The organism is Marinifilum sp. D737, assembly GCF_026672275.1.
Classification (GTDB): Bacteria; Bacteroidota; Bacteroidia; order Bacteroidales; family Marinifilaceae; genus Marinifilum.
Genome location: NZ_JANQCD010000005.1, coordinates 1 through 115,343, shown reverse-complemented (window position 1 = coordinate 115,343; position 115,343 = coordinate 1). Strand labels below are relative to the sequence as shown.

Annotated in this window: 79 protein-coding genes (1 of these 79 running past the window's edge); 39 read left to right on the top strand and 40 right to left on the bottom strand. The window is 36.5% G+C overall.

Annotation, left to right across the window (positions count from 1 at the left end; genetic code table 11):
- A protein-coding gene (locus NQ163_RS05250; RefSeq protein WP_268189229.1) for a sigma-54-dependent transcriptional regulator crosses the window boundary here: on the bottom strand, nt 1-536 show its beginning. It extends 835 nt beyond the left edge of the window; the window shows 536 of its 1,371 coding nt (coding positions 1-536); it begins with the start codon at nt 534-536; the stop codon falls past the left edge of the window.
- Between the two features lie 397 nt (nt 537-933).
- On the opposite strand from NQ163_RS05250, the gene NQ163_RS05245 reads away from it, so the two are divergent.
- Together NQ163_RS05245 and NQ163_RS05240 are read left to right on the top strand one after the other, a co-directional pair.
- The gene (locus tag NQ163_RS05245) at nt 934-1,632 is read left to right on the top strand and encodes an ABC transporter ATP-binding protein (RefSeq protein ID WP_268189228.1); all 699 of its coding nucleotides are present in this window, start codon (nt 934-936) and stop codon (nt 1,630-1,632) included.
- Between the two features lie 10 nt (nt 1,633-1,642).
- Nucleotides 1,643-4,075, top strand: a complete 2,433-nt coding sequence (locus tag NQ163_RS05240; RefSeq protein WP_268189227.1) for an FtsX-like permease family protein — start codon at nt 1,643-1,645, stop codon at nt 4,073-4,075.
- Between the two features lie 352 nt (nt 4,076-4,427).
- Here NQ163_RS05240 and NQ163_RS05235 read toward each other — a convergent pair whose 3' ends face one another.
- On the bottom strand, nt 4,428-7,868 hold the full coding sequence (locus tag NQ163_RS05235; RefSeq protein ID WP_268189226.1) for a hypothetical protein: 3,441 nt from the start codon (nt 7,866-7,868) through the stop codon (nt 4,428-4,430).
- Nucleotides 7,869-8,468: 600 nt separating this feature from the next.
- Here NQ163_RS05235 and NQ163_RS05230 point away from each other — a divergent pair.
- From NQ163_RS05230 to NQ163_RS05220, 3 genes are all read left to right on the top strand, one after another.
- Nucleotides 8,469-9,305: a CvfB family protein gene (locus NQ163_RS05230; protein ID WP_268189225.1), complete on the top strand. Its 837-nt coding sequence runs from the start codon at nt 8,469-8,471 to the stop codon at nt 9,303-9,305.
- A gap of 115 nt (nt 9,306-9,420) precedes the next feature.
- Nucleotides 9,421-11,007 carry a dipeptidase gene (locus NQ163_RS05225; RefSeq protein ID WP_268189224.1) on the top strand — a complete coding sequence of 529 codons (1,587 nt, stop codon included), beginning with the start codon at nt 9,421-9,423 and terminating at the stop codon, nt 11,005-11,007.
- Nucleotides 11,008-11,157: 150 nt separating this feature from the next.
- Nucleotides 11,158-13,161: a sensor histidine kinase gene (locus NQ163_RS05220; RefSeq protein WP_268189223.1), complete on the top strand. Its 2,004-nt coding sequence runs from the start codon at nt 11,158-11,160 to the stop codon at nt 13,159-13,161.
- On the opposite strand, the gene NQ163_RS05215 is transcribed toward NQ163_RS05220, so the two are convergent.
- Both NQ163_RS05215 and NQ163_RS05210 read right to left on the bottom strand, forming a co-directional pair.
- Complete coding sequence (locus NQ163_RS05215) at nt 13,158-14,795, bottom strand: ABC-F family ATP-binding cassette domain-containing protein (RefSeq protein WP_268189222.1); 1,638 nt, start codon at nt 14,793-14,795, stop codon at nt 13,158-13,160. The genes NQ163_RS05220 and NQ163_RS05215 overlap by 4 nt on opposite strands.
- 125 nt (nt 14,796-14,920) lie before the next feature.
- Complete coding sequence (locus NQ163_RS05210; RefSeq protein WP_268189221.1) at nt 14,921-16,219, bottom strand: citrate (Si)-synthase; 1,299 nt, start codon at nt 16,217-16,219, stop codon at nt 14,921-14,923.
- 388 nt (nt 16,220-16,607) lie between these two features.
- Here NQ163_RS05210 and NQ163_RS05205 point away from each other — a divergent pair, with 388 nt between their 5' ends.
- On the top strand, nt 16,608-16,967 hold the full coding sequence (locus NQ163_RS05205; RefSeq protein WP_268189220.1) for a DoxX family protein: 360 nt from the start codon (nt 16,608-16,610) through the stop codon (nt 16,965-16,967).
- Between the two features lie 62 nt (nt 16,968-17,029).
- Here NQ163_RS05205 and NQ163_RS05200 read toward each other — a convergent pair whose 3' ends face one another.
- The gene (locus NQ163_RS05200) at nt 17,030-17,899 is read right to left on the bottom strand and encodes a Cbp1 family collagen-binding glycoprotein adhesin (protein ID WP_268189219.1); all 870 of its coding nucleotides are present in this window, start codon (nt 17,897-17,899) and stop codon (nt 17,030-17,032) included.
- 171 nt (nt 17,900-18,070) lie between these two features.
- Here NQ163_RS05200 and NQ163_RS05195 point away from each other — a divergent pair, with 171 nt between their 5' ends.
- Nucleotides 18,071-18,229 carry a hypothetical protein gene (locus NQ163_RS05195; protein WP_268189218.1) on the top strand — a complete coding sequence of 53 codons (159 nt, stop codon included), beginning with the start codon at nt 18,071-18,073 and terminating at the stop codon, nt 18,227-18,229.
- A 252-nt stretch (nt 18,230-18,481) separates the two neighbouring features.
- Here the strand turns inward: NQ163_RS05195 and NQ163_RS05190 are convergent, their stop codons facing one another.
- Both NQ163_RS05190 and NQ163_RS05185 read right to left on the bottom strand, forming a co-directional pair.
- A complete protein-coding gene (locus NQ163_RS05190; RefSeq protein WP_268189217.1) occupies nt 18,482-19,432 on the bottom strand; it encodes an ROK family protein in 951 nt (316 codons plus the stop codon).
- A 30-nt stretch (nt 19,433-19,462) separates the two neighbouring features.
- Entirely contained in the window at nt 19,463-20,689 is a 1,227-nt protein-coding gene (locus NQ163_RS05185) for a sugar MFS transporter (protein ID WP_268189216.1), read from the bottom strand.
- A 247-nt stretch (nt 20,690-20,936) separates the two neighbouring features.
- Here NQ163_RS05185 and NQ163_RS05180 point away from each other — a divergent pair, with 247 nt between their 5' ends.
- The gene (locus NQ163_RS05180; protein WP_268189215.1) at nt 20,937-21,809 is read left to right on the top strand and encodes an AraC family transcriptional regulator; all 873 of its coding nucleotides are present in this window, start codon (nt 20,937-20,939) and stop codon (nt 21,807-21,809) included.
- Nucleotides 21,810-22,203: 394 nt separating this feature from the next.
- On the opposite strand, the gene NQ163_RS05175 is transcribed toward NQ163_RS05180, so the two are convergent.
- Nucleotides 22,204-23,574, bottom strand: coding sequence for a glucoamylase family protein (locus NQ163_RS05175; RefSeq protein WP_268189214.1), 1,371 nt, complete (start codon nt 23,572-23,574; stop codon nt 22,204-22,206).
- 157 nt (nt 23,575-23,731) lie between these two features.
- Nucleotides 23,732-26,611 carry a helix-turn-helix and ligand-binding sensor domain-containing protein gene (locus NQ163_RS05170; RefSeq protein ID WP_268189213.1) on the bottom strand — a complete coding sequence of 960 codons (2,880 nt, stop codon included), beginning with the start codon at nt 26,609-26,611 and terminating at the stop codon, nt 23,732-23,734.
- Nucleotides 26,612-27,094: 483 nt separating this feature from the next.
- On the opposite strand from NQ163_RS05170, the gene NQ163_RS05165 reads away from it, so the two are divergent.
- The 8 genes from NQ163_RS05165 to NQ163_RS05130 all read left to right on the top strand — a co-directional run bounded on the left by NQ163_RS05165 (nt 27,095) and on the right by NQ163_RS05130 (nt 41,454).
- Complete coding sequence (locus NQ163_RS05165; RefSeq protein WP_268189212.1) at nt 27,095-28,435, top strand: hypothetical protein; 1,341 nt, start codon at nt 27,095-27,097, stop codon at nt 28,433-28,435.
- A gap of 637 nt (nt 28,436-29,072) precedes the next feature.
- Complete coding sequence (locus tag NQ163_RS05160; protein WP_268189211.1) at nt 29,073-29,939, top strand: hypothetical protein; 867 nt, start codon at nt 29,073-29,075, stop codon at nt 29,937-29,939.
- Between the two features lie 49 nt (nt 29,940-29,988).
- A complete protein-coding gene (locus tag NQ163_RS05155) occupies nt 29,989-32,955 on the top strand; it encodes a SusC/RagA family TonB-linked outer membrane protein (protein ID WP_268189210.1) in 2,967 nt (988 codons plus the stop codon).
- 39 nt (nt 32,956-32,994) lie between these two features.
- Nucleotides 32,995-34,467 (top strand): RagB/SusD family nutrient uptake outer membrane protein, encoded by a 1,473-nt coding sequence (locus NQ163_RS05150; RefSeq protein WP_268189209.1) that lies wholly within the window; start codon nt 32,995-32,997, stop codon nt 34,465-34,467.
- A gap of 69 nt (nt 34,468-34,536) precedes the next feature.
- Complete coding sequence (locus tag NQ163_RS05145; protein ID WP_268189208.1) at nt 34,537-35,865, top strand: glucoamylase family protein; 1,329 nt, start codon at nt 34,537-34,539, stop codon at nt 35,863-35,865.
- Nucleotides 35,866-35,960: 95 nt separating this feature from the next.
- Complete coding sequence (locus tag NQ163_RS05140; protein WP_268189207.1) at nt 35,961-37,031, top strand: hypothetical protein; 1,071 nt, start codon at nt 35,961-35,963, stop codon at nt 37,029-37,031.
- A gap of 88 nt (nt 37,032-37,119) precedes the next feature.
- Nucleotides 37,120-39,390 (top strand): glycoside hydrolase family 3 N-terminal domain-containing protein, encoded by a 2,271-nt coding sequence (locus NQ163_RS05135; protein WP_268189206.1) that lies wholly within the window; start codon nt 37,120-37,122, stop codon nt 39,388-39,390.
- Between the two features lie 54 nt (nt 39,391-39,444).
- Nucleotides 39,445-41,454, top strand: coding sequence for a glycoside hydrolase family 97 protein (locus tag NQ163_RS05130; RefSeq protein WP_268189205.1), 2,010 nt, complete (start codon nt 39,445-39,447; stop codon nt 41,452-41,454).
- Nucleotides 41,455-41,521: 67 nt separating this feature from the next.
- Here the strand turns inward: NQ163_RS05130 and NQ163_RS05125 are convergent, their stop codons facing one another.
- Nucleotides 41,522-42,394: a metallophosphoesterase family protein gene (locus NQ163_RS05125; RefSeq protein ID WP_268189204.1), complete on the bottom strand. Its 873-nt coding sequence runs from the start codon at nt 42,392-42,394 to the stop codon at nt 41,522-41,524.
- A gap of 104 nt (nt 42,395-42,498) precedes the next feature.
- On the opposite strand from NQ163_RS05125, the gene NQ163_RS05120 reads away from it, so the two are divergent.
- The 4 genes from NQ163_RS05120 to murB all read left to right on the top strand — a co-directional run bounded on the left by NQ163_RS05120 (nt 42,499) and on the right by murB (nt 45,601).
- Nucleotides 42,499-42,828, top strand: coding sequence for a hypothetical protein (locus NQ163_RS05120; RefSeq protein WP_268189203.1), 330 nt, complete (start codon nt 42,499-42,501; stop codon nt 42,826-42,828).
- 9 nt (nt 42,829-42,837) lie between these two features.
- Nucleotides 42,838-43,386: a hypothetical protein gene (locus NQ163_RS05115; protein WP_268189202.1), complete on the top strand. Its 549-nt coding sequence runs from the start codon at nt 42,838-42,840 to the stop codon at nt 43,384-43,386.
- Nucleotides 43,387-43,464: 78 nt separating this feature from the next.
- The gene (locus NQ163_RS05110; RefSeq protein ID WP_268189201.1) at nt 43,465-44,493 is read left to right on the top strand and encodes a threonine aldolase family protein; all 1,029 of its coding nucleotides are present in this window, start codon (nt 43,465-43,467) and stop codon (nt 44,491-44,493) included.
- A gap of 94 nt (nt 44,494-44,587) precedes the next feature.
- Nucleotides 44,588-45,601 (top strand): UDP-N-acetylmuramate dehydrogenase, encoded by a 1,014-nt coding sequence (gene murB, locus NQ163_RS05105; RefSeq protein ID WP_268189200.1) that lies wholly within the window; start codon nt 44,588-44,590, stop codon nt 45,599-45,601.
- Nucleotides 45,602-45,707: 106 nt separating this feature from the next.
- Here murB and mltG read toward each other — a convergent pair whose 3' ends face one another.
- Nucleotides 45,708-46,778: an endolytic transglycosylase MltG gene (gene mltG, locus NQ163_RS05100; RefSeq protein WP_268189199.1), complete on the bottom strand. Its 1,071-nt coding sequence runs from the start codon at nt 46,776-46,778 to the stop codon at nt 45,708-45,710.
- 328 nt (nt 46,779-47,106) lie between these two features.
- Here mltG and NQ163_RS05095 point away from each other — a divergent pair, with 328 nt between their 5' ends.
- Together NQ163_RS05095 and NQ163_RS05090 are read left to right on the top strand one after the other, a co-directional pair.
- On the top strand, nt 47,107-48,234 hold the full coding sequence (locus NQ163_RS05095) for a M14 family metallopeptidase (RefSeq protein ID WP_120240459.1): 1,128 nt from the start codon (nt 47,107-47,109) through the stop codon (nt 48,232-48,234).
- A 551-nt stretch (nt 48,235-48,785) separates the two neighbouring features.
- A complete protein-coding gene (locus tag NQ163_RS05090) occupies nt 48,786-49,763 on the top strand; it encodes a transglutaminase domain-containing protein (RefSeq protein ID WP_268189198.1) in 978 nt (325 codons plus the stop codon).
- A gap of 11 nt (nt 49,764-49,774) precedes the next feature.
- On the opposite strand, the gene NQ163_RS05085 is transcribed toward NQ163_RS05090, so the two are convergent.
- The 7 genes from NQ163_RS05085 to NQ163_RS05055 all read right to left on the bottom strand — a co-directional run bounded on the left by NQ163_RS05085 (nt 49,775) and on the right by NQ163_RS05055 (nt 60,992).
- Complete coding sequence (locus NQ163_RS05085; protein ID WP_268189197.1) at nt 49,775-50,056, bottom strand: hypothetical protein; 282 nt, start codon at nt 50,054-50,056, stop codon at nt 49,775-49,777.
- Nucleotides 50,057-50,718: 662 nt separating this feature from the next.
- Nucleotides 50,719-51,765, bottom strand: coding sequence for a nucleoid-associated protein (locus NQ163_RS05080; RefSeq protein ID WP_268189196.1), 1,047 nt, complete (start codon nt 51,763-51,765; stop codon nt 50,719-50,721).
- A gap of 390 nt (nt 51,766-52,155) precedes the next feature.
- Complete coding sequence (locus NQ163_RS05075; protein WP_268189195.1) at nt 52,156-55,860, bottom strand: ABC transporter permease/M1 family aminopeptidase; 3,705 nt, start codon at nt 55,858-55,860, stop codon at nt 52,156-52,158.
- A 2-nt stretch (nt 55,861-55,862) separates the two neighbouring features.
- Nucleotides 55,863-56,738, bottom strand: coding sequence for an ABC transporter ATP-binding protein (locus NQ163_RS05070; RefSeq protein WP_268189194.1), 876 nt, complete (start codon nt 56,736-56,738; stop codon nt 55,863-55,865).
- 277 nt (nt 56,739-57,015) lie between these two features.
- Complete coding sequence (locus NQ163_RS05065) at nt 57,016-58,545, bottom strand: PepSY-associated TM helix domain-containing protein (RefSeq protein ID WP_268189193.1); 1,530 nt, start codon at nt 58,543-58,545, stop codon at nt 57,016-57,018.
- Between the two features lie 178 nt (nt 58,546-58,723).
- Nucleotides 58,724-60,370 carry a hydroxylamine reductase gene (gene hcp / locus NQ163_RS05060; protein WP_268189192.1) on the bottom strand — a complete coding sequence of 549 codons (1,647 nt, stop codon included), beginning with the start codon at nt 60,368-60,370 and terminating at the stop codon, nt 58,724-58,726.
- 259 nt (nt 60,371-60,629) lie between these two features.
- The gene (locus NQ163_RS05055) at nt 60,630-60,992 is read right to left on the bottom strand and encodes a hypothetical protein (RefSeq protein WP_268189191.1); all 363 of its coding nucleotides are present in this window, start codon (nt 60,990-60,992) and stop codon (nt 60,630-60,632) included.
- Nucleotides 60,993-61,312: 320 nt separating this feature from the next.
- On the opposite strand from NQ163_RS05055, the gene NQ163_RS05050 reads away from it, so the two are divergent.
- The 3 genes from NQ163_RS05050 to uvrB all read left to right on the top strand — a co-directional run bounded on the left by NQ163_RS05050 (nt 61,313) and on the right by uvrB (nt 65,299).
- Nucleotides 61,313-61,897 (top strand): HAD family hydrolase, encoded by a 585-nt coding sequence (locus NQ163_RS05050; RefSeq protein WP_268189190.1) that lies wholly within the window; start codon nt 61,313-61,315, stop codon nt 61,895-61,897.
- 17 nt (nt 61,898-61,914) lie between these two features.
- Nucleotides 61,915-62,928, top strand: a complete 1,014-nt coding sequence (locus NQ163_RS05045; protein ID WP_268189189.1) for an endonuclease/exonuclease/phosphatase family protein — start codon at nt 61,915-61,917, stop codon at nt 62,926-62,928.
- 355 nt (nt 62,929-63,283) lie between these two features.
- On the top strand, nt 63,284-65,299 hold the full coding sequence (gene uvrB, locus NQ163_RS05040; RefSeq protein WP_268189188.1) for an excinuclease ABC subunit UvrB: 2,016 nt from the start codon (nt 63,284-63,286) through the stop codon (nt 65,297-65,299).
- Nucleotides 65,300-65,355: 56 nt separating this feature from the next.
- Here uvrB and NQ163_RS05035 read toward each other — a convergent pair whose 3' ends face one another.
- Together NQ163_RS05035 and NQ163_RS05030 are read right to left on the bottom strand one after the other, a co-directional pair.
- Entirely contained in the window at nt 65,356-66,216 is an 861-nt protein-coding gene (locus NQ163_RS05035) for a sigma-70 family RNA polymerase sigma factor (RefSeq protein ID WP_054719691.1), read from the bottom strand.
- A gap of 105 nt (nt 66,217-66,321) precedes the next feature.
- Nucleotides 66,322-67,773 (bottom strand): S1C family serine protease, encoded by a 1,452-nt coding sequence (locus NQ163_RS05030; protein ID WP_268189187.1) that lies wholly within the window; start codon nt 67,771-67,773, stop codon nt 66,322-66,324.
- A gap of 275 nt (nt 67,774-68,048) precedes the next feature.
- On the opposite strand from NQ163_RS05030, the gene dapF reads away from it, so the two are divergent.
- On the top strand, nt 68,049-68,834 hold the full coding sequence (dapF, locus tag NQ163_RS05025) for a diaminopimelate epimerase (protein ID WP_268189186.1): 786 nt from the start codon (nt 68,049-68,051) through the stop codon (nt 68,832-68,834).
- Between the two features lie 96 nt (nt 68,835-68,930).
- The gene (locus NQ163_RS05020) at nt 68,931-71,660 is read left to right on the top strand and encodes a cache domain-containing protein (RefSeq protein WP_268189185.1); all 2,730 of its coding nucleotides are present in this window, start codon (nt 68,931-68,933) and stop codon (nt 71,658-71,660) included.
- Here the strand turns inward: NQ163_RS05020 and NQ163_RS05015 are convergent.
- From NQ163_RS05015 to NQ163_RS04995, 5 genes are all read right to left on the bottom strand, one after another.
- The gene (locus NQ163_RS05015) at nt 71,657-72,223 is read right to left on the bottom strand and encodes a TIGR00730 family Rossman fold protein (protein WP_268189184.1); all 567 of its coding nucleotides are present in this window, start codon (nt 72,221-72,223) and stop codon (nt 71,657-71,659) included. The genes NQ163_RS05020 and NQ163_RS05015 overlap by 4 nt on opposite strands.
- Before the next feature lie 75 nt (nt 72,224-72,298).
- Nucleotides 72,299-74,260: a DNA topoisomerase (ATP-hydrolyzing) subunit B gene (gene gyrB / locus NQ163_RS05010; protein ID WP_268189183.1), complete on the bottom strand. Its 1,962-nt coding sequence runs from the start codon at nt 74,258-74,260 to the stop codon at nt 72,299-72,301.
- Between the two features lie 361 nt (nt 74,261-74,621).
- Entirely contained in the window at nt 74,622-75,122 is a 501-nt protein-coding gene (locus tag NQ163_RS05005) for a hypothetical protein (RefSeq protein WP_268189182.1), read from the bottom strand.
- Between the two features lie 180 nt (nt 75,123-75,302).
- The gene (locus NQ163_RS05000; protein WP_268189181.1) at nt 75,303-77,027 is read right to left on the bottom strand and encodes a TonB-dependent receptor; all 1,725 of its coding nucleotides are present in this window, start codon (nt 77,025-77,027) and stop codon (nt 75,303-75,305) included.
- A 19-nt stretch (nt 77,028-77,046) separates the two neighbouring features.
- Nucleotides 77,047-80,235 (bottom strand): tetratricopeptide repeat protein, encoded by a 3,189-nt coding sequence (locus tag NQ163_RS04995; RefSeq protein ID WP_268189180.1) that lies wholly within the window; start codon nt 80,233-80,235, stop codon nt 77,047-77,049.
- Nucleotides 80,236-80,485: 250 nt separating this feature from the next.
- Here NQ163_RS04995 and NQ163_RS04990 point away from each other — a divergent pair, with 250 nt between their 5' ends.
- Both NQ163_RS04990 and NQ163_RS04985 read left to right on the top strand, forming a co-directional pair.
- A complete protein-coding gene (locus NQ163_RS04990; protein WP_268189179.1) occupies nt 80,486-81,211 on the top strand; it encodes a cell division ATP-binding protein FtsE in 726 nt (241 codons plus the stop codon).
- A 5-nt stretch (nt 81,212-81,216) separates the two neighbouring features.
- Nucleotides 81,217-81,897, top strand: a complete 681-nt coding sequence (locus NQ163_RS04985) for a rhomboid family intramembrane serine protease (protein ID WP_268189178.1) — start codon at nt 81,217-81,219, stop codon at nt 81,895-81,897.
- A 111-nt stretch (nt 81,898-82,008) separates the two neighbouring features.
- Here NQ163_RS04985 and NQ163_RS04980 read toward each other — a convergent pair whose 3' ends face one another.
- From NQ163_RS04980 to hypD, 4 genes are all read right to left on the bottom strand, one after another.
- Entirely contained in the window at nt 82,009-82,815 is an 807-nt protein-coding gene (locus NQ163_RS04980; RefSeq protein WP_268189177.1) for a M48 family metallopeptidase, read from the bottom strand.
- Nucleotides 82,816-82,833: 18 nt separating this feature from the next.
- A complete protein-coding gene (locus tag NQ163_RS04975; protein WP_268189176.1) occupies nt 82,834-84,864 on the bottom strand; it encodes a thioredoxin domain-containing protein in 2,031 nt (676 codons plus the stop codon).
- Between the two features lie 326 nt (nt 84,865-85,190).
- Complete coding sequence (locus tag NQ163_RS04970; RefSeq protein WP_268189175.1) at nt 85,191-86,099, bottom strand: glycyl-radical enzyme activating protein; 909 nt, start codon at nt 86,097-86,099, stop codon at nt 85,191-85,193.
- The gene (gene hypD / locus NQ163_RS04965) at nt 86,099-88,540 is read right to left on the bottom strand and encodes a trans-4-hydroxy-L-proline dehydratase (protein ID WP_268189174.1); all 2,442 of its coding nucleotides are present in this window, start codon (nt 88,538-88,540) and stop codon (nt 86,099-86,101) included. Before hypD ends, NQ163_RS04970 begins: the two co-directional genes overlap by 1 nt.
- Nucleotides 88,541-89,040: 500 nt before the next feature.
- On the opposite strand from hypD, the gene NQ163_RS04960 reads away from it, so the two are divergent.
- Both NQ163_RS04960 and NQ163_RS04955 read left to right on the top strand, forming a co-directional pair.
- Nucleotides 89,041-89,748, top strand: coding sequence for a hypothetical protein (locus NQ163_RS04960; protein WP_268189173.1), 708 nt, complete (start codon nt 89,041-89,043; stop codon nt 89,746-89,748).
- A 57-nt stretch (nt 89,749-89,805) separates the two neighbouring features.
- Nucleotides 89,806-90,336: a CIA30 family protein gene (locus NQ163_RS04955; RefSeq protein ID WP_268189172.1), complete on the top strand. Its 531-nt coding sequence runs from the start codon at nt 89,806-89,808 to the stop codon at nt 90,334-90,336.
- Nucleotides 90,337-90,339: 3 nt separating this feature from the next.
- On the opposite strand, the gene NQ163_RS04950 is transcribed toward NQ163_RS04955, so the two are convergent.
- Complete coding sequence (locus tag NQ163_RS04950) at nt 90,340-90,765, bottom strand: BLUF domain-containing protein (protein WP_268189171.1); 426 nt, start codon at nt 90,763-90,765, stop codon at nt 90,340-90,342.
- 140 nt (nt 90,766-90,905) lie between these two features.
- Here NQ163_RS04950 and NQ163_RS04945 point away from each other — a divergent pair, with 140 nt between their 5' ends.
- Nucleotides 90,906-91,271: a cupin domain-containing protein gene (locus NQ163_RS04945; RefSeq protein WP_268189170.1), complete on the top strand. Its 366-nt coding sequence runs from the start codon at nt 90,906-90,908 to the stop codon at nt 91,269-91,271.
- Between the two features lie 68 nt (nt 91,272-91,339).
- On the opposite strand, the gene NQ163_RS04940 is transcribed toward NQ163_RS04945, so the two are convergent.
- Entirely contained in the window at nt 91,340-92,443 is a 1,104-nt protein-coding gene (locus NQ163_RS04940) for a hypothetical protein (RefSeq protein WP_268189169.1), read from the bottom strand.
- Between the two features lie 396 nt (nt 92,444-92,839).
- Here NQ163_RS04940 and NQ163_RS04935 point away from each other — a divergent pair, with 396 nt between their 5' ends.
- Nucleotides 92,840-93,724 (top strand): DMT family transporter, encoded by an 885-nt coding sequence (locus tag NQ163_RS04935; protein WP_268189168.1) that lies wholly within the window; start codon nt 92,840-92,842, stop codon nt 93,722-93,724.
- Between the two features lie 234 nt (nt 93,725-93,958).
- Here the strand turns inward: NQ163_RS04935 and NQ163_RS04930 are convergent, their stop codons facing one another.
- The 5 genes from NQ163_RS04930 to argS all read right to left on the bottom strand — a co-directional run bounded on the left by NQ163_RS04930 (nt 93,959) and on the right by argS (nt 99,952).
- Nucleotides 93,959-94,579, bottom strand: coding sequence for a CPBP family intramembrane glutamic endopeptidase (locus tag NQ163_RS04930; protein ID WP_268189167.1), 621 nt, complete (start codon nt 94,577-94,579; stop codon nt 93,959-93,961).
- A 260-nt stretch (nt 94,580-94,839) separates the two neighbouring features.
- Entirely contained in the window at nt 94,840-95,202 is a 363-nt protein-coding gene (locus NQ163_RS04925) for a hypothetical protein (protein WP_268189166.1), read from the bottom strand.
- A gap of 210 nt (nt 95,203-95,412) precedes the next feature.
- Nucleotides 95,413-96,294, bottom strand: a complete 882-nt coding sequence (locus NQ163_RS04920; protein ID WP_268189165.1) for a bifunctional 5,10-methylenetetrahydrofolate dehydrogenase/5,10-methenyltetrahydrofolate cyclohydrolase — start codon at nt 96,292-96,294, stop codon at nt 95,413-95,415.
- A gap of 68 nt (nt 96,295-96,362) precedes the next feature.
- Nucleotides 96,363-97,694, bottom strand: coding sequence for a signal recognition particle protein (ffh, locus tag NQ163_RS04915; protein WP_268189164.1), 1,332 nt, complete (start codon nt 97,692-97,694; stop codon nt 96,363-96,365).
- 464 nt (nt 97,695-98,158) lie between these two features.
- The gene (argS, locus tag NQ163_RS04910) at nt 98,159-99,952 is read right to left on the bottom strand and encodes an arginine--tRNA ligase (protein WP_268189163.1); all 1,794 of its coding nucleotides are present in this window, start codon (nt 99,950-99,952) and stop codon (nt 98,159-98,161) included.
- Nucleotides 99,953-100,321: 369 nt separating this feature from the next.
- Here argS and NQ163_RS04905 point away from each other — a divergent pair, with 369 nt between their 5' ends.
- The 3 genes from NQ163_RS04905 to NQ163_RS04895 all read left to right on the top strand — a co-directional run bounded on the left by NQ163_RS04905 (nt 100,322) and on the right by NQ163_RS04895 (nt 104,820).
- Nucleotides 100,322-103,309 (top strand): tetratricopeptide repeat protein, encoded by a 2,988-nt coding sequence (locus NQ163_RS04905; protein ID WP_268189162.1) that lies wholly within the window; start codon nt 100,322-100,324, stop codon nt 103,307-103,309.
- 94 nt (nt 103,310-103,403) lie between these two features.
- Nucleotides 103,404-104,396: an isoaspartyl peptidase/L-asparaginase family protein gene (locus tag NQ163_RS04900; protein WP_268189161.1), complete on the top strand. Its 993-nt coding sequence runs from the start codon at nt 103,404-103,406 to the stop codon at nt 104,394-104,396.
- A gap of 82 nt (nt 104,397-104,478) precedes the next feature.
- Nucleotides 104,479-104,820: an avidin/streptavidin family protein gene (locus NQ163_RS04895; RefSeq protein WP_268189160.1), complete on the top strand. Its 342-nt coding sequence runs from the start codon at nt 104,479-104,481 to the stop codon at nt 104,818-104,820.
- A gap of 56 nt (nt 104,821-104,876) precedes the next feature.
- Here NQ163_RS04895 and NQ163_RS04890 read toward each other — a convergent pair whose 3' ends face one another.
- Complete coding sequence (locus tag NQ163_RS04890; protein WP_268189159.1) at nt 104,877-105,170, bottom strand: hypothetical protein; 294 nt, start codon at nt 105,168-105,170, stop codon at nt 104,877-104,879.
- 156 nt (nt 105,171-105,326) lie between these two features.
- Here NQ163_RS04890 and NQ163_RS04885 point away from each other — a divergent pair, with 156 nt between their 5' ends.
- Nucleotides 105,327-106,148: an aminotransferase class IV gene (locus NQ163_RS04885; protein ID WP_268189158.1), complete on the top strand. Its 822-nt coding sequence runs from the start codon at nt 105,327-105,329 to the stop codon at nt 106,146-106,148.
- Between the two features lie 7 nt (nt 106,149-106,155).
- Here the strand turns inward: NQ163_RS04885 and NQ163_RS04880 are convergent, their stop codons facing one another.
- Entirely contained in the window at nt 106,156-109,155 is a 3,000-nt protein-coding gene (locus NQ163_RS04880; protein WP_268189157.1) for a sensor histidine kinase, read from the bottom strand.
- Between the two features lie 241 nt (nt 109,156-109,396).
- Here NQ163_RS04880 and NQ163_RS04875 point away from each other — a divergent pair, with 241 nt between their 5' ends.
- Together NQ163_RS04875 and NQ163_RS04870 are read left to right on the top strand one after the other, a co-directional pair.
- Complete coding sequence (locus NQ163_RS04875) at nt 109,397-109,957, top strand: hypothetical protein (RefSeq protein WP_120240502.1); 561 nt, start codon at nt 109,397-109,399, stop codon at nt 109,955-109,957.
- 75 nt (nt 109,958-110,032) lie between these two features.
- Nucleotides 110,033-112,408, top strand: a complete 2,376-nt coding sequence (locus tag NQ163_RS04870) for a cache domain-containing protein (RefSeq protein ID WP_268189156.1) — start codon at nt 110,033-110,035, stop codon at nt 112,406-112,408.
- Here NQ163_RS04870 and NQ163_RS04865 read toward each other — a convergent pair.
- A complete protein-coding gene (locus NQ163_RS04865) occupies nt 112,405-113,442 on the bottom strand; it encodes a PorP/SprF family type IX secretion system membrane protein (protein ID WP_268189155.1) in 1,038 nt (345 codons plus the stop codon). The two genes, NQ163_RS04870 and NQ163_RS04865, sit on opposite strands and share 4 nt — an antisense overlap.
- The coding region (locus NQ163_RS04860; RefSeq protein ID WP_268189154.1) for a gliding motility-associated C-terminal domain-containing protein at nt 113,442-115,343 on the bottom strand (1,902 nt) is incomplete at its 5' end. The genes NQ163_RS04860 and NQ163_RS04865, both read right to left, overlap by 1 nt.

Genomic DNA, 115,343 nt, shown 5'->3' with positions numbered 1-115,343 from the left:
ACATTTGCCTCGGTAACGGCTACTTTTTGCAGGAGCTTTCGCAGATTCTTCATTACGCTTGACCTACCAATCATTTCAGACTTGTTCTGGTTCAACTCTCTGGTTAAGTCTTGCTTATCGGTTTCCAGCTTTTGTATCTTCTTTTTCGATTGTCTCAATCTTAAAACCGATTTCAAAGTTGAGATCAACTTGTTGTTGTCCCATGGCTTCAACACAAAATCCGTGGCTCCCTTTTTAATGGCTGTTACAGCCAATTCTACATCTCCGTATGCTGTTAGCAGCACCACTCCCAAATCAGGATCAAACTTTAGGATTTCATTCATCCAAAACAAGCCTTCGTTTCCCGTATTCACTCCAGCGGAAAAGTTCATATCCAAAAGAACAATGTCATATGAATTGTCCTGCAACTCGCCAAGTAAACTTTTAGGATTAGAAAGTACCTTAACCGTATCGAACTCATCTTGCAATAGCATTTGAAGAGAAATTCTTACACGTTTATGATCGTCTACAATTAAGATTTTACCGGAGTTGGTCATGCTTTCAGTAATATGGCTTAGTTATTATTTGGGTTATGCAAATTTGCTGGTTGAAAAGATTCAAGCTGTAAGCTCCAAGTCTCAAGCTCTAAATGCCAAATTCCAAGAACCAAGTATCAAAAGACTGATTCGTTACCACAAGCAAGCATAACATTACCAAAAGTAGAGAAATGCAATCAACAACTCAACAGAATGTAAAGAAACTATACAGTAAGAATAAAGATTTTTTACAGCTGGAAGATCCTGTCCAATATGCTTTATTCACACAAACACCTCTACACATAGTAATTAGAACCAATGGCACAACTATAGTAGTGCTATTGTAGCAGGAAGAACTTCTATTCTTTTATGCATGACAATAATAATTATATAACTTACGAATCTTTAATAAAACAAAATGATCAAAGTAGAAAACCTAAGTAAAGTATTTCGTACCGAAGAGGTAGAAACCACTGCCTTGAATAATGTAAACCTGGAAATAAAAGAAGGTGAATTTGTAGCCATTATGGGACCATCAGGTTGTGGGAAGTCTACCCTTTTAAATATTCTGGGAATGTTAGATAGTCCTACCCATGGCAAGTATCATTTCTGCGACAATGAGGTAAGTAGCCTTAAGGAAAAACAGCGCAATACATTTCGCAAAGGGAATATCAATTTTGTTTTTCAATCGTTCAACCTGATTGATGAATTGAGTGTGTATAAAAATGTAGAATTGCCATTAAAGTATTTACGATACGATTTAGGCAAGAAGAAAAAACGTGTCCTGGAAATGCTGGACAGAATGAAGATAGGGCATCGAAGAAATCACTATCCACAACAATTATCAGGAGGACAACAACAAAGAGTTGCCATTGCGCGCGCCATTGCACCCAACCCAAAACTTTTATTGGCCGATGAGCCAACTGGTAACCTCGATTCAAAAACCGGCCTTGAGGTAATGAACTTATTAAGCGAACTGAATGCCGAGGGAACCACCATTGTAATGGTAACCCACTCGGAGCGTGATGCTGAGTTTGCACATCGAGTAATCCGATTGTTTGATGGTGAAGTAACCATGGAAAGTACGAAAAAAGAATTTACTCAAATTGAATATTAATTAGATAGCTATGAATATTTTAACAAAAAAAAATAAATGGGCTGCGATTAATATCATTGGAATTTCAATTGCTTTTGCAAGTGTATTTTTTGCTTCATCCTATATAAAACATGAGTTGTCGTTCGACAAGTTTCATACTAAAGCAGATCAGATTTACCGTCTTAACATAGACAAACCTGGAAAAGTTGGCTTTATGCAAAGCCCAGACAATGTATATACTGCTAGCTTAAATGCTCATTACATCAAGGATTTATACGATAAATTCCCAGGAATAGAGCAGATTGTCCTAATGGTAAAACCATTCAATTATACTGTAAAAGTAGAAGACGAGATCTTTCGATTGGAAAACTCTTACTACACCGATCATTCTTTCTTTACAATATTTGATTTTAAACTGATAAAAGGCAATAAGGAAGGTCTCTTTCATAATCCAAATGAAATCGCAATCAGTAAAAAATCTGCATTAAAATATTTTGGTAGCATTGATGTGATTGGAAAAGAGTTAACTCTAAAAGGAGAATTTGATCGAAATGGTGGAACAATTTATACCCTTAAAGGTGTATTTGATGATTATCCACCCAATTCGCACATGCAACCAGATATGTTACTCTCAAGCAATCTGGAAACACTTCGTAATCCCTACGGACATGCTTTTACATACTTGCTATTACATCCAGATGTAAAACCTGATCAATTGGAGGTTTCTTTAAACAAATATTGGAAAGAAAATGTTGCCGAAGAAGAGGTTTCTCCTACTTTTAAATTGATGAATCTTCGAGACATTCATCTAAAAAGTCATAAAAAGGATGAGCTTGGTTCAAATGGTACAGTAAAAACCATTTGGGTAATAATGTCAGGTGCTCTTATTATCCTTTTAATCACAATGATTAACTATTTTAACCTGACTACGGTTCAGCTAAATAGCGATTTAAACAATCTCAAAATTAAAGTTATCAACGGTGCAAACCTCTTAGATCTTTCTCTATCACAAATTAAGAAATCAATTATACAGATCTCTCTATCCATCATCATAGGAAGCGTACTCTCTTTTATTTTTAATCGTTTTATAGAATTTAAGTTTATCATTAAAAACGAAGGAGTATTGTTTACACTTCTTGTTATGTGCTTTATTGTTGTATTTGGAGCCATTTCACTACTCCCTTTATACACCAGAAAGATCTCTTCAAATTTAAGCAATCAGAAAAAAGAAGGTTCGAAGAAATTCATTATCTCCCTGGTTTGCCAATTTACGCTATCCATTGTAGCCTTGGTTTTAACCATTGTTTTAAATCAACAGATTTTAAAGATCAAGAATTTTCACCCTGGAAAAGACAAAGAATCCATTATTACAATTACTGAATTTCCATATGCGGCCATCAGTACATTTGATCTTTTCAAAGAAAAGGCTTTAAAGCATCCCGAAATACTACTGATTTCATCAACTATGATGCCTCCAGGTACAACACCTGATTTCGTTTATCCATTTGAAATGGAAGGAATAGATAAAAGCGATAACAACACAATTTCAATTAATTCTGTTGATCATGAATTTTTTAAATTATTTGATATTCAAGCATTGGCGGGTGATTTAAATCTTAAAAGTGGCTCAAGCTTCATGTGGGAAAGTGCGGCCATTTCTCCCAATACTGAAGCCGCTATCAAAAACATCAATCATCTTGATCCATCCTACCGCAATTTTAAAGAACAATACATTTTAAATGAATCTGCTTCCAAAAAATTGGGCTTTACAAATCCACAAGATGCCATAGGGAAACAGTTCAAATACAACTTTATATCTCCAACCTATTTTAAACAAGGAGAGATTGTTGCCGTAATCAAGGACTTGCATTATGCCGACATGTTCTCGGAAGAAAAAGCAGAAGTTATTGGTTTAAAGCGAATTTTCAACAGTACTTTTCTGGTTAAAATTGATAAAAACAACACCACTAAAGCGCTTAAGAATTTGCAGGAAACGTGGAGTCAGATGTATCCGGATCACCCTATGAAATATGAATTTCTAAGTGATAGCTATTTCAAAACTTATCGAAATCAGTACAATGAAATGAAAGCCTTGACCCTATTTTCTGTTCTTTCTATTCTACTCTCAATACTTGGAATGTATGCCTTGTCATCCTATAGCATACAACACAAAACCAAAGAAATAGGAATACGAAAAGCCAATGGTGCAAGCTCTTTGGAAATCATGCTGCAATTAATCACCGAGTATGTTGTATGGGTAGCTATGGCTTTCGTAATTGCATCTCCAATTGCTTTCTATGCTGCCGATGACTGGTTAAAGAGCTTTGCTTATCGAATTGATCTAAGCTGGTGGATATTTGCCTTGGCAGGAGTAATTGCTATTGTTATTGCAATCATCACCGTTAGTTGGCAAACCTATAATGCAGCCAGAAAAGATCCTGTTTATGCATTGAAATATGAATAATGTGACAAGGGTTGAAATATAGTTTAAAAGCAATAGAAAGGTATATTTAGGACTTCTTCCCTTCTAGGGAAAAACTCAATTTGAATATGTGGTAATATTCATCATTATCTAATCAATACAAACTTGATGATATTTCAAAGGACTGTATCCTAAATAAGGTACAGTCTTTTTATTGCTGTAGTAAGCACTTATTATACTGATTACTATCACTACTACCAAGCGATAAGGATTGTAGTAAGCTGAGTTCGATTAAAAATCCCTGACTGGAACATTAAAATAAGGATAATAAAAAAGTGCTACTCCATAAGGAATAGCACTTTTAAGTTGTTTATAAAAAATATAATAGAAAACTTTATCCTACTAATCTGCTTTTTGGCTTTTGTGCCGTTAGCATTTCTTTGGTTTTGATATCAAGTTTCGACTCTTTCTCTTCTGGTTGAGTGATTTCACCAGTAGCCTGTTTAGAATCCCCAGCCAAGCTGTACAATCCACGAAGTAACATTTCATATTTTTCTTCTATTGGAATTGCAGCATAAGCAGCTTTCTTCTCCTCAATAATCCTTTGCTTTTCATTCTCTTCTACAGCTACTTTTTCGTAATAAGCATCCGCTTTTCTGTTCTTCAGGAATGGAGTCGCTACAGTTGGAAACAACTCCAACAGCAACATATCTTTCTCGTTTTCGGCAAGCTTTACTCCTCCCATTTCATGTAAGACTGGATTCTCAGGAGCCTGATACTTGTTTACATCATAATCGGTAGCCTCACTTTGTCCACAAATTTTATGACGGAATTCCGGATCGATAGCTATTGGTGTTTCCCCATACTCTCCTTTTACCAAATTAAAGAATTGGTTGTTTACGTTTGTATATGGAGCCTTACCACTATTCACATCCAATACGTAGTTTACTGCCTGAACTCCTACAATTTGTGAAGATGGAGTTACCAAGGGAGGACAACCTGCAGCTACGCGAACCTCAGGTACTTTCTCCAATACGGTTGGCAGTAAATCTTCCAAACCAAGTGCTTTTAGCTGAGCCAACATGTTGGTATACATACCTCCTGGAATCTCTGCAGCTTTCACTTTCTCATTTGGTTCAGGGAAGTTAAAGTACTTCTCGATTGCATGACAGGTTGCCAACAACTCTTCTTCTTTATCGGCTTTAGCCAATTCAATAGCTTTATCGAATAATGCATCAATCTCTTTCGGAAGATAGTCTGCAGTAATGTCAAACTCTAATGGAAACATTTTATAAGAATCGAACTCAGCAATTCTTTCACGGATTCCTTTCAATTCCTTGTTAATGGCAACAACAGAATCGAGGTTCACTCCCGTATCCAAACCTAATTTATCAGCGAAAAGCTGGATAATTTCGAATGATGGAGCAGCAGGACCTCCTGCAAAGTTCAGCATACAGGTATCTACCACATCCACACCGTTCACTATGGCCATTAATACAGCACCTAAACCATAACCTGGAGTACAATGGGTGTGAAAATCAATCGGAACATTAAGCTCTTGTTTCAATCGCTTCACGATCTTACCCGATAATGAAGGAGGAATCAAGCCTGCCATGTCCTTCACGGTAATCATATCCGCGCCAAGCGCTTCCATTTGCTTGGCCTTGTTCACGAAATAATTTACATCAAAAATCTTCTTAGGCAATTTCTTTCCTGATAAAAGGGCTTTCCATCTTTGTTTTTTGGTGAATTTTGGATCTACCGTATAACAAACCGCACAGTCGGCAATACCTCCTGCCTCTTTCATATATTTAATGGTAGTTTCCATGTTCTTCACATCGTTCAAACAATCGAAGATACGCATGATACCCAAGCCTGATTTCACAGCATTCTTGTTAAAGCCTTCGATTACCGATTCTGGATAAGGCGAGTAACCAAATAAGTTTCTACCACGCGACAATGCAGTTAGGTGCGAAACATCACCAATTACTTCCTTAATGGATTCCAATCGATGCCATGGATCTTCGTTCAGATAACGCATTACCGAATCGGGAATTGCACCTCCCCAAACCTCTAGTGCGTAGAAGTTTGCATCTTTATACAAAGGAAGAACCTTTTCAATTTCGTGTTGTGGCACACGAGTTGCAAACAGTGATTGCTGACCATCACGCAATGTCAAATCACGAATCTTCAGTTTGCGGGTTCTCTTAATTGCAGCTCTTTCAGCAGCAATTTTCTTGCGATTTTCTACTCTTTGGGCTTCGAATTCATCCTTGCGCTTGCCTTCCAAGTATCCTTTTGCTACCAATGGGAACAGTTCCAAAAGCATGTATTCTTTATCGTCTACAGCCAACTTTACATTTCCGTATTGTGGCAGATTTGGATTTTCCGGTGCCTGGTAATGGCTCACATCATAATCTTCTCTCTCTGGCTTTCCAGTGATCTTTTCACGAAACTCAGGAGCAATTTCGATTGGAGTAGTTCCATACTCTCCTTTTACCAAGCTAAAAAACTGGTTGGATACATTTGTATAGAACGGGCGCCCCGAGTTCTCATCGATAACACAGTTTACCGCCTGTACGCCTACAATTTGTGAAGAAGGGGTTACCAATGGTGGACAACCTGCGTCCAAACGAACCACTGGCACCACTTCTAACACTCTCTCAAGCAGGGTTTCCAAACCTAAAGCCTTCAACTGGTTCAGCATGTTTGTATACATACCACCAGGAATTTCCGCCTTCTTAACCATTTCGTTAGGAGCGGGGAAATTAAAATATTTTTCAATTGCATGACAAGCATCCAGGAGCTCAGTCTCTTTATCAGCTTTAGCATATTCTATTGCCTCATCGAACAGTTGATCGATCTCAGCAGGAAGCTTATCTTTTGTAATATCAAATTCAATTGGGAACTGCTTGTAGCTATCCACCTCAGCCAAAGCATTCGCACGAATCTCTTTTAAAATTTTGTTGATTTCAACCACTACCTCAGGATTTCCATCCAGTTCAATGCCCAACTTCTGACAGAACAGGTAAATCAACTCGTATGCAGGAGCTGCGGATCCACCAGCAAAGTTCATGATGTTGGTATCGATAACATCCACACCATTAATAATGGCAGTTAAAGCCGAGGCCAAACCATAGCCTGGTGTAGAGTGTGAGTGGAAATCAACCGGAATACTTAACTCTTCTTTAAATCGACGAATAATTTGCCCCGCACGAGAAGGTGAAGCCAGGCCGGCCATATCTTTCAAGGAAATCATATCCGCTCCAAGAGCCTCCAATTTTTTCGCCAGATTCACAAAATATTCCAGGTCAAAGATCTGATCCGGAAGATTCTTAATGGTAAGTCTGTCTCTATCCTCTTTTTTCTCAGGAAATTTAGAGTCTACAGTATAACATACTGCACAATCGGCCATACCACCAGCAGCTTTTACATACTTAATGGTCGACTTCATATTTTCAATATCGTTCAAACAATCGAAAATACGCATAATACCCAATCCTGATTTTACAGCTTGTGTATTAAACTTTTCAATTACTGATTCAGGATATGGACTGTATCCGAATAGATTGCGTCCACGAGATAAGGCCGTAAGTTTGGAAACATCGCCAATCTCTTTCTTAATGGACTCTAAACGGTACCAAGGATCCTCATTCAAATAACGCATTACAGAATCAGGTACCGCACCACCCCATACTTCCATCGCATAAAAGTTCGCCTTTTTATACAAGTGCAAAACTTTCTCTATCTCTGCCTGTGGCATTCTGGTTGCAAAAAGAGATTGCTGACCATCTCTTAATGTTAGATCTCTAACTAATAATTTCCTTGTCTTCATACCCTGACTAATTGAATTCATATATCAAATTAACTCGAGAGAGAGTTATTTTATCAATCTCAAAATCCACGATTTCTTGATCACTCATCAAAAATAAAAACTATTCTTAAATAAGGAATTATTTCTCTATTAAGTCGTACATGTTCTACAATAGCTGATTTTATGGGTATAAACACTCATGTTTAATACTGATATTTTTCCCTAATAATAAGGACTAAAATTCGCAATCGATAACGAAAATTGCCTCCATAACTTTACATTTTTGAAAAAACTCAATAATAGTGCATAGCTTCGTAAGTTCAAGCACAGAACATTCCTACTTAACCATTTTCATTTACTGTTTATTAAAACAAGTAGAAAAATACCCATTCCTATTTTATCGAATTCTGCAAACATGCTCTACAACATGAATGATTTTCCGATTTGAATTAAAAACAAGAATTACATCAAGTTCAAACCAAGCTTTGTATTTTTAAATTTCTGCCAATCTTTTCTTTTCAATATTGTCCGAGTAAATTCTTAAAAAGTTGCTTACTTTTACGCTGTTAATTATCAATTCATGATTCTATTCTAGCTTGGAATCAATTAAAAATATACCTCGTGAGTATTATTGGACAATATGCAGAATTAAAAGTTGCCAAATTGGTTGACTTTGGAGTGTTTTTAGAAGGCGAAGATGAAGCTTTGATCTTGCTGCCAAATCAATATGTTCCGCCAAAAACACAAATTGACGACAAAATTAAAGTATTTATATATAGAGATTCGGAAGATCGAATTATAGCCACAACGCTAAAACCTAAAGCCATTGTTGGAGAATTTGCTGTTCTAAAAGTAAAATCGGTAACCAATGTAGGTGCATTTTTAGATTGGGGATTGGCCAAAGATCTGCTTGTTCCGTTTAGCGAACAAAGAGATAAAATGCAGGTAGATCTTTCGTACCTGGTATACATCTATTTGGATAATGCTACAGGAAGAATTGTAGCTACAGCTAAAATTGAAAGAATTCTACGAGACAATGAAACCTCATATCAGGAAGGAGACGAAGTAGATATATTAATTGGCAAAAGAAGTGAATTGGGTTTCCAGGTGTTGATTAATGATGATGCCTTGGGAATGGTATACAAAAACGAAGTTTTTGGACACCTGAAAATTGGAGATCAAAGAAAGGCATATATTAAGAAAATCCGTCCCGATGGCAAGATTGATGTTAGCCTTCAACAACAAGGATATGCAAACGAGGTTCCTAAATCGGGACAGCAAATACTTGATTTATTAAAAGAAGAAGAAGGGTTCATTCCTTTGAATGATAAGAGTTCGCCGGAAGACATTTACTATACCCTTAAAATGAGTAAGAAAAATTTTAAAAAGGCAATTGGTCTTTTGTACAAACAAAAGCTAATTACCATTGAGGATACTGGAATCTACCTGGTTCAGTGAACAGTTAGCAGTTAGCAGTTAGCAGTTAGCAGTTAGCAGTTAGCAGTTAGCAGTTAGCAGTTAGCACAAAATTAAATCCTCTAATACAAGATCACAAAAACACAACTAACTAAACATGAATTATTATCTAAGAAATTTATTTCTAGCTATTGTATTGCTGGTTTCGACAAATACAATGGCGCAGGACAAATCGGATTGGAAAGCAGGTGTACCGGAAGGATGTACAACTGTAACGGTTGGAAAACTGGCCACCACTGACGGATCGGTTATCACTTCGCACACAGATGATAGCCACAGAACACGTGCATGGATGGACGTTACTCCTTCTATGAAATACAAAAAAGGAAGTAAGTTTGCTTTGTATGAAAGATCGGCTTACGATAGTTTGGCAATGCCTACTTACCAGCACAAAAAGATTGGAGAAATCGACCAAGTTGAAAAAACTTACCAGTTTTTTAATACTGCATACCCTTGTATCAACGAAAAGCAATTGGCAATTGGAGAATCTACCTTTGGCGGGCGTGAAGAATTGTTCTCGAAAGAATGTTTAATCGATTGTCAGCGCTTACAACAATTAATGCTTGAGAGATGTACAACTGCAAGAGAAGCAATTCTATTGGCTGATGAGCTTTTAATGAAATATGGTTGGAGAGATTACGGAGAATGTTTGACCATTGCCGATAAAAAAGAAGTTTGGCATTTTGAAGTTGTTGGTCCTGGTAAAGGAAAAGTAGGTGCAGTTTGGGTTGCTCAGCGCGTACCTGACAATCACATTTCGGTAAACGCAAATGCAAGTACCATTAAAGAAATCAACCTAAAGGATAAAGAGCATTTTATGGCATCAAAAAACATTTATTCTGTTGCCAAAGAAAATGGATGGTGGAAAGAAGGTGAAGTTTTTAAATGGAACTATGCTTATGCTCCTAAAAGCAGATTATCATTAGCTTCTCGCAGAAGAGAGTGGAGAGTACTTTCGATGGCTGCTCCTTCGTTAAAACTAGATGCCAACGACAAAGATTATCCATTCTCAGTTCAACCTGATGAAAAAATCACAATGGACAAGTTGGTTGAAATCTTCAAGGATTACTATGAAGGAACTCCATATAATTTCGTAAAAAACATTAAACAAGCAAATAAGGATGGTAAAGAGGTGCTTTCTCCATTTGCGAATCCTTTTATGCCTTACGATATGAACCGTTTGTTCGGAGTTAATGGTGGTTGGGGCGAACTTGGCGAAAGAACCATCGCTCGCTGGTATACCATGTATGCAACCATTATTCAGTGTAGAGATTGGTTACCTGATGAAGTAGGTGGAATTGTTTGGCTGGCACAAGATAATGTAGCAACATCCATTTATATTCCTGTTTATGCAGGAACTACCGATTTGGCCGAATCCTACAAGGTAAAAGCTCGCAGAACAGGCTACACTCGTAAATCAGCATGGTGGGCCTTTAACCGTTTAGGTACATTAACAGCACAACGCTGGGGTGATATGAGACATGATGTTGATACAGTTTTTGTTCCTCTACAGAAACAATATTTCGAAGAACAAGCAGCTATCGACAAAGAGGCAGCTAAAATGAGTAAGAAAAAGCGTAAGGAGTTTTTAACCAAAAGAAGTATCCAATTGGGTAACGAAGTGGTAGACAAAGCATGGGAAATAGGTGATGGACTCTGGACCAAATACGATGAAAAATTCTAATAATTCCAATTAGTATGAAATAACAAAGGCCTTGGTAATAATCTATCAAGGCCTTTGCTTTTAAATTAATTTGTTAAATATTTCTTCATTTACTAAATTTACTTAATATTCATTTTTCGCCCCCTTATTTCAAACTTTTTATACTACAAATTGAATCCAAAAAAAAAATCAGATATTGCCCCTAAAGATATTACCAAGAGCTTTTTCCTTTCTCTTATTATCATCATTGTAATTTTCACGACTTCTTTTTGGTTCATCTATAATCGCCAAATCAATCAGATCAATCAAGAACATATAGAGCAAATAGAGAGTCAAATAATACATGCTAAAAAAGATTATTTAAAAACTGCCGTAGACAGAACCATTGTTGAAATCAACCAAATAGAAGCGTTTTTCAGTAATAAATTCCCTGGCGATTCAGCCTATGTCAGAAGCCAGGTAAAAAAATACATCAAAAATCACATCAGGCAAAATACCTTGGTTGATTCCGGATACATTTGGATCAATAAAATAATTAACTATGAAGGTGGTGATGATTATGCCATTCGAGAAGTTCACCCAAACCTGCCCGAAACAGAAGGTCAATTTCTTTCGACCCATACAACCGATATTAAAGGAAACACTCCTTACTTAACAGAATTACAAGGTGTGAAAAAGTATGGAGAATTGTTTTTCACCTACTGGTTTAAAGAATTCAAAACAGACCAAGTTTCGCAAAAACTAAGCTACGCAAAGCTATACAAGAAGTATGATTGGATTATTGCTACAGGAATCTATTTAAATGATATTGATACACTAATTGAAAATGAGTTAAAACACGATGAGCTCCTTGGACATAAAAGAAATAACTTAACTCTTGTTTTAATTGGTCTTACCCTTCTGATTACATTTTTAATTGCTCTTTTTTATAAAAAACATCTAACTCAAACCTTTCGTTTTTATACATGTGAGGTTGAAAAAAGAGAAAACAAACTACAAGAAATTAATGACTCTCTTGAGCAAGTAATAGCCAAAAGAACCTATCAGTTATCCGAAAGCGAAAAAAGATACAAAGCCATCTTTAGAAACAATCAATCTATTATGATGCTTATCGATCCAACAAACGGACAGATTACTGATGCTAATGCTGCTGCAGTAAAATTTTATGGCTATGATTACAAAACACTAACATCAATGTCAATTGGTAAAATTAATACATTGCCTACCAAACATCTAAGTAAAGCATTACAATCAACTGCAAAAACAAGTTCGGTATATATTTTTAAACACAAACTGGCAAGCGGCGAATTTAGGGATGTTGAAGTATATTCCGAAGCGATGATATTTGAAGAAAAGAAACTTCTTTTTTCAATTATTCATGATATCTCGGAACTACGTAAAACCAAACAGGAACTGGTAATTGCCAGAAAAAAAGCAGAAGAAAGTGATCAGCTAAAAACAGCCTTTCTTGCGAATATGAGTCATGAAATAAGAACTCCTTTGAATTCCATTCTTGGTTTTACAGATTTAATTTCAACTCCAAATATTAGTTCGAAACAACAAGAACTCTATTCAAAAATTATCAATAGTTCTGGTGAGCAATTGCTAAGAATTATTGATGACATTATCGATATTTCACACATTGAATCCAATCAGTTAAAGGTATCGTTTGAAAGTGTATCGGTAAATGACCTAATCAAAGAAATAAGCAGTGTATTTAGAAACACACTAGATTCAAAGTCTGAAAATTCGGTTGAACTGCATTTATATATCCCGGATGAATCAAAAGATTATCTTATCGAAACGGATACACTAAGATTTACTCAAATCTGTAACAATTTATTAGGCAATGCATTAAAATTCACCGATGAAGGACAGATTGAATTCGGTTACAATACAAAGTACGACGAATTAGAATTCTACGTTAAGGACACGGGCTGTGGGATTCCACAAGATCAACTCAACTTGATATTTGAAAGGTTTGCCCAGGTTACTCGTAATGAATATCGCGAAGGCAATGGTCTTGGTTTAAGCATTACCAAAGGTTTGGTGCACTTACTTGGTGGAACAATGAGCCTAAAATCTGAAATAGACCTAGGCTCTACATTCTTTTTCACCATTCCATTCACAGGTGTTATTCAAACAAAGATGAGCAAGTCAAAGGAATTGAATTAATTCTTACGCTCCAACTCTCTTAAATTCTCCATTTTCTTTGCAGTTAGATATGAATTGATATCACCCAAATGCTCTTTTACTCTTTGGTTTCCAAATTCATATACCTTATCCACCAAACCATCAAGGAAATCACGATCGTGAGATACAAGAATTAAGGTTCCATCAAAATCTTTCAAGGCCGATTTTAAGATGTCCTTGGTCTTCATATCCAAATGGTTGGTAGGCTCATCCAGAATTAACAAGTTCACAGGTTCAAGCAACAGTTTAATCATTGCCAAACGAGTTTTTTCACCTCCCGAAAGTACTTTTACTTTTTTGGTTGAATTGTCGCCTCCAAACATGAAAGCGCCCAAAATATCTTTGATTTTAGTTCTAATATCGCCCTTGGCTACATGATCGATGGTTTGGAATACAGTCAATTCCTCATCCATTAGGGAAGCCTGGTTTTGCGCAAAATAACCAATCATGGCATTGTGTCCCAAAGTTAAGGTTCCTCCATGATCAATCTCCTGCATGATTGCCTTTACCAAAGTTGATTTCCCTTCTCCATTTCTACCTACAAAGGCAAGCTTCTCTCCTCTTTCCAATGTAAAATTCACATTTTCAAATACCAAATGCTCATCGTAAGCTTTGCTAACCTCTTCCATAATTACCGGGTAGTTTCCTGAACGAGGCGATGGTGGAAACTTCAATCTCAAAGCAGAAGTATCTTCCTCATCCACTTCTACAATTTCAAGTTTTTCCAACATTTTAACTCTCGATTGCACCTGCAAGGTTTTTGAATAAGTCCCCTTAAATCGCTCGATAAAAGCTTTGTTTTCAGCAATCATTTTCTGTTGCTCATCGTAAGCCTTTTGTTGATGTGCTCTTCTGTCCTTTCTCAATTCCAGGTACTCCGAATAAGAAGCCTTGTAATCGTAAATACGGCCCATTGTAATTTCAATGGTTCTGGATGTAATTCGATCGACAAAAGCACGGTCGTGCGAGATTACCATAACCGCTTTCCCCGAATTAATCAAAAAATCTTCCAACCATTGAATCGATTCTATATCCAGGTGATTGGTAGGCTCATCCAAAAGAATCAAATCAGGCTTTTTTAGAAGAATCTTTGCCAATTCAATTCTCATTCTCCATCCACCACTAAACTCACTGGTTGGACGAGTAAAATCATCTCGCTCAAAACCTAGTCCGATTAATGTTTTCTCAACTTCTGAATCGTAATTGGTTTCTTCGATGGAATAGAATTTCTCACTTAAAGTAGATACATCTTCAATCAGCTTGTAATAGCTCTCCGACTCGAAATCGGTTCTGGAAGCCAACTCAGCATTCATCTCTTCAATCTGCTTCTCCATTTCGAAAATGTGAGCAAAAGCCTGAGCAGTTTCTTCAAAAACAGTTCTGGTATTCGATGTCATTAAGTGCTGAGGAAGGTAAGCAATGGTCTTATCCTTTGGTGTTGAAATACGACCACGAGTTGGTGTATCAACTCCTGCAATAATTTTAAGAAGTGTAGATTTTCCCGCTCCATTTTTTCCCATTAGAGCAATTCTATCCTTCTCATTAATTACAAATGAAATATCTTTAAACAAGCTTGTTCCGCCAAACTCAACAGCTAATGAATCTACAGTTATCATCTTTTCGGTTTTATTAAGCCGCAAAGATAATTATACCATTTACATATCAAAACATATATAATTTAAGCATGCTCCAGTTCTCAATAGGAGCACGCTTCTGCTTAAATCGATAAACAGAAATCAATTCAAGAATCCACCCTATTTTCCATTAGTTTTTCTGCCACCCATTTGTTGGTAACACTCTTGGGACGAATGATGGGTTGCCCCAGACCTTGGGCCAGAACATTCTGTGCACAAAAACCTAAAACTCTTGAAACACCGAATAAAACTGTGTAATAATCGAACTGATTCAAACCATACCTATACAATAAGGATCCTGAAGCCGCATCCACATTTGGCCATGGATTAGCTACCTTTCCTCCTTTGTAGGTCTTTAGAATATCGGGAACTACATGGAACAGCTTTTCAGCAATCTGGTAACAAACATCATCTGCACAATACTGCTTTCCAAAATTCATGAACTCCTTAAATCTTGGATCAGTTACCCTTAAAACTGCATGACCATAACCAGGGATTACCTTTCCTGCATCCAAAGTATCCAATACAAATTGTTTCACCTGATTTTCATTCACATTATCACCGCACTTTTCTTTTATCGCCAATATAAATCGTAAACATTCCTGATTTGCCAAGCCATGAAGCGGACCAGCCAAGCCATTTAATCCTGCCGAAATCGCATAATACAAATCAGACAATGCCGAATTCACAACTCTTGAAGTAAAAGCACTCACATTACCACCTTCATGATCGCAATGCAAAACCAGGTAAAGTCTCATCAAATATGCGAATTCTTTACCCGAACCAGGTAAGCCAAGCATTAATGCAAGATTTGCAGCCCAATCCAATTCTGGATTTCTGGCAATTAGTTTACCATCACAAAACCTGATTCTATAAATGCCTGCTGCCAATTCGGGTAATTTGGCGATTACATTTAAAGCATCCTCTAAAGTATATTTCCAATAATCAGCCTTAGTAATGCCTTTTAAATAATTCTTCTTGAATACCGATTCGTGCTCCATCGATAAAATTCCCAAACTTAACATGCTCATAGGGTGTGTATCCTTTGGTAACACCCTTAACATGTCCCAGGTATACTGAGGTACACCAGCTCTTTCATTCAATTCATTCCTAAACTCCGACAAAAAATCTGCCCCCGGCAATTTTCCTGTACACAACAAAAAGAATATCTCTTCGGGAAATCTATCGGCAAGTTCCTCAACCGTATAATCACCAATGTGAAGCCCCGAGTACGGATCAACAAAGGAAGTATTACAAACCAATGCTGTTAATCCTCTCATTCCACCATACACTTGTCCCACCGTAACTTCGGAAAGAACAGTATCTCTTCCTCCTGCAAAAATCTGATCTATTTCATCCTTTAATTGAGTGAGGTTATTCTTAATTTCATTTCTTAAAATGGACATATCCAACAACTTTAAACCGTAACAAAATCCAAAACAGAAGTATGCATTACTGCATTTTTAATAGATAAAGGGAGTCTCTTTAATTTACGAAAAATCAGACAGATTCGCTATTAAATAGCTTATTTGCTTATCATGAAACAGAACATATGAATCAAATTTATTTGTCGGCCATCTTACATTTACTACAGTTTAGCAATTGCTTAACATTTTATCCAATACAATAATTATATCTTCACATTAACTAAAATCATTTTAATACCGATTCGTATTTAATTCCGATAATCATCGGGAGATCAACAACTTCATTCCATTTATTATTGTTCTTTAAATATCTATCGGCATTATCCTTAAATAACTTTTTAATATTAATGGTATAAATAAAAACACAATGGAAAAGCGAAATAAAATTATTTATTGGACCGTAACCGGATTACTTACTGCCTTAATGTTAATGTCGGCAGGCATGTATTTTATGAATTACGAAATGGTGAGTGCAACTTTTCTGAAATTAGGATTCCCAACTTTTGTAATTTATCCTTTAGCTGTAGCCAAACTGTTAGGATTGATTGCCATACTATCTAAAAAATCGCAATTATTAAAGGAATGGGCTTACGCCGGATTTTTCTTCGATTTTGTACTTGCTTTTTTTGCCCATATTATTGCACAGGATGGAGAATATATGATGGCCTTAATAGCGATGGTATTATTGGTAGTGTCGAGAATATACGATGGAAAAGTGTTTAGATAGGATATAACAAAAAAGCATCCCTAATTGGGATGCTTTTGAATACAAGCTCTGTTTGTATTATATTATTTCACTGCAACAACTAAGTATTTTGAAGCTTTCCAGAATTCTTCAGGATTTAAGATTGTAATTGCTTCAATCTCTTTTTCTGTTCCTTCTAGTCTGTAAGAATCACTTGGGTGTGAAGTTACCAGGCTAACTTTTTTACCTGAAACTGGAATTGTTGTAGTTTGGGTAATGTCAATTTGGTTAAAGTTTTCCGGATTGATTTTTTGGTTCAATTTGTTTGTAGAACCAATTCCTAATAATCCACCTTCGCTAGTAACCACTTGTTTCATTTTCAACTCCTTGATATCGCCAATCACGTAGTGTGCTGTATTCAAGTCAGTAGTTTGCTCTTCAATAATTTTTGCCTTGTTTTCGTTCTCGGTGTTCAATGCTACAACAGTACCATTCAACTCAGTTACTTGTCCATTCAAGTTTTCAACTTCAACGTTCAATTGAGCAATTTGATCAGATAATGCTGCGATAGAAGCATCTTTCTCTTCAACTTGTGATTTTAAACCAGCAACCAATTTCTTTAGTTTCGAGTTTTGGTACCAGCTGTTCTTCAACTTCTTGTCCAGGCTTTCAATTTTAGCTCTGTTTTCTTCCAACAACTCACGAACCAGGTTCAAATCATTTACCATTTGTTCTTTCTGTCCAACTGAAGGATTCTCATTGGCATTAACAGAAATGATCTGTTCTTTCTCTTTAATGATATTCAGGTTTGCTGCAATAACATCAAACGACTCAACAAACTCATCGATAGTAGAATCTTTCTCTTGAGCCATTACAGTCAACTGTTGATTCTGCTCACGAAGTTGTTTTAATTCTTTTTGGTTACAAGCTGTAAAAAATGGTAACACTAATAATGCAAATACTAACTTTCTCATAATTCTTAATTTTTTAAACAGGTTTACATCAATTCAAATTCACAAATACCATATGAGAATACTGTGCCGTAAATATTTTTCATGCCAAAAGAAAATCACAAAAATCACTTAAATACTGATAATCTTACACTTTAGCTCTTTTTTATTTTTTGGCACATTAAAATATGGAAGATGGTTATGACAAAAACCTGTGGTAAAGATTCCACACTTTGTAGAAAAGGATTCTACAAATACATGCATCCTGAAGTGAGAATTACCAAAAAGAATGAAAATGATTTGGTTGATACGGGCAATCAGCGATCAGTTGCAAGTCGCAAGTTTCAAGTGTAAAGTCAGAAGGTGAAAGGTAAAAAACGGAGATGTGAATGCGTTTTGGGTTTTGAGTCTTACAACTTGTGTATTGAAACTTGCATCTGATTTTCGACAGCTGAAGACCTTTGACTTTTCTACCTTTCTACTTTTCCACCTTTCTACTTTTCCACTTTTCTACTATTTATATCTTTCAAAAAAAAAGCCTGCACAAGGCAGGCTGGAGGGTGTACCTTCGAAAAACTCCGAAGGCAATCGATTATCTTTTAATTCTTATTTCTTATTCCAGATCAAGGCAGCAGCCCCCAATACGGCAGCATTATCCTTAATTCCTGAAGGCAGTACTTGAATTTTACCTTTATATATAGGCATTAAATTTTTCTCTAGAGTTTCTCTTACTGGTTCAAACAAGATATCTCCAGCTTTGGCAAGACCTCCAAACAAGAAAATTGCTTTTGGACTGGTAACCGCTACTACATTGGCCAAAACTTCACCCAGCATTTGAGCAGTATAGGCAAACGTTTCGTTTGCTACCAAATCTCCTCTACCAGCTGCTTCGGCAACCATTTTAGCAGTTAGCTCACTAAAAGGAATATCTCTAAGTTCACTATCACCTAAATGTCTTGCCAATAATTTATATACCGATCTCTTTACTCCGGTAGCTGAAACATAGGTTTCCAAACAGCCTTTTCTTCCACATCCACATTCGCGTCCACTCTTGCGAACAATCATATGACCAACTTCTCCTGCAAAACCATCATGACCGTATAATAAATCTCCATTTACCACAATACCACTTCCCAATCCAGTACCAAGTGTTATTACCATGAAGTTGTTCATGTCCTTTGCTGCACCAAATACTTTTTCTCCCATGGCGGCAGCATTGGCATCATTGGTAATCATTACCGGAACATCCAAACGCTCTTTAACCAAATCAACCAAAGGAACACTTCCCTTCCACTTTAAATTCGGAGCATTTTCAATCGTACCTGTGTAATAACTTGCATTGGGTGCACCAATTCCAACTCCAATGATATTTAAAACACCCTCGTACTCCTTCAACTTAATCTGAACAAGTTCGAATAAATCATCAAGGTATTTATTAATATCATCATGGTTTTGTGTTGGTATGCTGCCTGTAACCAAACAATTCCCTTCACTATCAATACATCCAAAAACAGTATTGGTTCCTCCTATATCTATTCCTAAAGCAACTTCCTTCATTTCAATACTTCTCTTCTATTAATAAATGTCCTAATGTTTGTGTCCTTTTAATGCGTAATACAATATATATGCATAACACAAAATTGCTACAACAAAAGAATTAGCTAGACCAAAGCTATCAGCCAAGATACCCATAATCATTGGAACAACTGCTCCACCTACTATAGCAAGACACAAGATCCCTGATCCCTGACTGGTATGTTTACCTAATCCATCAATTGCCAAGGTAAAAATAGTTGGGAACATGATTGAGTTGAATAATCCAACCAATACAATACTCCATAGCGCAACATATCCAGTTGTCATCATACTAATTAAAATTAGAGCTACAACCATAACTGAATTAAATGCCAACACTTTGGCTGCCGATATTTTTTGCATTACTACAGAACCAATAAATCGGCCTACCATGGCACCTCCCCAAAATACAGAAACATATGTGGCTGCTTCGGCTTCACCAAATAAATGTAAGCCCTCATCACCAAAGTACATCACCAAAGCACTACCGATTGCAACCTCGGCTCCAACATATGTGAATATTCCTATTGCTCCTAAAACCAAATGACGAAACTTCCAAGCTGATCCTTCAGCTTTTTCTTCTTCGGCATCCTGAATTTTAGGAAGCTTTACAAATGCAAAAATTACTGCAATTAAGATTAAAGCCAATGCCAAACCTACATAAGGCATCTGAACTGCTTCTGCCTTCCCTACACTATCAGTGGCAGTATTATCAAGAATTAACCAGGCACCAAAAATTGGAGCTACCGTTGTTCCTAGTGAATTAAATCCCTGAGTAAGATTCAATCTACTCGATGCAGTTTCAGGTGTACCCAATTCTGCTACATACGGATTTGCAGCCACCTGCAATACAACAATGCCCGATGCAAGAACAAATAATGCAAACAAAAAGAATCCGTAGGATAAGAAATTGGCCGCCGGGAAAAACATTGCTGCCCCAATACCTGCTATTGTTAATCCTGTTACAATTCCCATTTTATATCCAATCTTTCCAATAATCCAACCAGCAGGCAAGGACATTAAAAAGTAAGCTCCAAAAAATGTGAACTGCACAAGCATTGCCTGCGTAATTGATAAATCGAATAATCCTTTTAAGTGAGGAATTAGAATATCATTCATACAGGTTAAAAATCCCCACATGAAAAATAATGAAGTTAACAATGCCAATGCACCCTTATAATTCATTCCGCCTTTAGCACCGGTTTTTTCCGAGCTGATATTTGTACTTATTGATACCATATCTTATTATTTCAATCGTTTGAGTTATTGCAAGACAAATTTCTTTGATTTTCCAGTAAATGCATTTTACTATTTTATCATTTAATTGTACTATATTTGCATCAACACTATACTAAGCCACTACATAAGCTAATACATTATTACCATTAAGAAAATACGTATCAAATGGGAATTCAACATCCCAAATAAAAACATATTAGCAGTTTTTATAAATACAGCTTGTTTTAACTGATAAAATAATACAATCATGTCATTAGTTTTAGAAGAAATTTCGGTCAAAAGGGAACATTCATTCCGTTCAAAAATTGATGTACTACCACACATTGAAGTACCTTGGCATTACCATCCAGAGTATGAATTGATATTCATTGAAAAAAGCCATGGCACCCTGGTGGTGGGCGATTGTATCGATCATTTTAATGATGGTGACATGATCTTTATTGGTCCCAATACGCCTCATATCATGAAAAATGATGATTTGTTTTATAGCAAAGAATCAGAAGAAAGAGTGATTGCATGGGTAGTCCATTTCAAAGAAGATAGTTTTGGTAAAGAATTCTTTTTATTGCCTGAGATGAAAAGAATCAAAGAAATGCTAATCAATTCATTTAAAGGAATTCGTATCGACGGGAGTACCAAGTACAAAATTATCCAACTGCTACAAAATCTACATAGCTCAGATTATTCACAAAGGATAATTATTCTATTACAAATTCTTCAATTAATAGCTCAATCTGAAGATCTGGAATATTTGGCGTCGGACAGTTTCGTAGAATCCTTTAAGCAAAGTAGTAATCAAAAACTATATAAGATATACGAATACGTTAGTGAGAACTTTCATCAGAAAATCGAATTGGAAGAAGCCGCTAAAATTGCCAATATGAGTAAAACCGCCTTTTGCCGATTCTTTAAGAATAAAACGCAAAAGACGTTCTCGGAATTCCTAAATGAAATGCGGATTAACTATGCAAAAAAACTGCTGGCTGAAGGAAAATTAACCGTTGCACAAATTGCCTACGAATGTGGTTTCAATAGTCCATCCTATTTTAACAAGCAGTTTAAGACTCATACAGGACAAGCGCCAAATGAGCAGAGAAGGCAATTTACAAGTGATAAGTAACAGGTGGATAATTGGCTTTTGCAATTATGCGAATTTGTTATTTGGCAAGTCTGAATTATATTAAAATTGTTGCTCAAATCAATCCGAATTACATATTGATTCGATAGTACCCATTAGGTGAGTTTTCAATATTGAACTATTAAAGATAAATTAGAATTGGAGAGCTGATTAAACAATAAAATACCATAATTCATACCAATCGTTCCCCACTTAATTTATAATGGCATAACAGGTAGTTCCTTCTCAATTGCTGCTGGGTATATTAAAATTGAAGGATAATGTCGCATCATGTATCATGAAGCTGAATTCAAACTATAAGCAAACTCCTCATAAGAATACACTTACAAGGAGTATATATAACTATACAAGAAACAATTAAGTCTTAATAATTATCTTAAAAACTAAATCCCAATTTTGTTAGTCCATCTTTAACTTCTTGATCGGCCATAAAAAGATTCCAAAGCAATTGAGTTCTGTAATTTTCTATCATAGCTACAATTGGTCCTTGATCAATACCAATATAACCATCAGAATACCAATCGTAATGCTCAGAGAAAGCATCAAAAAAACCATAAGTCCCCCACAGCTTGCGATTCATTTTATAATAGAAATATTCCAAAGCCTTTGTCGATTCCTCAGGGGTGTAAGGGAATGATGCCAATGCTGCTGTAGGTGCTATTACCCCTACATCATTTCCAGGATGATGACCTCCATATCCAGAGTAATTATCGCTTGATGTCAGCCCCCAGCTATCGCCACCATAACCTTCATACCCCTTAGGATTCGCTTTACAATAGGCATAGTTGATGCGGGCATGTGCGGTAACTTGTTCCCAATAATTTGCATATTGATCTTCCAGATTTCTAGGATCTAATCCAATAAATGAATAATGAGACCAAAACATTGGCCCACCATAATCTATTCCCAATGGTAACTTGATGCCGTAAAATCTACCATTATTATACATTTTACCGCCCCTTTCAAACCAACCATTTTCATATGTTCCTTTATTGATTGTATGCGTTGGAGAGGCTGCAGCTAAAACATAAACAATCAAAGCCTCATTCCAACCTCCAACTTTATGCCCCATAGCAAAATTATGATTTGGTGACCAATGCCATGATAAAATGTTATCACCCGAATCGAAGAAATTCCATTCAACAGCTTCCCAAAGTGCAGTAATTCGATTCCTAAGATCAATTTCGGTCTGATTTTCACCATTAAAGAATTGTCTGTTGATTAACATACCCTGCATAAGAAAAGCAGTCTCAACCAAATCAATTCCATCATCTTGCCCTGAAAAAGGTCTGATATGGCCATTATCACCATAATACCAGTGCCCGTATGCACCATGATAACTGTCACAATTCTCCAGGAAAGAACATATTTTATTCATCCGGCCTATTGCCTCTTCCCGTGTTATCCATCCTCTTGTAACGGCAACAGGAAAGCACGATATACCAAATCCTGTAGCACCTGTAGCTACCAATCGAGGTGAATTACCGTCATACGAATCATCTTGAGAACGTTCTCTAGCACACCCGCTATTAGGTTCTGCAAAATCCCAAAAATAATTGAATGTTCTCTTTTGAACCAGGTCCAAAAGTTCATCCGTTGATATTTTTTCAATCTCTTCCTCCTCTGTTGGTATTTCAGGAGAAAAAGGTTCCATTTTACTATTAGAACAACCGATCATCATAAAAATTAAAACTAGATAAATAGTTAAATTCTTAACATACTCTTTGCTTTTTGCTAATAAATTCATATCATCTTTTTTAGTAATTCAAAATATATTTTGCAGACATATCAAAAACAAAACCACACATATGATTATAACTGAACACAATTCCAGTCAGGTATTTCTTATGAAAATCAACAAGCTTTAGTTCAAAAGAAGACAAATGCTTCATTTAAAAGTAAAATTATTCCTTTTTCATTCCCATCAGAAATTCCACCAAATTCTCTTCGTGTTCCAGATTAAGTTTTTTACGCAAGCGGTATCTTTTCACCTCTACGCTACGCGGTGAAAGGTTCAATAGATTGGCTATTTCCTTAGAAGTCATATTCATCCGAAGCAGAGCACAAAACCGAAGATCATTGGGTGTAAGCTCAGGGAAATCAGCCTTCAGACTTTGAAGAAAAATTTCATTGGCCTTATCAAAATTCTCATTGAACACTTTCCATTCATCCTCACTGGAAATTCCCCTTTGGATCAATTTATTAATGGCAGCAACTCGTTTTTTGGCAGCTGCAGCAATCACATAGGCCCCCAGCTTATCCAACTCTTCCTTTAACTGGTTGAGCAATTCATTCTTTTTGGTCACCATCATGGTATAATTGGCCAACTCTTTCGATTTATTCTCAATTTCCTCCCTTAAATGGTCATTCTTTAGCTTAATGATCTTCTCTTCATTCTCCTCCTGAAGTTTCAAATAATATTTCCTCTTCTGCTTATCGAGTTTATAATAGTAAACTACTCTAAATCCACCAATAAGGGCAAAAAACAGAATCCAATAAATGATTTTAGCCAACCTTGACAAATACCAGGGAGGCAATATGGTAAATGAATAAGATGCGATTTTCGACACACTACCATAACTGTCAGTCGCTCTCACCTTAAATGTATACTTGCCATGAGGCAGTTTTGAATAATCCACCAAAGTACGATCCGAAGGGTCGGACCAAAACACATCGTAATCTTCCAACTTCCATTGGTAATTCAATTTAGCAAAACGGTAAACCGGAAGTGCGAATTCGAAGCTCATATTATTTTTTGAATTGGCTATTTCACTTCCCCCGTCCAGATCTAATGCTTCATGTAACTTTGAGGTCTGGGAATTGCAGGTAATCTTTCGCAACATCACTTTATGATTGTGCAGTGACAATGCCTTATCGGTTTGATGAGATGAAAAAATAGAAAAACCAGCGTCTTGACAAATCAAATAATCACCTCGTCCCAGGCCTATAATATTTTCATAGCCATCCAGAGTACTTCCTCTTAACAATTGAAAAGACAGGGCATCGATACTCTGAATCTCTCCATGATCCATTAAAACACGTGCACATTTCCCCTTTTTAAAGAACCAATAATTTCTGTTATCAATGGAAATAATCTTATGAGCGTCCTTAAAATCTTTCAAACCATCGTTTAGCTTGGTAAAAGAGGCAAGTTTTTCTTGATTGTAATCATATGAAAACAATTCTCCCTTAGTAGTAAAAACCACCTGCTGATCCACCTTGAAGACATTGATATTTGCATCGTCCGGAAGTCCGTTCTCTTTATTATAGTATTCACTTTTTAGCACAGCACTCAAATCTGAATTCAGTGTAAGCTTATACAGTCCCTTGTAGGCATGACTGGTCCATAGATTTCCTTTATAATCGAACTCCAGAAACTCGGTTGGCTCATGATAGCTTCTCACCATGTGAGACATTCTCCATACTCCTCCACTCTTCTTATAAATAACCAAGCCAATATAGGTTCCCTGGATTAACATGTCCGACTTTCCGGGAACTTCTTTTAGAATCCAACCTCCCGAAACATTTGAAATGCGCTTGATACCTTTTGCAGAAATTAGAAATGTTCCATTATTGTGTCCACAAAAAAGTACATCATCCACTACTTTCAGATTCCAAACCTGACCTTGTGTGTTCTTAACAAGAGAAAAGTCGGTCTTTAGCTGCAATAAGTTGGCATCCCAAACGGCACTATACAAACCATGATTTGTCCCCAGATACAATTTTTCATTAAATATGGCAGCACTATACACGGTACCTAACTCTCCGCTTCTGTCATGGTAGTAACGAAAAGATGAATTCAAGTTGATAAAATCGATACCATTATCTAAACTCAGCCATAAATTATTATACTGGTCTACCTTAATTCCAAGAATCGTATTATTCTGCAAGCCATGACCTTTAGTAATATGGCTATAAATTCCACCATTCTTATCAAGAACGACCAAACCCTGAGTTATAGTTCCAAACAGGTAATACTCCTTATCATTTATGGAAACCGTTGCGGCTTTATTAAGCTGAAAATTCTTCAAAAATTCATCTGCATCATTTTTCCATGGAGTCATTTGTTCATCTTCGTATCTATACAGACCTCCAAGTTCAGTCCCAAGCAGAATGCCCTTTTCTCCATAGGGGATCGCAATATTAATTGTCTTCGGTGCTAACTGGTTTGTTCCTTTTAAGGCAACCAATGAATCTTGCTGAAATTCATATAAGCCCATATGCTGGATACTAACCAATAGGCGATCTCTAATTTTGAAGAGTGAAAAAACATTAGCCGGAGTATTAATGGTCGTCAACTTTTCTCCATCGTACACATAAATTTCGGCAAATGATTGAAAGTAAACCTTGCCATTCCAAACGCATATCTTCCAGATATCCTGATTTCGAAGCTGATGAACCTCTACGAGATCAATCAATGAAAAATACTCTAATTGTCCCTGTTTATTCTTCTTCCAGTACCCAAACTCTTCATGAGCACCAACATAAACACGTCCGGCAGAATCCACAGTTACAGAACGAACAAGTTGTCCGGCTGGCAAAGGATACAATTTCCAGCTTGCACCATCATACTCCAACAATCCATCTGAATTGGCAAAATACATTTCACCATTAATTCCCTGACAAACATCCCAATTCTGATTTGCCCCGTGATATTCCAATTTGGAAAAATTCTTCACAAATGGCATTAACAGGTGTTTGGTACCGGCTTTTCCAGTATGCAATCCAAAAAAGCATAAAAAAAACAGTAATAGTATCAGGATTCGGTTATTGCGGGTTTTCATAGACATATATTAATGTTGGAGTAATTAAGAACAACCAATATATTGTTTTTCCAATGTCACTTTTTATAGTAGATATATCTTTCTACGTAAACTAAATATTAGGTTTCTTCTTATCCGAGTGCCAAATATACTCTAAAAAGGTTTTTAATCGCAAAAATACACCACAACAGTAACACAACAATCCTTCAGAATTTAACCTATTCCATTTTTTTTCACATTGCAAATCCCTTTGCAATGCTGCACAGTTAGAGCAACATCCCCGGACACTAACATGTGTTAAGCTCAAGTTGGGGTGCTTTTTTTTTATTTCTATACATATCCTGAAATATTTACTTCCACAAGCACACAATACAAATAATGAATCTAGAAACTAATCAATTGTAAGATCTCTGCTATTTCATGCTTTTTCATCATGCCAATATGTGGGCATAGAATCTAAGAGCATGAAAATTAAATATTTTATAAACTACAAAACTAAAACCGATGAAAAAAACAATTCTTTTTTTAATGGTATGGGTTTGTTTGTATTCATGCCAAAAGGATGATTACATCAATACAGATCTCTCTATCCAAGAAGCTACGACTAAAAAAGCAAAATCATCAAACTCAATAGTAAATAAGCTATTTGAAGATAGCTATCATGCAATCAAGTTAATGCGAAATTCCAATGGTGTATACCTTGATGCATTGGCACTAAACAATGCATACAACAAACCAGGCTCTATCGCTGCTAATGGAGTAGGCCTAATCTCCCTTTGCATTGCAGATTCAATGTATAAAAAAACAAATGATGCTGTTAATTGGGAAAACACCAGTGAAACCCTGGTCACTTCCACATTAAACACATTCCTAAATTTTAAAAACAATGGCGCAACAAATACCAATGGATTATTTCGTCGCTATTTTAATGTAAACACAGGATTTAAAGATGGCAGCTGGAGTGAAGAATACAGCACTATTGACAATGCCATTTTCGCAATGGGACTGATATTCTGCAAAAATTACTATTCCAACAATACATCTATTGTAAATAAAATCAATTTACTACTAAGCAATATGGATTTCACAGCAGCCATATCTTCTGATGGACAACAACTCTATATGGTATTGGATGAATTCGGAAATGGTAGTGCTACGACAGGAGCCTATAATGAATACATGATTGTAGCATGGCTCGCGAAAAATGTAGATTCTTCCAATGCGGGATATTTAAAGTCACAAACGTATTGGAATTCTCATTATGCTTCTCCTTCATCAGCATTTATTCATCCAGAAAATTACTGGGGAATTGATTTAATTTCTGATGGGAGTTTTGTCTCTAACTTTATTCCTCTATTTACCTATTACTATTGCAATTATTTCAAAAATAATTCTGACTACATGACTTATTTCGACAATTTTCGAAAGTCTGACTCCCTGTTTTGGACCAAAATATCTCCCGGAATTAATAGTTATGAATGGGGATTAGGAGCTGGAGAAAATCCTGGAGGTGGTTATTCTGCGAATGCCATAGATAGAAACAATCAACAAATAGTTTCACCACATATCATTGCAGGTTTTATCCCAATCTATTCACAAAGCACGAACGACTTGATCAGCCTTTACGACAACGGTAACGGCCCTTCTGTTTACAGTCTTCCAGGAAGCCCTTCCAAAAAAGTACTATGGAGATACAGTCGCTTAAACACAAGTTTGAGATGTTCTTACATTCAAGCGGTAGATTTCTCTACAATGCTTTACGGACTTGCCACACTTCCCGACAATTTAGGAGCGCAATTCTTCTATACAAATTGCAATCTTAACTCGTCTATTTTAGGACAATAGCAAGGCTTCTAACCCAAAGAACAATTATTTAGAATCAAAAAGGGCAGATATACATTTTTTAGCAGAGATAATCTGCCATTTGAGATATTCTAAATACAATAGAAAAAATCAGATTGTAGCGAAAGTATTGCTACAATCTGATTTCATATAGCAAAACCAGAGGAGTCATTTATTTATGACAGTAGAAAACCTCTATGTCGGTTCCTCTCTCAACCTCTATTTACTTAGCCTCTCTCCTTACACCTGTAAAAGTCGAATTTGGACATTTCAAAAAGCAGGAAATAATGGAAGCATCTATTCTGATTGCCACAAATAATTCTGTAAAACACTGCCGCCTTTCTATTTCTTCCTTCACGATAAAAACAGCGATCGAAAAGGTTTTAAACTAAAAAACACCCTACAACATTACCACAACATCGGTGATTTTACACACATTTTTCACGAATCGCCACCAACACACAACCGCCCTATTTCACAAGCCTTTATCAACCACAATACACCCCACTTAAAAGCTGTTTGGCTCAAGTTTGGGTCGTTTTTTTTTTTTCACCTTCTATTCCTCCAATATTTGTTGCTGTAAAAACAAAGCAACGAATCGAATTAACCCATTATTTATTTCAACTAAAATTTTTGATTTATGCAAACCTTACCACAAACCCGTAAATTAATAGCAAGTCTTTTTACAGCTTCTATTTTACTATTCTCGTCTTGCTCGGAACATGACATGACAGAAGAAAGTGCAACAGGAACATTACAAATCACTCCTCAGGTTTCCATGGATGTTGTACCAGAATCTAATGCTACAAAAGCTAGTACTGTGTATGGAATGGAAACCAATGATTTTGGAGTCTTTATTACAGGTACTGACTACAACAACAGCTCGTATAAACTAGGAACTTTTCCTGCTGAAGGAATTTTAATGCCAGCAGGAGACAACTTTAATCTTACCATTGACTCTGGATGGATTGGAGTTATCGATGGAGATGGCAACTCTGACTATAGAGGTGCCGGATGGGATACTCCCTTCTATAAAGGTGTTTACAATCCTTTCACAGTTACACAAAACAGTGTAACAACTCTATCTTTTGCTATTCTACAAACAACAGTTTTGATTGACGTTGATTTTATTCAGGCTGGTGATGCGGGAATTCCTGCAGGCTATGAAACAATTGAAGCTGAGGTAAAAGCATCATGGGCTGATAAACACCTGAAATATACTCCTGCAGAAACTCGCACAGGACATTTTATTGCTGATCTGAAAATGACAACTCCTCCGGCAACCACCATCGCTGATTATGGAACTGACACTTACACGGTAGTTGTCAATTTGGTTGATGCTGAAGGCGTACTTCCTACGATTAATAAAACTTTTTCAACCGCTGAACTGACTGCCAATCACAAATACACTTTCGAAATCAAAATGGATATAACCAAAACCAAGTTAGATGTAAACGTGATTGATGTGGCCGCTCAAATTGAAAGCCCAATTACCTTATACATTTAAAACAAAAACGAATCAGTTAGAGTATAACCAAACTAAATAACAATTCCTAATGAAAAAAAATCTTCTCATCATCCTTATGACGCTGTTTTCTAGCGCCATCTGGGCACAAAACCTTACAGTAACAGGAAAAGTAACATCCCAGGATTATGAAATGGGAATACCTGGTGTAAGTATTGTCGTAAAAGGTACTACGACAGGAACAACAACCGATATTGATGGCAACTACACCATTTCTGTTGCTCCTAATGCAAACTTAATTTTCAGCTTCGTTGGTATGATCAGCAAGGAGGTTGCTGTAAACAACCAGGCTAAACTCGACGTAATACTGGAAGCTTCCACAACAGGACTTGAAGAAGTCATGGTTGTTGGATACGGGGTACAAACCAAAAAGGACATCACCGGATCTATCGTTGGAGTAAAAGGAGATGAACTAAAAAATGTTAGTTCTCTTTCTCCTATGCAATCGATACAAGGGAAATTAGCCGGGGTACAAATTGTCAACTCAAGTGCTCCTGGTTCAGCTCCAATGGTACGTATCCGTGGAATTGGTAGTATGAAAGCCGGTGTAGACCCATTATACGTGGTTGACGGGATTGTAACCGGTGATGTACGAAACATCAATCAGGAAGATATTGTTTCCGTGGACATCCTTAAAGATGCTTCTTCAGCTGCTATTTATGGTGTAAGAGCCGCAAATGGTGTGATTCTTATCACAACAAAATCCGGATCTAAAGGTAAAATGGAAGTGAACTTTAGCTCTAAAGTTGGGGTACACAAAATCATTAACGAGGTTGAGATGGCTAACAGCAAGCTATTCGCTGAATATTCAAACGAAGCTGCAGCTTACGACAACCAGGAAGCACCTTACGATTTATCTAAAATCAAATACAACACAAACTGGTTGGATGCCATTACTCGAGAGGCATTCACTCAAGAGCACAACCTGTCGGTTAACGGAGGAGGTGAAAAAAACACTTACTTCTTCTCTCTGGGATATATGGAGGATCAGGGAATCCTGAAAACAAATGATTACAGCAGGCTATCAATGCGATTGAATAATACTTACCAGGTTACTGATAAAATCAAGCTGGGAAATAACCTTAGCATTAGCCGATACAAATCAAATAATGCTCCTTTTGGAACATTTACCGATGCTTATCGTCAGTCACCAACAGTTCCTGTTAAAGATGAAAATGGCGACTTTGGATACACAATCAAAAACAATGTAGCCAACCCGGCAGCCACCCTTCATTACAACAATAGCCGCAATTGGGGAACCCGTATTCAAGGATCCTTGTTTGCTGAGCTGGAACTGATGAAAAACTTAAGCTTCAAATCTACATTTAGTGTTGATGCATCTTACTCAAAGGATAGAAGCTATACTCCTAAGTACGAAGTATCTCCTAACCAAAAAAGTGAGCATTCATCACTTTCTGCTGGTCGAGGCGAATATTCAACCTGGATTTGGGATAATATCCTTACCTATGAATTCAAATTGGGTGACAAGCACGATTTTAAACTAATGGCAGGAACCACTGCAGAAAAAACCGAGACCAGTTGGTTAGGTGGATCTAGACAAGATGTTCCGGAACAAACTCAATACTGGTATCTGGATGCAGGAGATGTTACCTCTGCAACCAACGGAAACGGAGGTGATAAGTATACCAGAAACTCATACATCGGTCGTTTCAACTATGCCTATGATAATAAATATTTGCTGACTGCTACCATGCGTCGTGATGGTTCTTCAAAAATCTCTAAAAAACAACGTTGGGGAAATTCTCCTTCTGTAGGTTTAGGTTGGAGAATTTCAGAAGAGAATTTCATGCAGGACATTAGCTGGTTGGATAATTTAAAGCTAAGAGCCAGCTGGGGTAAGCTTGGAAATGACAACATCGGATCCAATGCATTTCTTTACACAATGGCTACCAAACAGTATGTTTTTGGGGCAACTCAAACCGTAGTTAATGGTACTACAATAGAAGGAATCAAAGACCTTGGATTGAAATGGGAGGTTACCACTGAATATGACCTTGGATTGGAGTTCTCATTCTTCAATAAGATTACTGGTGAGTTGGATTACTACAACAAATTAACTTCTGATGCTTTAATCGATGCTCCTTTGGATCAGATTTTCGGAGCTAACAGCTACTTGACCAATATGGCTGACATCCGTAACGAAGGTTTCGAATTATCAGTAAACTGGAGAGAAAAAGTAAATGAAGATCTTACTTTCACTTTTGGAGTAAACCTTACACACAACAAAAATACCATTGAAAATGTTGCCAGCGGTCTTCCTATTGTTGCAGGAGGCTTAGGAAACGGACAGGTAACAACCAGAACCGAAGAAGGTGAAGAAATTGGTAGTTTCTGGGTGTACCAAACCGATGGAATATTCCAGTCGCAAAGCGATGTTGATGCATACGTAAACAAAGATGGTGGTAAAATTCAACCTGATGCAAAACCAGGTGATTTCCGATACAAAGACACTAACAACGACGGTGTTTTAAATGATGATGACCGTGTTTACATGGGGTCATATCAGCCTAAACTATATTATGGTTTCAATGCCGGGGTCAATTACAAGAACTTCGATTTTCAAATCGATTTCTATGGAAATTCAGGAAACAAGGTTTACAACGGAAAAAAAGCCCAAAGATGGGGGAACGAAAATATAGAAGCATCCTTAGCTAACAGATGGACTGTTGATAATCCATCCAACACAACTCCGAGAGCTTCCAATGGTGTTCCTATTGCTTCATCTTACTATGTTGAGTCTGGTTCATATTTCAAAATCAACAATATCACACTAGGTTACACCTTACCTAAATCATGGGTTAACTCGGTAGGAATTAAAAATGTGAGATGTTACATGAGTGCAACAAATCCGGTGATCTGGCAGAAGTACAGTGGTTATACTCCTGAATTGCCAGGAGGAGCACTTGATGCTGGTATCGAGCTAAATGCTTATCCAACTGCAGCTACTTATCTGTTTGGAGTTAATGTTACATTTTAATGCGACACAAAGGTCAAACCATTGAAAAACTAAAAAAAAATGAACAACAAAATTTTAGATATAACCATTGCATGCCTACTGAGCATTTTGTTACTAATGACCGCAGCGTGCAGCGATGAATTTCTTGAGATAGATCCACAGGTAAATCAAACTCCTGAAGATTATTTCTCAAGTTCAGAAAATACAGCTACCGAACTTGTAAATGCCGTATACAGCAATTTACAGAATTGGGACCAACACACATTTTCATGGATTGGAGTTTCAAGTATTACCTCTGATGATGCCGATAAAGGGAGTGATCCTGGCGATACCGGTGGAGACAAACATGAATTGGACGATTTTAATTTCACAGCTTCCAGCATCTCATTTAATGAAATTTGGGGATCTAATTACAGAGGTATTTCTTTCGCAAATCAAGCGCTTAATGTAATCCCAAACCTGGAAATCGATGAAAACTTAAGAAATCGACTGGAAGGTGAAGCAAGATTTTTAAGAGCATACTATTATTGGACACTTGTAAGATGTTTTGGTGGTGTTCCTAAAATTGACAAGCTACCTGATGCAGGTAATCCAGAGGATCTTGCTAATGGAAGAACCAGAGCAAGCAAAGAAGAAATTTATGAGCTGATTATTTCCGATTTGCAATTTGGAGTAACACATCTTCAGGAAAGAAGCCAAATGAGCATGGACGATTTAGGACGTGCTACCAAAGGAGCTGCAAAAACCTTCCTTGCAAAAGTATACATGTATCAGAAAAACTGGAGTGAAGCACTACGCTTAACCAATGAAGTGATGCAATCAGGAGAATATGCTTTGGTAAGCGATTATGCAACCATCTGGAGAGAGTCCGGTGAAAACAGTACAGAGTCGATTTTTGAAGTGCAGGCTTCTGGAACAAACCCAAACAAAGGAATTCAGGGCTATGCAGTTTGTCAGGGTGTTCGTGGTCAACTAGGATGGGGATTCAACACTCCTTCTGAATCATTGGAAAAAGCATATGAAGACGGAGATCCCAGAAAAGAGGCAACCATCATTTTCCCTGCTGAAACCATGTGGGATGGAGTGGTTATCAACTCAGAAACACCAAACCCTCGTTACAATGAAAAAGCTTACTTCAGTAAAACTCAGGAAACATTCAATGGGAATGATTGGGAAACCAGTAAAAACCTTCGAATTTTCCGCTACGCCGAAGTTCTTCTAATTAATGCTGAAGCTGCTAACGAATTGGGGCAAGCAAGTCAGGCTTTACAGTCTTTGAACAAAGTTCGTTCAAGAGTGGGATTACCTAATGCAACTGGTGATGATCTAAAAAATAAAATCTGGCACGAGCGAAGAGTGGAATTAGGGATGGAACATGATCGTTTCTTCGATTTGGTTCGCCAGGGAAGAGCTGGTGAAGTCCTGCGTGCCCACGGTAAAAACTTTGTAGATGGAAAGCACGAAGTGTTCCCAATTCCTCAACGTCAGATAGAATTAAGTGAAGGAATGCTAAAGCAAAACAACGGTTACTAAATTTCATGGTCAAATTCTGCAGGAGCCTTAAAGCTCCTGCAGACAACTACCTATTAAAACAAATAAGCAATGTCACATTTAATCAAAATATACCTATTACTCTCACTTTGCCTGATCATTGGCTGTTCGAGCAGTAGCTCTGATGAAATTTATCCTGATAAAGAAGTAGAGCCTGAAGCTAAGCTTACCGATGAAGAACTTATCGACATCGTTCAAGAGAAAACCTTTGCCTACTTTTGGGATTTCGGACACCCGATTTCCGGATTGGCTCGTGAACGTAGTAACGAGAAACCTGACACGGTAACAAGCGGAGGAAGCGGTTTTGGGATCATGGCTATCGTTGCAGGTGTTGAACGTAACTATATCACCCGCCAGCAAGCTGTAGATCGCCTAATCAAAATAACAGATTTCCTGGAGAATAAAGCGACTCGTTATCATGGTGCATGGTCTCATTGGTTAAGTGGTACAACAGGAGAAACCATACCTTTCTCACCAAGAGATAATGGTGCTGATCTTGTAGAAACAGCCTTCCTGGTACAGGGAATGTTGACTGCCAGAGAGTATTTTGATGCAGAAACCGAAAAGGAACAAAAGCTTAGAGCAACCATTACCCGACTGTGGGAAGGCGTTGAGTGGGATTGGTTTGCCCAATCGGGAGAATACCTGCTATGGCATTGGTCTCCTAACTATCATTTTGAAATGAACCTCCCTTTGCGTTCATTTAACGAAACTCACATTGCTTATATCCTGGCTTTGGCATCACCTACTCATCCAATAGACAAAAGTGTTTATGAAAAAGGATGGATTGGAAACAACTACGTTAGAGAATTAGATCCAACAAAACGTAATGATTATGGAGGACCTCTATTCTTTACACATTATTCGTATTTGGGATTAACTCCTCACATCACGGATCAACACATGTCATTGGCCGGCTATTCGTCTTACTTTGAAAGAAATAAAAAGCAGACACTTTTGAACCGTCAGTGGTGTATCAGTAATCACAGCACTTACAGTTATTATGGAGAGAATTGCTGGGGATTAACCGCAAGTGACACTCCTGGTGGTTATATGGCACATGCTCCAAATAATGACAATGGAACCATCACCCCTACTGCAGCCATCTCGTCTATTGTTTATACACCTGAATATACTCTGGATGCCATGAGGTTCTTCTATGAAAAAATGGATGAATACAATCTTTTTGGTCAGTATGGCTTCAAAGATGCATTCAACATTAGTAAAGGATGGGTGGCCAAATCACACCTGGCCATTGATCAGGGACCAATTGTTGTAATGATAGAAAATTACCGTTCCGGTATCATATGGGATACTTTTATGAAAACCCCTGAAATAAGTATAGCCTTGGATAAAGCAGGCCTTAGCCTAACAAAATAACACAATTCAATTAGTTAGTATATTCCTTAGGACAAGAGCTTAATGCTCTTGTCCAGGGATTCCCTAACCCAATTCAAAACCTAAAATTTTGACTTATGATTTTAAAAACGAGACAATTAAGCTTAATTATTGCAATATTTTCCACATTTACAATAGCATGCAGTTCTTCTGATGAAGAGGAAATAATTGAACCTGTTGAACCTTGTGCAGACATAGTAAAAGACGAGAGTATTATTTCTGATTTCGAATGTCAGCAAAACTTTTTTATAGGTGCAGATGCAACAAAGGAGACTCAGGCTCCTGCTATTGACAACACCAACAAATCTGGCATCAACAATTCTGATAAGGTTGGTAAATTCATAGATGATGGAAGCCAGGCATGGGACAACCTCTTAGTAGACTTTGGTACTGCATACAACCTTACAGAACGAAGCCAACTTAAAATAAAAGTTTTTGCTCCCAAAGCAGGAAGCCTGATTGCCAAATTGGAAGGCGGAAGTTTAACAGTAGAACAAGACTTTCAGATTGAAAAAATCAATGAGTGGGTAGAGTGTTCCTTTAACTTTAGAGAAGCCATTGACATGGGCAACACCAAACTGGTTCTTTTCTTTAACGCAGGCTCTGATAATGGTGCTAGCGAAGAAATCTATCTAATTGATGACATTCGATTTGTTGAAAATGACTTCCCTATAGTTGTGGACCCATGTGAAGGTGTAGAAAAAGACATGAGCATCATCTCTGATTTTGAATGTCAGCACAACTATACGTTCACAGGAAAACTGGAGGCTGGAATAGACAACCTATACAAATCAGGAATCAACCAAAGCGAGAAAATTGGTGAGTTTAACGATGACGGAACAAATGCCTGGGATTTCCTTTTGGTTGACTATGGAAAAGCCATTGACCTTTCTACCAAGAACAAATTGAAACTGATGATTCACTCCGACAAGGCAGTTCAATTCCTTGCCAAACTGGAAGGTGGAACCTCTGCTGCCCATGAAATCTGGATGGATATTACCACAACCGGAGAATGGGTTGAGTATACCGTTGATTTTAGCTCTCAGGCAAATGAAAACCATAACAAAGTGGTTCTCTTCTTCAATGCAGGGAAAAATGACGGAGGTGCAACAGACAAGTATTACCTGGACAACATCCGTTGGGAATAACAAGCGAAAAACAACTTTAAAACTAAGTAAACGGGGCGGCTTGCCCCGCTTATTCAAACATGAAATAATTTATAAAACTATTAATTAAATGCGACTAAAATCTTTATTACTTCTAGTAGGATTAGTGATGAGTGGAGCCTTGACCCTTTCAGCGAAGGTCAACAAAAAACCGGCTCCCTGGGAGAGAGAGACTAAAATGGAAGCCTTTGTGGATTCTCTTTTACAAAAGATGACACTAGAGGAAAAACTGGGACAGCTTACCCTGTTCTCAAGTAGCTGGGACATAACAGGACCAATCACCAACAACAATTACGTTGAGGATGTGAAAAAAGGAAAAGTAGGTGCCATCTTTAATGCCTATAGCGCAGACTTTACCTACCGCTTGCAAAAGGAAAACATGGAGAATACCCGTTTAAGTATTCCATTGCTTTTCGGATACGACGTGATTCACGGTCACTGGACAACCTTTCCGATCCCATTGGCTGAAGCCTGTTCATGGGATCTTGAATGGATCGAAAAAAGTGCTCGCATTGCAGCCATCGAGGCAACATCAGAAGGTTTACACTGGACTTTTGCTCCAATGGTAGACATTGCACGTGATCCTCGTTGGGGACGAATTGCTGAAGGTGCCGGGGAAGATATCTTCCTGGGATGTGAAATTGCCAAAGCACGTGTTCACGGTTTCCAGGGCGATGACCTGAGCCAAACCAACACCATGCTGGCCTGTGCCAAGCATTATGCTGCTTACGGCGTAGCACAGGCAGGACGCGACTATCACACTGTAGACATCTCAAATCGTGAGCTTTGGGGCACTTACATGCCTCCATTCAAGGCCGCTTTAAATGCTGGTGTAGCCACTTTCATGACCTCTTTCAATGAATTGGATGGAACTCCTTGTACGGGTAACGAATACCTGCTTGATGATGTATTAAGAAAGAAGTGGCATTTCGACGGATTCGTGGTAACCGATTACACATCTATCATGGAAATGACTGAACATGGTAATGTGAAAGATGAAAAAGAAGCTGGTGAAGTAGCCATTAATGCAGGTGTTGATATGGACATGCAAAGTGGTATTTTCAACGACTACTTGCCAACTTCTGTTGAAGAGGGTAAAGTTCTGACTTCTCGTATCAACGAAGCCGTTCGTCAGATCCTAAAAATGAAATATCGCCTGGGATTATTCGAAGATCCTTACAAATACAGCGATGTAAAAAGAGCGAAGAAAACATTAATGAAGCCTGAATTCATTAAGGCATCTCGTGAATTGGCAAAGAGAAGTATCGTTCTGTTGAAAAACGAAGATCAAATTCTTCCGCTTGACAAGAACATCAAGAAACTGGCTCTTATTGGACCATACGTTAAGAACAGACGCGATTTGGTAGGAACCTGGTCGGGTGCCGGAAAATGGGAGAAAGCGGTTACTGTAATGGAAGGTGTTGAAAAAGCGGTTTCCAGAAAAACTGAAATTCTATATGCCGAAGGGTGTAAACTGTTTGGTGACGACCGTAGCGGATTCGACAATGCGGTAGCTACTGCCAAGGAAGCTGATGCTGTTGTTCTTATGGTAGGTGAACCTCATGATTGGAGCGGTGAAGCTGCCAGTCGTACCGACCTTGAATTACCGGGTGTTCAACCTGAATTGGTAAAGGAAATCATGAAAACCGGTAAACCTGTAGTGATGGTGATGATGAATGGTCGTCCTTTAACCATCGACTGGGAAGCTGCCAATGTTCCGGCAATTGTGGAAGCATGGCATCTTGGTGTTCAGGCAGGTCCAGCTGTAGCTGATGTTTTGTTTGGAGATTACAATCCTTCAGCAAAACTAACGGTTACTTTCCCAAGAAACGTGGGTCAGATTCCAATCTATTACAATATGAAGCACACGGGTCGTCCTATGGATCCTAACCAGAAGTTTACGTCCAAATATCTTGATTGTCCGAACTCTCCTCTTTATCCATTTGGTTACGGATTGAGTTATACCACATTTGACTATTCTGCTGTGGAGCTTGACAAAACAACAATGGGAGCCAACGATCAGATTATTGCCAAGGTGAAAGTAAGCAACACTGGCAAATATGACGGTGAAGAGGTTGTTCAGCTATACATCCAGGATTTGGTTGGTAGTGTAACACGCCCTGTGAAAGAATTGAAAGGGTTCAAAAAAGTATTTATCCCGAAAGGAGAAAGTGTAGAAGTAGAATTCACCATTACTGCTGAAGATCTGGCTTTCTACAGAAAAGACATGTCCTATGGGGTAGAAAAAGGTGATTTCAAAGTATTCATTGGGACCAACTCTCAAGAGGTACAAGAATCACAATTCACATTAACCCAAACAGCTCCCATCGCGGAGAAATAAAAATCGACAAAGGGGGAAGCAATTCCCCCTGTTTTATTTCAAACAGAATCGTTCATGAAAAGCCCGAAGCTACAACAACTACTCACCTCCCTGGTCTTACTTGCATTTCTAGGATATGGATGTCATCCAAAACAGGAAGTACTCCTCACTTCGCCTAATCAAAAACTAATGGTAAGTGTAGGGCAACACGAAGGCCAGCCCTTCTACAACCTAATTGTCAGTGGCGATACTTTGATTCGCAACTCCCACCTGGGACTGATCTTTCAAAACATTCTAAAGCAAACCAACAACTACACCCTTGAAGCTGTTGAAACCAGTACAACCGACACCCTATGGGAAACGGTATGGGGAGAAGATCAATTCATTAAGGAACAATCAAACAATGTGTGCCTGAGCTTTCGACAAACTCAGGCTCCTCATCTGCAAATGAAAATCCAATTTCGTTTGTTTGATGATGGCCTGGGATTCCGATATCAAATTCCTCCTCAGGAAGGAATAGACAGCCTTTTCCTTGTAGATGAAATTACAGAATTCAACCTTGCCGATAACAATCAATCCTGGTGGACTCCGGTGGATTACGACAGCTACGAGAAAGCTTACCAAACTTCACAAGTTAGTGAAGTAGACTCGGTACAGACTCCTTTCACCATGAAGACGGACAAAGGCTACTACCTGAGCATTCATGAAGCAGGCCTGGTCGACTATGCATCCATGACTTTAAAGCGCAGTGAAGACAAAACGCTCTCACTGGAGTGCAATTTGGTTCCCTGGCCCGACGGCATAAAGGTAAAAGCCAACAAAACCTTGCAATCGCCTTGGCGAAGCATTCAGCTTGGAGAAAAGGCAGTAGACCTGATCAATTCTCATCTCATTGTCAACCTGAATGAACCTAACAAATTAACAAACACAAGCTGGATAAAACCCATGAAATACATGGGCATCTGGTGGGGCATGCACCTGGGCCAGCAAACCTGGTTCACAGGTCCGAAACATGGAGCCACTACCAAAAACACCAAAGAAATTATCGACTTTGCTGCGGCCAACCAGTTCGAAGGAGTTCTGGTGGAGGGCTGGAATCCCGACTGGAAAAAATTTGGAGAATGGACCTATACCCAAACCTATCCTGATTTTGATCTGCCACAGCTTTCCCAATATGGAAAATCGAAAAAGGTACAGATCATTGGTCATCACGAAACCTCTGGGCATGTGGAAAACTACGAATCGCAACTCGATTCTGCTTTGCAATTCTACAGCAAGCACAATGTAAAAAATATCAAAACCGGTTATGTGGGGCCAATCAAAAATGGGCAGTATCACCAGGGACAATGGATGGTGAACCACTACCAGAGAGTAGTGAAAAAAGCTGCCGAACATGAGATCTGCATCATCGCACACGAGCCAGTAAAACCAACAGGTTTGCGCCGTACCTATCCAAACTTTTTATCGAGAGAGGGTGCCCTGGGCCAGGAGTTCAATGCTCCATGGTCAGCGGTAAACAACAGTCCCGCACACACTACCATACTCCCTTTCACCCGATTGCTGGCTGGTCCCATGGATTTTACCCCGGGAATTTTCGGCCTAACCTACGAGAAGTATGGCATTACAAACAAAAGGGTAAATACCACCCTGGCAAAACAACTGGCCTTGTATGTGGTAATCTACAGCCCGGTGCAAATGGCTGCCGATTTGGTGGAGAATTACAAAAATCAACCTGCTTTTCAATTCATAAAAGAGGTTCCTGTGGACTGGGAGAAATCAATCGCCCTGAAGGGAGATCCAGGTGAATTCATTTCCATAGCACGCAAGGACAGGCATAGCAGCGATTGGTTTTTGGGTAGCATCAGCAATGAAACTGCAAGAGAGGTATCCATTCCGTTAAGCTTTCTGGAAGCAGGTAAAACATACCTGGCAGTAAGCTACCAGGATGGGCAAAATGCCGATTGGAAAACAAATCCTTACTCCATAAAAATATCTGAAAAAGAAGTAACAAGTGAAGATAAATTAACTGCTTGGCTAGCAGCCGGTGGAGGACTTGCAATCCACTTTATTGCAAAAGGTGAATAATGCCAAATCGAAAGGTAGACAACTCACCACTGGAATCCCCGCCTCTTTTTGAGATGGGGATTTTCTTTTAAAACAAATCGAAGCATCGATTCAAAAGCGCTTCCGAATCGCTATACTCCTTATCAGCTGAGATCAATAGGATTTTTTTCTCCAGATCGCGCAAGCAACCTGCGCTTGAACAAATTCTCAACTGTTTCTCCCCTACCATTTCAGCCCCATAATCCACACCAATATGACCAGCCACCAGAGTTTGCAAAGGATTTTCTTTTCTATCCTCGCTCAGTAAATCGAGTATTTGAGACACCATTACATCGTACTCCTCCTTGTACTGTTTCTCATTTCCATTCATTAAAATATCCCACAAATAATCTCCCTTTTCGGTGTGCATAAATTCCGAACCAATTTGAGGATCGTACTTTTTAATGCTCTCAATATGCTTCGTGAATTCATTTCGATGATTGAAATTCTTCAAGTAATTCAAATCGAATTTCTCATCTGCTCCGTAACGATTCGAAGCTCCCGTATGGTTTATTAAAACTCCCCCCTTTGTTCGCAACATCAGCGGCATATTCATCAAGAATTCAATCACCACTTCTCTGCATTTTTGAATTCGATATTCGAACCAGGAAGTAAACTCCAAAGGACCTTTCGCCAAAGGAATGTGATAAATGTGCACAAACTCATGGTTCCCAAGCAGGCATATTACATCACTATCTGGTTGATTGGCTCTTAAGTCCATCAACTCTTCGATCATTTCAAGCGATTCATCTTTCTGTTTTCCAGGATAAGCATGTATCAAATCTCCCAAAAACACCAGATAATCAGCCTTCCCTTTCTTCTTTAGTTGCTGATAGGTCTTCAAAACTTGTCTAAAATCATAGCCATTACCATGCAAATCAGACACAATCATTAGCTTCCCGCTTGAAATATCTCGAATCATTTATTGAAAAATTAAATATCAATTGAGGGGCAAAAGTTCTATAATTTTTATAAATTAAAAAAGTCTCAACTATTTTTATGTAGAATCTCTTAAAACTTTTATTTATGCTTGAAAAATTACTTAAAAATACCAAAGATTATTTTTGGAAGCTAAATCGTGATGGGGATGTTGTTCTTGGTAGTTCTGATATCGAACCAAAAGCAAAAATTACTTTTACAATTACTAAAAAATGGGTCAATATTGCTCCTATCGTAGAAGATAGTCCCGGGAATTACATTGGTAAACCTGAAAACTTCCTGAAGAAAAGCAAGGAATATGAATTAATAATAAATCTGGTTAAGGCAGTTAAAACCTATTTAAAAGATGATCCTAAAATAGATCATGAAAAATGTCTCAACAACACCATGAAACTATTGCAGGATTATTACAGCTAAAACGATTTTATGCTAAAGTTCACATTATCATCTTTATTCCTTTTTGCTTTTTTGTGCTCGAACCTGGGTGCCCAAACGGTAAAGAAACTTGAAATTGGAGATAAATTCCCTACCATGAATGGAGAATTGCTTTCGTCCAAGGAAATCAGTTTGCCAGATCATTGCAAGGGAAAAGTTTCTTTACTGATTGTTGCTTTTAAAAGAGGAACCCAACCACAAATCGACAGCTGGACCAAACCAGTACTGAAAGAGTTCAGCATGTACGACGAATTCCGGTTCATTGAAATCCCCATGATTAGCAACTTTTATTCCTGGATATCCAATTACATTGACACTGGAATGAGAAAGGGAATTGTTCCATCCATGCATAAAAATGTGATGACATACTATGGACCTCTTTCCGATTATTACTCCTACTTTGGAGTAAAAGACAAGAAATTGTGCTATGTTTTCTTGTTAGACAAGGAAGGCAAAATCCAATTTATGGATCAGGGGGAAAGCCAGTCTCACAAAAGCCAGCTAATCATTGATAAAATTAAAAACCTTCTAAATAATTAGTCCCATTTTTTATCTTTTTTGAATGATGTTCTTGATAAGAAAACTTACTTTTACGTTTTCAATCAAAAGTCAAACAAAATGAACAAGAGAGGATTTGCAAGTGATAACTTTTCTGGTGTTCTGCCTGAAGTTTTAGAAGCAATAAACGAAGCGAACCAAGGACATGTAATGGCATATGGTGGCGATCACTATACTGCATCGGCCATTGAGAAATTCAAACACTTATTCGGTGAGAATATTGATGTTTATTTTGCCTTTAATGGCACAGGCGCCAACGTAATTGGTTTATCGGTTTTAACGCAATCCTACAACTCTATTCTTTGTCCGGCAACTGCGCATATTCAAGTTGATGAATGTGGTGCTCCTGATAAATTCACCGGTTGCAAAGTAATCCCAATCGATACACCAAACGGAAAATTGACTCCGGAATTAATCAAACCTCAATTGCATGGTTTTGGTTTCGAACATCATTCTCAGCCTAAAGTAATTTCGATTACTCAATGTACCGAGTTGGGAACAGTTTACACACCTGAAGAGGTGAAAGCCATTTGCGATTTGGCACACGAGCATGATATGTATGTACATATGGATGGTGCTCGACTGGCAAATGCCGTAGTTAGTTTGGATGTTGATGTAAAAGAAATTACTACCCATGCAGGAATTGATGTGCTAAGTTTTGGAGGAACCAAAAATGGAATGATGCTTGGTGAAGCAGTGATCTTCTTCAATCCTGACTTATCGAAGAATGCCAAGTACATTCGCAAACAAAGCATGCAACTTTGCTCAAAAATGAGATACATTGGCGCGCAGTTCGATGCAATGCTTACCAATGAACTTTGGTTAAAGACAGCCCGTCATGCCAATGCAATGGCCAAACTTCTTAAAGATGAAGTGGAAAAAATTCCACAGGTTACCATTACTCAAGAGGTACAAACCAATGGAATTTGGGCATTGATTCCTAAAGATAAAATTGAAAAACTTCAGGAAGAATATTTCTTCTGGATTTGGGATGAACATGCAGGTGAAGTACGTTGGCTATGTTCTTTTGATACCACCAAAGAAGACATTCTAGGCTTTGTGGATCTTTTAAAACAAGAATTGGCATAAACCACCATTCTTAGCAAGAAAACATCAAGCGATAATATAATTTACAATTCTGCCCATTGTTAATTATTAATTACTAATTATTAATTGCTTTTAAATGGCACAACTATTAGAAAATTACTCTCTAAAAAAACACAATACATTCGGCATTGAGGCTAAAGCCAAATATTTCTTCGAATTCGAAACCGAAGAAGAAATACAGGATTTCCTGAAGAAGAATGATATCGTAGATACCCAATACATTATTTTAGGAGGTGGAAGCAACCTTCTCTTTACCGAAGATTTTGATGGTTTGGTACTTCATCCAAACATTACAGGCATTGAATTGCTTGATGAAGATGAAGATTCGGTATTGTTGCGAGTAGGTTGTAACGAAGAGTGGGATGAATTTGTTGGATGGGCAGTTAACAATGACCTTTATGGCATCGAGAATCTATCCTTGATTCCAGGTAAAATTGGTGCTTCTCCAGTACAAAACATCGGTGCTTATGGTGTTGAGGCAAAAGAAGTAATAGAGAATGTGGAAGCCATCTCTATCGAATCCAAAGATGCTGTGATTTTCAGCAATGCACGCTGTGAGTTCGGTTACCGCAATTCTGTTTTCAAGAACGAATACAAGAACCTCTTCATCATTACTCATGTACAGTTCCGATTGAAAAAGAAGGCTGACTTCAAAATCCATTACGGTGCAATACAAAAAGAACTGGAAGCTTATAAGGAAGTGAATCTGAAAAACATTCGTGAGGTAATTATTAAAATCCGCGAAAGCAAGTTGCCCGATCCTGAGGAGTTGGGTAATGCTGGTAGTTTTTTCAAAAATCCGGTTGTGGATAAGGAGAAAGCCGACAAACTAAAAGCGCAATACGAAAACATGCCAAGCTACGAAGTAAGTGATTCGGAAACCAAACTGGCTGCCGGTTGGTTAATTGAGCAATGCGACTGGAAAGGCAAACGCTTTGGCGATGCGGGAGTTCACAAAGATCAGGCTTTGGTATTGGTAAACTATGGCAATGCCAATGGCAACGACATTTTGAAGCTGGCCAATGACATTCGCAAATCGGTAATGTTTAAGTTTGGTGTGAAGCTGGAAATGGAAGTAAATGCCATATAAAGACTTCACGTAAAGAACGCTAAGATATTTTATTTTATAAGTCAGGGGATGACTATGTACAAGATGCAAATTAGTCACCCCTTGACTTGTAGACTTTATTTATTCCCTACTTCATAATCCTTCTTCGATTCAACTCATTCTGATATTTTCGGGCATTGCGATTGTGTTCGCGGAGTGTGCGTGCAAAAACATGATAACCCGAAAAATCGGGATTGGCACAGAAATAAATATACTTGTGCTTTTCATAGTTCAGTACCGCATTTAATCCCGAAATGGAAGATTGACGGATGGGTCCCGGAGGCAATCCTCTGTACTTGTAAGTATTGTAAGGAGAATCTATTCTTTTGTGCTTGTTCAGTACCCTTTTGATGCTAAAATCACCCAAAGCAAATTTCAAAGTAGGATCGGCATCCAGCTTTATTCTACGATTCAATCGATTCATGTAAACCCCAGCTACGCGGGCCTTCTCATCGTTCTTAATGGTTTCCTCATCAACAATGGAAGCCAAAGTACTGACTTCTACAGGCGATAACCCAACCTTTTCAGCCTTCTTTAATCTATCGGCATTCCAGAATCTCGAATACTCTTTATACATCCTGTCCATAAAAGCACGACTATCGGTATCCCAGTACAACTGGTAAGTATTAGGAATAAACATACCAATTACAGTTTCCGGTTTAAAACCATATTTTGCAATCAGCTTCTCATCGCGCAAAGCGGTCAACAAGCTAACGGAATCAGCTTCTATTTGCCTGGCAATTTTCCCAGCAAAATCCTCAAGGGTTCTGGTGTTGTTAAAGGTCAATTGGATGGGAACCTGTACACCCGATCTTAGTAAATTTACCAGATCGTTATTGCTCATTTTATCTTTAATCAAATAACGACCGCTATGAATGTGATGAGAAAAATTCTTCTTGTCCATTACCCATTTTAAAGAGTTGGAATTTTTCACCCACTCCTGCTCTTCCAATAAAGCAATTACCTGTTCTTGATTTGCTGAACCCGGGATATACAAATACGCAGTGCTCTCTCCTTTTAAGTCGATATTTGAAGAGAAGATTCTGGTGTAAAGATTAAAGAGAATGACTCCTGCTACTATCAAGATCAGCATCACAGAAATCAGGAATATTCTTAATGTTTTAGAACGAATGTTATTTAATCGCAAAAAATTTATCATTGCTTAGGGTTTGATTATACATGCTAAGTTCGCAAAAATAAAAGAAAAATAAATCATTTGTAATAGTTTCTATTATTACATCTTTTTATAACATTTCGCAAAGACAGCATTAATGCTGTCTCTACACCAATTACATACAATATTGGAAAATCCAAAGCATTCCCTTGTATCCACAAGAATGTGTTATCAACAATTTTAAAGGAATGAATTGCCCCAACTTTTTTATACTGATTACTGTTTACAGTTCTCTGTTAATTGTTCACTGATAACTGTTCACTGCTAATTGATAATTGTTATATTTGAATCACACAATTTTAAACTTACACACATGAACATTTCATCGAATTTCGATAGTGGTAAAATAGAGGTGATTGAAGCTCTTGATCCACAAAACATTCAGTTGCGAATTCCAAACGATACAAACTCAGAACATTTCCAGTGGTTCCATTTCCGCTTAACAGGAATGCAGGAACAAGCTGTAAAAATGACCATTCAGAATGCAAGCGAAGCTTCTTATCCTGAAGGATACCAGGAGTATTATGCGGTTGCTTCTTACGATCGTGAGTACTGGTTTAGAGTTCCAACCTTTTTCGATGGTAAAGAGTTAAGCATTGAGCATACACCAGAATTCAACTCGGTTTACTATGCTTACTTCGCTCCTTACACTTATGAGCAGCATTTGGATTTGGTTCACAATGCTCAAATGTCGCAGGAATGTGAATTGGTATCAATTGGTAAAACCGTTGAAGGCAAAGACATTGATATGCTAATTGTTGGTGAGCCAGATGAAAACAAAAAGAAAATTTGGGTAATTGCTCGTCAGCATCCTGGTGAAAGTATGGCAGAATGGTTCATGCAAGGCTTATTGGGCAAACTATTGGATGAAGATGATCCTGTTGCCAGAACATTGCTAAACAAAGCGGTTTTCTACATTGTTCCTAACATGAATATCGACGGTAGTATTGCGGGTAACCTTCGTGTAAACACCAAAGGATTCAACTACAACCGAGAGTGGGCAGAGCCTAGCATCGAAGACAGTCCAGAGGTATTCCATGTTCGTAACCTAATGGATGAGTATGGTTGCGATTTGAATCTTGACATCCATGGCGATGAAGCATTGCCTTACAACTTTATTTCTGGTATTGAAGGAATTCCATCATTCGATGAAAGATTAAAAAATTTAACAGAAAATTTCATCGACACCTGGATGGCTACTTGTCCTGATTTTCAAGACACTCACGGCTATCCGAAAAACGAACCTGGCAAAGGAAACCTGGCAATCTGCTCAAAACACATTGGGGAACGATTTAAATGTTTATCTTTGACAATCGAAATGCCATTTAAGGACAATAATGATTTACCAGAACCTGAATGTGGTTGGTCACCAGACCGTAGTATTTTACTAGGAGAATCAGTTCTTCAGCCAATTATGAAGGTAGTAGATCACTTAAGATAAGATATTAAAGACTATACTTCTAAGTATATTACTCGAAAGGCCCATACTCAAGCTTCCGTGAGCGTGGGCTTTTTTTATTTTCCGCAAGTCTTGAAAAGTTTGAATAGAGGAAAGGTAGAAAAGTGGTAAAATTCAATGGACAATACAGTGATGAACTGATATTTAGTTCCAGTTCCATATTCACATAATAACAAAATTCCACAATCACGAAAACTTACATTTATATTGGTGATTCACATTTCATCATGAATGTTTTTATGCATAACATTACCTTCCAAAAAAATTGGTAATAACCATTGTATATCCCTTTCTTACTTGCTTTAACTTTATTATCGCCACCTACGGGGCTTGATTTTATCCTTACTATATTCTACCATACTATCACCTTTAACAAGGCTCTAATATATCCCGAAGGAATGTTATTATGGTAGTTGCCAATTGAAAATAATAAAAAGTGCCAAAGGTACGATATTAGGTTTTAGATTTCATTAACTTTTCGGGCTCGATTCTTGTTCCATTTTTTCATATTTTTAAACAGAAAGCAGAAAAATATGAGATCATACAAATACATACTGGGCCTTATCCTATTCTTTTCCCTTGCTTCGGCAAAAGCGCAAGACTTAAGCAGAGTCGATCAGGTGCTTGGAGGATATCCTGCCAACTTTTCTTCTACCGAAGCGCTTGCCCTTAAAATCACCCGCGATTTTTCAACGGATTTGGAAAAAGCAAGAGCTGCCTATACCTGGATTGCATTGCATGTTGCCTACGATACCAAGGCTTTGGGAAAGTCTCAAAGAGTACGCTTTTCCTATCGTTCGCAAGCTGAGTTGGAAGCCAAAAAGAAACAATTCCGTAAAGATTTGGCCCTAAAAACTTTAAAAAGACACAAGGCTTTGTGCGAGGGCTACTCTACCCTATTTCAGAACTTGTGTCGCCACATGAATATCGAATGTGAAATTGTTTCGGGTACTGCACGTAGAATGATTACTGAAATAGGCCGGGAAAACCTGCCTTCCAATCACGCATGGAATGCGGTAAAGATAAATGGTTCCTGGCAATTGATTGATGCCACCTGGGCTGCCGGATGGGTGGATTATTCAAAAATGAAATTCAACAAGGAATTTTCATCGGCTTACTTCGCCTCTGATCCCGATGAATTTGCCATGAAACATCTGCCCGATGATAAAAAATGGCTCCTTTCCAGTAAAATAAAAAGCAATGCCGACTTTGCGGCTCAGCCCATACCTTTCAAAGCCTTTTTGGGCAAAAATATAAGGCTGATTGCTCCACAAAATGGAATTGTAAGCATTGTAAAGTCTTCCGGACTTCAATTTCTTTTGCAAAACCTACCACCCAATACCAAAGTGGCCTACCATTTTAAGAAAGAGAAGTATGGACAAAAAGTAAAGGCATATCCTAATGGAAACATGCTTGGTTTTACCATTTTTCCGAATGTAAAAGGTAAAGATGAGTTGATCATCTATTTTGATGGAGTACCAGCACTTGGTTACAAGGTACATGTGAAGTAAATATTCCATTTCTATCTTTTGTTGGCCTTAGCCAATGACCTTCCGGCCTTAGCCAATGACCTTCCGGCCTTAGCCAATGACTTTCCGGCCTTAGCCAATGACTTTCCGGCCTTAGCCAATGACTTTCCGGCCTTAGCCAATGACTTTCCGGCCTTAGCCAATGACCTTCCGGCCTTAGCCAATGACTTTCCGGCCTTAGCCAATGACCTTCCGGCCTTAGCCAATGACTTTCCGGCCTTAGCCAATGACCTTCCGACCTTAGCCAATGACCTTCCGACCTTAGCCAATGACATTCCGGCCTTAGCCTATAGCATTCCGACAGTTCTTTATGATCGCGCCGCCATCGGAATGCCTTAAAGTACCAGCAACAAGTCATAAACTAGCGTCAGCACTGCTTAAACTTGCAACTACAATAGGTAAAGGTGCATAGGCAGATCATTGACGTAGATCGACGAACTTTAGAATTCCAACAACAAATATAAAAGTTACGGTGCTCCGCACCTTCCTAATCTTATAGACTATTAACCTACAAAGCTTACGCAGCTCTGCTGCTTTACCCATTAATAACCTGAGTTCGGTTTAAAATATTGTCACAGTTTACACTGGTTTTGAGTAGAAATAATCTCAAATTTCCGAAGGAATATCGGGATATTTTGAAGAGCTTTTAAAGTAAAGATTGGATGAAGATGATTTTCTGTGTCGGATATTTTAAATCGAACTCAGGTTAATAGAATTGAACATTACAAAGGTACGGAGTACCGTAATATTTGTAGATCATATCGTAATGACACAAAGGTAGAGGTACAGCGTACCGATACCTATCCGATTTGGTGTTTTATTTTAAATGGAAAGAAAAAAGCCTTCCCCCGAAAGAGAAAGCTTCTAATAATATCTTTCAAATTGTTACACCAAACAATTTATTTTCACATCCAGACGCAAATCCTTGCGTCTTTACTTAGTTTTCTTCGCGGAAGAACAGTTTATAGTAGCTCAAATCGCGAGCTGCATCGTAACCTTTCTCAATAAACTTGCGCTGTCCGTGAATGTAAACATGAAAGTTCTTGTCCAGTTTTAGCACATGTTTAAAGTAGCGCTGTTCTCCTTTTACGGCGTCGTTGCTAATATCAAATTCAGTTTCAACAGCGGTTCCTCTATCGTTCTGATAATATTCCTTGTACTCATCGAAAGCAGAGGCAACCTCAGGTTCTTCAATTACTTCTTGCTTAAACAGGTCTTCGTTAAACTCTTTCTTGTCCTTAAAAAAGTTGATCGACTTGTTCATCAAATCAATCTGATCGGCTTTGGCCACCTCATTCTCATCGTTGTACACATCGCCAATAAAGCCCTTACACATATCAAGGTAATTCTGAGTATGGTAAAAGTTATCCTCACGAAGTTTCAAATCCAAGAAATCTTCCTTCCAGTACAAAGCATCTTTGTTCGGGTTGGTCTTATCGACAATACAAACCTTATAGCCTTTCTCTTTTTCGGTATTAAAAATCAGGCAACCTTTATCTAATTTCTTGATATTGATTCCATTCTCACAACCCAATTCAAAGTTTTCATTCTTCTGGTATACCTTTAGAAAAGTGTCTTTGTTTTCCGATTTGAAAATCCCCAATGCATCGCAAACTTCACCATCAACAACACATCCCGAAAAGGCAACCAGGTAAAACTCACCTCCTTTAATATTTGGGTGGTTCGATTTCTCGTACAAATGAACCGCAATATTGGTAGATTGATCGTAAAAGCTTTCGTTGTTCTCAAAAAATTCAGAAGCATAACAGTATACTTCGTTCATGTTTATGCCGGCCTCGTTTTGGAAATGGTAGAATTCCTCCTTGTTAAAGGCTGAAAGAAAATACTTTAGCAATACATCTCTAACATCATCATCATCAATATCAATTTCCGATTTAGAAAGTTTTAGATCCTCTTCAAGGTGTTTATTTCCAACACTGTGAACTACAATGCGGTCAAGGTTTATCTCTTCAAAATTAAACATATGGTACTATTTTAAGAACCTGACAAAGATACGCACTTTCGTTAAATATTGAATGATTTCTTAAAGCAGAGGCTGTAGAAATTAATTACTCCAATCAGTTATAGGTATAATGCCTCATAAATTACCAATAAAAATGAAGCTTACGGTGCTCTGCACCTGCATATACACCTACATGATAAACTATAAATATTAGGCAGCTCTGCTGCTTTACTCATGAATTAAAATTAACCATTACCTGAGGTGCGGAGCACCAGAATATTTATAGATCCAATGATTAAATGAAAGTATAGGTACAGAGTACCGTTACCTACTTTAGTTACACTTATATAACTTTCAAAAAAAAAGCTATCCCTTTACGGAATAGCTTTTAAGCACTTTATTTTTTACAGCCTATGATACCGACTTGTCTTTGGCAGAAGAATTCTCTTTCTTCTCCTTAAACTTCTCAGTATTATCTGCTGTTTTTCTGTCGATTAATTTGTGATAAGGATCAATACCAACACTATGTGGCTTCTTATCAACAATAAACGAGAACTTATTTTCTTTCGCAGTAATGTGAACTTTCTTGAATAGAATCTCTTGTTCTTCCTTGTTTTCGTCTTCAACAAAAATGGCCAAATCGATCCAATCATTCATATCGATGTATTGCTTATCATCCTCTCTTTTCTTTGTATTTATAGAGATGGTAACCGATGAATCGTCACTCGAAAGCTCTTTATTTTCTTCGTTCTTGGTATTGATCACCCTGTACTTCTGAGCCTCAACAACAAAATCAACCTTATACTTACCATCTTCGGTTTTCGATACGTAAGCACTATCCACCTTATTATCGAAAAGAGTAATGGTTTCAAGCATATCAGTAATCACATAGTCCATACTATCAGGCATGTGTTGTTTCATTACATCAATAAACTCTAAAGATGTAGTGTATGGAGGCTCCTGGAAAGCAACATCGCTAACATACTCGCTAAGCGCTTGGTTCAAGTTGTTTTCTCCCATATAATCGGAAATGGCATACATGGCAATTGCACCCTTATTGTAGTGAATGTATTGTTGATTTTCGTTATACATTAAAGGCTGTTCTTTCACCTGCTCAGAACCTCTTCCTCTCAAATATCCATTCAGCTCTTCTTTCATGAACTTGCGGATTTTGTTCTTAGGATATTTCTGCTCTAACACCTTAATTGCCGAGTATTCCGACAAACTTTCCGACATTAAAGTTGCTCCCTGAACATTTGCACCAATAACCTGGTGTGCCCACCACTGATGCGCCATTTCGTGAGCGGTAACATGGTATGCATAGTTTACGGCTCCCTCTTTCGACTTATCCTCTTTTGCAATGAAACCAATGGCTTCGGAGAATGGAATGGTATTTGGGAACGACTGAGCAAAAGTTCCGTAAGTTCTAGGAAATTCGATAATGCGAACCTGTTTGTGCTGGTAAGGAGAATAGTTTTCGCCATAATATTTAAGCGAAGCTTTCACCGCTTCAACCATATCGGCAATATTGTAATCGTGCCCTTTGTGATAATAGATTTCAATATTGATATCCTTATACTTATCGGTATACACTTCATATTTTCCTGATACCCATGAATAGAAATTCAGAATTGGAGCGTCCATCTTGTAATGGTAATAAGCTCTATCGCCTTCTACTCTCTTGTCTTGCAAGTACCCCGGAGCAATTGCAATCTGATCGGCAGAAGTACTTACTGTGGTTTCAAAATTCACCCAATCGGCACATTCCGAAATGTAAGTATTTCCTAATGCCGACGTATCGGTAGGAGCTGCCATTCTATCGCGTTTTGGCAAGTCGTATTTCTTACGCACCGTGTTATCGGTTAACTCACCCGAGCGAGAATAACCAAAGCTTGGAAAACTACCATTATTAAAGAAGGTTCCGTTAGCAATTACAGGAGAATTGTACTCTAAGAAGTGATTTTCCTGATTGCTCAATGTAAAATGCATTTGCATAGAATCTCCCGGCATTAAAGGCTTCTCTAACTTGTAGATATTGTACTGGAATACGGTATCCTTACTCATCAATTCAGCCTTTCGTGAAAAGCTAACTGTAGTATTCTTGTATTGGTAATTGATATGAATAGAGTCAATAGCTTCATTGCTCTTGTTCTTCAAGATATAATCCCCTTTAACTTTTAAATCTTTGGTTTCAGGGTATAAATCAACATCAATCCTGGCATCCACAATACGAGGTTGAGGAATGTTGTAATACTTCGAATAAGTTTTCTCATATTCTACTCTATCCAACTCCCTTTGTTTTGCCGATTTGTATTCGTTAAAAACATTATCGAACCAATAAATGTACGAGCCAATGGCAATGAAACCTATAACACAAACTGCCAATGAAACATAGAGCCCACGACTTAAGTTTTCCTTTGCTCTTCGGAAACGAATCTTAATGGTTTCTCTAACGCCTCGGCGCCAAATGGCCAAACCTAAAATCAATAAAGATGAAGAGAACAATAGCCAGTAAAGTCGGTAAAACATGAAGGCAGCTACTCCCCTGCCATATCCATCCATATCAGAATAATTGACTGAAGGTCCTGCATTAAATTTAAATATGTTTTGCTCAATTCCAATTTTCGATACAAAAGGACTGATAATTGAAAAGATGAATAGAATAAAAAAGCCAATGTAGAAGTTTGCAAACAGCGACTGAACAAATAAGGATAATCCTGCCCAAACAATGTAAGATGGAAGCATAAACAGGAAGAGCTCAGTAAGATAATGTATTGGCTCAATGTCGTAGTATCCCTCGGAAAGCTGAATTACAATACAAGTTGCCATCACTACCAATAGCAATACCACCTGCATCTTGATTAAGGCAATAAACTTAGAGAAATACTGAACCCAGTTTGGGGTATGTGTAACATCTACCAGTTCAAACATTTTTGCTCTGCGCTCGCGCTGCACCAACATTCCCGAATACAAAAAGGTAATCAAGAGAATGAACAATTTGAACATGGAGCTTGGAATCAACAACATTTTCCAGGTAGTAGAATAGGTGGTTGTACCAAATAGATTCATGGTGGTATTGTGACCTATTACCATGAACAGTATTCCCACTGCCACCATAACCATAAATGGAACCGATTTAATGATGAATTTAAAATTCAATTTCGAAATGCTCCACATCAGCTTGATGTTCCAGTTGAAACTATTGTCAATGTTTACCTTTGGAAGGTTGATATCCCTTAGGTTATTGAAATTATCTTTTGTAACTACTGCGCTCTTTTTGGAGAACCAACGGAAACTCAAGGCATTCTGGGTAAACTGAAACTTGTAGTAGGTAAGCGAGAAAATCAATAATGATACCGATATCCAAATGATTCTGTTGATTAGAACCAAACCATCCATTGGCAGCAGGTTTGTATTACGCTCTGCCACATTCCAATATTCAGTTGCATTCTGAATGGCCGATGCTCCGAAAGGATCCAATAGTGCTGCCAATGTTTTACTATCCAACTGGCTCATGTAATTATCTGAAATACCCTGTACAAAAAACAGCACAATCATGGTAATGAAACCTGCACCTAAGTTTCTTGTGAAAGTAATTACGCTAAACACTATGGCTCCAAACAGAAGTATGTTTGGCAAAATTACCATGCCATAGATCTGTAAAAATGCCAATGGTCTGAATGGACCAAGTAATTCCGGGTTAACCCCAGGCAGTAATGGCGCAATCATAAACCCCAAACCAAATATTAAGAATATGGCCAAAGTAACCACAATAGAACTTAGGAATTTGGCAGGAATGTATTCCGATTTCTTAAATGGGTAAGAATATAAAATAGAGTGCATTTCGGAACTAAAATCTCTATTTACAGAACCTCCAACAATGGAAGGCAATAGAAAATACCCCAAAGTAAGGATGCCAAAACTATTGAACAAAGCAATAGGGGAATTGGCCAGGCGAACCGATGCTACAGTAGCTGTACTAGAATCGAATACCCCTAAACTACCGGCCATAACCAAAGTTGATATAACCAAAAGCACCGCTGAATAGATGTAAGTAGCTGGGTTTTTGAGCCAGTATTTTAACTCAAACTTAAATAATGTATTAAACTTGCCCATGATTAATTCGATGCTTTAAGTGTAACAAAATATACATCTTCAAGATCCGCTTCCTTTGGTGTAAACAACTCATCAGGCTGCGTTTCTGAATATACATTTATATTCATGCTATTGTCATCGTTGAATCGACTGGAAAGAATATCAAATTTCTCCTTGTGCTCGTTTAAAGCAGAACGCTCAATACATTTGGTCCACATTTTACCTTGCAACTCTTCTACCGATTGCTTTGGGGTTTTATGTGTTAGAATGGTTCCGCCATTCATTATGGCCATATCGGTACATAACTCCTTTACGTCCTCTACAATGTGTGTTGAAAAAATAACAATATGGTTGGTACCAATCTCACGCAATACGTTCAAGAATCGACTGCGCTCTGCCGGATCAAGTCCCGCGGTTGGCTCATCTACAATAATCAGTTTCGGGTTGTTAAGCAAAAGTTGGGCAATACCAAAACGTTGTTTCATACCTCCTGAATAGCCAGCAACATTTTTCTTTCTTGCTTCAGTCAAGTTGGTTTGTTCAAGCACAGCATCAACAATCTCTTTGCGCTCTTGTTTGTTCGAAATGCCTTTCAATTCGGCAAAATGCATCAATAAATCTTCGGCCGACATTTTAGGATAAACTCCAAAACTTTGTGGCAAATATCCCAATGCATTACGCAACACCATTTTGTTTTCCATGATATTTGTACCATCAAACAAAATACAACCACTGTCACCTTCCTGAAGAGTGGCAATTGTACGCATCAAAGTTGACTTTCCTGCTCCGTTAGGTCCTAACAAACCGAACATTCCTGTACCAATTTTAATATTAACATTATTCAATGCCTTAACACCATTGCTGTATGTCTTTGTTAAATTCTCAATAGTTAATTCCATTCATCTAAAATTTAAGTAATTGTATTATGATACCATTTGAGTGAAGACAAATATATATAATGTTAAGCGAGAACAATCTTCTTCTGTCTAATGATTCATAAAAATTCGACAAAGACCTTTTTATTGCGATGAAATTGAGTTTTTACACTTTAAATATTGTCCATAAAAAAGATATTTATAGATAAATTAGTAGAAAATGGAATTGCATTGAGTAGGTAGCCAACAACTTATTACGTTCTATTCACACCTCATTATTAGCACATAAAACACTTAACTTCTATTTCGTTTTCGAAGTCTGAACTTTTCTTTGCTTTCTAAACAACAGGTATCCCACAATTAGAATCCACAAAATTGTAAGTCCGGCAATTGGAATAAAAAGGATGTACATTTTCCCAAAAATGTATTGGTAGATACGGCCGGTATGTACTTCCAAACAAAGATTCCACAAGGACATGGGGCTCTCCTGTATCTCTGCCGGCATGCTGGCAAATCCGGTATCATCACTTAAATTGCCTGCACCCAAATTGTAATCGAAAAGAATCTCTTTTCCATCTTTATCTTTTAAATAACCAGCAATAGGATGTGCGGCAATGGGTGGTCCCATTCTGCGAACTGGCACATGCGGGCGTTTGGTAATGTAATCAAAGATCATATTTCTTTCGGGCATCCAATAAAAAATACCACTAAACGAACCTAGCAAATATTGGTCTTCACCCACCTTTTCGAGCACATTCACACCCATTACCGAAACCGGAGGTTGATGCTCAAATCTTTCGGGAGCAGTTTCAAACAGGTTATCGCTATAATAAATGCCTTCATTGGTTGCCAGCATCACTCTGTTCAGGTCCTCATCGTAAAGAACTCTTCGCAACTGATCGTACCAGGGGTTTGGATTATCGAGATGAGTAAATGGAATCTTATCCACACGACTATGGGCAATGGCAATTAACAGTGGAGGACGAAGAAACATTCCGGTAAGGGTGGTTAAAATGAGAAATACAATTAACCAATTCCCAAAATGGTTGTGCCACTTCAAGTTGAATTTTAAAAAGCTGATTTTTCTTTTGGTAATCCCTCCTTTTTTCTTGATTCTTTTGATCCAATCGGGAAAAAAGAAGTAAACCAAACCACTAAAGCACAGAAAGAGAAATATCAAGCCAATAAAATCAACAAACAACTTTCCCAGTATGCCAAAAGCCTCGCCACTATGAATCTCCCATAGGGTTTTAAACAGGCTTGTTTTTCCATCGTAATCCTTACTGGCTGGAATCTTTACAATTTCGAAGGTATCATCAACTTTCTTTAGCAGATTACTTCGAGTTAAGATGTAGAGCTCTTCGCCAATTTCCATAAAATCAACAACTCTCTCCTCCTTCACCGGAAGTTCAAGCTTGTTCCATTCATTATTCTTGTGTTGATAAAGGCCAAAAAGTGTTCCTGCCAACAGTTCTCCTGATTTGGTTTGAATGATTTTCTCCACCTTTCGATTATCAATTCCTTCAGGGAAACCAGAATTAAAATCAGAGAAGGATTTAAAATTGTCAGAACTTTTCCAAACCCCAATATTTCCATATATCAAGGATGCCTTATCACCTAAATGAATTGCTGATTTCACGGCAGCTTTGTTCCAGTTTTTATACTGATATTCCGATCCCAGATACTTACGATTTACATCGCAAGAAGAAAACAGTGGGCGGTGGTTCATGATAATCCCTGAAATGGAAAACAGGATAATAAACAGAGTAAGCAGCAATGATGGCCACTTGTGATATTTTTTTAGAAACTGTATTGTTTTGCTTTTAGCCATACGATGAAGATAATAACAAAAAAAAGTCCGAAAGAACAATAATTATTCAATCAGACATTTTTTACTTTAACCCTAAAATTCGGCTAATCCTTTACGGATTATAAAAAAATGCGCCCCACACAAACTCTCTCTCTTCAAACCACACATGGGGCGCAAGCTATATCAATTCAAACTTATACTAGTTCAAGAACATTTTCATGTCTTCGTCTACAGTACCAATTCCAGCAATTCCGAATGTATCAACTAAAACTTTAGCTACGTTTGGCGATAAGAATGCTGGCAATGTAGGTCCTAAATGGATGTTCTTAACACCCAGGTGAAGAAGCGCTAGCAATACGATTACTGCCTTTTGCTCGTACCATGCAATGTTGTAAGCAATTGGAAGCTCGTTGATATCGTTCAATTCAAATACTTCCTTCAATTTCAATGCGATAACTGCCAAAGAGTAAGAGTCGTTACACTGACCTGCATCCAATACACGTGGAATACCTCCAATATCGCCAAGCTCAAGCTTGTTGTAACGATACTTGGCACAACCTGCAGTTAAGATTACAGTATCTTGTGGCAACTTAGAAGCAAATTCAGTATAGTAATCACGACCTTTCATTCTACCGTCGCAACCTGCCATAACAAAGAACTTACGAATAGCTCCTGATTTCACAGCGTCAACAACTTTATCAGCCACTTGCATTACCTGGTTGTGAGCGAAACCACCAACAATCTTTCCTTTTTCAATTTCAGTTGGAGCAGCACAACCTTTAGCTACTTCAATAATTTCAGAGAAATCTTTCTTTCCGTTTTCATCAGCAGCAATGTGCTTGAATCCTGGGAAACCTGATGCACCTGTAGTGTATACTTTATCTTTGTAAGTTGAGTTCTCTTTAGGAGGAACAATACAGTTGGTTGTAAACAAAATTGGTCCGTTAAAAGTTTCGAACTCTTCATTCTGCTTCCACCATGCATTACCGTAGTTACCTACAAAGTGCTCATACTTTTTAAATGCCGGATAGTAGTTAGCAGGCAACATTTCTGAGTGAGTGTAAACATCAACCCCAGTTCCTTCGGTTTGCTTCAACAACTCTTCCATATCTTTCAAGTCGTGACCTGAAATCAAGATACCTGGCTTGTTGCTAACACCAATGTTAACTTCTGTTACTTCTGGATTACCATAAGCAGATGTATTTGCTTCATCCAAAGTAGCCATTGCAGTAACACCATTGGCACCACACTTCATTACTAATCCTACTAAATCGTCAGCAGAAAGAGTATCATCGGTAGTTGCTACCAAAGCTTCTTGCATGAATGCATACATTTCAGCTTTTTCGAAACCTAGGTTATACGCATGCTCAACGTAAGCAGCAAAACCTTTCAAACCGTATGTTAAAAGTTCACGTAAAGAACGTACATCTTCATTTTCTGTAGCTAAAATACCAACTACGCGAGCTTTTGCATCAAAATCATTTTCTGAATCAGCAAACCATGTTGCAGAGTGGTGAAGATCGCCAAAAGAAACTCCAGCTTCTTCAGCTTGCTTTTTAATTTCTTCTCTTAATTTTAATCCGTTTCGAATTGCTTCAACGAATTTTACTTTATCGAAGTTTGCGTTAGTGATCGTCATAAACAATCCATTCATGATGAAGTTGTTTACTTTCTCATTTTCAACACCAGCTTCGCGAGCTTTTACACTGTACAATGAAATTCCTTTCATTACATACATCAATAGATCCTGAATGTTTGCAACCTCATCGGTCTTACCACAAACACCTTTAATTGTACAGCCTGTTCCCTTTGCTGCTTCCTGACATTGATAACAAAACATGCTCATAATCGTATTTTTTAGTGTTATTTATTTTCGGTTTATTCAATTTACAAAATCAAAAGGGAGTAAAAGAATTTATTTTCGCCATGCCTTATCACCTTTTGACATTACAAATATCCGACATTGAGTATGTAAAAAGTGTAACGGATGTTACAAACACTAAAATATTTCAGATTTTTTTATCTTTTTTTCTTTTTACAAGATTTTTGAGATAAAAAAACCCAATCGAACTTCGATTGGGAATGGGGGATATATTATTTAAACGCTAGAGTCTTTTAAACATTTTTTTGAGCTTCTCTTTTAACTCACACTTCGACTTTTTATAACTGGCCAATTGAGTATCTGTTAAAATTTCTTTGAAGTTAAGCTCTTTTTGAAGCAAACTATCGCGTACTGCTTGCATGCATGAAAAGCCTGCCTTTTCGTTTGTAAGTCGATCAATTTCTTGCTCACACTCCAAATTTAACACTTGAATTTTTAAAACCTGATCAGAACTTAGTTCCAGTTTTTTTGTCATCCACTTGGTAATAAGGTCGGCTCTCTTTTCGGCTTCCGACATTTTTTTTGCGCTTACTGAAACACTAAATAAAACGAATAATAGAATCAAACTTCTTTGTACAACCTTCATAAACCTCACTTTTAATTCTAATAATGTAGACATTACTTCAAACGCATGCTTTCGCAAAATGTTTTACAAATCTATAGAAAATTAGAAAAAATAAAAGAATTCAACAAACCGAAAATCAATATAATTCACATCTTAAGCAAGTCGCATCAATTTACTCAAAGCATTTATAAATTATAAAGTTAAGCTTGGCATTAATTAAGAAATAATTAATAATTTGCGCATTCTTTTATATCGGACCTGAACTAATATTGTTAATTATTAAATTGGAAGATATAATAAATCGAATAACTTGTGAAGTTGAACCTATTAAGAGAATGAATATGAAATCGATAAATATATATACCGATACAAAAGCCTTAATTTTTGATTTAGATGGTACACTTGCTGACACCATGCCATTACATTTTGAAGCATGGAAAAAAGCCGCAGAAATAATGGGGGTTACCTACTCGTTTGAATGGTTATCTGCTTGTGCAGGGATGCCATCATCTAAAATTATTGAAAAACTGAATAAAGAATACAACCATTCTATTGATCCGCAGGAATTCTCTGTTATTAAAGAAGATTTTTTTGCAAAGGAGATGCATAAGATAACTGAAATTAAACCTGTAACTGACTTGGTTTATAAATACCACAAGCAAATTCCAATGGCAGTGGGCACAGGAGGCAAAAGGAATATTGCTCAAGAAACGATGGAGATTCTTGGCTTGGATAAGTACATCCCTATTTTGGTTAGTGCTGATGATGTAAACAATCATAAGCCAGAGCCAGAAACCTTTTTGAAATGTGCCGAGTTAATGGGAGTAGATCCTAAATTCTGCCAGGTATTTGAGGATGGACTATTAGGAATACAAGCTGCAGAAAAAGCAGGTATGATGGTTACTGATGTTACTCCATATTACTAAATCAATAACACTAAATCATGTTCAGAAAATTACTCTTACTCATTTCTGCTGCATTTGTAATTGCATCATGTAGCCAACAAACAAAGGAATATACTATTGCTTTTTACAATGTTGAAAACTTATTCGACACCATTAACCACCCTGAAAAATGGGATGATGATTTTACTCCTGAAGGAAAATTAAAGTTCAATGGTGAACGATATCAGGATAAATTGGAAAAATTAGCTCAGGTTCTTTCCTCAATGGATACATTACGTTTACCTAGCATCATTGGTTTATGCGAAATTGAAAACAAAAAAGTAATTGAAGACCTTTGTAAACAAGAGACTTTAATTGAAGGAAATTATGGAATAGCACATAGCGAAAGTCCAGATAAAAGAGGAATTGACTGTGCTCTTATCTACAAGAAAGAAGATTTTAAATACCTAAAGCATGAGGCTATTAACATCCAATTTCCTTGGGAACCGAATTACAAAACTCGTGATATTTTATATGTAGAAGGTATTATTGGCACAGATACGGTTCATGTTTTTGTAAACCATTGGCCTTCGAGACGAGGCGGTTTGGAAAAATCGGAAAAGAACAGAGTATTTGTTGCCGAACAATTGAAAAGTGCCGTTGATGGGATTCAAACTAAAAATCCTGCTGCAAACATCATTATAATGGGTGACTTCAACGATGAACCAAACAACAAATCGCTTAGCCAAACATTAAATGCAGGCAACAATAAAAACTCATCAAACCCTTCATATTTGTACAATCTTGTTTATAATATGGATGCCAAAGGAGAAGGTACTTACAACTATAGAGGCAATTGGAACATGCTTGATAATTTAATTGTTTCAAACTCATTGTTGAATAAGAAAAACGGACTTCACACCTCTTTCGATGCTGGAAAGATATTTAAAGAAGAGTGGATTTGTTACAAAAACAAGAAAGGTGTACTTGTTCCTAGTAGAACCTATGGCGGTCCAAATTACTACGGAGGATACAGCGACCACTTTCCGGTTTACTTTAAAATTTCCGAGTAGACTTATCTCAATATAAAGTACTGCCGACTATTTAAAATAGTCGGCATTTTTTGTACCAAAAATATTTTCAAGTTCATCTGTTTATATTTTACATGGTTTTGCCACCCCAATCATTATCGGGAGGAAGCCGCAAGATTTAAATAATAATAACAATTTGTATTTAATCATGCTCGTTTCACATTGTTTCTCTATTTTAGCGTTGCTTTGTAGCACCGATAATTAATTTATTTAAGCCATTTGTACACTTCACGTACAATGACTTGTAAATTATATATCGGCATTATACCAAAATACTACGAGAGTCATAAATAGCTCTCGATTACCAATAAATGGTATAAGATTAAAAAAGAGGGTTATGGATTTTAAAATTGTATCGAAATTTAAACCAACAGGCGATCAGCCTGAGGCGATTGAAGAACTTCGTAATGGACTGAATGATGGTTCTCCATTTCAAACTCTTCTTGGGGTTACTGGTTCGGGTAAAACATTTACCGTGGCAAATGTAATTCAGGAAGTTCAAAGACCTACTTTGGTTTTAAGTCATAACAAAACCCTTGCGGCACAGCTTTATGGCGAGTTCAAAAATTTCTTTCCCAATAATGCTGTTGAATATTTTGTTTCGTATTACGATTATTATCAACCAGAAGCTTATCTGCCTGTAAGCGATACGTATATCGAGAAAGATCTTTCCATTAATGATGAGATTGAAAAATTAAGGCTTAGTGCAACCTCAGCCCTACTTTCGGGAAGAAAAGATGTTATTGTAGTTTCATCGGTTTCCTGCTTGTATGGTATTGGTAACCCGGAAGATTTCCACAACAATGTTACGGTTTTGGAAAAAGGTCAGGTTATTTCGCGCAACAAGCTTCTCTTCGCATTTGTGGATGCTCTATACTCAAGAAACGAAGTGGAATTCGATCGTGGACATTTCCGTGTAAAAGGTGACACTGTTGATATCTATCCTGCTTACGCTGATTTTGCCTACAGAATTATTTTCTGGGATGATGAAATTGATGAAATCTATTCTTTCGATCCTATTAATGGATTAAAAATTGAAGATTACGACCGAATTACCATTTACCCAGCCAATATATTTGTTACCAGTAAAGATCGGGTTCAATCAGCCATACATCAAATACAGGATGATATGGTTGCACATGTTGCTTTCTTAAAAGAAATTGGAAAACATCTGGAAGCAAAACGATTGGAAGAAAAAGTAAGTTTCGATCTGGAAATGATCAGGGAGCTTGGTCACTGTTCTGGTATCGAGAATTATTCAAGATATTTTGATGGAAGACCTGCCGGCACACGTCCCTTCTGCTTAATAGACTATTTCCCAAATGATTTCTTAATGGTAATCGACGAAAGTCATGTTACCATTCCTCAAATTCGTGCCATGTATGGCGGTGATCATTCAAGGAAAATTAACTTGGTAGAATATGGGTTTAGATTGCCTGCTGCATTGGATAACAGACCTTTAAAATTTGAAGAGTTCGAAGAAGTAACCAATCAAACCATTTATGTTAGTGCAACTCCGGCTGATTATGAACTGGAAAAATGCGAAGGTGTTGTAGTTGAACAGGTAATTCGCCCTACCGGACTGCTTGATCCTCAAATTGATGTTCGTCCAAGTTTAAATCAGATTGACGATTTGATAGCAGAAATCAATGAAAGGACAGAAAAAGATGAACGCACACTGGTTACTACTCTTACCAAACGAATGGCAGAAGAATTATCGGAATACTTTGCCAATTTAAGTATTCGATGTCGCTACATCCATTCTGATGTTGACACATTAGATCGCATTAAAATAATGGAAGACCTTAGAAATGGTGAGTTTGATGTTTTGATTGGAGTGAACTTACTTCGTGAAGGTTTGGATTTACCGGAAGTATCCTTGGTAGCAATTCTTGATGCCGATAAGGAAGGTTTTCTTCGCTCTACCCGATCACTAATTCAGACTTCCGGTAGAGCTGCACGTAATGTAAATGGAAAGGTAATCATGTATGCAGATAAGATTACCAAATCGATGAAGGAGACAATTGATTCTACCAATCATCGTCGTGAAAAACAATTGGCTTACAACGAGAAACATGGCATTACACCACAGCAAATTGTAAAATCAAAGAAAAGTATTATTGAACAAAGTCAGAAAGCCGAACCAAATGCATATGCAGGACCTGAAACTGTTGAAATTGCTGCAGATCCTGTAGTACAATACATGAGCAAAGAAAACTTGGAAAAGAGTATTGAGAAAACGAAGAAATTAATGCAGAAAGCTGCAAAAGATATGGATTTCTTACAAGCGGCTCAATATCGAGATGAGATGTATAAACTGCAGGAACAATTGAAAGAGAAAAACTCAAAATAAGGGAAAATAAAAAAGCAGTTTCTTTCGAAACTGCTTTAGTTATCTCGCGGGAACTGTTATCCCAAATATGATTTCAATAATTTGCTTCGGGAAGTATGACGCAAACGACGAATCGCTTTTTCTTTAATCTGACGAACACGTTCACGTGTCAATCCAAATTTTTCGCCAATTTCTTCCAAGGTCATTTCTTGAATTCCAATACCGAAGAATAACTTGATGATATCACTTTCTCTCTCGGTTAGAGTAGCTAAAGCTCTATCAATTTCTCTGGTTAAGGACTCATTCAAGAGACTTCTGTCTGCGATTGGAGAATCATCATTCACCAATACATCCAACAAACTGTTGTCCTCTCCGTCAACAAACGGAGCATCGACAGAAATGTGACGACCTGAAACACGTAGTGTATCTGCAACTTTATCTGCAGGTAACTCCAAGGACTCTGCTAATTCTTCAGGAGATGGCTTTCTTTCATGTTCTTGCTCGAATTTCGAAAATGCTTTGTTGATCTTGTTCAACGAACCAACCTGGTTCAATGGTAATCGAACGATTCGAGACTGCTCTGCCAAAGCCTGAAGGATAGACTGACGAATCCACCATACAGCATAAGAAATGAATTTAAATCCACGAGTTTCATCAAACTTTTCTGCTGCTTTAATCAATCCCAGGTTTCCTTCATTGATCAAGTCAGGCAGACTCAATCCCTGATTTTGGTATTGCTTAGCCACAGAAACAACGAAACGCAAATTTGCTCTGGTTAATTTTTCCAAAGCTCTTTGGTCGCCTTTTTTGATTCGCTGCGCCAATTCAACTTCTTCCTCAACTGTAATAAGATCTTCTTTACCAATCTCTTGCAAGTACTTGTCCAACGACGCACTCTCACGATTGGTAATTGATTTAGTTATCTTTAATTGTCTCATAGTCCCTTTTCATCGAAAATATTTCGCAAAATTAGACTTTTTAATAAAAAAAGTCAAAATTAATTGCCATTTTATTCGAATATTTATATTTTTCTCGTTTGATTTCTATTCATTATCCTTAAGAGAAAAGGCATAATACTTCACGCTGCCATTAGGATATATACCAGAAATAAACACTCCGCCATCCTTAACGCTTTGCAAGGCCTCTTCAATATCTTTTACTTTATAAATTGGTGTATTGTTAATTTTGTAAATAATAAAACCTTCTCTAATATTCTCCTCTTTCAGCTTCCCACTACGCAGATTCTTCACTTTAACTCCCCTATTAATTTGAAGTCGATACTTCTCTTTAGCAGAAATTGGCTCGAATTCAGCACCTAGAAAAGCTAAATCACTTGATTTTATCACTTCCGTATTTCCTAACCTATTACGTAAAACGACATCAAATTGTTTCTTTTCGCCATCTCTTTTTATTAAAACTTCTATTTCATCTCCAGGACGATACTTGCTTACTTGCTCTTGCAGCTCAGCATTTGAATTAACCTTTGTATTATTAATCTGCAGGATAACATCTCCTTTTTTCATACCAACTTCTTCTGCAGCTCCATCTTCAGTTATTCCATTAATGAATACACCTTCAATTTTCTCCAAACCATTATCTTCAGCTAATCTGGCATCAACAGTTTGAATAACAACTCCAATAACAGCTCTTTGTACCCTACCAAATTCTTTTAAATCTGTTATAACCTTTTGAACAATTGTTACAGGTATCGCAAAAGAGTAACCTGAATAAGAACCTGTTCTCGATTCAATTGCCGTATTGATTCCAACCAACTTTCCTTTTGTATCAACCAAAGCTCCTCCACTATTACCAGGATTCACAGCAGCATCAGTCTGAAGAAATGATTCAATGCTCAGACTTCCTTCTCTCATTATTCCAATATTTCTGGCTTTAGCACTAATAATACCTGCGGTAACTGTGGAAGTCAAGTTAAATGGATTTCCTACTGCCAATACCCATTCTCCTAATTTCAACTCATCAGAATTTCCAAAACTCATTGCAGGCAAATCTTCTTCTTCAATTTTAATCAATGCCAAATCGGTATATGGATCCTGTCCCACTAACTTAGCCTCATAGGATCTTTTATCTTGTAAAACTACATTAATTAAATTTGAACCTCTCACTACATGATTATTGGTCACGATGTAACCATCATCAGAAATAATTACACCTGAACCTGAGCCCAGGCTTGGCTGTGGTTGATAGTCTCTTTTAGTATTCCCAAAAAGAAAATCGTAAAATGGATTGGATTGATATTCTTCATTCGTATATAAAGTTTTTACATGTACTACAGATTTCACCGATGATTCTGCAGCTAACGTTAAATCAACCTGACCCGTTACATTTTGTGGAAGGCTTGTTAATTGTATCGCTTTTGGCTCCTTTACCGTGATAATTTTCTCTTCTTTATCAACAAACAATACAAATAAAATAATGGCAATACCACCACCAAATAATGCAGTTAAAACTCTTCCGAAAAACATTTTAGCTTTCATAATGCAATAAAAATTTTAAGAGTGAAACTTAGGATCCATCTTATCGGCAATTTACACACCCTGTTTCGAACATAAAAAGTTACGAAATCAGATTCATATAATCAATAGTTATTTATCATTGAATTAACATTCATCAAATTCTTACACTTTTCACTTTTGGAAATAAGGGTAAAACCAATAAGATTCTTACTTTTATGCTACAATTTTAACGATATAAGTTTAGAAGTGTTTTGAATTTTAACGTATTTAACACTTATTAACAGGATTACACAAGAATGCAGATACAATTTTGGAAATATCAGGGAACTGGAAATGATTTTGTTCTAATTGATAACCGTAATAATATTATATCCCCGGATAACAAAAAGTTGATTGAACACCTATGTCACCGAAGGTTTGGCATTGGTGCAGATGGTTTAATGCTATTAGAGAATGCTGAAGGATATGATTTTCGAATGAGGTACTTCAATTCGGACGGTGGTGAAGCGAGCATGTGTGGAAATGGTGGCAGATGTATAGTTGCTTTTGCATATCACCTGGGGATTATCAAAGATAAAACATTATTCATTGCCGTAGATGGAGAGCATGAAGCCTTGGTGAAGGATGAAGATAGTTTTGTTCAGGTAAGTCTTAAAATGATTAATGTGTCTGGCATCGAAAAGGGAGAAAATCATTATTACATGAACACCGGTTCGCCACATTACGTTAAATTCATTGATTCCCATGCAAACTTTGACACCTATAAAAATGGTAAAGTCATCCGATACAACGAAAGGTTTGCAAAAGAAGGTACAAACGTAAATTTTGTTTCTTTTAACGATGAAGGTATACAAGTAAGTACCTACGAACGAGGAGTAGAAGATGAAACTTATTCTTGTGGTACAGGTGTAGTGGCATCGGCAATTGGTTCCGGCTTTGAAAAAAACAAAGAACATTTCAAAATAATAACCAAAGGTGGAAATCTGGAAGTTCGATTTGAAAGATTAGACACACAAAATATCAATAATGTCTGGCTTATTGGGCCTGCAACAAAAGTATTTTCCGGTACTGTAAATATTTAATATCGCTGTTTCGATTGTATGAAATTCATTCTCACTAAACTCTTAAACAACAAAAGCATTTCAAAAGTTTTTCTTTTTTCATTGCTCTCCATTTCAATGGGATTAATTCTTGTATTTGGTTTATTTGTCATTCAACAAGAAAAACAAAAGTTTAAACGTGAGTCACTTCAAATAAGGCAAGATTTCTTAAAAAACCAGAAAAAAACCTTACAACAGGAAACACAAACTCTCATCAATTACATTGAAAATGAAAGGTTACAAACCAGAAACCTTTTAAAGAAAGACATAAGCAGTAGAGTTTACGAAGCACACAGCATAGCCACTAATCTATACAAAAGCTATAAAGACAAACTATCAAAAAAAGAACTTCAAAAACTAATTATCAATGCATTAAATCCTGTCCGCTTTAATAATGGTGATGGTTATTTCTACATCAACAAATTAAATGGGACCGTGGTCATGGATCCTGAAAATCCTGAATGGATTGGACGAAACAAACTGCAGGTAAAAGATGTTTATGGTGTTCCGATTATTCAAAATGAAATTGAAACTGCAAAATCAGCAGGAGAAGGTTATACCGACTATTCCTGGCAAGTTGAAAACAGTCAGAAAATTCATCCAAAGATTTCCTTTGTTAAACTATTTAAAGAGTTCGATTGGTATATTGGCTGCACTCAATACGTAAATAATTACAAGCTTGAAATTCAGGAGAAAATTTTAGATAAAATTACCGATTTACGATTTGATGATAGTTTCACTATTGCAGTCATAAGCTTCGATGGAACATGCCTCGCCCACACCAATAAAGCGTTAATTGGAGAAAATCTATGGACTACATATGATGGAAATGGCAGCCAGATTGTTAAAGAATTCATTTCGAGAGGTACTGATTCTGAAGGTGGATTTATAGAATATCTTGACCCATTTGCCAACTCTAAGGATCTACCCTTGCCTAAATTAACTTATGCAAAAGCCTACAAAGATTGGCAATGGGTGATTGGTTCAGGCATTCATTTAGAAGAGTTGAATCAAACTATTAAAAATCGAAATAATGAATTACAAGCAAACGTAAATAATTATATTCTGAATGGAGTAATTCTGGTTATATTGGTTGTAATTTGTATTATCATTTTCTCGAGATATGTTGTTAAGATTACAAAAAATGGCTTACATGTTTTCACTAGATTCTTTGAAAAAGCAGCATCTGAGTCACTGAGAATAAACACTTCCTCATTACAATTTAAGGAATACAAAGAGTTAGGTGAACTAGCCAACCAAATGATTTCAAAACGAGACAATATTGAGCGACAGTTAAATATTGAAACTGCATATTTTGAGCAGTTATTCGAAAATTCACCGGAAGCAATTGCCATTACCGATATTGAAAGTAAAGGAATTAAAATCAATAAAAAATTCACTGAACTTTTTGGTTACACTTCGGAAGATATAAAAGGAGTTGTTACAGATAACTTACTGGCTGATGAAGAAAGACAAGGAGAAGCAAATAAATTAAACAGCTTAACTACCAATGGGCGACTGGTTGAAATAGAAACAAAACGAAAGTGCAAAACCGGTGAATTAATTGATGTGTCAATTGTAGGAAATCCTATTATAATTGATGATAAACCTATTGCAATTTTTGGTATTTATCGTGACATAACACAACGAAAACTATATGAAAAACATTTGACTGAGGCCAAAAACAAAGCCGAAGAATCAGATCTTTTAAAATCAGCATTCTTGGCAAATATGTCTCATGAAATTAGAACTCCAATGAATCATATTATCGGATTTACCGATATTATGACTTCTCAACACATCAATGAAAATGAAAGACTTGAATATGGAGAACTAATAAAACAAAGCAGTAACAACCTACTACAGCTCATCAATAACATTATTGATTTGTCAAAAATTGAATCGAGACAAATCAATTTGAATTGGGCAAATTACAATTTAAATGGAATTCTTACTGTTCTATTTGAGAAATTTTACGGGCTAAAAAATAGTATCAATAAATCTCATATCACACTACAAGTACAAAAGGCATTAAGCGATAAGGATTCTCTTTTGTTTACCGATGCAAAAAGATTAGAACAGCTTTTATCCAACCTACTCGATAATGCAATAAAATTTACAAATGAAGGTTCAATAGAATTTGGATATCAAACCATAGAAAATGAATCTGCAATTGAAATATATGTAAAAGATACCGGCATTGGCATTCCTGAAAATGCTTTAAAGGATATCTTTATGTCATTCAGACAAATTGATGGATCAGACACCAGACAATATGGTGGAACCGGATTAGGTCTTACAATAAGCCACAGACTAACTGAGGTTCTAGGAGGAAAAATAAGAGTAGAATCAAAGGAAAATGAAGGAACTTGTTTTTATATACAGTTACCATTTAGTTTGGAAAAAGAAGATGAATTGCAAAAGGAAAACCACTACAATTGGAGTGGGAAGAAAATTCTGATTGTTGATGACCAAAGAAATAACTTCACTTATTTTAAAACAGCAATAGAGCACACTCAGGCCCAAATATTTTGGGCTAAAAATGGCATTGAAGCTATTTCATTGTGCGAATCGGTTAAAGTTGATATTGTTTTAATGGACATTCAAATGCCAGTGATGAATGGCTACGAGGCTACCAAAAGAATCAAGCATAGAAATGCTGCAATTCCAATAATTGGACAAACGGCTTTCGTTGAGAAAGAAAATAAAACAAAAGCCTTTGCTGCAGGTTGTGATGATTACATCGTGAAACCAGTTAAAACAAAGACTTTATTGGATTCTATCAATAAGCAATTCTCAATTAATTAATCCCATTTTGTACCTCTGTCTTCTTGTTTGTAGTTTTCGATATAGGACATTGCATCTTTGAAATCAGTGGCAAAGTAGAACAATTTACCGTATTCAGGTTTAGCAAACTTTTCTTGATAAGACAGTTCAAATTGAGCTTTTAAATTCTCATAAAAGCCATTTGTATTAATAAATACAATCGGTTTATTGTGATAGCCCAATTGCTTTAATGTGATTACTTCCAATATTTCCTCTAATGTTCCAAAACCACCAGGAAGAGCAATAAAAGCATCCGATTTTTCGCGTAGCAGCTTTTTCCTTTCAGCCATATCTGGCGTAATAATTAATTCATCCAAAAAGTCGGCAGAAATTCCATAATCATTAATCAGCTTTGGAATTACTCCAAGTACTTTTCCTCCCGATGTTTTCACAGATTCAGCTACCTCGTTCATCAAGCCAACATTGGTTCCTCCATAAACCAAGCCATGATGATTTGAACCCATTAATTTTCCAAGTTCAGTAGCTTCCTTAAAATACACTTTATCCAAGGAATTGCTAGAAGAACAAAACACACAGATATTCATTACACTTAAATTTAAGTCAATTATTCAAAAAAGCCCCTGAGAAATTCTCAAGGGCTTCTGTTTTGTATTTAAAACTTATGCATCAATATTTGCGTAAGTTGCATTTTTCTCAATAAACTCCCTACGTGGTGGAACTTCATCTCCCATCAACATTGAGAATACATGATCAGCTTCAGCTGCGTTTTCAATGGTTACCTGACGTAAAGTACGGAATTCTGGATTCATTGTAGTTTCCCACAACTGTTCCGCACTCATCTCACCAAGACCTTTGTAACGCTGGATGTGCATAGAACTTTCTTTTCCTCCGCCCCACTCTTCAATCAAGCGAAGTCTTTGATCCTCGTTCCAGCAATATTCTGCATTCTTTCCTTTTTTCACCAAATACAATGGAGGAGTTGCAATATACAAATACCCATTTTCAATAAGTGGCTTCATATAACGGAAGAAGAATGTCATAATCAAAGTTGCAATATGGCTACCGTCAACGTCGGCATCACACATGATAACGATCTTGTGATAACGTAACTTTTCCATATTTACAGCCTTACTGTCGTCTTCGGTACCAAAAGTAATTCCTAAAGCTGTAAAGATATTTTTAATCTCATCACTTTCGAACACCTTGTGTTGCATCGCTTTTTCAACATTCAAAATCTTACCTTTCAATGGTAGAATTGCCTGGAATTTACGATCACGACCTTGTTTAGCAGTACCACCTGCCGAATCTCCCTCGACAAGGAAAATCTCACAGTTTGCAGGATCCTTATCAGAACAGTCAGATAATTTTCCAGGAAGACCTGAACCACCAAGAACCGTTTTTCTTTGTACTAATTCTCTTGCTTTACGAGCTGCATGACGAGCCGTAGCTGCCATAATCACCTTTTGAACAATAGTTTTAGCATCTTTTGGATGTTCCTCCAAATAATTCGAAAGAGAAGCACTAACAGCTTGATCAACCGCCGCAGAAACTTCAGAGTTACCTAATTTGGTCTTTGTCTGTCCTTCGAATTGTGGTTCTGCAACTTTTACAGAAACAACCGCTGTTAAGCCTTCACGGAAGTCATCCCCACTAATGTCGAATTTCAGTTTTGCCAACATACCTGACTTTTCTGCAAAATTCTTCAAGGTACGAGTTAACCCCCTACGGAAACCAGTAAGGTGAGTACCACCTTCGATGGTGTTAATGTTATTAACGTACGAATGAATATTTTCAGAGAAAGAAGTATTGTATTGAAGAGCAATCTCAACAGGAACATCGTTCTTTTCCGTTGAAACATGAATAGTGTCTTCAATTAAACGCTCACGAGTTGTATCAAGATATTCAACAAACTCTTTCAAACCTTCTTCTGAATAGAAAGAATCCTGACGATATTCTCCTTCTTCATTCTGTTCTCGTTTGTCGGTAATGCACAAACGAATATTTTTATTCAAGAAAGCCAACTCTCTCATTCTTGCCGCCAGAATATCATACTTGTATTCTGTGGTTAAGAAAATTGATTCGTCTGGCTTAAACGATACTATAGTTCCTGTAACATCGGTTTCACCAATAACTTTGATATCATCGTAAGGTTTTCCTTGCGAATACTCTTGCAAATACACCTTACCTTCACGATGAATTTCAGCACGCAAGTGAGTTGACAATGCATTTACACAAGAAACACCAACACCGTGCAGACCACCAGAAACTTTGTATGAATCTTTATTAAATTTACCACCAGCATGCAGTACAGTCATTACTACCTCAAGAGCTGATTTTTTCTCTTTCTGATGAATTTCAGTTGGAATACCACGTCCATCATCCTTAACCGTAATAGAATTGTCCTCGTTGATAAAAACTTCAATATTCTTACAGTAACCTGCAAGAGCTTCATCAATCGAGTTATCTACCACCTCATACACCAAATGGTGTAAACCTTTAACATTAACATCTCCAATGTACATGGAAGGGCGTTTACGAACCGCTTCCAAACCTTCTAATACCTGAATACTATCCGCGGAATATTCGGCATTTCCATTTGGTTTATTCTCTAAATCACTCATCTAACAGATCTTTAGTTTTCGAAAAAGAAATTAGAAGACAATCAAAAATAGACTCTGATTATCAATTCCAAATTCTAATATTTTTTGTGCAAAATTCAGAAAGTTTAATGGCTTGGATTTTAATTCTCGAAAATTGGAAAATGAACCATTCATACACAAGATCAAAACTCTTTAATATCAACACTTTACCAATCCACTAAAGCCAAAAAACAAAAGTTAAACAAAGATAATAAAAATGATGAATCTAAAGGCAGGAAAATCATTAAAAATAATGCACAATCGTGGTTTTTGACGAAGACAATTTAAACGCAAAAATTAGTAAAACCCAAATTAAGTTTATGTTTATTTGAAAATCACTATCTTAAAAAGAAACTGATTGCCCTCTTCGTGGTCGTTTCATTTTAAATTTGAGGATAAAATTATCTACATTCTTTCCTGTTTCGGTAACACCATATTCACGCAATTCAAACAGAGTTGTTACGTTTTTAAAACCTTTGGGCATGGCCTTCCACATTCTATAAAATACAACCTGCACATTTTCGAGGTCTTCATCATCTAATTTTAATTTTAGCACTTCTTTACCTTTAGGCATAGCATATACACTAACACCGTGCTTTTTCCAGCTCAAGGCCTCTTCTGCTACAAAAGACATATTTAAAGTATCTCTTGTGATATCAAACAAGTAGGTAACTCCAAGATCGTCTTTACCAATATCCATTAAAATCTCTAAGGGCTTTCTGTCATTATTAACAGACAGTTTCCAGCGTTCGGCCTGTTGAGCGAACACCGAGCCCGATGTCAATAACAAAGTAATTAATGAGATAATGGTGCTCCCATATCGCGAAGTACGGTTCAAATTCATGTGGTTAAGAATGTTTAATTAAAATAAAGCTAGCAAAAACTATTCAATCTACAATATATTATCGTCAACAATAACAAAAGGGATGCCAGTAATGACATCCCTAAATATTTTGATTCTTTTTAATTCTTATACCAATAACTAATTAAAATACTCATTTATTGCAATTCAATTTGTAACTGATTACAGGTTAACTTTTATTCCCAATAAGAAATTAAGTCCTTGAGAAGGATATCCATCCCACTCGTAATACTTATCAGCAAATAAGTTATTCACTTGTGCAAAAGCTGAAAAATGCTCATTCACACTATATGTAGCTCCTACATTTAAATCATAAACGGCCTCTAACTTTTTCACTTGAGTTACATCATATCTTACAAGTAAAGAAGATCGCTCTCCAATCATATTAACCCCTGCGTTAAAAGTTAAATCATCGGTAAAAGAATATTTTGCATTCACTTGCATCTCAAATTCCGGCATGTGCCATGCTTCTCCTAATTCATCCATTGAATAATTGTTGTACCAAACAGATGAATTCAATTCTAACTTCTCGGTCCATCCAATTGTTAATTCTGCTCCCAATCGAAGTACATTAACATCATCGTAAACAACTCCAAATTTATTGGAATATGGAACACCTGAAATGGTCATCCCTTGAGGAATTAAGATATTATTTTGAATAAAGAAATATTGATTATCGATAGCTGAATACTCTGCTTGTAAGGTAAACGATGAATTGGAAGACATACTTCCTCTAACTCCACCAAATAATTTATACTTTACATTGCTTGGCAAAACATTCAATCCTGAATAAATGAATCGATTTTCTTCTACAATATCTGTATAAGGATTCATCTTTAAATCTCCATTTAATCCTGCAAACAAACTCATTATTCCTTCAATTGCCTCGAAATCTACCTTTACATCAGGATAAAGTTTGGTTTCAGAATCATCACCAGTTGCCAAAACTGCATTCACTCCCAACTGAAGGTTAAAGTTTCCGGTTTGCAACAAATATTGAGGGTTTAAACTCCATTTTAAAGTTTTTCTTTCGGTAAGCCAGTTTGAATCTTCCCAATGGTTTAAACCATCAATGGCAAAATAATCAAACTCTGACTTTAAGCTCCAAAATGCATCTCCTCTTCTAATCCTGGCATTTCCTGAAATTACAATATCATTTTCTTTCGCATCAATATCATCAGAAAAGTGCTCGTACTTTAATCCCAAACCAAAATTCAATTGTTCCTCATCTTTAAAGTTAGATTGATACAAAGCATTCAAACCAAAATTGTTTAATTTTTGCTCATTGTAAGGAAATAAATTGGTAGTGCTTCCCTCTAGATCATCTGATTGTGGAAAGCCAAAATAATTGAATCCTGAATGCTTGTAAAACAATTTTCCTGATACCTTTCCTTCATCAAGGTATGCTGTTCCATATACTTCCGCCAATTGCTCAGAAAAATCAGGTTTCACCTTATCATCATCCTCCAATTTCAATTTTCCATTGGTCGAGTAATGTCGTAAATGAAAACCTATATCTGCAGTTTTTGATCGCTGATTATTAAATCGATAATCTCCAAAAAGAGTAGAATAATTTCCTCCTGCTAAAGTTAAAGTATGGGAATTCAATTTTTTTAATGGTTCTCCCACAATTTTAGCAGCAGGAATCTCTGTTGGCGAAAAACCTACATTTAAAGGTTTTGCCTGAATAAAATAATCAAAGCTTGGTGTAAACGTACTTGTATCTTTAATTACCGGAAGTTTCCCTAATCTTAAAGCCTTATTTATTTTTGGCTGATAAGTTGTTCTTACCTTAACTTCTTTATCTAACTCTCTTTGTTCTTGTGACAATGCAATTGAGTAGGAAAATCCGATAACTACAATTGCTAATAAAATCTTTTTCAACATTGTTTCTCTAATTATCATACTACTCAACTTCTTTCTCTTCTTCTAACATTTCCTGCAACATCAACCGTTCCTCATCTAATCCTAAAGAATCGCTTTTTGCCGAGTTTCCTTCGAATAGTTTTTGATTCTGAATGCTATCTGTTCCTTCAAACTGTAGTTCCACCGATTGGCTGGCAACTTCCTTCTCTTTAAGCTTTTCAGCTTCCAATAAAACATTCAGTTTTTCATGAGCGCGTTCTAAAATGCCATCTTCTTTCGAGCCATAATTGTCAACAATACTTTGTAGCGTATATTTGGCCTGGAATTCATCATTCTTTTTTAGGAAAACGTCCGAAAGCAACAAGAAACTTTCCGCCAACCAATAATGATGCGGCGAATTCATTTCAATAAAGTTGTTAATTTCTTTTTCGGCTTCATTAAATTTGTTTTGAGCAAAGTAGATTTCTGCAATCCTGAATTTTGCTTCAGCTCCTTCCACGCTTTGAACTTCCTTCGATAAGTTTTTGAAGTCTTTTAAAGCATGTGCTTTTCTATTCAGATTCAAATGAGACTTAGCTCTTTTAAAAGTCGCTTCACGAATCATCTCTTCTTGAATTTTCGGCATTTCCAACACATTGCTCGCAGCATCAATGGCCAAATCGAACTCACCCAAATTGTAAACCGAACGCATCAAGCCAACCTTAGCAACATTAATATTTTCAGGAATCTCTGCAGTTTTTATTAATCTTTGATATTGATTTTTAGATCTATCAAAACTTTTATTTCTAAAATTCAATTGAGAAGCCGCCAACAAAGCTTTTTCCGTAAATAAATTATCCGGTTGATTAATCACCTCTTCAAATCCAACAAGAGCACTTTCATAATCCTGACTATTCAAAGCTGCATCAGCCTTGTAATATTGAGCATTCAAGCTAAACATTCCTGATGGGAAATTAGAAAGATAATTTTCAAAAGCTCTAATTCCCTGCTCTGTCTCACCAGACATATACAATCTTTCTGCAGAAATATAGGTCAATGAATCCTTCTCGGAACTCCTTACCATTGAACCATTGCCTACCGATTCAACAAATGCAAAATATTCATTTACTTTATTTAAATCGACATATACGTTCTTAAGACCAATTAGTGCACTTTGCTTTTCTTGACTTTTCGGATATTCAGTAATTACTGCTTTATAATTTATAATGGCTTTATTATATTCTTTCAGATTGTAATTCATTAAACCCAATTGCACCAATGATTTTGCAGCAAAACTACTATTGGAGTGATTTTTAACCAATTCTTGATATAAATCGGCAGCTTCACGTTGCTCATTCATCTTCACTTTAGCTCTTGCCAACTCATACAATGCATCATCAGAATATTGTGATGTTGGGTATTTGGTTTTCACTTGTTCAAGCAATCTGGCTTTTTCGTTCGGTTGATTTAACAATCCCATACAAAAAGCTTGTTGATACAAGGCATAATCAGCATCCCAACCTGCTGTAGAAGCTGCTTTTGCATAAAATTCTGCTGCTTTATTGTACTCTCTATCCAAAAAGAAACAATCACCAATACGATTGTATGCATCCGAAACAAACTCGTCCTTTTCGTTGGCCTGATTTACAAACTTTCTGAACCAATCCGATGCCTCATTATATTTATCCATATCAAAATTGGCATAAGCGATATTATAATAAGCTTGTCCAAAATAATCAGAAGTTCCCGATCCTGGCGAAACCAAGAAAGTTTTAAATTGTGTAATTGCCTCTTTTAAATTGCCCAAACGATAATTTGCTTCCGCTTTCCAATATAATCTCTCGGCTGAAATATTAGAGTTGTACATGCGGTATTTCCAAGACAAATCGAAAGCTTGAATGGCTTCTTCATACTTCAGTTGTTTCATTAACTCCAAACCATGAAGGAAAGATACACGCTGATACGCCTTCTCAATTTCAGGCGTTTTGTTCCTGATTTTATCCATTGAAGCAATGGCATCCGAATAGTTTCTGGTGGTCATGTACACCTTCACCAAATAATCGTAAGCCTCATCATTTCGGTCCGAATCGGGATATTTTTGCAAATATTCATCGAAGGCCTTAATGGTTTCATTAAAAGGAGAATAAGACAATTCGTAAGTTAGCTTGGCATAGTTGAACAAAGCATCTTGCTGCATATTCTTATCGAAATCCATTCTTGCTGCACTGGCAAATGCCGCCTTGGCTCCATTTTTATTTCCTGATTTTAAGTAAGAATCTGCTAAACAGAAAGTCGCCACCTGAAGCATTTCATCATCTTCACCTCCCACTTTTTCGAACTGTGGGATGGCATCTTCATATCTTTTTTGCTTGTAAAGACAATATCCATAAGCAAATTTTTCTTCGCGAACCAAGCTCTTCTTTCCTTTTTTAAGATATGTTATGGCTTTGGCATATTCCTTTTCCTGATAATAAGCCAAGCCAATCATTTTGGCAATTTCATCCTGGCGCTTCACACTTGCATCATCCAAATATTTAGGTGCATAACTTAAAAGATCCTGATATCGTTCTTGCAAAAAGTAAATCTGGCAAATGTAATAAGGTACAATTGGAGCAAAAGTTTTATTGGGCTCCAACTTTTCAAATCCGCTTAAAGCGGTTTGGTAATTCTTATTTAAATAAGCAATGTGCGAATAGTAGTAATTTGCAGGAGCATTGTAATCACCCGATACCTCAATAATCTCGTAAAAATTCTTTCTGGCATTCTCATAATCCGCTTTTCGAAAATACGAATAAGCAATCTTAAATCGGTATTCAGTTAAATCATCATTTTTCAACAAATAAGGGTCAACCTGCTTAAACCACAACAAAGCTGCCTTGTATTTTTTGTTGCGATATTGCTGGCGTCCTAATTGAAAATAGGCCAATTGAATTTTATTGCTCTCCGGGTAATTTCTAATAAAAGCTTTCATCTCCTCTTCTGCACCAGGGCGAAACAATTCAATAGAGCAAAGCGCCTTGTAGAACTCTGCTTGAGATCTTTTATCGGAAAATTCAGTACTACTTCTATTTATAAACTCTTGAAACTCTTTGCGAGCAGCTCCAAAATTCTTGTTTTGAAACTTTTCATTGGCCGATTGCCAAATTTGAGCATCGGAATAATGATTTAAAGATTTTTGAGCTTGCGATGGATTGCCGATACTTATCAAAAGTAGCGACAAAAATATCCATAATAAATATCTGCTTCTCATGCTTTTGTGTGTAGGTATTATTGAGTGAATTAATGATTCCGAAAGTACTATACTTACAGTATTTCGTAATTTTTAAAACCAGCCTTAAAGGTAAAAATAATATACTTCTTTACAGTACTTTCAAACGAAGCTTCTTCAGAAAAATTGTCTCTTTTGTTAAGAATTAATGATGAAGAAAAAAGTGATACGAGAAATAATTTTTTAGATTTGTAAATCGACGTATTTATTACAACTCGCAAAACGAACACAAATGTCAGAATCTGCAATAATAGAATTAAAAAATGCTACTATCCGTCAAGCGGATAACATTATTCTTACCGATGTAAATCTGAAAATCGAAAAAAACGAATTTGTTTATTTAATTGGTAAAGTAGGAAGTGGTAAATCGAGCCTACTAAAAACTTTATATGCAGATTTGCCTTTATCTGAAGGTGGTGGATCGGTTGCCGGATACTATCTTCCAATTATCAAGCGCAAGCAGGTTCCGTTCTTACGCAGAAAAATTGGAATTGTATTTCAGGATTTTCAATTGTTAACCGACCGATCGGTGAAAGATAATTTAGAGTTTGTTTTAAAAGCAACTGGTTGGAAAAACAAAAAAGAAATCGAAAACAGAATTGTAGAGGTACTGGAAAAGGTTCACATGGGCAACAAAGGTTACAAAATGCCGCATGAGCTATCGGGTGGTGAACAACAGCGTGTTGTGATTGCTCGTGCCCTACTTAATTCTCCAGATATTATTCTGGCTGACGAGCCAACTGGGAATTTAGACCCTGAAACTTCGGATGAACTGGCACAATTGATGATGGATATTAGCAAGAACGGACGAACTGTAATCATGGCCACACACCAACACGATTTGCTAAAAAAATTCCCTGCCAGAACCGTGGAGTGTATCGATGGCAAGTTGGTGGACAAATCAGCTCCTGAATTTATTCCTGAATCTGCTAACAATGAAAGTGAAGTCAACCAGTAAATTATTTGAGAAAACCTGAACCATACAACAAGGAATTTGAACAATTAAAACTGAAACACAGTTTAATTTTTCCGCTCGCTTTTTTGATTCTAATTTGGGCGATTAAGATTTTTGAATGGGGATTGGGTTTAAACTTTACAAAACTGGGTGTTTTTCCATTACATATTAAAGGTTTGCTGGGAATTATCACAAGTCCTTTAATACATGGGGATTTTCAACACCTCATGGCCAATTCAGTACCTTTTCTTGTGCTAAGTTGGGGAATCTTTTATTTCTATCGACCTCTGTCATACCGAATTTTTATTCTTTGTTACCTAACTACCAATATTTTGGTTTGGATAGGTGCTCGTGAAGCCTATCATATTGGCGCCAGCGGATTGGTGTACTCATTCGCTTCTTTCCTGTTTTTTAGTGGTATTTTCCGAAATTACTATCGTTTAATAGCCATTTCCTTTGTTGTGGTTTTCCTTTATGGAGGATTTTTTTGGGGGATCTTTCCAATCTTAAAGGATGTTTCCTGGGAAGGACATCTGTTTGGAGCCATTTCCGGATTAACTTATGCTTTGGCTTATCGAAACGAAGGACCTCAAAAACCACAAGTGATTATTCCGGAAGATGATAATAGCATTCCTGAAGAAATTTGGAATTCTGAACACCTGGAAAACAAAGAAGAATTGCGTAAGTAATTGGAAACTACGACTCCAAGAATAGGTAAAGTCAACTTAAAAATAAAAAACGCAAAGGAATGTAATCCTCTGCGTTTATTCTAAATATATTTTTGTGTCCTTACAAGACTCTTATTTCTTTTTATAATACTTCATTGCTTCAGGAAGAAAAGCTTTTAGGTTTGCCACTCGAGTATCATCTGCAGGGTGAGTTGAAAGAAACTCTGGAGGTTTTTGTCCACCACTTTCGCCCATTCTTTTCCAGAATTCAACAGCTTCAGCAGGATTGTAACCTGCCATTGCCATAAAAATCAGCCCCATTTTATCAGCTTCATTTTCATGAGAACGAGAGAATGGTAGCATTACACCAACATTGGCACCAACTCCAAAGGCAGTCATCCAAATCCTTTGTGTCTCTGCAGGTTTTTCATTTAAAGCAATTGCCAAACCTTGTCCCAAAGCTTGAATTCCCATTTGTTGACTCATGCGTTCATTACCATGACGCGCTACGGCATGAGCAATTTCGTGTCCCATAACCACTGCCAATCCGGTTTCAGTTTGAGTGTATGGTAAAATACCTGTATAGAAAACTACTTTTCCTCCAGGCATACACCATGCATTTGGCATATTATCTTCTACCAAATTAAATTCCCATTTAAAATTGGCAACTCTATCTCCCATTCCATTGGCATTCATAAATTCTTCTACCGCCTTAGCGATACGATCGCCACAAGATTTAACCATGGCTACTTTCGCTTTGTCTTTCGAAAGTTTATTTTCCTTCAAAAAGGCATCATATTGCGTAAGACTTGTGGAGATCATTTCACTTTCCGGGAAAAGATTCATTTGCTTACGTCCGGTGATTGGTACAGTAGCACAGGCTGCCAATACAAATACCAATCCTGCTAATAGTACGTTACGGGTTGTTTTGCTTGTCATTATTATTTGGTTTTTAGTTTATTCTGAAATTTCTTCTTGTAACTGATCCAATAATTCCTCTACACTAGTAACGGGAATTTTACAAGTTCTATTTTTACAAAGATAAAAAGTTGTTTGTTTAGAAACATAACGATTTTTCAACAAAGGCAACTCACTCTCTGTTAAACTTCCTGAAATAAGCACATTAGGCAAAAACAAAGATTCTATTTTTTGTTTCTCGCTTAGGGCCGAGTCACCCACTACGACCAATTCGTAGGTTGAATTAGCCAAGTAAAAAAACAATTGTCCCCAATTAAAATGATAGGATGGTACTTTTAACATTCGTTCGTAAACATTGGCCAACATTTGTTTCGATCTTTCCTTGAAAGTTTCCTTATCCAGGTAGATTCCCAATACGAAAAGAGATTTTGCAATAGAAGAATTTGATGATGGAATTACATTGTCCAGCAGTTCCATTTTTCTCGCTATTAAATCAGGATCCTCATTAGATGTATAGAAAAACATTCCTGATTTTTCGTCTGAAAAATGTGCCATTACCACTTTCATCAATCGATCAGCTTTAATTAAATAATCTTCTTTAAAACTGGCCTGATATAAGGCAATGTAAGCTTCAATGGTAAAAGAATAATCATCAAGAAAAGCATTGATTTTCGAAACTCCATCCTTGTAATTTCGGAACAAATGGCCTTCTCCTTTCATCAAGTTTGTCTCGATAAAATGCATTGCTTTCTCAGCTCTTTCCAGATATTCTTGTTTTCCCAATGCCTTGTAAGCATCCACATATCCTTTAATCATCAAGGCATTCCAACTGGTTAAAGCTTTGTCATCCAAACCAGGACGAATCCTTTCTTCACGCTTTGACAACAATTTATTCGAAGCTTCCTTCACTTTCTCATCAAATTGTTTTGTACTAATTCCCAATCTCTTAGCGATCTCATTTTTATCGGCCGAAATCATTAAAATGTTTCCTTCTTCCCAATTCGCTTTTTCGCTAACACCAAAATACTCGCAAAACCATTCGGCATCTTCCTTTAAAACACTTTCTATTTCTGATTTTTCCCAAACATAGAATTTGCCTTCAACACCTTCGCTATCGGCATCCAAAGAAGAATAAAATCCTCCATTGGGCAAACTCAGTTCGCGATCAATAAAATCCAAAGTCTCCTCCATTACCCTTTTGTACTCTGTAATTTTCGTCAAGCTATACGCTTCGGCATACAAACTTACCAATTGAGCATTATCATATAGCATCTTTTCAAAATGAGGGACTTTCCAAATTGCATCCACCGAATACCTGGCAAAGCCACCTCCAATTTGATCATAAATTCCTCCTGCCGCCATTTTATCCAGTGTAAGCACCACATGATCTAAAGCTGATCTATCTTTGCTCGCATGATAATATCGAAGCAAAAACTGAAGAGAACCTGGCAATGGAAATTTAGGGGCGCGATTATTACCACCTTCAAGTTTATCGAAATCCTTCTGCCAATTTTCATAACCCGATTTCATATCATCCAAATCAAATAGTTTGAGTTCCGATTTTACTTCAATCAGTTCATTGCTCCTTACTCCTTCTGAAATCTGATCAGCCACTTTTTCAACTTTATCTTTCTCGCTTAGCCATGCATTTTGAATACCTTGCAATACTCTTACCCAATCATTCGGTCGAAAATAGGTTCCTCCAAAAAATGGTTTTCCATCGGGCATGGCAAAACAATTGAGTGGCCAACCACCACTACCCGTCATCAATTGCACAGCATCCATGTAGATCCTATCAATGTCAGGTCGCTCCTCTCTATCTACTTTAATACAAACGAAAAATTCGTTCATAATTTTAGCAATCTCTTCATTCTCGAAACTCTCGCGTTCCATTACATGACACCAATGACAGGCAGCATAGCCAATACTAACCAGTATTACTTTATTCTCATTCTTTGCCTTTTGCAAGGCTTCTTCTCCCCATGGATACCAATCAACTGGATTATGTGCATGTTGCAACAAGTATGGACTATTTTCCTGAGACAATCGGTTTGTATGTTGAACTTTCATTGCTTTCTTATTATTCTGAGAGCAAGATTCGATTGGAAACATCCCAATCAGTACGATTAGCGCTACCGTAAATCTATATCTCTCAAGAAGGTGTAACATTCATTAAAGATATAATTTATTTTAAATGATTCTAAATAAAAAAGCAGCAATACCATAATGGTACCACTGCTCTCCAAACCAATATTATTTTATTATATCTTATACCATATATAAAAAATAGAGAGCTATTTTAAGCTCTCGAATAGTTTAGGTATAATGCCGATATATAATTTGTTAGTCATTAGAAGTGAAACGTACTAATGGCTGATACAAATTAATAATCGGTATTAGCCACCAACACTTGCTGAAATTCCATACTCCGCAAATATATCTTGTGCTCTTGTCAATTCATCCTCACTTGGAACCTCCATATTTTCCACCAAATATTCCGATCCCAATTTTGTATGCTTGTGTTTTCCCACATCGTGATAAGGCAACAAATTCACTTCCTTGCGCTTCCAGGGAATTGTAGACAAGAAGTCCGCCATTCTCTCAACTGTTTCCTCATCAGCATTCACGCCTTTTATAAAGGGAACCCTGATAATGAAGTCAGCATTATTTTCTGCCAACAACTGGATATTCTTTAATATCAATTCATTATTTACCCCTGTATATTTCCTATGTACTTCCGATTCGAATGCTTTAAAGTCAACCAGGAATAAATTGGTTCGCTTGGCGACTTCCAATACAACTTCTGATTTGGCAAACAAAGTGGTATCCACAACTCTGTGAATGTCTTTTTCTGCACATTTGTCCAAAATTTCGATCAAACTTTTGTGGTGCATTAATGGCTCACCTCCCGAGAAAGTAACGCCACCTTCCGAATGATCAAAGAATATGGTTTCCCTTTCAATGATCTTCATCAACTCATCGCTCGAGTATACTTTCCCAGACATCTCGATGGCCTTGGTAGGACAAATCATGGCACACTTGCCACACAAAGTGCATTTTTCAACATCGGTTACAATGCCTTGCTTTGTAAGTTGTAATGCAGATTCCGGACAAATTTCAACACACTTTACCGAACCAATGCATTTCGATTCGGTATACATTTTTTGCGCATAGGGCGATATGCTTTCTGGATTATGACACCAGACACAGGACAAAGGACAACCTTTATAAAAGATTGTCACTCTAATGCCCGGCCCGTCATTGATTGCATATCTTTTGATATCAAAAATTAATGCTTTACTCATTAAAACGATTCATTTTCTGTTCTGTCGATTACTTCCTGCTGCAAATCTGCATTCATATCGTTGAAGTAATCGCTATAGCCTGCCATTCTTACCAATAAATCCTTATAATCTTCAGGAGTTTTTTGTGCAGCCAACAAAGTTGCTGTATCCACAATATTAAACTGAATGTGGTGTCCTCCCAGTGAGAAGTATGATCTGATCAATTTCGATAATTTGGCAATATCTTCATCACGCTTTAACAAACTTGGCAAGAAACGCTGATTCAACAATGTTCCTCCTGATTTGGTATGATCCAGCTTGGTAAGCGATCGGATTACCGCAGAAGGTCCGTGTGTATCACATCCGTGAGATGGTGAAGTTCCATCAGAAATGGATTTTCCTGCCAATCGTCCATTTGGAGTAGCTCCCATAACTTTACCAAAGTAAACATGACAAGTAGTTGAAAGCATATTCAGATGGAAAGTTTCTCCTTTGGTATTTGGTTTTCCATCAATTGCTGCAAACAAATCATTGTAAACCTTTAGAGCGATATCATCAGCAGCATCATCATCATTTCCAAAGAATGGCGTATTGTTCAGAATGGTTTGACGTAATACTTCCTCTCCCTCAAAATTGATTGCTACAGCATCCAATATGGTATCAATACTGAAGTTCTTATCCTCGAAAACATGTTTCTTTAAAGTCGATAAACTATCAGTTACCGTTCCCAATCCGGTACACTGAATGTAATTGGTATTGTAACGCGGACCAGCATTGTAATAATCTCTGCCTCGAGCAATACAATCATCTGTAAGAACAGATAACAAAGGAGCTGGTGCATATTTGGCAAACATTCTATCAATGTAATTGCTCACCCTAACTTTCTGATCAACAACAAAATTCAGTTGTTTCAAAAATGCATCGTACAACTCATCGTAAGAAGTAAATGTTCTTGGATCTCCTGTTTCGATACCAGCTTTTTTGCCAGTTACCGGATCGATTCCGTTGTTTAAGGTTACCTCAAGAATTTTAGGAACATTCAAATATCCAGTCAACACGTAAGCTTCCTTACCAAAGGCTCCAACTTCAATACATCCACTGCATCCTCCTTCGCGAGCATCTTCAATGCTTTTTCCATGTCCCAACATCTCCATGATGTAAACATCCGGATTAAATACCGAAGGATAACCATGTCCCTGGCGGATTACATTACATCCTGCTTTTAAAAATCTTTCAGGAGTTCGCGAGCTAATATGAATGGAACTTCCCGGCTGTAAAATGTGCAGGTCTTCAATAATGTCAAGCATGATATAGGAAACCTCACTTACCCCGTCGGAACCATCTTTTCTTACACCACCAATGTTGATGTTGGTAAAATCGTTGTAAGTTCCACTTTCGCGAGCTGTAATTCCAACCTTTGGAGGTGCCGGCTGATTGTTCACCTTAATCCAGAAACAAGAAAGCAATTCTTTGGCCTCATCTCTGCTTAATGTTCCTTCAGCCGATTCTTTATTGTAAAAAGGTTCAAGATGCTGATCGAAATGACCTGGATTCATAGCATCCCAACCATTCAATTCCGTAATGGTTCCCAAGTGCATCCACCAGTACATCTGAATGGCTTCCCAGAATGTTCTTGGAGCATTGGCCGGAACCCAACGACAAACCTCTGCAATATTCAGTAATTCTGCTTTTCTGTTTTCGTCTTCTTCTTTCGCTGCCAATTCTTCAGCCAAATCTGCGTGGCGTTCCGATAACAAAATTGCGGCATCACAAGATATGGCCATTGCCTGAAGCTCCTCTAATTTATCGGTAGCCTCATCATCGTTCATATAATCCAAACGATCGATATGATCCTGAATGTCTTTCTTAAACTCCAGTAATCCTTTTTTATAAATCTTACCGTCTAAAGTAGTGTGTCCGGGTGCACGTTGTTCCATAAACTCCGTGAACAAACCTGCCTCGTAAGCTGCCTTCCACTCCTCTGGAACATGATTAAAAATTCTTTCTCGTTGGGTACGACCTTCCCAGTAAGGAATTACTTCTTTGGCATAAGTATCAATTTCTTCCTGCGAAATGGTATAGCGCTGCAACTCACGAGTATTTAAAACATTTAAGTCATCAACACTATGGCAGGTTAACTCAGGAAAAGTTGGAACCGATTTTGGAGAAGGTCCACGCTCCCCTACAATCAATTCACCATCGCCAATGTAAATGGTTTTGTGCTTACATATTTCGTAGAAAGTTTTGGCACGCAATACCGGTATTGAGTATTTGCCGTAATTTTCCTTGTAAAACTCAGTTTCAATTAAAGCTCGTTCAATGGAAAGCGATGGTTCAGTATCAACACTTACTCTTCTTAGTTGCTTAATCCTTTCATTCATGCCCGGACCTTGTCCGTTGTTCTTATCGAAGTTACTTCCCGACTTTGCCGCTCTTTGCGGAATGGTTTTATCTATTGTCATTGTTTTTCAATTAATCAATTCGAAACGATGTTTTTGGGTACTGCATATGCATTCCATAAAGGAATATCAGTACTTAAAAATAAAATGTAGCTTGTGACAGCAAAGTGCACTAACACATTGCCATTGGAAGGACAATTGTTTAAGAATAGATTATTAAACAACTAAAAAGTCTGCGGTAACTGTATGTTAAAGTATGGTTCACGTACATATCAACATCTTTTAACTGAACCAAATTTACGAAATATTATTATCTGAGATACAAATCACAACTAAATTCTTGTAATCTATAAATGATCTTAACAAAGGGATGATATAACCATGCATATCATTGCTTTTTCATTAACTTACAGCTGCTTTTCATCTACTCTTGATAAAATATGAAATTACGCCAGCTTTTACTCATTGCAATTCTTGCCTCTTTTTTATTCTTGAGGTGCACTAAGCAGAAAGAACAAATCCGATATGAAGAATTGAATTTAGCTGAACTATTCAATTATTTCATGAATACTAGCGATAGCATTGAGGAACAAAAGCTTATTCAATTTCTTAATGATTCAATTGTAAAGCATCCTTATGGGATGTTTTATCCTTATGAGTTTATTGATACATTATCACACAATATAGAATTTAAACTTTGTTTTGATTACGACTCATACTTGGATTATGAATGGGTCAAAATTAAACACAGGAACGTGTTCTATGTGAACATTGATCGCAATAATCAAATAAACTCAAGAATAGGAGACAAATTACATTTAGATACTATAAAACCTCTCTTTAAGCATTTCATCTTAAACAAACATGAGAGTGAAGATCTTCCTGAAAAAAGAATCATGATTATTCCACTTCTAAATACCGTTCAGGTTAGTAAAGGAGCATTATATGTAAAAACACAATTAATTCCAGATTCAACCCTAAAGAGAACAGACTGGAAATTAATTAAAAAAGTGATTAACATAGCAAGCTCATCTATAATGGAATTAAGAAACGAAGGTGCTCAATTCTACTTTGACAAAACTTACATTGAAGCTTCCTTAAAAGAAAAGATGGCTCTCATAGAATATCATCCAATTGGAATTTGGTTTTATCCCAATGGATACAATCCCAAACCACCTACTCCTCCAGTTCCTGTATTGTCAAAGGAAGTAATTAAAATTCTTGAATTAATAGATGAAGCTGAAGAAGAATTGGAAATCCTCGAAGAGTAATTTTCTCACAAGACATTCTTTTCCAAAACATTTCGGCACCATACTTGTTTTAAAAGCATGGGAACACTATTAATACTATTACAGATGTTAACGAATGCGGACACAAAGGTATTGGCCAATTTCACCAGCAGTTCGAATCTATCGGATTGGTACATTGTAAACGATGTGGTTATGGGTGGCAAATCGGATTCAGGAATTTTTCTGAACGGTAACAATTGTGCCGTGTTTAAAGGCTATGTTTCCCTTGAAAACAATGGTGGTTTTGCCATGGTAAAGCATATTTTTGATCCCATTGAAATTGATTCTCATTCCAAAATAGTGATGAAAGTAAAGGGAGATGGCAAGAGGTATCAAGTCCGATTAAAATCAAAGGCATCTCAGGCTCATTCACACATCAATTACTTTGCAACCACCGGTGATTGGCAAGTTATTGAGATCCCGTTCAAAGATTTCTATGCCAGTTTTCGTGGCAGACGCTTGAATTATCCGAATTTTAATGCCGACCAATTGTCGGAGCTAGCTTTTTTAATCGGTAATAAAAAAGCTGAAGAGTTTCAATTGAAAATCAAATGGATTGCTTTGAAGTAAGCATCAGGTATACTTCATAAACTTCACAATCAAATCAACAATGGCTTGTGAACTTTGCTTTAAGGATTCACGGATGTCTCTTGTTGTCATTAAATCAGTGAATCCAGGTAAGGTTTTTGATTCTTCCTTGCTTAATTTCTGATATCCCATACTCCACTCCGGGAAAGATCTTTGATCAATTCTCTCCTCTAATATTTTTACAATATTGGTGTGGCGCTTATCTTTTTGCAAGAGATCATACAGCGTGAGAATCGTGTCCGATTCTCCTTCTATCACCTGAATAAAAATTTCATCGTTGTAAAGAAGTAAACCTGTTACTCCGTTTGCCAAGTTCTTCGGTCTGATTTCAGACAATAACTCATCGAGCTCCAACTCGGAAAGTTGGTTCCTTGAAAAACTTACATATACGATATGAATTAGATTAGGCATAGATTAAAGTTACAAAAGATCTTGAATCTTTTTATATGGACATCTCAATATACAAATACCTTACTAGCTCTCTTATCAAAAAAGCAACATCAATCGCCAATCTTTAATTATATTAGGCTCTATTATTAAAATCCGATAGCATGAAGATCAATTTAAAAGAGAACTTTGACAATATTAAAGATTACTTTTCACCCAAAGTGCTTGGCGAAATTAACGATGTATATGTTAAAATTGCCAAAATCAAAGGTGACGAACTGCCATGGCACGACCACAAAAACGAAGATGAAATGTTTTTGATTATCGAAGGAAGTCTGTTAATGGAAGTAGAAGGAACAGAACCTTTTATTATGAATGAAGGCGATTTGTTTATCGTTAAAAAGGGGCTTCAACATAGGGTATCATCGGCTAAGGAATGTAAAATCATGTTAATTGAAAACAAATCTACAGCTCATACAGGAGATATTAAATCTGATATTACAAAAGATATTACGGATCAACTAAAATAAAAACTGATCAGAACAATAAGAAAAGCCGAAGAAATTCTCCGGCTTTTATGCTTTTTATATAAAAAGGTTTAATCACAATTATTACATACTACAGCATGAGCTATTAACCATACACTTCCATCATCTGTATCAACAAGTGGTATATTTACAAACTCATAGAAATTATCATTAGGATCGAATTCCACGGTATTTCCAAACTGCCCAGGAGCAATCGTATTAGGTTTACCATCATCAGCAAATAGGTGAACCTCTTCCAAGCAATAGCCATCAAACATTATATAGGTAACTGTTGCTTGACTTCCATCCCAACTTACATTCAAAGTACCAACATGAACTCCTTTACCGGTATCATTTAGACCAGCTCCAGCCCAAATTTCATATTCGGTATCACCTGCCTCTGTTAATTCAATTGCCCATCCCCAACGGTTCTTGGTTAATCCTAAACTTCCCAATTTTTCAGGATTACTCTTCTTTCCTGTTGTAAACACATACTCTCCTTTTGCAAAAGCAGTTTCACAGAATGGAGCTTGAGGAGGCTTATCCCCATCACAACATACGGTATAAATACCATAATACCACCAACTATTGCCTGGTCCATCTTCTGGTCCTCCATATCCTGTTTCTGTTTCACCAACTTGATTTCCATCGCAATCATTCAACTTCACTTCGGCATGCGTTACCACATAAAGATTTAAATCTTTATTACACATATCCTCAACTCCTACCAGGTTAACTTGATCCCAAGGTAAAGTAAAAGTATACTCTGTAAGTCCTGTTGCATCAAATTGTGCTCCACCATCTTGCTGAGCCATTTGTCCTGGTGCTGGTCTACTATTCCCTCCATTGTGGATTAAGGAAAGATCATTACCAACCCAAACATGAACAGTTCCAAATTCTGCATCAACAACATCATCGACACAATCCTGATTTTGATAGTCAAGTTTAAAAGTCACATAAATATTATCAGCATCATTTGTTACAATTACTGACCCAACATCAATGGTTTGACCTGCTCGAAGATCCCATATCACCTCGCATGGATCCACCTCTTCAGTTCCGGTCTTTAATGTAATTTCCGAACTAGATTCAACAAGGGCCACCTCATTCACTTCTTTTTGACATCCTGTCCAGCAAAGGGATAAGCCCATTGCCACCAGTAAAATAAACTTCATTTTTAACTTCATACTCACAATCCTCCATTAATAATCTATTTAACTTATCTTATAAAATTCTCAATCCAAACGCTCTATGATATTAGATAGAAATAAGGAGCAGTCATCTCTGCACATATATATATCTAGGTATAAAAAACAAATTATAGGATTACCAAACCAATGGCAAGTTTATTTTATGAGTGTATAATATTACCAGTTTGATCCAAGAAAATTTCACATTAAATTTTAGTCAAATTTATTTTAGATTAATAAATGTTAAACTCCTCAAACTATTGCACAGTAAGCTTTTAAACAAAACCTCCCTTTTTTCTCTAAAATCTAATTCATCTTTTTGCTCATTCATTACAAAAGCTTCTACCTTTGCGGAATCAAATCCACACAAAACAAAACCACATGAAAAGGGAAGGTACGGCCTATGGCATTTTCCTGATGATACTATCTGTAATAGCATTTGGCATAATGGCTACTTTGGTGCGAAGCATGTCGCATGTTAGTACTTACATTACTGTATTTGTACGCTTTGCAATTGGCGTTGGCATTATTGGCATACTGGCCATGATGCGAAAAATAGATCTCAAATTTGTTCGCAGTCCTTTACTTCTTCTAAGAGGAATTACCGGTACAGCATCGGTTGCTTTGTTCTATTTGGCTATTGTAAAAATTGGTATGGGAAAAGCTTCGGTTTACTCCTACTCCTATCCTTTGTTTGCATCCCTGCTTAGTGCAATTGTACTGAAAGAGAAAATACAATCCAGCAAATGGTTGATGATGTTTGTAGCTCTTATTGGTATTGTACTGGTTTCATTTCAGTTTACCGATACTGGAAATTCGTGGAGTTTTGGTTGGTTCGATTTCCTTGCCATGCTTAGTGCCATTACCAATGCTGTATCTATTTTAATCGTGAAGAAGTTACATGGCACCGATAATTCATATGCCATCTTTTTTGCTCAATCCATAGTTGGATTCTGGATATTTCTCGTTCCCGCCAACCTTCCTGAACTAACAGGACCGATTACCAGTAGTTATATATTAATATTTATAGGTCTGGCATCGGCATGTGCACAACTGTTGAATACCGAAGGCTACCGACATGTTTCCATAGCAACGGGATCACCATTTCACATGCTCATCCCGATTGTAAATGTGATAATCGGGGTATTTATTTTTAATGAGGTATTTACCACACAGGAAATCATTGGTTCATCACTGGTAGTTGTTGCCTGCTTGGGCATTTTACGATTAAATGGTCGTATGCATACTCAAGTAAAGCAAGTATAACTTTAATTTTCCTGTTTAAGCTCTTTTCTATAAATTATCTTAAAGTTCTGGACATTGGCTCTTGGCTATTAGCAATTAGCTTTCAAGACTGATTATATAATGGTAAAAGATGGATACAGTAATTTGAATGCCAACAACTAAAAGCCAATTGCTAATAGCTTGCTGAATATGAAATCTTACTTTCAAATTTTCCGAAGACTAATATGATTGAGCTTAGATCGAACTCTCTTTAAACTACATTGGCAAATAAAAGTAAATGCCCAATCCATTGGTAAATAAAATATTCCCATAGAGTGAATGCTCAAGAAATACAGCATTTAGCGATTTATTGCGCAAATAGGTGTAAGAAAATATGATACTTCCAATAAAAGTGAAGATTAATGCCATCCAATTGCGGAATATGATGTGAGCCATGGCAAAACAAACCGCATTTACCAGAAGCATCACAACAGGATTGGTAAATAATAACTTGTACCGGTGATAATAAAAGGCTCGAAAAATAAATTCCTGTGTGTAAGCCGACCATATGGGATAACTCACAATTACGGCAACCCAAATCCAGAAATTATTACGTGGCAAGTGAAAAAACACATCTGCTCTAAACACATAAACCCAGATTGAAGTAATGATTAAAAGAATTGATCCTTTAAGTACAAAATCCTGCCATGGGTAATCGCGTTTAATTCTAAATATTTCACGATCAAAATTCTTGTCTTTAATGATAATAAAAAGACAATAGAAGAACACAAGCACAAGGGGTATTGCTTTATGGACCGGAATCATTTCAAAATAATACAATAATGGTAGCCCAATAAATAAGAATAACATTTCCGTCCACAAATACAATCTCCTCATAATACCCCAATTTTAAAAGAAACAACAAGAATAGTAACGACAATAAGAAGGATTCTTCTTATTAAGACTCGTTCTATATAAGTTACAAAAAAAGAGGCATATTTGTTTTAAAAATGCCTCTAAAATTTAGGAATGTTATGATTTTATTGACAAACGTAAATTTGTCCTAAAATTACTTGTGTTTTTGTGGATTAAATGACCTTAAATCATGATCAAAAATCATCAATTCAAGACTAATTCACATAATTACCTGATGCAAATTATGAGATTTTTTTCTGTGCTCTTCTTGCTGCAACAATCATTAAATATCCAGCAATAACTGGTCCGTATGCTAAGAAGTGATAACCTTTTAAATCGAACCACTTTAGATACAAACCCAAAGTAGCAACTCCTCCAACTATCATTAGCGCCCAACCTATCAGTCTTAACTGTCTTGCATCAAGTTTTCCAGGCTTCTTTACATCTCCGGCAAGAATTTTATTGTCGATCTCTCTAACAACACTTTTAATGGTATTCTCATCAATACCTTTGCCTTTCATTTCTTTTCTGATTTGAGAGAAATCCATCCCCTCAATCTTCTTTGCGTGATAAAAATCGACTAAGTCCTTAAAATCTTGTGCCATAATTGTTGTTTTGAATGATGCAAATCTAATCAGAGAGAAGTGATTTTCAAAATCTGCCCTGCATCATTTGCAGGTAAGCTGCCCGCTATTGCCTCTGTGAATTTGAAACTTACTGGTTTGGAAATTATTTGGTTTATCCGCGAAAGCTTGATTACAAAAAAAGCAGGCTCCTATAAATAAAAGCCTGCTTGAATATTTTGATTTGGAAATCTATTTGTAGATCTCTTTTTTACTTGCCAATAGTGTATTTTGAAGCAATGAAACAATAGTCATTGGTCCAACACCACCTGGAACAGGAGTAATGAATGATGCTTTAGGTGCAACTTCATCGAATTTCACATCTCCAAGTAATTTCCATCCCGACTTGGTTTTGTCAGATTTCACACGGTGAATACCCACATCAATAATTACAGCTCCTTCTTTCACCATATCGCCGGTAAGGAATTCTTTCATTCCCAATGCTACGATTACGATATCCGCTTGACGGGTAATTTCTGCAATATTTTTGGTTCTACTGTGACACAATGTAACGGTACAATCGCCATAAGCAGCTTTACGCGACATTAAAACACTCATTGGAGTACCAACGATGTTTGAACGACCAATTACCACACAGTTTTTACCTGATGTTTCGATACTGTAACGCTTCAACAACTCAACAATACCAGCCGGAGTTGCAGGAAGATAAGTTGGTAAACTTGCAACCATTTTACCTACGTTCATTGGGTGGAATCCATCAACATCTTTTTCCGGACGAATGGTTTCGATTACCTTGGTCTCAGAAATGTGCTTAGGAAGTGGCAACTGAACAATTAATCCGTCGATGTCATCATTCTCGTTTACCTTACGGATTTCTGCCAAAAGTTGCTCTTCTGTAATATCATCTTCGAAACGAAATTCTGAAGACTCAAAACCTACAGCATGACAAGCTTTCACTTTAGCAGCAACATAAGTTTCGCTGGCACCATCGTGTCCAACAATCATAGCAGCAAGATGTGGAGTTTTTCCACCTGCTTTTTTAATTTGTTCAACTTCGGCAGCAATTTCCTGCTTCACCTCGTTAGAAATCTTTTTTCCGTCGATTAATTCCATGGTTTGTTAGCTTTGTTATTAAAAAAAATGCCTGACCGCAGAGTCAAGCATTTCGTATTTGGTTTTTCTTATTTTCTGCGTCCCATATTGCCCATCATTCTGGACATGTTTCCGCCTTTCGACATCATTTTCATTAATTTCCTGGTCTCGTCGAATTGCTTAATCAGCCTGTTCACATCCTGAATGGTAGAACCAGAACCATCGGCAATCCTTTTTCTTCTTGAACCATTAATCAATTTTGGATCTTCACGTTCTGCAGGAGTCATTGAGAAGATAATCGCTTCAACACCTTTAAAGGCATCATCATCGATATCGATATTCTTCAATGCTTTTCCCACACCAGGAATCATAGAAGCCAAATCTTTAAGGTTACCCATTTTCTTGATCTGAGAAATCTGAGACAAGAAATCGTTAAAGTTAAATTGGTTCTTGGCAATCTTCTTCTGAAGTTTCTTCGCTTCTTCAGCATCGAACTGTTCCTGAGCACGCTCTACAAGTGATACGATATCACCCATACCCAAAATACGATCGGCCATACGTTCAGGGTGGAAAACATCAAGTGCTTCCATTTTTTCACCTGTACCAACAAACTTAATTGGCTTGTTAACTACCGAACGAATTGATAATGCAGCACCACCACGAGTATCACCATCTAACTTGGTAAGAACAACACCATCGAAATTCAATCTGTCGTTAAACTCTTTAGCTGTGTTCACAGCATCCTGACCAGTCATCGAGTCAACTACGAAAAGAGTTTCGGTTGGATCGATAGACTTTTTAACAGCTTCAATCTCGTTCATCATCTCCTCATCGATAGCCAAACGACCAGCAGTATCGACGATTACAAGATCGTTACCATTTGCTTTAGCTTCCTTAATAGCAGCTTTAGCAATTTTTACCGGGTTTTTATTTTCTTTATCAGAGTATACTGGAACACCAATTTGCTCTCCCAATACATGCAACTGATCAATCGCAGCAGGACGATAAACATCACAGGCTACCAACAAAGGATTCATAGAGCGTTTTGTTTTTAACAAATTCGCTAATTTTCCTGAGAATGTGGTTTTACCAGAACCTTGCAATCCGGCAATTAATATTACGGCAGGTTTTCCCTGAGTGTTGATATCAACATGAGTTCCACCCATTAACTCAGCCAGCTCATCGTGAACAATTTTCACCATTACCTGGTTTGGTTTCAAGGCAGTAAGTACGTTTTGTCCTAATGCTTTTTCTTTTACTGTATTAGTAAACGACTTGGCAATTTTAAAGTTAACATCGGCATCTAATAAAGCGCGTCTTACATCCTTCAATGTTTCGGCCACATTGATTTCAGTAATTTTTCCCTGTCCCTTTAATATCTGGAATGATCGCTCAAGTCTTTCGTTAAGATTTTCAAACATTATTCTACGTATTTATATTTCCCTGCAAAAATAAAAAAATATGCGTATAGCTAAAGTGAATCAGGAAGAAAAAAGTAGAAAAGTTGAATAGTTAAAAAGTAGAATGGTAAAATTTCCAAATGCATTGATTAGATGATTGTAATTTAATGAGCTAATTTGATGTTTATCGATTGGAAATTTCACTTTTAACTATTCTAATTATTGTTTAATTATAAATCCAATACAATGCCTTATTCTGTCCATTCCTTTTATGCTGATACCTCATCCCCCGCCCCCTTCTCCTTGAGGATAAAGGGAGTGATATGCAAATAATTCACCATACTTAAAACTTGGCAGTTCCGATTCCCTCTTCTCAAGAAGAAGGTTAGGGTGAGGTAAGAGATAAAAAAAAGCGAAGTCAACCACAGTCAACTTCGCCTTTTATATGTGTCTGATTGCTGTCAGCTGACAGCTAATCTCTTTTTCTACATTCTTTCCGGAACACCAATTCCTAACAGGCTCATACTTGATTTGATAATCTCTCCGATTTGCTTAGAAAGTACTAAACGGAAAGCTCTTAGGTCGGTATTTTCCTCTTTCGCGATTGGATGATCGTGATAGAATTGGTTGTACTCTTTCACTAAGTCGTATACATAATTCGAAATTTGAGCAGGACTGGTTTCTTTTCCAGCTTCTTTAATAACAGTTGGGTAATTTGCAACCATCTGAATAAGGAATGATTCTTTTTCAGAGATATTCAAATTAGACAAAGCTGCTTCTGGAATATCAAAACCTGCATCAATAGCTTTTCTTACTACCGATTGAATACGTGCATAAGTGTACTGAATGAATGGGCCAGTATTTCCATTAAAGTCAATTGATTCCTTAGGATTAAACATCATGTTTTTCTTAGGATCAACTTTAAGGATAAAGTATTTTAATGCTCCCATTGCCACTTTTTCGAATACATCTTCAGCTTCTTCTTCCGAGTATCCTTCCAATTTTCCAAGTTCTCTAGAAGTATCACGCGCAGTATTTACCATCTCTTGCATTAAGTCATCCGCGTCAACTACAGTACCTTCACGCGATTTCATTTTACCTTCAGGCAACTCAACCATACCGTATGATAAGTGTTGAATCTTGTCGTGCCATTCGTATCCTAATTTCCCAAGGATTAAGGACAATACCTGGAAGTGATAGTTTTGCTCGTTACCTACAACATAAACGTGTTCATCGATATTGAATTCATCGAAACGCTCGAATGCAGTTCCAATATCCTGGGTCATGTATACCGATGTTCCGTCATCACGAAGCAATAACTTATGATCTAAGCCATCTGCTTCAAGGTTGGCCCAAACTGAACCTGTATCTTTTTGATACAATACGCCGTCGGACAATCCTTTTTCAACAATTGCTTTCCCTTTCTTATAAGTATCTGATTCGAAATAAACCTTATCGAAATCAACACCCATTTTCTTGTAAGTGATATCGAAACCATCCAATACCCAGTCGTTCATCTTTCGCCAAAGAGCAACAGTTTCTTCATCGCCTGCCTCCCACTTACGCAACATTTCCTGAGCTTCTAACAACAATGGAGCTTGCTTTTTAGCTTCATCAGCTTCCATTCCGTCAGCCACAAGAGCTTCAATTTCTTTCTTGTATTCCTGATCGAACTTTACGTAGTATTTACCTACCAAGTGGTCACCTTTAATACCAGTTGACTCTGGAGTTTCTCCTTCGCCAAAACGCAACCAAGCCAACATCGACTTACAAATATGGATACCACGATCGTTTACCAGGTTAACCTTGATTACTTCGTAACCATTCGCTTTTAAAATCTGGGCAACCGAATATCCTAACAGGTTGTTACGAATGTGTCCCAAGTGAAGTGGTTTATTTGTATTTGGAGAAGAATACTCGATCATCACCTTTTTAGCACCTTCTGCTAAAGGAGTAAATCCGTAGTTATCTGTTTTTACAGCTTCGTTCAGTACAGAAATCCAGTGTGAATTATCAATTACCAAATTCAAGAACCCTTTCACAACATTAAATGCTGATATCGCCACGATATTTTCAGTTAAAAACTGTCCAAGATCGTTTGCTGTTTCCTCTGGTGACTTTTTAGAAAAGCGCAGGAATGGAAAAACAACAACAGTTAAATCACCTTCGAACTCTCGTCGGGTTTTCTGAATCTGAACGGTTTTCTCCTCAATACCTTGTCCGTAACATGAATTTACGGCCTCAACTACTTTGCTTTTAATAATACTTTCAATACTCATTTGGAAATTCTGTATTTCGAATTCTACTTAAATTTCATCCTTAAAACCGGACTTGCCATTTATTTGTTTTTTTCAATCAAAATCAAATCATATTAAGTCCCTCAATCTGAATCCGCAAAGATAATAGGAATAAAATGAATTGCTATCCGTAATGTAAAAAAAGTCATTCACACCTAACATTATTCTTTCTCTCAAAAACAAGAGCTTATTTAACATCAATCTGATAGGCATTGTCTACCTTTGAAATGTTGCAATAATTAATCGGTTATAACGTTTAAGTTGCAAGAATAATTTGAGCCCTTATTCTCTTAATAAACTAAACTTGGTAATTAATAAAAAAAGTATCTGAACATTCTTATGCCCCAACGAATGAAGAATTTACTCTTGTTGCTGATATGTGTTGTAATTTCAACTCACAGCTACTCTTCCCCCGATTCAGAACCCTTTGGTAAGAAGGTAGTAACATCAGATTTAAATAAATTACATCTTGAAGCTGAATCTTACTACTACAAAAACAACCCTAAAGCATTATCAACTGCAAAGCTATTGGCTGAAAAATCCCTGGCAGCAGAACAATTGGACAAATTTGCATTTGCAAATGAGTTAATGGGGCGAATTTATCTTTTCCAAGGGGACATGGAAAAAGCAAAAAATTGCTTTGACTCATCATTTGATTACTGGGAGAGTGTAAGAGATACAACAAGAATCAGTTTCCTATACAGCTACTATGGAGAGTTAAATTTTAGAAAATGTGATTACGCTAAAGCTGATAGTTTTTACAATAAAAGCTTAGAATTAAAAAAGAAACATCGCGACACACTTTCCTATGCATACAGTTATAATGCTCTGGGGAATGTACAGTTTGAAACCTGTCATTATACCGAAGCCTTAACATTCTATCTTAAAGCCCTCAACTTAAACCGAAAACACAATAACATTTCAGGCATTTGCTACTCTTTAAATGCGCTTGGAGCAAGCTATAAGGAAATTAATAATACAGAACTGGCAATTGAATATTTTAAGAAAGCTTTGCAACTTGGCGAAGAGAATAACCTGATTAAAAACATTGCCTACAGTTTAAATCAACTGGCTGCATTACAAAATTCTTTGGGCAACAGAAACACAGCTATTGAATTATTTACCAAGTCGTTGAATTTAAGTTTTGAACTTGAATCAAAAAGTGGAATGGCAAGTTCGTACATGGGGATGGGAGAAGTATTCCAATCAATGAATCAAAACGACAAGGCAATTGAGTATCAACACAAATCATTAAAACTTTTTAAAGAGTTAGAGTCAAAAAAGAACATCGCAAAGTGCTATGAAAATTTAGGCTTGATTTCCTATTCTATGCGTGATTATAAGCTTGCCATAGAAAACTACAATAAGGCCATTACTTTAAACAATCAAATAGGATATGCCAAGGGAACCGCAAATGTATTTCGACTGATTGGAAATGCACATCTTCAACTAAAAGATTTTGATTTGGCTCTTTCCAATTACCAAAGATCACTTCAAATTCAGAAGTCAATTGACAATTTAAAAGGCATAGCATCTTGTTATACCAATATTGGACTCATTCATATCAAGAAACACAATTTTAAAAAAGCTAAAGAGTATTTAAACTTATCGGTTAATATCAATAAGAGCACAGGTAACTTAGGAGGCTTAGGTTCTGTATACAATAACCTGGCTGCTCTCTACCGAGAAAAAAAAGACACCAATCAAGCCATTCATTATTTGAAGAACAGTTTGAACTTAGCAAAAAAGATTAATCGTAAGACCTTAATTGCTGAAAACTATCGCAATCTTTCTGCCATCTACGAGGAAAAGAATGATTACAATCAATCCCTCAAATATTATAAAGAATATGTAATAGTTTACAATCAACTGTATAATGCTCAGGCAGAAAACAGAATTGGTTGGATTCAAATGCAAAATGAAAAAGAAAAGAGAGAAAATCTTGTGCAGCTGCACGCCAAAGAGCAATTCCTTAAAGAAGAAAAACTAAAAAAAGAAAGACTCACAAATACTTTTCTTATTGTAATTGTTGGCTTAATCATTCTTTTTTCAGGAGTGGTTTACCGATTTTATATCATTGCTAAAAAGTCGAACAAAAATTTAAACCTCGAAATTGAGGAACGAAAAAAAGCTGAATCTCTTTTAGCTGATCATCAAAGAAACCTTGAAAGTTTAGTTAAAATCCGAACGCTTGAATTATTAAAAGCAAAAGAAAAAGCTGAACAAGCCGATAGATTAAAGACCTCATTTTTGGCTAATATGTCGCACGAAATCAGAACGCCGATGAATGCAATTATTGGCTTCTCGAAATTAATGGCATTTACTAATTCTAAAGAGAAACATCAGTATTACACAAATATTATCAATGATAATGGACAAATCCTTCTTACTCTGGTCAACGATATCATTGATATTTCTATGATTGAATCGAAACAGCTTAAAATTAAGAAGTCTAACTTCTATGTATATCCTGTTCTTGAAGAACTTCGACAAGTGTTCGATGAACAAAAAATAAAAAATGGCAAAACTGATGTAAAGATCAATTTGCACATTCCTGAAAGAATTGAGAATATCTCTATTCACTCTGATCAAATTAGGCTAAAACAAATCCTGATTAACTTGCTTCGTAATTCCATAAAGTTTACTGAAAAAGGAAGAATTGATTTCGGTATTGAAGTTATTGAGAATCATTTGAGATTTTTTGTAAAAGACACTGGTATTGGAATACCATATAAAGATCAGGCTTTAATATATGATCGATTCAGACAAGCAAGCAACAATGGAGTTGAGCATGGTGGAACAGGCTTGGGCTTAACCATATCGAAAAGCCTAACAGAATTGCTTGGAGGTAAAATATGGTTTACCTCTGATCCTGATAAAGGAAGTGAATTTTATGTAGAGTTTGTCATTGATGACGAAACCATTGTACAAAACAAATCTGTAAGCCAAGAGAACAATCCTCTTGATTTTTCAGGTAAAAATATTCTTGTTGCTGAAGATGTGGAATCGAATTTCTTATACATTAATGAAGTCCTTAAAAAAGTAAATGCCAATGTTACATGGACGCAAGATGGAATAGAAGCCGTTGAGAAATTTCAGGATGATCATTTCGATTTGGTACTTATGGATATCCAATTACCTAAGATTAATGGATATCAAGCTACAAGAGAAATTAAAAAGAAAAACCCATCGGTTCCTGTTGTAGCTCAATCTGCGTACGTTTTTAGAGATGAAAGTAATAAAATGACAGAAGCAGGTTGTGATGCCTTCATTGCAAAGCCGTATACGGAGGAAGAATTATTGGCCATTATTAAAAAGAATATGCCTAGGAAAAATTAAGGTTCTTCAGATGCAAACAGATAATCCCACACAAAAAACTAATTTAGTGTCAAAGCTTTTTTGACACTATTTTTTTACCCAAAAGAAACCAATCATGAAAAACTTACCCCTGCTATTATCAGCACTACTTTTATTTCTAATCATTTCATGTAATAACTCAATCAAAGAACCTGAGAAATTGGAATATGCATTGTGTATTCATGGTGGTGCCGGTACTATTCTTAAGAAAAACATGAGTCCCGAACGAGAAAAAGAATACTTCGACAAGTTGGATGAAGCCTTAACTGTAGGAGATTCTGTCCTGAAAAATGGAGGATCTGCACTTGATGCCGTTGAGCTTACCATACATGTTCTTGAAAATTCTCCTCTTTTTAATGCCGGTAAAGGTTCGGTATTTACTCATTCTGGTAAAAATGAACTTGATGCTTCAATAATGTGGGGTAAAGACCTGAATGCAGGAGCAGTTGCTGGGGTTGGCAATATCAAAAACCCAATTAGTGCTGCCCGAAAAGTGATGGAAAATTCTGAACATGTAATGCTAAGTGGCAAAGGAGCATCGATATTTGCCCAGCAAGAAGGGCTTACAATAGTAGATAGCTCATATTTTTTCACAGAAAGCAGATGGAATTATTTGCAACAAATCTTGAATAAAGAACGTGAAATGAAAAGAACAGACAGACATGGAACTGTTGGGTGTGTAGCCCTAGATAAAGAGGGAAATTTGGCAGCAGGCACATCAACCGGAGGAATGACAAATAAGCGCTTCGGAAGAATTGGCGATTCTCCAATAATTGGGGCAGGCACTTACGCAAATAATAAAACTTGTGCAGTATCCTGTACAGGGCATGGTGAATATTTTATTAGACTAGGAATTGCAAGAGATATTGCTTCATTAATGGAATATCAAAACTTAAGCATAGATGATGCAACAGGTATCGTGTTAGATAAATTAAATCAAATTAATGGTTTAGGTGGTTTTATTGCACTGGATAAATATGGTAATCCAGCCATGAAAATGAATACCTCAGGAATGTACCGAGGCTACGTAAACTCTGAAGGTGTTAAGGAAAAATATATGTACAAGTAGTTCGAATTAATTTTGTTGATTAATTATTTCGAATTAACTTCAGTATACAAATGAAATTAAGTCACCTTTAAACTTTAACAACATGACAATTAATTTGAACGGAAAATGGAGAAATCAGTACAATTCAGAAATGGATTTAGCTGTAGTTGATAATCGTGTAAGTGGAACCTTTCAAACTGCCATTGGCCAACCTAGTTTTGAAGAAAAGTTTGAAATCAGTGGAAAAATCAATAACAATGTAATTGCTTTTATGGTAGACTTCGGAAAGTATGGATCTTTGGCTTGCTGGACGGGACGATTTGAACTTGATGAAATGGGACCTGTAATTCATACCATGTGGCATTTATCGCAAAGTGAAGGAGGCGAAGAAGAACAAATGGCGAAAGCTATTCTTACTGGTGTAGGAACTTTCAGAAAACCCTAAGCTCAAATATGGATTAAAACAAAAAGGAGTTTGAATATTCAAACTCCTTTTTGTTTTTATTTTACCTGGATATCAAGTCCATCAATTTTTTCGAGTAAATCATGGGTTGATTTCAACAAATCATCGTAGATCGATTTAAAATGCGCTTTAATTTCCTTTGGATTTTTTCCTTTCAACCTATCATTAATTCTTGCGATATAATCATTTCTTGAACTTACTGCGCTATTCATGATTTCAAATATCTGATCAGAATTTTTGTCTCCGAAAAATTCAAGATGAATCATTCCTCTCATTACTATTTCATTAGTAAGAAAATTCACATCTTTTTTGAACTCTTTTTTACTTGCCATATGTGATATTTTTTATTTGATATATGCTAAAATACAAATTAAAGCGTACAAAATACTACCCTGTTGGTTTGTTTAAATAATTTGTTTGGAATTGGAAATACTGGCAAATAACACTTATTTTGCAATATAACTGATCTGATTAGAGGCGATAAGACTATGAGCGAATGTTTCCGATATTTATACCTACACAACGATAAACTTAAAGCATCAGAGAATTTTAAAGATTCTTACCTTTTAAGAGGAACGTCCTTGTATGAGGTGGTAAGAATTATATCTGGTAAAGCAGTTTTTCTTTGCGAACATTATTCCCGACTTACAAAATCAGCTAAAAAAGTAGGCTTGGAAATCATGTTCAGCTATAATCAAGTGCAAGATTGTATAAAAACCTTGGTAGAAAAAAACGACTGCAAAGAAGGAAATATTAAGTTGGTATTTAATTTTGATGGTAAAGACAAAAATTTCTATGCCTATTTCGTAAAACATTCCTATCCAAATGCATCTCAATATAAAAATGGAGTTAGAACTCTAATCCACCAGGCAGAAAGGCCAACCCCAACAGCTAAGGTTTACAATCATAAATTGCGTTCAAAAACCAATAATCTTATTGCTGAAGCAGATATTTTTGAAGTAATTCTTCTGAACAAACTTGGTAATATTACCGAAGGAAGTCGTTCAAATTTATTCTTTATTAAAGACAACTCCCTGTATACTTCGCCTGACAATGAAGTACTTAATGGCATTGTTCGAAGTAAGGTTTTAAAAATTGCTGAGAAGCTGGGTATTCAAATCCATTACAGATCGATAGCCTATGAGGAAATCCCACAATTCGAAGCAGCATTTCTAACCGGTACATCTCCTATGGTTTTACCAATAAATAGGATCAATTCAATAAGTTTTTCGGTAGAACACCAATTGCTTTTTGATATTTTTAAGGCTTATGACAAGTTGGTTCATGAAAACCTAAATCAAATTTGTTAAGGTATAATTACAATTCCAAGCTTGGAAATACCAAAACTGTTTTTACACCAGAAAAATTTGTTTTAGAATCAACACATTCATTTATCTGATAGGAGTAAATTTTACCATTAGTTAGAACCTTATTTAGTAATTTCATTCTATCGTTAGTTATCTGCAATGAATTACCTTTTACCAATTCTGATTCAGCTTTTGTAAGGTCTATTTTTCGGTTGCCTGATCCATTGTCAGTAATTTCACATTTTAAACACCCATCATCTTCCAAAATAAATCGAATAACTATCTTTCCAAGTCTGTCAAGTTTACTGATACCATTTCTTATGGAATGCTCTAAAAATGGTTGAATTAACATAGGTGGAATCTTAATATCCAATGAGTTTATTTTGTCATCCAAGTTAATTTGAAATGTAAATTTCTCTTCAAATCTCATTTGCTCCAGCTTCAGATACAATTTTAAATAAGCTAGCTCCTCACTTAATGATATCAGGTTTTTATTGGCATTATTAATGTTATTTCTTAAAACCATAGAGAAATCCGACAAATACTCCAAAGCTTTATCTTCATTATTATCAAGGATATAACTTTGAATTGAATTGAGCGAGTTAAAGATAAAATGAGGATCAAGCTGATGCTGTAAAGCTCGGATTTTTAAACCAATAACTCTATTAAACTGCTTAGTCCTTTGCTTTTCTTCATGTTTAACTCTTGCTTTAAAAAGCTGAATCGCATAATAAGTTAGTGCACCAAGAATACCAATAACTATAAACCAAAACCAAACTGTTTTCCACCAAGCAGTTTCAAGTATTATATCAATTGAATATTTCCCAAGCTTTCCGGAACTCAATTTCCTGGCTTCAATCTCAAAGGTATATTCTCCTCCTCTCAAATTTGAATAAACCACTTCATTCGACTTTACCCAATCCGACCAATGATTATCCATACCTACCAATCGATAACGATATCTTATATTTTCCAAGGCATCACAATACAGCATACCATAATGCAGTCTAAAATAATTCTCATTGTAACTTAAACGAATAGGGTTGTTAGGTGTTTTTGTCCATCTATCAAATTCTGATTTTTTCAATCTCCAGTTGCTATCTTTCACCTTTACTTCGAGTAAAGTTGGCTTATAAGCTGCATTTTCGTTAATGAAATTGTTCGCTTCAATTTTCATTAAGGCATAATTTGACTTCACCCAAATGTTATCGTATTTATCAACAACTGATTCTTTTCCCCTAAATTCTACTTTTTTGTTCGCATTCCAAAATCTATATTTCACAACAGAATCTGGCTGCCAGGTTTTATATTCAAACCTATGTACTCCTATATTGGTTCCGCACCAAATAGAACCATCTTTATGGTATTGAAATCCATGAACAGAAATCCCTTCCAAGCCATCGCTTTGATCAAGAGAATCTAAAATCATTAATTCATCTCCTTCACTTTTTAACTTGTAAATAATGCCGTTATTACCACCTACAATTATACTTGAATCAGGTAAAACAAGCATATCATTAACAACATTATGAATTCCAATATTATTTCGACCAAATTTCTTGACTTTATTCTCTCCAAATCGATAAATCCCATGAGTTTCTGTTGCTACCCAAATGTAGGAATCAAACTCAATTATCTTGGTTAGTTCAACTTCCTCTCCTTTTGAAAAATTCCACTTTGTATCTACAGAATTATCTCTTATCCCACAGGTATAAAACTTAGATCCGTTATAACAAAACAAATTTCCATTTGATGTTATTATGAAATTCGTCGCTACTGATATATTTTTATAGGTCAGCAAAAAAGACTTACAATTCCAAGTATAAAAACCACAATTAGTGGCAACCCAAATCATATTGCCTTTTAACTCAATATCATTAATAATAAGCTCTTTTTTCTTCTTCGATTTTGGAAGTAATTTGATAAAGTCTTTCTGGCTTATGGATTGAATTACTTTTTCATTCTTAATTTTCGCAATACCATTTCTTCCTGCTACAACTACTGAACCATCTGAATAAGAAAGCAAACCTACAATCTCATTACAATCTGGTATTAAATCTGATACATCATATAAATTAAATATTGATTGCTTCAAACTGATTAGGCCATGATTTTTAGTCCCTAACCAAATATCCCCCATTAAACTATGCTTAAACACACATTGAACAAAAACATCATCTAAATCGTTCTCCGCAAGAAGATCTACACAAATATTATTTCTGATAGAAATTAACTTTCTAAACTGCAATCCATTTTTAATGTAACGCAGCAAAACAACTCTTTCGTTCTGATTAGACAAAACATTTAATACATCACATCGAACTCTTTGACTATCTACAACTAGAAAAGCCTGTTGTCCCACACCAATTTCTCCGTAAAATTTTTTCCCAAATTCCAGTATCTGAGATTTTCCATTAACTATTTTTAAAAAACTACCTGATTCAAATTTATAAGTCTTTTGCTCCAATTTAGGAAAAATGATCACTGCATTATTATTTGATACAGCCTCTAAAACATTTAATTCTTTCGTCCCTTTTACCAAAGAAAACTCACCAAGTTTATCTGGCACATCAGACAAATAAATTCCATCTGAAGTTCCTACAATAAGTTTATTATCCAATACCTTAACCGAACGAATATCGTATAATTCATTATTTTCCTGAGTAGAAATGACCTCCAAATGTTCTCCATCAAATTCACATACTCCAACCCCCGTCGCTGCTATTAATAAGTTTCCATTTTTATTCTCCGTAATACTGGTTACCTTTTCACCCTGCAAGCGATTGAGTTCTTTTCTATATTTTACCTCAAACCCATTAAATTCGCATAATCCAGCATCTGTTGCTAACCAAATCATCCCCCTGGAATCCTCAAAAATATGATTCACACTATTGCAAGGCAATCCATCCAGTTGAGTAAAATCACCTGTTGAACTATAAGCAGCAATTCCTTTAAAAGCAGCTAAAAAAAGAAGTACAATGGTTAGTTGTGTTTTGATAATAAGGTTCATAGTACAATGATAATAATTATACTAGGAAAATTAAGGTGTCAAATGTGTCAAGTTACATTAACAGACGTCGATCTTTAAAAAAGATAAACTTAAATCGCTATAATTCAACACCTAAACAAACAAATTAACATATGTATCGTAAAAAGAATTGTTATTCGATAACAAAAACAGTATAAACTAGAATAATAGATTTAAACAATAAACTAACTTTGCCAATCTGATAACTATAACAACATTAAACATGCTATTGAACTTAGAAAAAGTAAACATCGAAAAAGCCTTTGAATTGTTTGCACATAATCAAAACTTCACATACACAGCATATCCAAGGTTAAAAACTCTTTACGCCATAAAAAAAGAGTTTAAACAAATTCCAGAATTGGATTGGAAATTTGAGTTTGATCATGTTAATATCAACAAGAACAGAGTTATCATTGAATATCGACAGGATAAAAGTGAAGATTTTTCATTCTACTATGAAATTCCTCTTTCAATTAATTTTGAATTGCGTGTGTTTCTTGCAAAATCATCGATTCATTTCCTCGACTTATACAATTTCTTATTATCAAATGGACTAATTAATGAAAATCAATTCAGATTAAAAGCTGAATATCATACAATTCCACATTTCGTTATCAATCAAAAAACAAAGCGATACAATACTGGAATTCTTAATAAAATACAGAACAATAGTGATTTTGACGGAATACCTTTAGACGACAATATAAAGAATGAAATTGATCTTGGATTTCGATTTTTTAATCCTATTTTTAATCAGATACTTAGCCAATTCCAAATTTGATTTCGTAATAGCTATATGAATTCAACCCCAAACAAAACTATCAAAAATAAAACAAGCATAAGTAGAGCCTATTTTATGCTTTTCTTAATTCTGACTATTACATTTCTTGTCGGATTTGGTGGAATTTGGATCTATACCAAGTTTAACGAATTCAACACGGAATCCAATAACCTTAAGAAAGATTACATTGAAGAACAGAAGGATATTTTGGTAAGCAAGGCAAATGAATGTGTTGATTTCATTAATTACCAAAACACAAGGTCTGAATCAAGATTAAAAAGTAGACTTCAGAATTTTGTGGATCAGGCACACTCTGTAGCCATATACATTTACAATCAAAACAAAGGGAAACTTAGCGATACCGAAATAAAAAAACGCATTAAAGAGGCCATTTCACCTTTACGTTTCACCAACGACAGAGGCTATATTTTTATCAACAATTTAAGTGGTAAAGGTATTCTTTATCCGTTCTCGAAAGAAAATGAAAACAAAAGCTTAATCAATTTCAAAGATATCAATGGCAATTACATTGTTAAAAATGAAGTGGAGTTGATGAAATACAAGGATAGTGGTTTTACAAAATATGTGAACAGCAAAGAGGTAAAAAATAAGTTTAATGCATACACCAAAATTTCTTATATCAAGAAATTTACTCCGTACAACTGGTATTTTGGAAGTTTTGCTTACTTAGATGATCTTCAACCTGAAATTCAGAAGGAGGCATTGATTCGTATAAGCCAAATTAACATGACTCAAGACAACTACTTTTTTGTTTATAAAAAAGATGGAACATGCTTGCTTCATGCCGATTCTGCCAGCATTGGAAAAAATTTTAAAGATTACAGCAACAAGATACGTCGTGAAAATGTAAAACGCTTAATCAATGCCGCCCAACTTGATGAATCAGGCTTTGTAAATTACAAAATACCAGATGCGGAAAATGCTGAAAAAATTTCATACGTAAAGTTCATTAAAGAGTGGGATTGGATTATTGGTGCTGGTTTGTACACAGGAGAGCTAGATAAAAACATTGAAATTGCCAGAGCTGAATTAAGAGGAAATGTTCGAAAATATATCTTACAAATAGTATTGTTAATTGTAATCGCAATTGTGGTTATCTACATAACATCAAAGACCATTTCTGTTAAAATGAAACAGAATTTCACCTCTATTAACAATTTCTTTAGAAAAGCATCTACACAACTATATCAGGTGAATATTGACGAACTTCATTTTTCGGAATTTCAAGATATGGGAACAACCATTAATCGTATGATTGATATTAGAACCCAGAAAGAAAAAGAACTTCAAATTGCAAGAGAAAAAGCCGAAGAATCTGATCGCTTGAAGTCATCTTTTTTAGCGAATATGTCACACGAAATTCGTACTCCTATGAACGCAATCATTGGATTTTCAGAATTATTACAAGAAGATGATTTGCCTTTTGAAACCCGACAACAGTTTTTCACTCATATTAGAAATAGTGGGAATTCACTATTGAATCTTATAAATGATATTATTGATTTCTCTAAAATTGAGTCTGGTAAGCTTAAAATTTCCAAAACTTATTACAACCTCAATCAACTATTTGACGAACTTTATCACACTTTTGAAAAGATAAAAACCAGCAAGGGTAGAGATCATATTGAACTAAAATTTACGAAAGGCCTGAAGGAATCAGAATCGATTATTTACACGGATCCTTTACGACTGAAGCAAATCATCACAAACTTGGTGGAAAATGCTTTAAAATTTACTGAAAAAGGAAGCATTCATGTCTCGTATCAATTAAATGAAAGTAAGCTAATTTTTGCTGTTGAAGATACAGGAATTGGAATCTCTCCCGAAAAGCAGAAGATAATTTTTAGTAGGTTCCGTCAAGCAGATGATTCTCATGCAAGAAGGTATGGTGGAACAGGATTAGGATTATCAATTTCTAAAAAATTAGCAGAATTGCTAAATGGTGATATGTGGGTAGAATCAACTGAGAATGTTGGGAGCAGTTTCTTTGTTAGCATTCCATACTTAATTGATGATAAATCAAACATCTCTCCGATTAAGAAAATATACAAAAACGGTATAAATAAGGATTTAACTGGTAAAAAAATATTAATTGTTGATGATTACAATGTGAACATCACATTGATAAAACAAATGCTTCAATCCACTGGTGTAAGCATGTCGTCAGCAGACAATGGGCGCACTGCTATTAAAGAATGTGGTTCTGAGCATTTTGATTTGGTTTTGTTGGATCTGCAAATGCCAGAATTAAATGGATATGATACTTTAAAATTGATTAAAAAAGAAAATCCTGAAATTAAAATTGTAGCACAAACAGCTTATGCATTGGCAAATGAGAAAGAACTAATAATGGACTCAGGATTTGACGGTTATATTGCGAAACCAATTATCAAGAAAAAATTATTAAGCTTAATAAACGAAATGATTTAAAAATGAGGACATTTAATTCTTCCTACTTGTCTTCTTCTTCTTAAAGCAATTTCCTTACAACTGTTTTTGTTTCGTCTGCTATTTTTAAACCTCATTAAAAATGAGATCTCATGAGCACCGGTATTTGTATGAATCAATTTTGAGATGGTCTTATCGTAACTATAAGCCACTTGCCACCAATCTCTCATTACACCTAGTTGCAGAATAACGGCATCATATTCCAACTCCAGATTATCGCGATACCACATCCCGACAATAAAAGATCCTTTGGACAGATATAGTCCATAATTTATTTGCTTGTTTGTTCCTTGCTGTTGATAAAGAAAATTAGGTGCTAAGCCAATATCAGTCTGATGCAAACCTCTTCTAAAGACAGGTACATTAACACCACAATGAAGAGTATATTTTCTTGGTAATTTAGAATAATCACTCTCCTCTTTATATGCTTCATCAGGCTCTGTTAAATGGTGAGCGGCAAAACCAATAAACCAATTTTTATAAGATGCTATTAAACCCGATGAAAAATCAATATAATTGCGATTCAGATGATCAATTGCACTCTCACCAGTAAATGGACTAATTAAACCATTAATATAGAATTCATCTGTTTGATCAGGAAAGGTAAAGTTTGAATCATTCAATTTCCTTTGAATAAAAGAGGTTTGAAAACCTGCTTTAATCGCCAAATTTCTTGAGATTCTCAAAGTATAAGCATACATTCCACTTATTGTGGTAGTACTAATCGTTCCGTCACCCTGTTCATCTTGCATCACCTGCAATCCTACTCCTCCTCCAAGTGGATTTACATACTGATCGTATGCAACACTATAAGTCACATATGCAGAACTGATTTCGGGCCATTGATTTCTATAATTCATAGCAACACGAGCATCAAAATCAGAACCTGCAAATGCTGGATTTAAATAAACCTTATTTGCATAGAACTGTGAGAACTCAACATCCTGTGAATAAACATTAAAAGCACTTATCATGCTTATTAATAAAACTAATATTTTCAGTTCTTTTTTAATCATTATCTAAACAGTGTTACTGTTCCGTGTCCTCTCTCTTTTCCTCCATAAAAAATAATCCAAACATATACTCCAATTTCCGCTTCTTTACCTTTATAAGTTCCATTCCACCCTTCATGTTTCAACTCATTATTGGCAACTATATCCTTTTCAAGTTTAAACACTTGCTCTCCCCAACGAGTATAAATATACATTTCAAAATCGGTTACGATTCCTTTAAAAACCGGATAAAATATTTCATTTGGACCTTTACCATTTGGTGTAAATACATTTGGTACAACCATTTTAGGCTCCAATAATTTAACTGCAATTGAAGCTTGAGCAATACAACCAAATTCATTCTCAACCTGTACGCTATAATCTCCTGCATCATCAACTTCTATACTTCTCCAATCAGATCCAGTATTCCAGTAATAAGAAGAATAACCAGATCCTGCATCTAAAGTCAAAATCTGACCTTTATACATGCTTAAAGTATCAGAGGCAATATTAACCTCTGGCACTGGAAATACCTCAACACTAATAACATCTGTTCCCATTATACCATACATATCCCAAACTTGTACGGTATAATCACCAGTTTTGTTTACGGTAATTGTTCTTGTTGTATCTCCAGTACTCCATAAGTACCTTTCCCAATTTCCTGCATCCAACATCAATGAAGTACCTTCACAAATACCAGCACTTCCTCCTAAATTAATCGAAGGTCTTGGATTAACAGCTACTTTAACTTTTCCATTTCCCCTACAACCATTAACATCTACTACATCAACCGCATATTCTCCATCCTTTTCTACTTTGAGATATTGGGAATCTTCCTGATTGCTCCATTCATATTCTACATATCCGCTTCCTGCATCAAGAAGAATAGATGTTCCCTCCGCAATCACAGTATCTCTACCCAAGTAAACATCCGGATTTTTATGCACGAAAATATTGATATCATCTTCTCCGGTACAACCAAACTCATCTGTTGTTCGAAGAATAAAATTACCTTCCTCATATACATAAATTGCCCTTGTTTCTCCTCCAGGAATCCATTCCGTATAATATCCCTCTGGAGCTTCCAAAATTAACTCCTCTCCTTCACAGATATACAAATCAGGTCCTAGATCAACGATTGGTAAATCATGCACAACAACTTCAACTGAATCATTTCCAATACAGCCATTTACATCCTGAATTCTCACATGATAAATTCCTGCTTTAGAAACTTCTCTAGTCTGTGTCGTAACACCATCACTCCATAAAAAATCAACTCCGTCACCAATATCCAATTTTACAGATTCTCCATAACACATATCTACTCGATCTGGTAATGGTGAGTTTGGCAATTGAATAATTTCTACATCTACCCCATCTTCAGCAATACACCCTTCTAAATTTTCTATTTGTAAGTTGTATCTACCAGATTCTCCAATGGTAATTGAATATTCGTTTGCTCCAGCAATATCAATTCCATCTTTACTCCATTGATATCTATAACCAGGAACATCAGGACCTTCTATATAAGTTGAATCACCATGACAAACTAAATTGGTCGTGTAAGTCAAATCAAATTCAAAAGATGGTAAAATAGTAACATTCATATCATCCGTTGCTGAACAGCCATTGCCGTCTGTTACCACTACTGAATAATTACCGCTTGTATTTACCGTGATATTCTGACTTGTTGCTCCATTTGACCACAAATAGCTGGCGCCTGCATTGCCGGCATCTAAAGTGATTGTCCCACCAGCACAGGTTTCCTGGTCTGTTCCAAGATCCACAACCGGATTTGGATGAATCGTGACATTCACATCATCCGTTGCTGAACAACCATTGGCATCTGTCACCACTACTGAATAGTTTCCTGAAGTTGATACTGTAATACTTTGAGTGGTTGCTCCATTTGACCACAAATA

Excerpts from the sequence above, each read along its gene's own strand:
- NQ163_RS05245 (WP_268189228.1), top strand. The coding sequence starts at position 934 with ATGATCAAAGTAGAAAACCTAAGTAAAGTATTTCGTACCGAAGAGGTA.
- NQ163_RS05240 (WP_268189227.1), top strand. The coding sequence starts at position 1,643 with ATGAATATTTTAACAAAAAAAAATAAATGGGCTGCGATTAATATCATT.
- NQ163_RS05235 (WP_268189226.1), bottom strand. The coding sequence starts at position 7,868 with ATGAAGACAAGGAAATTATTAGTTAGAGATCTAACATTAAGAGATGGT.
- NQ163_RS05225 (WP_268189224.1), top strand. The coding sequence starts at position 9,421 with ATGAATTATTATCTAAGAAATTTATTTCTAGCTATTGTATTGCTGGTT.
- NQ163_RS05215 (WP_268189222.1), bottom strand. The coding sequence starts at position 14,795 with ATGATAACTGTAGATTCATTAGCTGTTGAGTTTGGCGGAACAAGCTTG.
- NQ163_RS05210 (WP_268189221.1), bottom strand. The coding sequence starts at position 16,219 with ATGTCCATTTTAAGAAATGAAATTAAGAATAACCTCACTCAATTAAAG.
- NQ163_RS05205 (WP_268189220.1), top strand. The coding sequence starts at position 16,608 with ATGGAAAAGCGAAATAAAATTATTTATTGGACCGTAACCGGATTACTT.
- NQ163_RS05200 (WP_268189219.1), bottom strand. The coding sequence starts at position 17,899 with ATGAGAAAGTTAGTATTTGCATTATTAGTGTTACCATTTTTTACAGCT.
- NQ163_RS05195 (WP_268189218.1), top strand. The coding sequence starts at position 18,071 with ATGGTTATGACAAAAACCTGTGGTAAAGATTCCACACTTTGTAGAAAA.
- NQ163_RS05190 (WP_268189217.1), bottom strand. The coding sequence starts at position 19,432 with ATGAAGGAAGTTGCTTTAGGAATAGATATAGGAGGAACCAATACTGTT.
- NQ163_RS05185 (WP_268189216.1), bottom strand. The coding sequence starts at position 20,689 with ATGGTATCAATAAGTACAAATATCAGCTCGGAAAAAACCGGTGCTAAA.
- NQ163_RS05180 (WP_268189215.1), top strand. The coding sequence starts at position 20,937 with ATGTCATTAGTTTTAGAAGAAATTTCGGTCAAAAGGGAACATTCATTC.
- NQ163_RS05175 (WP_268189214.1), bottom strand. The coding sequence starts at position 23,574 with ATGAATTTATTAGCAAAAAGCAAAGAGTATGTTAAGAATTTAACTATT.
- NQ163_RS05170 (WP_268189213.1), bottom strand. The coding sequence starts at position 26,611 with ATGAAAACCCGCAATAACCGAATCCTGATACTATTACTGTTTTTTTTA.
- NQ163_RS05165 (WP_268189212.1), top strand. The coding sequence starts at position 27,095 with ATGAAAAAAACAATTCTTTTTTTAATGGTATGGGTTTGTTTGTATTCA.
- NQ163_RS05160 (WP_268189211.1), top strand. The coding sequence starts at position 29,073 with ATGCAAACCTTACCACAAACCCGTAAATTAATAGCAAGTCTTTTTACA.
- NQ163_RS05155 (WP_268189210.1), top strand. The coding sequence starts at position 29,989 with ATGAAAAAAAATCTTCTCATCATCCTTATGACGCTGTTTTCTAGCGCC.
- NQ163_RS05150 (WP_268189209.1), top strand. The coding sequence starts at position 32,995 with ATGAACAACAAAATTTTAGATATAACCATTGCATGCCTACTGAGCATT.
- NQ163_RS05145 (WP_268189208.1), top strand. The coding sequence starts at position 34,537 with ATGTCACATTTAATCAAAATATACCTATTACTCTCACTTTGCCTGATC.
- NQ163_RS05140 (WP_268189207.1), top strand. The coding sequence starts at position 35,961 with ATGATTTTAAAAACGAGACAATTAAGCTTAATTATTGCAATATTTTCC.
- NQ163_RS05135 (WP_268189206.1), top strand. The coding sequence starts at position 37,120 with ATGCGACTAAAATCTTTATTACTTCTAGTAGGATTAGTGATGAGTGGA.
- NQ163_RS05130 (WP_268189205.1), top strand. The coding sequence starts at position 39,445 with ATGAAAAGCCCGAAGCTACAACAACTACTCACCTCCCTGGTCTTACTT.
- NQ163_RS05125 (WP_268189204.1), bottom strand. The coding sequence starts at position 42,394 with ATGATTCGAGATATTTCAAGCGGGAAGCTAATGATTGTGTCTGATTTG.
- NQ163_RS05120 (WP_268189203.1), top strand. The coding sequence starts at position 42,499 with ATGCTTGAAAAATTACTTAAAAATACCAAAGATTATTTTTGGAAGCTA.
- NQ163_RS05115 (WP_268189202.1), top strand. The coding sequence starts at position 42,838 with ATGCTAAAGTTCACATTATCATCTTTATTCCTTTTTGCTTTTTTGTGC.
- NQ163_RS05110 (WP_268189201.1), top strand. The coding sequence starts at position 43,465 with ATGAACAAGAGAGGATTTGCAAGTGATAACTTTTCTGGTGTTCTGCCT.
- murB (WP_268189200.1), top strand. The coding sequence starts at position 44,588 with ATGGCACAACTATTAGAAAATTACTCTCTAAAAAAACACAATACATTC.
- mltG (WP_268189199.1), bottom strand. The coding sequence starts at position 46,778 with ATGATAAATTTTTTGCGATTAAATAACATTCGTTCTAAAACATTAAGA.
- NQ163_RS05095 (WP_120240459.1), top strand. The coding sequence starts at position 47,107 with ATGAACATTTCATCGAATTTCGATAGTGGTAAAATAGAGGTGATTGAA.
- NQ163_RS05090 (WP_268189198.1), top strand. The coding sequence starts at position 48,786 with ATGAGATCATACAAATACATACTGGGCCTTATCCTATTCTTTTCCCTT.
- NQ163_RS05085 (WP_268189197.1), bottom strand. The coding sequence starts at position 50,056 with ATGTCATTGGCTAAGGTCGGAAGGTCATTGGCTAAGGTCGGAAGGTCA.
- NQ163_RS05080 (WP_268189196.1), bottom strand. The coding sequence starts at position 51,765 with ATGTTTAATTTTGAAGAGATAAACCTTGACCGCATTGTAGTTCACAGT.
- NQ163_RS05075 (WP_268189195.1), bottom strand. The coding sequence starts at position 55,860 with ATGGGCAAGTTTAATACATTATTTAAGTTTGAGTTAAAATACTGGCTC.
- NQ163_RS05070 (WP_268189194.1), bottom strand. The coding sequence starts at position 56,738 with ATGGAATTAACTATTGAGAATTTAACAAAGACATACAGCAATGGTGTT.
- NQ163_RS05065 (WP_268189193.1), bottom strand. The coding sequence starts at position 58,545 with ATGGCTAAAAGCAAAACAATACAGTTTCTAAAAAAATATCACAAGTGG.
- hcp (WP_268189192.1), bottom strand. The coding sequence starts at position 60,370 with ATGAGCATGTTTTGTTATCAATGTCAGGAAGCAGCAAAGGGAACAGGC.
- NQ163_RS05055 (WP_268189191.1), bottom strand. The coding sequence starts at position 60,992 with ATGAAGGTTGTACAAAGAAGTTTGATTCTATTATTCGTTTTATTTAGT.
- NQ163_RS05050 (WP_268189190.1), top strand. The coding sequence starts at position 61,313 with ATGAAATCGATAAATATATATACCGATACAAAAGCCTTAATTTTTGAT.
- NQ163_RS05045 (WP_268189189.1), top strand. The coding sequence starts at position 61,915 with ATGTTCAGAAAATTACTCTTACTCATTTCTGCTGCATTTGTAATTGCA.
- uvrB (WP_268189188.1), top strand. The coding sequence starts at position 63,284 with ATGGATTTTAAAATTGTATCGAAATTTAAACCAACAGGCGATCAGCCT.
- NQ163_RS05035 (WP_054719691.1), bottom strand. The coding sequence starts at position 66,216 with ATGAGACAATTAAAGATAACTAAATCAATTACCAATCGTGAGAGTGCG.
- NQ163_RS05030 (WP_268189187.1), bottom strand. The coding sequence starts at position 67,773 with ATGAAAGCTAAAATGTTTTTCGGAAGAGTTTTAACTGCATTATTTGGT.
- dapF (WP_268189186.1), top strand. The coding sequence starts at position 68,049 with ATGCAGATACAATTTTGGAAATATCAGGGAACTGGAAATGATTTTGTT.
- NQ163_RS05020 (WP_268189185.1), top strand. The coding sequence starts at position 68,931 with ATGGGATTAATTCTTGTATTTGGTTTATTTGTCATTCAACAAGAAAAA.
- NQ163_RS05015 (WP_268189184.1), bottom strand. The coding sequence starts at position 72,223 with ATGAATATCTGTGTGTTTTGTTCTTCTAGCAATTCCTTGGATAAAGTG.
- gyrB (WP_268189183.1), bottom strand. The coding sequence starts at position 74,260 with ATGAGTGATTTAGAGAATAAACCAAATGGAAATGCCGAATATTCCGCG.
- NQ163_RS05005 (WP_268189182.1), bottom strand. The coding sequence starts at position 75,122 with ATGAATTTGAACCGTACTTCGCGATATGGGAGCACCATTATCTCATTA.
- NQ163_RS05000 (WP_268189181.1), bottom strand. The coding sequence starts at position 77,027 with ATGTTGAAAAAGATTTTATTAGCAATTGTAGTTATCGGATTTTCCTAC.
- NQ163_RS04995 (WP_268189180.1), bottom strand. The coding sequence starts at position 80,235 with ATGAGAAGCAGATATTTATTATGGATATTTTTGTCGCTACTTTTGATA.
- NQ163_RS04990 (WP_268189179.1), top strand. The coding sequence starts at position 80,486 with ATGTCAGAATCTGCAATAATAGAATTAAAAAATGCTACTATCCGTCAA.
- NQ163_RS04980 (WP_268189177.1), bottom strand. The coding sequence starts at position 82,815 with ATGACAAGCAAAACAACCCGTAACGTACTATTAGCAGGATTGGTATTT.
- NQ163_RS04975 (WP_268189176.1), bottom strand. The coding sequence starts at position 84,864 with ATGAAAGTTCAACATACAAACCGATTGTCTCAGGAAAATAGTCCATAC.
- NQ163_RS04970 (WP_268189175.1), bottom strand. The coding sequence starts at position 86,099 with ATGAGTAAAGCATTAATTTTTGATATCAAAAGATATGCAATCAATGAC.
- hypD (WP_268189174.1), bottom strand. The coding sequence starts at position 88,540 with ATGACAATAGATAAAACCATTCCGCAAAGAGCGGCAAAGTCGGGAAGT.
- NQ163_RS04960 (WP_268189173.1), top strand. The coding sequence starts at position 89,041 with ATGAATACTAGCGATAGCATTGAGGAACAAAAGCTTATTCAATTTCTT.
- NQ163_RS04955 (WP_268189172.1), top strand. The coding sequence starts at position 89,806 with ATGGGAACACTATTAATACTATTACAGATGTTAACGAATGCGGACACA.
- NQ163_RS04950 (WP_268189171.1), bottom strand. The coding sequence starts at position 90,765 with ATGCCTAATCTAATTCATATCGTATATGTAAGTTTTTCAAGGAACCAA.
- NQ163_RS04945 (WP_268189170.1), top strand. The coding sequence starts at position 90,906 with ATGAAGATCAATTTAAAAGAGAACTTTGACAATATTAAAGATTACTTT.
- NQ163_RS04940 (WP_268189169.1), bottom strand. The coding sequence starts at position 92,443 with ATGAAGTTTATTTTACTGGTGGCAATGGGCTTATCCCTTTGCTGGACA.
- NQ163_RS04935 (WP_268189168.1), top strand. The coding sequence starts at position 92,840 with ATGAAAAGGGAAGGTACGGCCTATGGCATTTTCCTGATGATACTATCT.
- NQ163_RS04930 (WP_268189167.1), bottom strand. The coding sequence starts at position 94,579 with ATGAGGAGATTGTATTTGTGGACGGAAATGTTATTCTTATTTATTGGG.
- NQ163_RS04925 (WP_268189166.1), bottom strand. The coding sequence starts at position 95,202 with ATGGCACAAGATTTTAAGGACTTAGTCGATTTTTATCACGCAAAGAAG.
- NQ163_RS04920 (WP_268189165.1), bottom strand. The coding sequence starts at position 96,294 with ATGGAATTAATCGACGGAAAAAAGATTTCTAACGAGGTGAAGCAGGAA.
- ffh (WP_268189164.1), bottom strand. The coding sequence starts at position 97,694 with ATGTTTGAAAATCTTAACGAAAGACTTGAGCGATCATTCCAGATATTA.
- argS (WP_268189163.1), bottom strand. The coding sequence starts at position 99,952 with ATGAGTATTGAAAGTATTATTAAAAGCAAAGTAGTTGAGGCCGTAAAT.
- NQ163_RS04905 (WP_268189162.1), top strand. The coding sequence starts at position 100,322 with ATGAAGAATTTACTCTTGTTGCTGATATGTGTTGTAATTTCAACTCAC.
- NQ163_RS04900 (WP_268189161.1), top strand. The coding sequence starts at position 103,404 with ATGAAAAACTTACCCCTGCTATTATCAGCACTACTTTTATTTCTAATC.
- NQ163_RS04895 (WP_268189160.1), top strand. The coding sequence starts at position 104,479 with ATGACAATTAATTTGAACGGAAAATGGAGAAATCAGTACAATTCAGAA.
- NQ163_RS04890 (WP_268189159.1), bottom strand. The coding sequence starts at position 105,170 with ATGGCAAGTAAAAAAGAGTTCAAAAAAGATGTGAATTTTCTTACTAAT.
- NQ163_RS04885 (WP_268189158.1), top strand. The coding sequence starts at position 105,327 with ATGAGCGAATGTTTCCGATATTTATACCTACACAACGATAAACTTAAA.
- NQ163_RS04880 (WP_268189157.1), bottom strand. The coding sequence starts at position 109,155 with ATGAACCTTATTATCAAAACACAACTAACCATTGTACTTCTTTTTTTA.
- NQ163_RS04875 (WP_120240502.1), top strand. The coding sequence starts at position 109,397 with ATGCTATTGAACTTAGAAAAAGTAAACATCGAAAAAGCCTTTGAATTG.
- NQ163_RS04870 (WP_268189156.1), top strand. The coding sequence starts at position 110,033 with ATGCTTTTCTTAATTCTGACTATTACATTTCTTGTCGGATTTGGTGGA.
- NQ163_RS04865 (WP_268189155.1), bottom strand. The coding sequence starts at position 113,442 with ATGATTAAAAAAGAACTGAAAATATTAGTTTTATTAATAAGCATGATA.